Genomic DNA, 112,946 nt, shown 5'->3' on the forward strand with positions numbered 1-112,946 from the left:
ACATCAAATGCCCACACTTATCGACTGTTAATTGTTAAAGAACTGTATTCGGTTACTGCTTTCGCGCTATCGACAAAGCGTTGTGTTTGTCAGCTGCGAAGAAGGAAGAGTATGAAGCATTTCAGCACAATCGTCAACACCTTCTTTTCTACTACCCAGCCCCTGAAGGCTGTCCCTTTTGTGCCGCAAACTAGTGCGTCTCATTGGGGAGGCGAACTATAGCAAAGCGCCCCGGGAGTAGCAAGGCTTTTCCGGGGTATTTGCGGCCAACTGCTACAATTTCGCCCCCTCAGCGCACATTCGCGTCCATCCATAGAAGATTCACCATGAAACAACAAGCTCAAGGATCAGGCCTGACCCTGAAACGAGCTGGCTTTACCACTGGCTTCGGCGTGCTCGCCGCCACCCTCGGTTCCGCAGTCGGTCTCGGCAATATCTGGAAGTTCCCCTACTTGACGGGTGCCAATGGCGGCGCCGGCTTCCTGCTCATCTATTTACTCGCCACCTTATTAGTAGGGTTGCCCGTGATGATCGCGGAAATCACCCTGGGACGCCGCGCCAAGGTCAACCCGATCTCGACCATGGAACAGCTGGCGCCGAAGGGCAAGCCCTGGTGGCTGGTCGGCGTCATCGGCATGGTGGCCGCCTTCCTGATCGTGGCGTTTTACTCGGAAGTGGTGGGCTGGGTGTTTGCCTATATCGCCAAAGCCATCGACGGTTCCATCCTCAGCAGCGACAAACTGGTGACGGAAGCAGCCTTCGCCTCCCTGATCAGCAATCCTTTGCAATCGCTGTTGTGGCAATGGGGCGTGCTGCTGTTTATCGGCGGCATCTTGATGCTGGGCGTGACCAAGGGCATCGAGGCGATTGCCAAGAAACTGATGCCGCTGCTGTTCCTGCTGCTGCTCCTGCTGTGCGCGGTCAGCCTGTCGCTCGATAAAGCGGGTGAAGGCCTGGCGTTTCTGTTCCGTCCTGACTTTTCCAAGCTGACGGCGTCCGTCGTGCTGACAGCCATGGGCCTGGCCTTCTTTAAATTGTCCGTCGGCATGGGCACGATGATGACGTACGGCAGCTATTTCCGCGATGACCAGAATATCCCCGTCACGACCTTGCGCGTGATGGCGGCCGACCTCGGCGTATCGATGCTGGCCGGCATCGCCATCTTCCCCGCCGTGTTCACGTTTGGCTTCGCCCCCAGCGCGGGACCGTCGCTGGTGTTCATCACGATTCCTGCCGTGTTTTCGCAAATTCCCATGGGACAAGTCCTGATGGTGGTGTTCTTCATCCTGGCCGCCGTCGCCGCCACGGGCGCGATGTTGTCGCTGATGGAAGTGCCCGTGGTGATTTTCCATGAACGTTTCGGCTGGACGCGCACCAAGGCCACCATCGTGACCATGCTGCTGCTGGCCGTGCTCGGCTCCGTATGCGCCCTCAGTAACAGCACCCTGGCGGACTTCAAGTTATTCAATTTGAATATGTTTGATCTGTTCGACTTCGTCTCGTCGAATATCTTCCTGCCCGTGGGCGGCATCGCGATTGCCTTGTTTACAGGCTGGGCCTGGGGCAAGCAGCATTTCATCGATGCGATCAGCAATCACGGCCAGTTGCAGAACAGAACACTGGCGCATGTGCTGCTGTTCCTGCTGCGCTTTGTCTCGCCCGTATTGATCCTGATTGTGATGCTGAAGGGATTAAAGGTCTTTTAATCAGAGTACCCGGGTGTAGGTCTGGCGCACCAGCACCCGGTCGCCGCAATCGAAATGCCACCATTCGCTGTTGATGCCAAAGAAGCCCGCCTGGAACATGGCGTCGCGCAACAATCGGCGATGTGCCACCTGCTCCTGCGTAATTTCCCCCTTTTCCAGTAAAACCAGCTCCAGCGCCGGGTGCGAGCGCTCACTCAGGTCGTCAAAGCCTGTGCCCATATCCAATTCCTCTCCGTCGGGCCCGACGATGGTGATGTCGAGCGCCATGCCGAACGAGTGGATCGAACCGCGCGACGGCTCCGCGATATAACCGAGCAACTCCGTACCCTGCAACGCGTCCCACAGTTGCTGCTGCACCCGTTGCGGGCGCAAGGCGTCGAGCACCAATAAATGATGATCGGGGCGCCGCGCGGCCAGCCACGCCACGGCCCGTTCCAGCGCGGCGGCCGCATCGCGGTGCAGCCAGGCGCAATCGATGGGGCTGTACAAGTCGCGGCCGACGAAATTATCGGGCGTGGCATAGCGCAAGTCGACGGCAATGCCGGCGATGCTGCTCAGGTGGCGAAATTGCGGATCGCTGCCGACCGCTTCTAATTGCAAACTTACAACAGACATCAGACTCCTCTTTCCAGGCAGTTGCGCGCCGCCACGCCAATGCTGTCGGCCAGGCGCCGCGCGCCATGCGACAGCGGCGAGTGGCTCGCCGTCAATAAATACAGTTGGATGGGAATAGCCGGCGCCCAGGGGCGGCGCTGCAGGCGTTCGGGCGAGCCGGAGGCGGCCGTAAACGGGTCGACCACGGCCATGCCGGCGCCCGCTTCCACCAGGGAACGGGCAATTTGATAGGTTTGCACCACGGTGGAGAACACGGGGTGAATGTCCTGCGCTTCGCAGGCGGCCACCACCAGTTCGCCCAGCGGATCGTTGTCGGCATGGCCGATCAGCTCGCCATTCAAGCCATGCGCCGTCAACGGCGTGCCGCAATCGGCCGCATGCCAGGTGCCGGCCGGCGCAATCACCGTCATGACGCCCTGCGCGATGGGTTCGGCCACGATGCCCGGATGACGCGGGTCTTGCAGGGACACGGCCAAGTCCGCTTCACCCAGGCGCAGGGTATTGACGATCTCGCCAGTGTGGTGGGTAGCCAGCTGACAACGCGTGTGGGGAAAGTCGCGCCGCCACTCCGTCATGGCGAATGGCAAGACGCTGATGGCGATCGTCGGCGTGGACACGAGGCGGATGGTTTCCACCGCGTGGCCCTTCAGACTGGCCGCCAGGCGGCGGATGCCCAATAAATCGCGGTTGAGTTTTTCCGTCTCGACAAACAGGCGGTGCGCTTCCGGTTTCGGGTACAGCTTGCCCCGCACGCGCTCGAACAGCGGCATGCCCAGTTGCAATTCGCAGTGTTGCAAGACCTTGGTCACGGCCGGCTGCGAGATATGCAGCACCTGGGCGGCGCCGCTGATGGTGCCAACTTGCATGATGGCATGAAACACTTCGATATGACGCAACCGCATGAGCTATTCCTTTACCTTGCCGTGGCCGCCAGGGCCGTCAATGTTCAGCATATAAGAAAAAGTCATGGGCTGGAACGGTCATGCTACTTTGTTGCAACAGCCGGGGCCGGCGTCGTCAGCACTTCCAGCAGGGCCGCCGTTTCGCCATCGGGCGTGCCATCGAACAATTTGTTGCGGTATTTCATCTGGAAAGCGATCAGCACATTGCGCGTCGCTTCGTCGAACACGCCCGTATTCGGCGTCGCATAACCGTGCTGGGCCAGCTTCTTCTGGAACCAGACGGCATCCGGCACTTGCTGCTCAAAAATCAGGCGCTGCGTAGCGACACGGTTGGCGTCCGGCCAGACGATCAAGCCCGCATCGGCCAGCTGGCGCCAAGGGAACAGGGGGCCCGGATCCTGCTTGCGCTGGGGGGCGATCTCGTTGTGGCCGAGGATATTTTCCGGCGCGATGTTGTAGCGGGCCTGGATGTCTTTCAACAGGGGAATCAGTTCATCGATCTGTGCCTGGGGAAACGGATACCAGAGGCGGCCTTCCGGCGTATCTTTGTAACCTGGGTTGACGATCTCGATGCCGATCGAGCTGACATTCAACTGTGTATAAGTCTTCCAGTTACTCACACCCGCGTGATTGGCCTGGCGCGACTCGTCGACCAGCACGTAAAACTTCGGCTTGTCCGTGTCCGTCAGCAAATAATGGCTGCTGACCACTTGTTCCGTCAGGATCTTGATCGAGCGGGGCAGGTCGCTGACCGTGTAATGGATGACGATGAATTTTACGCGCGGGCTCTGGCTGCGCGCCGTCAAACTGTGGTCGAGGTGCGGCGCGGGCGTGGTACAGGCGGAGAGCAAGGCCACCAGCAGGGCGAGGGCGATTTTTTTCATGAAAGATCCGTGTTCGGGTTAATAAAATGTTCAGTGCTGACCTGTGTCTTGACGGCTATCCTGGCCGCTGCTTCATGTGGACGGGCAACTTTCTGTTCCAGCGTCAACGATACAGGCAAAGCGGCGCGCATGGCAGCCGCGATGGCCGGGTGCAACTGCGCCGCGCGGCCCGCCAGCACGACGGGGCGCGTACCATGGCGCGCCGTCAGGGCCAGCGCCAGGCGCGCCAATTCCTGTCCCGCGCGCTGCAAGATGTCCAGCGCCAGCGGGTCGGCATCCGCGCTGGCGGCCACGGCCAGCGCCAGGCGGCCGATGGCGCCCCTGTCCTGGCCATACATGAAGGCGCGCGACAGCGACCAGTCGCTGCCGCCCAGTTGCGCAAATACGGCCTCGGCCATGGGCGAGCCTTGCCAGCTGCCCGGCGCCTCGTCTTCGCGGCGCCAGATGTGGCGCAAGGCTTCGCGCGCGATCCAGTAGCCGCCGCCGCCATCGTCAAGCAGCACGCCGCGCCCGCCTGCGCGGTGAAAGTCGCCGTCCGCATCGATCCAGGCGGCAATCGAGCCCGTGCCAGCGTAGACCAGATAACCTTCGCCGGGTTCAAAACTGTCGCGATAGGCGATATCGATATCGTTGCCCAAGCGCACGTCGCCGGCATCCAGCGCCAGCAATTGCGCCAGCATGGGCGCCAGCGTTACATCGTCACCGCCAAAACCCGTCAAGCCCGCCACCACGGCGCGGGGCTGGCCGACAGCCAGCACGGCCTGGCACAGCCGGGTAAACGTGGCGTGCACGGCTGCGCGGCCCGCATCGCTGCTCATTTGCAAGGCAGACAAGCCTTCCACGACGCCGTCGGCCACGATGGCGCCGTCCCCGTTGGCCAGGGCCCAGCGCGTCTGCGTGCCGCCCGCGTCGATGCCCAGCCCGAGCACGGCAGTATCAGTATGGGTTACAGGGGAGAAAATCATGGCATGAGTGTAAAGCCAAGCGGAGCTTGCAGGCATGAAAGCTTGCGCATGTTTCATGCCTGCAGGTTATGGACTACGGATAAACGCTCAGCAACTATTTGGCGGGGGCCGCAAACGGTTCGCGCACGCTGACGCGGGGGCTTTCATTGCCGAGGCGGTCGACGGCGCTGACCACCACCGCGTTGACTTTGCCGGTGGCGTCGTCAACCAGGGTCAGTTCGCCCTGCACGCCCGTGACCACGGTAAAGCGCCAGTCTTCGCCATAGCGGGCCCAGACGGCGTACTGCGCCACGGGTTTGCCGCCGCCCGCCGCCAATTTGACGTTCAGGCTGGTGGAATCGCGGCGCAAGGCCAGCACGGGCGTAGCGGGCGCTTCCTTGCCCAGCCATGGCGTGGCGGGAATCAGGGCAGGGCTTTGATACACGCTCGCCTTGAGCTGGTCGCTGACACCCTTGCGGTTTTGCATCAGGGGCACCATGCTGAAATGCACTTGTCCATTCGCGCCGGGGCGCGTGCGCGTCACTTCGATCTGCTTGATGATCTCTTGCGGCGTGAAGGACTTGGCGGAATTGTCGATGCGACTCGTATACAAACCCGGCCACACGTGGCGGCCATACGGGTTTTGCGCCAGCCAGTAGTCGAGCAGCACACCAAACGCTTGCGGCGCCTGCGCCACGGGCCAGTACAGCTGCGGCGACAGGTAATCGAGCCAGCCCTTGGCCAGCCACAGTTCCGCATCCGCATACAATTTGTCGTACTGGCTGAAGCCGACGATGCCGGCAGGGCGGCGGTCCGGACGGCCGATGCCGAACGGGCTGATGCCGAAGCGCACCCAGCTCTTTTCGCGGTGAATGCCTGTATATAACGCTTCGATCAACTGGTTGACGTTCTGGCGGCGCCAGGACGGACGATCCAGCTGACCGCCAGCCAGCAGATATTGCTGCCAGGAAGGCTCATCGGGAAACGGCAGTTCGCGCTTGGCGCCGCCATTGCCCGCATCCAGCGCGGCCGTTTCCGCACCGGCACCGGCGCCAGGCGCGTCGATCGGGTACGGATAAAAGTAATCGTCGATGTGCACGCCGTCAATATCGTAGCGGCGCACCACGTCGAGCACCACGTCCGTCGTATGCTTGGAAGCGGCGGCGTCGCCCGGGTCCATCCACAGGTAGCGGCCGTATTGTTTGACGGACGCCGGGTTGGTGGACGCGAAACTGTCGCGCGCCAGCGGCGACTTGGCCGTCGCATGGCGGGCACGGTAGGGATTGAACCAGGCGTGCAATTCCAGTCCCCGCGCATGCGCCTGGGCCACCCAGAAGGCCAGCGGGTCATACAAAGGCAACGGCGGCTGGCCTTGCTTGCCGGTCAGGTATTCCGACCAGGGCTCCAGTTGCGACGGGTATATCGTGTCGGCGCTGGGCCGCACTTGCAGCACAATCGCATTCAAATTCAAGGACTTGGCGCGGTCGAGGATGGCCAGCGCTTCCGCTTGCTGCTTGGCGACCGGCAAATTGCTGCGGCTGGGCCAGTCGATATTCGCCACGGTTGACACCCAGGCGGCGCGGAACTCGCGCGGCGCCGGCGGCGGCACTTCACCCGTGATGTGCTGCACGGGCGGCACGGCCGGCAAACCCGCTTCACCCGGCGTCACTGCGGAAGGCAGCTTGGTGCTGGTACAGCTGCTGAGCAATGTGGCGGTGGCCAGCGCGGCCAATACGCCGGCGCTGGCGCCCAGGCGTTTTTTAAAAGTAGACAACAAAACAATTCCTTGCAGTGGTGGAGCGCAGGTCTATCGGTGGGGCATTTTACTGTGCGCCCGCCATCCTTGCGGGCGCACCGTTCAAAAGAATCAGGCCTCGGCCTTCTTGCCGAATTCGGGATCGATCTTGACCAGCGCGGCCATGATGAAGGCGGGAATGGTGGCGATGCACACCCAGATGAAGAAATGCTGGTAACCGAGCATTTGCTGTATCCAGCCGCTGGCCATGCCCGGCAACATCATGCCCAGGGCCATGAACCCCGTGCAAATGGCGTAATGGGCCGTTTTATGCGCGCCATCGGAGACCATGATCATGTACAACATGTAGGACGCGAAACCGAAGCCATAGCCAAATTGCTCCAACGCAATACCGCCAGCGATCACATAAATGCTGCTGGGCAAGGCCGTGGCCAGGTAAACGAAGACCAGATCGGGCAAGTGGACGGACAGCACCATGATCCACAGGCAACGTTTCAAGCCGAAGCGGGAAATGATGAATCCGCCCAGCAAGCCGCCCAGGGTCAGGGCGATGACGCCGATGGTGCCGTAGACGAGGCCCACCTGTTCCGTGCTGAGGCCCAGGCCGCCCTTCGCGACCGGATCGAGCAGGAAGGGCGCGGCCAGTTTCAACAGTTGCGCTTCGCCCAGGCGGAACAGCAGCAGAAAGCCCAGGATGACGAAAATATCCTTCTTCTTGAAGAAGGAGGCAAAGGTGGCGACGAACTCTTGCAGAGGGGAAATACCGGCGCCCTGGATGCTGGGCCGGTCATCCTTGGGCTTGGGCAAAATAAAATAGTGATACAGGAAGAGGGCGATGAACAGGCCCGCCAGGATGGCGAACACGACGGACCAGGCCAGTTGCACATTGCCCGTCGTATGCGTCAGGTAGCCGGCCAGATACACGAGGCCCCCCTGGCCGGCGATCATTGCCAGGCGGTAAAACGTGCTGCGCACACCCACGAAGGCCGCCTGCTGGTGCTCTTCCAGCCCCAGCATATAAAAGCCGTCGGCGGCGATGTCATGCGTGGCGGAACTGAAAGCCATCAGCCAGAAGATGGCCAGGCTGATCTGGAAAAAATGGGGCAGGGACGTCGTCAAGGCCACCAGCGCCAGCGCGGCGCCGATCACCAGCTGCAAGCCGACGATCCAGAAGCGCTTGGTGCGGTACATATCGATGAAGGGCGACCACAGGGGCTTGATAACCCAGGGCAAGTACAACCAGCTCGTATACAGCGCGATATCCGTATTGGAAAAGCCGTAGTTCTTGTACATGATCACGGACAGTGTCATGACAACAACATAGGGGATGCCCTGGCCGAAATACAGGGAAGGGATCCACAGCCACGGCTTATTTGACGGCTTATTCGCGCGCGCCGGGGCGGTTTGTTTCACAAGCTCCATACATCCTTCTTGGTCTCCCAGGCAGAAGAATGCCGCGCCATCGGATCACGCCGCCAGTGCCGCCCGCACACTGCCGTCCGCGCCGGCCAACAATGCCTGTGCCTGGTTTGTGTTGATTTTTTTGATCAAGGCAACAATCGCCACCTTGACGTGATAGTGGCATTGCTCCAGCACGGTTCTGGCCTGCACTTCGCTGGCGCCGGTGGCGTGCATGGTCAGACGCACGGCCCGCCAGATCAGCTTGGCGTTGGTCGGCTTCAAGTCTACCATCAAGTTTCCGTAAGTTTTGTGCAAACCGACCATCAGGGCGCTGGAAATCGTGTTCAAGGTGATTTTTTGCGCCGTGCCCGCCTTCAGGCGCGTGCTGCCGGAAATGACTTCCGTACCTGTGTCGAGCACGATGCCGCATTGCGCCTCGTGCGCCACGGGGGCGTCCACATTGTTGGCGATGCCGATGGTCAAGGCGCCCGCCTTGCGCGCGGCCAGCAGCGCGCCCAGCACATACGGCGTGGCGCCGGACGCGGCCAGCAGGATCACCACGTCATTGCTCTGCGGCTGCAGGGCCAGCAAGTCCGCCTCACCTTGCTGTAAATCATCTTCCGCCCCTTCGACGGCCGTGAACATGGCGCCCGCGCCACCGGCCAGGATGGCGACGGCCCGTTCGGGCGGCCAGGAAAACGTGGGATTGAGTTCAACGCTGTCGAGTACGCCCAGGCGGCCCGACGTGCCCGCGCCCACGTACAACAGGCGCCCGCCGGCCGCGATGCGGGGCAGGGCTGCCGTGATGGCGGCAGCGATGCCGGGCGACGCCAGCCGGACGGCTTCGACGGCCCAGAACTGGTCGTCGACCAGCGCCGCCACCAGTTGCTCCACCGGATACAGGTCCAGGTCCGGATGCCGCCGGCTCGGAGTTTCAGTTTTCAACATGATTTCAGAACATGGTTGACCGTGAAACCAGTTTAATACCAACGAGCGGGATCAACCATGAAAGGATGGCGGGCAGGCATAACGGGAGTTTATGGCCAGTGCAACCAGGCGTACTTCGCTACGGCGGCAAACCAGTTGCTGAATTTGTTCATTCAGTGGCCCAGAGGCAAGTTTCAGACCCGTTTATGTCTATACTTCAGTTCGACGCCAACATCCACGACACGCCCCATGATCGCTCGCCAATTGCTGTTCCTGTTTAGCGCCCTTGGCGCCATCAACGGCATTTTCCTGGCCGTCTATTTTTTCAGCCGCCGGCCACGCTGCCTCGCCGACTGCATGCTGGGGGCATTGCTGCTTGCCGTCGGGGTGCGCACCGCCAAGTCCGCTTTCCTCTACTTCAACCCTGCGATCGCCATCGAATTCCGCCAGCTGGGCCTGTCGGCCTGCCTGCTGATCGGTCCCTTGACCTATTTATATGTACGCGCCTTCATCGCCGGGCTGGCGCAACGGCCTGCCGGACAAGAATGGCGCTGGCATCTGGGCTTGTCCTTCCTGCTGATCGGCATTGGTGTTGCCTTTCCATATTCCGCGTATCGTGCTGTGTGGAACCAGTCGAGCCATGCCATTCATGTGTTTTGGCTATGCTACCTGCTGGCAACCGCCAGGCTGCTGTGGCAAAGCCGCCGCGCATGGTGGAACGAGGGACAGCGGATGGCGACCAGCAGCGTGCTCCTGCTGAGCGTCTTTGCAGGCAGTTGTCTCATGTTGGCGGCCTACGCGAGCACGCCGTTCACGTCCTATATTGTCGGCGCCTTGTCGTTCACCTTCTCGCTGCATGTGGCGGTGATGGTCTTTCTGCTGAGAAAGGAAATCCTGGCGCCTGCCGACCCGCAGCAAAAGTACCGGAATAGCCGCCTGACGCACGACGATACGCTTGCCGTGCTCGCCGCGCTGGAACAACAGATGAGCGGGCAGAAATCCTATCTGAATCCGAACCTGACCCTGGCCCAGCTCGCCAAGCGGGCGGGATGCACGCAGGCGCAGGTGTCGCAGGTATTGAATGACAAGCTGGGCAAGAGCTTCACTACCTACGTCAACGAATACCGTATCGCCGAAGCGAAACAGGTATTGAGCGACGAGCCGCAATGGAACATGGATAGCGTCGCCGAGCGCTGCGGGTTCAATTCCAGTTCCACCTTCTACTCGACCTTCAAGAAAGTGGCTGGCCAGACTCCCGCCAGCTTCCGGGCCCAATCCAGCCAGGCGGCCAGGGCCATTTCCGCATGAAACCTCTCCGGAATCGCCATTCCGGAGTCTGAAATCATGTTTGGCGACATCAATTCCCCTGCATTTCGATAAATTATCGACCACCAGCGATCTGAAATAGTCGTTGCTCCGATAAACGCAGTTCTACATGCAGGGTACATCCATGATTCAGTTTTTATTGCGAACGATACTCGCCTGTTGCTTCCTGAGCATCACCGCCGTCGGCTCTGCCGCAGACCAGGACGAAAATGCCATCCGGGAAACCGTGCGCTTGTATATGCATGGCACCAGCTTTAACGTGCAGAGCGAGATCAACCAGGCCTTTTATGCCAATGCCCGCCTTTACCTGGACGGCAAAAACGATGCGGAATGGGAATTGAGCGGTCCGGAATACGCCAAACTCTTTTCCCAAGAGAAAATAGGGCAATTCAATGGGCGCCACGGGCGGCTGATCAAGGTGGATGTGAGCGGCAAGGTGGCCACCGCCAAGGCCGAGATCCACATTCCCCAGCAAGGGGTGCGCTATGTGGATGTCTTTCTGTTGAAAAAGATCGCCGGCAACTGGAAGATCATCAGCAAGTCGGCAGATCGCGAGCCAGCAGCCCCGCGCCAGGCACGCAAGGTGCTGCTGGTCGTGTCGAATGTGCATCAATATCCCGGCACAAAGGTTAACGCAGGCAATAATTTTCCGGAGATCGCGTATACCTATGATGTCTTTCGCAAAGCAGGGTACGCCGTCGACTTCGTCAGTCCCGAGGGGGGCGCCATTCCCCTGGAAATGATCGTCACGTCGGACGCGCTGCTCAAGAAGCATCTGTACGACAGTGATTTCATGTGGGCGCTGGCCCATACCAAGCCCGTCGCCGAGGTCAGGGCAGACGAGTATGCGGGCATGGCTTTCGTCGGCGGCGGCGCGGCCATCGTCGGCATCCCGGACAACAAGCCGCTGCAGGACATCGCCTTGCGTATCTACGAACAACAGGGCGGGGTGATTGCGGCCATCTGCCATGGCACCGAGGGCATCAAGAATCTGAAGCTGCGTGACGGTACTTTCCTGATCCAGGGCAAGGTGCTCACCTCGTTCCCCGATGCGTTTCTGAACAAGGAATCGCCGGTCTACAAGGCCTATCCCTTTTCGGCAGAAGCGAGCATCAAGGGCCATGGCGGCATATTCAGGCACGGCGCCAACGGCAAGAGCCACGTCGAGGTCGACGGCAGGCTGGTGACGGGCATGAGCTGGGAAGCGTCCGTCGGCGTGGCGGAATCCATGATCCGCCTGATCGAGCAGTAGATTTACGGAGCGCGGCGCATTTCCGCCACAAAATCGTAATGATCGCTGCGGCAATACGAATGCGTGAGTTCCACCGCTTCGCCCGACTCCAGGTAGGCGATGCGCGTGATGAACAGCACGGCCTGGCCATCGGGGATGCCCAGCTGCTTGGCCAGCACGTCCGTCGCATTCATGGCGCGGATGTGCTGCAAGGCGCGCACGGGAGCTTTCTTGATGCTGCTCAAGTATTCATACAGCGAGTCGCCCATGGTATCCGGGTCCGGCACCACGCTGAACGGCAGCACGCTCACTTCATACGCCATCACGACGTCGTCGGCCAGGCGCAAGCGCTCCAGGCGCGCCACTTTCGTGTTCTGCGCCAGGCCCAGGCTCAGCTGCTCATCGCTGCTGGCGATGACGACTTCGCGCTTGAGCCAGCGCGAACCGGGGCGGTAGCCGCGCTGCTGCAGCTGCTCGGAAAAGCTCGACAGGTTCGACAGCGGCTGTTCGATGCGCGGGGCAATATAGTTGCCCGAGCCGCGGCGGCGCACGACGAGACCTTGCTCGACGAGCTGGTCGATGGCCTTGCGGGCAGTCACGCGCGATACGTCAAGCAGTTCGGACAGGGTACGTTCGGATGGCAGGGCCTGGTCTACCTGGTAGCGGCCGTTGCGTACGTCATCGCTCAGCTTGCGGGCGATCTGCATATATAAAGGCGAATTGTCATTTAAATCGACCTTGAGTTCTACGCTGGTCTGGCTCATACAGTTCTCCTTGTCCTCCTAGTGTAATAGCGATGGCGCCTGCGCGTAGCCCGTCCACCCATGAATAAATGGAAAATGACCATAAATAACGGTTATACACTTAAAAAAACAATGTTTTACCGTACGTATAGCTTTGTATTATAGATAAATAAGCAATTTTCATTAGCCATGTAAACCATCGCGCCCTATGCTGGTGACGCCTCCACCACATCGGACAACAGGGAAACATGCACAATAAAATGACGGGTTTACTGGGCTTGCTGCTGCTGGGCACGACCTGGAGCGCGCTGGCCGCCCCGCCCGGCAGCGGCAGCGACTTGGTCTCTCAAAACGCAGAGCAGCGCGCGCTCGATGCCACGCTGGCCGCCATCGTCGACGATGCGGCACACCCGCTGGCCAGCCTGTCCGTGCTGGCCATCCGCCATGGCAAGGTGTCTTATCAGCAACAATTTGGCTACCGGCACATAGCCACCACGCCGGCGGACAGCTTGCCCGTGACGCCGGCCACCCTGTTCCGCATCGCTTCCGTCTCGAAGATGATGACCACGCTGGGCCTGATGCGGCTGGTCGAGCAGGGCAAGCTGAGCCTGGACCAGGACGTGGGCATTTATCTGGGCTTTTCCCTGCGCAACCCGCATTTTCCCCAGCAACCGTTGACCCTGCGCAGCTTGCTCAGCCACACTTCCTCGCTGCGCGACGCGGGCGGCTACGCCTGGGGACCGGAACGCAGCCTGCGCGACGTGTTTACGGCCGGCGGCGACAGCATGTGGGATCGCGCCGCAGCGCCGGGCCGCTACTTTACGTATGCCAACCTGAACTGGGGCGTGATCGGCACGGTGATGGAAAAAGTCACGGGCGAGCGCTTCGACTTGCTGATGCGGCGCCTGCTGCTCGATCCCCTCGATGTGCGCGGCGGCTACAACCCGGCCGCCTTTTCCCCGGAAGAGGTCGCCAATACGGCCACCCTGTACCGCAAGCGCACGCTGGAGACGGAAGTGTGGCAGCCGCACGGGCCATGGATCGCCCAGGCCGACGATTTTTACCAGCGTCCACCGGCCGGCATGGCCAGCTATGTGATCGGCAGCAACGCCACCGTCTTCAGTCCCACGGGCGGCTTGCGCATTTCCGCCGCGGGACTGGGCAAGGTCATGCAGATGCTGCTCGACGGGGGCCGCTACCAGGATCAGCAGCTATTGCAGCCGGCCAGCATCGCACTGATGTTTGGCCGGCAATGGCAATTGGCGCCAGACGCCAGCAATGGCGACAGCGAGCGGGGCCTGTACCGCGCCTGGGGGCTGGGCAACCAGCAATTCGACGCGGTGGCTGGGCAGGGCAATGGCCTGGTCGAGGGCGCCGGCTTCACGGCCGTGGGCCATTTGGGCGACGCGTATGGCTTGGTGTCCGCCTTCGTGCTCGATTTCAAGAACCGGAACGGCATGGTGATGCTGGTGGGCGGCACGGGCAGCGATCCCGAACGCTATCCTGGCACGTATTCCGCCATGGGGCGCAACGAGGAATTGATACTCACCACGCTATACCGTGGTGCGATTGACAACAATCCATCCTTGCATTGAAATGGTGCATTCCTGAAAGTTATGGCTGCACCATGATGTTTCATTGGCTGCGCTGACGGCCAGCCTCTAAGCTCTTCCCGAATGCTCCCGCACCATGGGAGCGCAACGCAGCGAGGCAACATGCAGCAACAAGTCATCATCATCGGCGGCGGCATCGTCGGTCTGACATCGGCCTGGTGGCTGGCCGAGGCCGGCTACAAGGTCACCTTACTGGAACGCAATGAGCAGGTGGCCATCGCCGCCAGCTACCGCAATGGCGGCCAACTCAGCTATCGCTATGTAGCCCCGCTGGCCGATGCGGGCGTGCCCTTCAAAGCCCTGCAATGGCTGCTGCAGAAAGACGGTCCGCTGCGCTTCCGTCCCGAAGCGGACTGGCGCCAATGGCGCTGGATGGCCAGTTTCTTGCGCAATTGCAACAGCGCCAGCAATGCCCGCACGACGGCCAAGCTGCTGCAACTGGGCGAATGGAGCCGCGCCGGCATGGCGCAACTGGAGTTGACGGTGCCGCCGGAAGCGTATGCCTGGCGCGATGCGGGTAAACTCATCGTCTACCGCACGCCCGCCGTCTTTCAACGGGCCGTGGCGCGGCCCGAGTCGGAAGAGGCGCGCGTCGTCCTGTCTCCGTCTGAAGCCGTACAGCGCGAACCGGCGCTGGCCGCCCTGCAGGGTGCCCTGGCGGGCGGTATCTTTACCGAAGGAGAAGCCGTGGCCGATTGCCACGCCTTTTGCCTGGCCCTGGAAGCGCGGCTGCTGCAGCACCCGAATTTTTCACTGCTGCTGAAGGGCGAGGCGCGCCGCCTCGTCACGCACAAGGGCAAGGTCACGGGCGTCGACACCAGCCTGGGCTTGCTGCAAGCAGATCACTATGTGCTGGCGGCCGGCATCCAGAGCCGCGACCTGGCCGCCACGGCGGGCGTCTACCTGCCCCTGTACCCGCTGAAGGGCTACAGCCTGACGGCGCCCATCCGCGCGCAGGACCAGGCGCCCGAGATCAGCATCACGGATTTCGAACGCAAGGTGCTGTATGCGCGCATAGGCGGCGACCTGCGCGTGGCCGCCATGGTAGACATGGTGGGCGCCGACAACAGCATCGACTGGAACCGCATCGCCGGCCTGACGCGGCTGGCGCGCGAAGCCATGCCGCACGGCGCCGACTACGACCAGGCCACGGCCTGGGCCGGTTTGCGGCCCGCCACGCCAAACAGCGCGCCGCTGGTCGGCGCCAGCAAAGTCGGCAATCTGTGGCTCAACGTGGGCCACGGCCCGCTGGGCTTTACCTTTGCCGCCGGCACGGCGCGCATCCTGGCCGACCTGATGCAGAACAAGGCGCCGCCGTTCGCGCTGGACTTCCTCAGCCCGAAAAAATAGCTGCCCAAGGCGGCGCGCACGCGCCGCTGCCGTTATGGCGGATAATTACGGAACTTTTCAGTTCTCCTGTCTGCCAGCGCATGCCCACACCCTCGACCTCTGCCGCCTGCCCCTGTGGCGGCGCCTCCTACGCCAGTTGCTGCGGCCCGTATATCGCGGGCGACGCCGTGCCGCCCACGGCCGAAGCCCTGATGCGCTCGCGCTACACGGCCTTCACCTTGCGCGACGAGCCCTATCTGCGCGCCACTTGGCACGCCAGCACCTGTCCCGCCGACGCTTTATTCGCCGAAGAAGAAAAAGTCCACTGGCTGGGACTTGAGGTAAAATCTGCTTTACGTTTACGTCAACGTAAAGCAGAATCAGCAGATCAAGCCGAAGAGATACAGCGCGACAGCGTGGAATTCGTGGCCCGCTACAAGGTCAACGGCCGCGCGCACCGCCTGCATGAAGTGAGCCGCTTCGTGCGCGAGGCGGACAAGCGCGGTGGTGGCGCCCTGCGCTGGTTTTATCTCGACGGCAGTTTTCCCGAATAGCGCGACCCGAGAGACCGGGCGATAATAAAAAGGAACCGCAATGCCGCACATCGAAAGCAAACTCAATCCGCGCAGTGAAGATTTCAAGGCCAATGCCGCGGCAATGCAAGCCATCGTCGACGATTTGCGCGACAAGGTCGAGAAAATCGCGGCCGGCGGCGGCGAGGCGGCGGCCGCCAAGCACCTGGCGCGCGGCAAGCTGCTGCCGCGCGACCGCGTGCAGATGCTGCTCGATCCCGGCACGCCCTTCCTCGAGTTTTCCCAGATGGCGGCCTACGCCATGTACCAGGACGCCAAGGGCGTCGATGCGGCGCCCGCCGCCGGCATCATCACGGGCATCGGCAGGGTCTCGGGCCAGGAATGCGTCATCGTCTGCAACGACGCCACCGTCAAGGGCGGCACGTATTACCCGATGACGGTGAAAAAGCATTTGCGCGCCCAGGAAATCGCCGACCAGAACAACCTGCCCTGCATTTATTTGGTCGATTCGGGCGGCGCCAACCTGCCGAACCAGGACGACGTCTTCCCCGACCGCGACCATTTCGGCCGCATCTTCTACAACCAGGCGAACCTGTCGGCCAAGGGCATTCCGCAAATCGCCGTCGTCATGGGCTCTTGCACGGCGGGCGGCGCCTATGTGCCGGCCATGAGCGACGAATCGATCATCGTCAAGGAACAGGGCACGATTTTCCTCGGCGGCCCGCCGCTGGTGAAAGCGGCGACGGGAGAAGTGGTGACGGCCGAAGACCTGGGCGGCGGCGACGTGCACACGCGTTTGTCCGGCGTGGTCGACCACCTGGCGCAGAACGACCTGCACGCGCTGTCGCTGGCGCGCACCATCGTCTCAAACCTGAACCGTAAAAAACCGCAGCAGATGGCCTTGCGCGACTCCGTCGAACCGAAATACCCGACGCAAGAACTGTATGGCGTGATCCCCGTCGATACGCGCAAACCGTTCGACGTACGCGAGGTGATCGCGCGCATCGTCGACGGCAGCGATTTCGACGAATTCAAGGCCCGCTACGGCACCACCCTGATCTGCGGCTTCGCGCATATCTATGGCGTCAAAGTCGGCATCATCGCCAATAACGGCATCTTGTTCTCCGAATCGGCCCTGAAAGGCACGCATTTCATCGAATTGTGCTGCCAGCGCAAGATCCCGCTCGTCTTCCTGCAAAATATCACGGGCTTCATGGTGGGCCGCAAATACGAAAACGAGGGCATTGCCCGCAATGGCGCCAAGATGGTGACGGCCGTCGCGACGGCTAGCGTGCCAAAGTTCACGGTGATCATCGGCGGCAGCTTCGGCGCCGGCAATTACGGCATGTGCGGCCGCGCGTTTTCGCCGCGGTTCATGTGGATGTGGCCGAATGCCCGCATTTCCGTCATGGGCGGCGACCAGGCGGCCTCCGTGCTGGCGACCGTCAAGCGTGACGGCATCGAAGGCAAGGGCGGCGCATGGAGCGCGGACGAGGAAGCGGCCTTCAAGCAGCCGATCAAGGATCAATACGAACACCAGGGCCACCCGTACTACGCCACCGCGCGCCTGTGGGACGATGGCGTGATCGACCCGGCCGACACCCGCATGGTGCTGGGCCTGGGCCTGTCGGCCGCGCTCAACGCGGAAATCCCGGACACGAAGTTCGGCGTATTCCGCATGTAAGCGGCATTCAGGGAGAAGAGAATGGAATTTGAAACCTTAAAGCTGGTCATCGAGGGCAATGTCGCCACCGTGACCCTGAACCGCCCCGACGTGCGTAACGCCTTCAACGAGACGACGATCGCCGAACTGGCGCGCGCCTTCGAAGGCCTGGGGCGCAGCGACATGGTGCGTGCCATCGTGCTGGCGGCGAATGGCGCAGCCTTTTGCGCCGGCGCGGACCTGAACTGGATGAAGAAGATGGCAGGCTACACGCATGCCGAAAACCAGGCCGACGCGCTGCAGCTGGCGCAGATGCTGCGCACGATTTACCTGTGTCCCAAGCCCGTGGTGGCGAAGATCCAGGGCGACTGCTATGCGGGCGGCATGGGCCTCGTCGCCGCATGCGATATCATTCTGGTTGCGGAAGACGTGCATTTCTGCCTGAGCGAAGTGCGGCTGGGACTGATTCCCGCCACTATTTCACCGTATGTCATCAAGGCCATGGGCGAAAACGCGGCACGCCGCTATTTCCTGACCGCCGAGCGATTCTCCGCTCAGGAAGCGCTGCGCATCGGCTTTGCCCACGAGGTAGTCGAGGCAGACGCGCTGGACGCGAAAACCGCCGAGGTGCTCAAAGCGCTGACGGGCAACAGCCCGCACGCCGTGGCGCAAGCGAAAACGCTGGTGCGCGAGATCGTCGGCCAACCCGTCGACGAGGCGCTGCTGGCGGACACCGCCGAGCGCATCGCGCAGATCCGCGCCTCGGAGCAGGGACGCGAAGGCGTGCAATCGTTCCTCGACAAGCGCAAGCCGAGTTGGCTCATGGGCTAGTTAATAGTCCACAGCTCATGGACTAAGAATATCATTGGAGCAGTTTTGAAAGCAGAAAAACAATCGGGCTGGGTCGAACGCAGTCTGCGCAGCGTGTGGCATCCGTGCACACAGATGCAGCACCACGAGACGGTCCCATTGATCCCCGTCAGCCACGGCCGCGGCGCCTGGCTGTATGATCACGAAGGACGACGCTACCTGGACGCCATCAGCTCCTGGTGGGTGAACCTGTTCGGCCACGCGAATCCGCGCATCAATGCGGAGCTGAAGGACCAGCTGGACCGGCTGGAACACGCGATGCTGGCCGGCTTTACGCATGAACCGGTGATCGAGCTGTCGGAAAAGCTCTCCGCCTTGACAGGCGGCGTGCTTGGCCACAGCTTTTACGCGTCCGACGGGGCGTCGGCCGTGGAAATCGCCCTGAAAATGAGTTTTCACGCCTGGCGCAACAGCGGCAAGGGTGAAAAACAGGAATTCGTCTGCCTGAAAGGCAGCTACCACGGCGAAACCATCGGCGCGCTGGCCGTCACAGACGTCGCCCTGTTCAAGGATGCCTACGGCCCCTTGCTGCGCGCAACGCAAACGGTGATGTCGCCCGACTTCCGCCAGGCGGCCGAAGGCGAGTCCGCCCAAGACGTGGCGCGCCGCGCGGCTGCCGACGTCGAGCATTTGTTCCAGCAAAAGGCCGACAAGATCGCCGCCATCATCATCGAGCCGCTGGTGCAATGCGCCACGGGCATGGCCATGCACGACCCGCTGTACCTGGCGCTGGTGCGCGCCCTGTGCGACCGTTATCAAGTCCATCTGATCCTCGATGAAATCGCCGTCGGCTGCGGGCGCACGGGCACCTTCTTTGCGTGCGAACAGGCCGGCATCTGGCCCGATTTCGTTTGTCTCTCAAAGGGCATCAGCGGCGGCTATCTGCCTTTATCGCTGGTGATGACGCGCGAAGACATCTACCAGGCCTTCTACAGCACCGACGTGCGCCGCGGCTTCCTGCATTCGCACTCGTACACGGGCAATCCGCTGGCCTGCCGCGCCGCGCTGGCGACGCTGTCCATCTTCGAGGAAGACGATGTGCTGGCCACCAACCGCGTGCGCGCCGAGAAGATCACGCAAGCGCTGGCGCCGCTGGCGCAGCATAACAAGGTAAAAAACTTCCGCCAGCAGGGCATGATCTGGGCGTTTGACGCCGTCGACGCGGCGCCCGATTTTTCGCGCCGCTTCTTCAGCACGGCGCTGGAACATGAACTGCTGATGCGCCCCATCGGTTCCACCGTCTACCTGATGCCGCCGTATATCCTCGACGACGCAGAGATCGCGGGCCTGGGCCAGCAGACCCTGGCCGTCTTCAATCATGTGATCGGGGCCTGAGATGGAACTGATCGCCCGATTACAACAGCAGCTGCAAGGGCTGGAAGAGCGCAGCCTGATCCGCCGCCGCCGCACCGTCGACACGCCGTGCGCGCCGCGCCTGACGGTCGATGGCCGCGCCATGCTGGCCTTTTGCAGCAATGACTACCTGGGCCTGGCGTCGCATCCGCGCATCGTCGCGGCGCTGAAAGAGGGCGCCGACCTGTATGGCGCGGGCAGCGGCGCGTCGCACCTGATCAGCGGCCATGGCCGCGCCCACGCGCAGCTGGAAGAGCGCCTGGCGACGTTCGTGGGCGCCAACCTGGAAAACGCCCGCGCCCTGTATTTCTGCACCGGCTACATGGCCAATCTGGCCGTGCTGACGGCCCTGTCGGCGGGCGACGCGGACGCGGAGATTTTCTCGGAAGCGCTGAACCACGCCTCGCTGATCGACGGCACGCGCCTGGCGCGCGTGAAAACGCGCGTGTATCCGCACGCCGACCTCGATGCCCTGGCGGCCCTGCTGGCGGCCAGCACGGCAAAAACCAAGATCGTCGTCACCGACAGCGTCTTCAGCATGGATGGCGACCTGGCGCCGCTGCCCGCGCTGCTGGCCCTGTGCGAACAATACGGCGCCTGGCTGGTGGTCGACGACGCGCACGGCTTCGGCGCGCTGGGAGCCAACGGCCGCGGCGCGCTCGAACACTTCGACCTGCATTCGCCCTACCTCGTCTACGTGGGCACCCTGGGCAAGTCGGCCGGCGTGGGCGGCGCCTTTGTGTGCGCACACGAAGCCGTGATCGACACCCTGATACAAAAGGCGCGCCCCTACATCTTCACCACGGCGGCCGCGCCCGCGCTGGCGCACGCGCTCTTGGCCAGCCTGGACATCATCGCCGGCGAGGAAGGCCGACAGCGCCGCGCCCACCTGGCGGCGCTGGTGGCGCAATGGAACGACGGCCTGCAGCTGCAACGCTGGCAAGCCTTACCCTCGGTGACCGCCATCCAGCCCGTCATCATCGGCGAGAACGCGGACATGCTGGACATCGCCGCCACCCTGTATGAACAGGGCCTGTGGGTCGGCGCGATCCGCCCGCCCACCGTGCCGGCGGGGTCGGCGCGCCTGCGCGTGACCCTGTCGGCCGGCCATACGGCGCAGGAAGTGGCGCAATTGATCAACGCAGTCAACACCCTGGAAAGGACTCGCCATGAGCCTTGATGATCCTATCGTGGCGGAAGTGCTGGCGGACCTGGCGCCGGCCGTGCAGCCGGCTCCGGCCATTGCCGGCCTGCCCTCGCGCTTTGCCTGTTTCGTCACCGGCACCGACACGGAAATCGGCAAGACATTGACGTCGTCGGCCCTGCTGCACGCACTGGTCGCGCGCGGCGTGCGCGCCTGCGGCATGAAGCCCGTCGCCGCCGGCGCCGAAATACGCGACGGCGAACTGCATAATGAAGACGCCGACAGCCTGATCGCCGCCGGCAACGTTACCATGCTGCGCAGCCTGACGACGCCCTACATGCTGAAGGAACCGGCCGCGCCGCACATCGCCGCCGCGCTCGAAGGCGTGAGCATCGAATCGGTGCCCATCCTGGCCGCCTACCTGGAAATCGCCGCCGCCTCGGACGCCGTGGTGGTCGAAGGCGTGGGCGGTTTCCGCGTGCCGCTGTCGCCCGGCTTTGATTCGGCCGACCTGGCGCAGCAGCTCGACCTGCCCGTGATCCTCGTGGTCGGCATGCGCCTGGGCTGCATCAGCCAGGCCTTGCTGACGGTGGAAGCCGTCGAAGCGCGCGGCTTGACGGTCGTCGGCTGGGTCGCCAACACGCTGGAAGTGGAAATGCGCTTCCTCGACGAAAATATCGATGCGCTGATCGAGCGCATCCCGGCGCCGCTGCTGGGCAGGGTGCCGCGCCTGGCGCAGCCGAGCGCGCAAGCGGCGGCGTCCTATCTCGATTTCACCGGCTTGCCCAACTGGCCGGCGCAGCATCCCAACACTTAATGTAGCTAAAAAATAGAAGCGAAGGAATCACCATGTCTTTAGTCCAAGAAGCAGCAAAAACCGTCGAACTGCACCGCCCTGCGGCGCGCATCACCGTGCCGGAAGCGGCCACCTGGCCCGTCGCCGACGTGCTGGCCCTGTTCGACCTGCCATTCAATGACCTGATGTTCAAGGCCCAGCAAACCCACCGCGTCAACTTCCCCGACGGCGACGTGGAACTGGCGACCCTGTTGTCGATCAAGACGGGCGGCTGCGAGGAAGACTGCGGCTACTGCCCGCAGGCGGCCCGCTACGACACGGGCGTGGAAGCGAAAAAAATCCTCGACATCGACACGGTGCTCGACGCGGCGCGCCAGGCAAAAGCCAACGGCGCCACGCGCTTCTGCATGGGCGCCGCCTGGCGCAGCCCGAAAGAGCGCGACATGGAAAAAGTCGAAGAGATGGTGACCAAGGTCAAGGCGCTGGGCCTGGAAACATGCGCTACTTTGGGTATGCTGGAAGAAGGACAAGCGGACCGCCTGAAGAACGCGGGCCTCGACTTCTACAACCACAACCTCGATACGGCGCCCGAGTTCTACGACAACGTCATCTCGACGCGCGAATACCAGGACCGCCTGGACACCCTGGGCCGCGTGCGCGAAGCAGGCTTGAAAGTATGCTGCGGCGGCATCGTCGGCATGGGTGAAACGCGCTTGCAGCGCGCGGGCCTGATCGCCCAGCTGGCCAATCTGAATCCGTATCCGGAATCGGTGCCCGTCAACCACCTGGTGCAGGTGGAAGGCACGCCACTGTATGGCATGGAAGCGCTCGATCCGTTCGAATTCGTGCGCACCATCGCCGTGGCCCGCATCACCATGCCGAAGGCGCGCGTGCGCTTGTCGGCGGGCCGCCGCCAGATGGGCGAAGCCGTGCAAGCCATGTGCTTCCTGGCCGGTGCCAATTCCATCTTCTACGGCGACAAGCTGCTCACCACAGACAACCCGGAAGCGGAAGACGACCGCGTCCTGTTGAACAAGCTGGGCCTGCAAACGCGCGGCGCCATGCTGGACTCGGTACAGAAAGAGAAGTGCGGCTGCTGATGCAGCCATCGGAATGCGCCCCATCAGGGCGCATTCCTTCATCGCGACACCTCAGATAAAAAACTTCCAGCCACGAGCTGCAAAGAGAGAGACCATGTTCACTAAAATCCTGATCGCCAACCGCGGCGAAATCGCTTGCCGTGTCGCCGCTACCGCGCGCCGCATGGGCATCCAGACCGTCGCCGTGTATTCGGAAGCGGACGCCAACGCCAAGCACGTCGCCGTGTGCGACGAAGCCGTCCTGATCGGCCCCGCGCCGGCCAAGGAAAGCTATCTGTGCGGCGACAAGATCATCGCCGTGGCGCTGGCCACTGGTGCGCAGGCGATCCACCCCGGCTACGGCTTCCTGTCCGAAAACGCGGATTTCGCCGACGCCTGCCACGCAGCGGGCCTCGTCTTCATCGGCCCGCCGGCGTCCGCCATGCGCGCCATGGGTTCCAAATCGGCCGCCAAGTCGCTGATGGAAAAGGCGAATGTACCGCTGGTGCCCGGCTACCATGGCGAAGAACAGGATGCGGACTTTTTGCACACGCAAGCCGACAAGATCGGCTACCCCGTCCTGCTGAAGGCTTCGGCCGGCGGCGGCGGCAAGGGCATGCGCGTCATCGACAACAGCGCCGACTTCAAGGCCGCGCTGGCCTCGTGCAAGCGCGAAGCGATCAGCTCCTTCGGCGACGACAAGGTGCTGGCCGAAAAATACCTGTCGCGCCCGCGGCATATCGAAATCCAGGTGTTCGCCGATACGCTCGGTAACTGCATCTACCTGTTCGAGCGCGATTGCTCGGTGCAGCGCCGCCATCAAAAGGTGCTGGAAGAAGCGCCGGCGCCGGGCATGCCGGCCGAGCGCCGCGCCGCCATGGGCGAAGCGGCCGTCGCCGCCGCCAAGGCCGTCGGCTACGTGGGCGCGGGCACGGTGGAATTCATCGCCAACCAGGATGGCTCGTTCTACTTCATGGAGATGAACACGCGCCTGCAGGTCGAGCATCCGGTGACGGAAATGATCACCGGCACCGACCTGGTGGAATGGCAGTTGCGCGTCGCCTTTGGCGAGCCGCTGCCGAAAAAACAGAGCGAACTGGCCATCCACGGCCACGCCATCGAGGCGCGCATCTACGCGGAAAATCCGGAGAAGGGCTTCCTGCCGTCGATCGGCACCCTGCGCCACATGCAGTCGCCATCGGCCGTCACGTTCGAACTGGGTGGCACGGTCGTGCCGGCGTCCGTGCGCATCGATTCGGGCGTGCGCGAAGGCGACGCCATTTCACCATTCTACGACCCGATGATCGCCAAGCTGATCGTCTGGGGCGCGGACCGCCGCGAAGCGCTGGCGCGCATGGCGCAAGCGCTGTCGGAATACCAGATCGTCGGCCTCGCCAGCAATATCGCCTTCCTGAAACGCCTGGTCGAAGGCCGGGCATTTTCTAGCGCGGACCTGGACACGGGTTTGATCGAGCGCAATCAGGAGTCGCTGTTCCCCGCCCTGCAGGCGGCGCCCGACACGGCCCTGGCGCTGGCGTCCGTGGCCCTGCTGCTGGAAGAAAAAGCGGCCGCCGAAGCGCAATCGGCCAACCGCGCCGACCCGTGGGGCAATGCCCTGGGCTGGCGCTTGAACAGCACCCTGGGACGCAGCCTGGCGTTTGCCGACGAATTCGCGCTGGCCGGCGACAGCAAGGCCTATGCCGCGCGCATCGCCTACCAGACGGATGGCTGGCTGTTCAACGGCCAGCCCCTGACATTGACGGCGCGCAAAGGCAACGAGCTGCACATCAAGCTGGGCGAGCGTGCCGTGCATGGCACCGTGCTGCGCGACGGCGAGCAATTCCACGTGTTCACCAGCGGCTTGCACCACACCCTGCACTACAGCGACCCGATGGCGCATGCGGGCGAAACGGAAGCGGAAGGCGGCCGCCTGACGGCGCCGATGCCGGGCAAGGTCGTCGCCGTGCTGGTCAACCAAGGCCAGGACGTCAAGAAGGGCGAGCCGCTGGTCATCATGGAAGCGATGAAGATGGAGCACACGATCGCCGCGCCGCACGACGGCCTGGTGGAAGAGGTGCTGTACGCGGTCGGCGACCAGGTGGCCGATGGCGCGCCGCTGCTGGCCTTCAAGGCCGCCGCCTGAGGAGCGCTCTTGGAAACCTCGATGCGCATCCTGTTACAGCGCGCGGACGGCAAGGAAGCGGCGTGGATCAGCGACTTCCGTGACTTGCTGCCCGAAGCCGAGATTGTCTTCTGGCGCGAGGGCGAGTCGTTCGCGCCCTGCGACTATGCCGTCGTGTGGCAGCCGCCCGCCGCCATGCTGCCCGTATTGAGCGAAGTCAAAGCCATCTTCAACACGGGCGCGGGCGTCGACGCGCTGCTGAAATTCGGCGACGCGCTGCCGGCCCACGTGCCGCTGGTGCGCCTCGATGACGCGGGCATGGGCGTGCAGATGGCCGAATATGTGAGCCACGCCGTGCTGCGCCACTTCCGCCGTTTCGACGACTACGAGGCGCAGGGCCGCGCCGGCATCTGGCAGCCGCTGCCCGCGTTCGACAAGGGGGATTTTCCCGTCGGCGTGCTGGGCATGGGCGTGCTGGGCACCCGCGTGCTGCAAGCGCTGGCGCAGTTCGAATTTCCCCTGCGCGGCTGGAGCCGCAGCCAGAAACACGTCGATGGCGTGCAATGCTACGCGGGCGAAGAGGGACTCGAAGTCTTTTTACGCGGTACGCGCGTACTGGTCTGCATGCTGCCGCTCACGCCGGACACGCACAACCTGCTCGACCGCGCGCGCCTGTCGATGCTGCTGCCGGGCGCCTACATCATCAACGTGGCGCGCGGCGCGCATCTCGCCGAACCGGATTTGCTGACCCTGATCCGCTCCGGGCACATCGCCGGAGCGACGCTGGACGTGTTCCGCAACGAACCGCTGCCGCAGCAGCACCCGTTCTGGCAAGAACCACGCATCACCATCACGCCGCATATTTCGGCCGCCACCCTGCGCCGCGAAAGCGTGGCGCAAATCGCCGCCAAGATACGCCGCCTGCACGCCGGCGACTCTGTCGCCGGCATCGTCAACCGTTTGCAAGGATATTGAGATGAACCCTACTACCAGTCTGCCCAAGCAGGTCAAGATCGTCGAAGTGGGTCCGCGCGACGGCCTGCAAAACGAGAAGGACACCATCAGCGCCGCCGTCAAGATCGAACTGGTCGACCGCCTGACGTTGGCCGGCTTCGCCAATATCGAGGCGGCGTCCTTCGTGTCGCCGAAATGGGTGCCGCAGATGGCCACCAGCGCGGAAGTCATGGAGAGCATCGCGCGCCGCCCCGGCACCATTTATTCGGCGCTGACGCCGAACATGCAGGGTTTCGATGCCGCGCTGGCGGCGCAGGCCGATGAAGTGGTGATCTTCGGCTCCGCCTCCGAGGCGTTCTCGCAAAAGAACATCAACTGCTCCATCGCCGAATCGATCGCCCGCTTCGAAGGCGTGGCGAAAGCGGCCAAGGAACACGGCCTGCGCCTGCGCGGCAGCATCAGCTGCGCCTTCGGCTGCCCCTACCAGGGCGACGTGCCGCTCGACGCCGTGGCCGACGTGGTGAAACGCATGCGCGACCTGGGCTGCGACGAAATCGACATCGCCGACACCATCGGCGTGGCCACGCCGCGCAAGACGCAGGCGGTAATGGAGCGCGCGATCCAGGCTTTCCACGTGGGAGGCCTGTCCGGCCACTTCCACGACACCTACGGCCAGGCGCTGGCGAATATCTACGCCAGCCTGGAAACGGGCATCGCCATCTATCACTCGTCCGTCTCCGGCCTGGGCGGCTGCCCGTACGCCAAGGGCGCCACCGGCAACGTGGCCACCGAAGACGTGCTGTACCTGATGCAGGGGCTGGGCATTGCCACCGGCATCGACCTGGACCTGGTCGTCGATGCGGGGCAGTTCATCTCGCAGCAGCTGGGGCGCAAAGGTTCCAGCCGGGCCGGCAACGCCATCGCGGCGAAACGCCTGGGGTAAATGCAAAGGGGCTGCGGCCCCTTTTTGCTGCCGGCCTCGCGCCGCAGGCGCGACAGACGAAAAAAAACCCAAGAGCCGAAACTCTTGGGTTTTTTTCTACAAATTTGGTCGGAGTACAAGGATTCGAACCTTGGACCCCCTGGTCCCAAACCAGGTGCGCTACCGGGCTGCGCCACACTCCGAAGACCAAGATAATACAGGCCGTATCGATTTCGGTCAAGGGTCAGGTGAAACTCTGTGTAAATTATTTACGCGCGGCACTGGAACCCATGTATTTTTCAAAACGATTGAAGTATGCGACACTGGCTTGGCAAGTTTTCCCGATCAGACATGAAGGTGACGACGGCAATGGAGTTCAGGATAGAAAGAAGCGACGGCGGCCGGCCCATGCCGAATCGCCGCGGCATCGTGCTGGGCATCGCCGTGTCCCTGCTGCTGCATGGCGCCTTGATCACTCTATGGCGCCATGTGCAGCCGGCCGCGCGGATGGACACGGCCCCGCGCGTAGAATCGATCGCCGTGTGGATACGTCCGCTGGCCGCCAAGCCTCCCCCGCCGCCCGTCGAAGTGGTCAAGCCGAAACGCGAACCCAAGCCCATCAGCAAGCCAAAGGTCGCCACGGTCCGGGAAACGCCGGTGGCCACCGTGACGCCAGCGGCCAGCCCGCAAGCCATCACAGTCGTGCCGGCCACGCCGGCGGCCAGTGCCGATACCTTCAGGCAAGAAACCCCGGAAACACCGAAATTCGACATGGACGCGGCCAGGCGGACGGCGCGCAAGATGGCGGGCGAACGCGATCCGTCCAAGGTGGGCACGGCCGTGGGGCAAATCCCCGACAAGCCGCTGCAAACGGAAACCCAGCTGGCGCGCGACATCGCACAAGGCAAGCGCGGCGATTGCCGCACGGCCTATTCCGGCGCGGGCTTGCTGGCGCCCGTGCTGATGCTGCTCGACAAGAAGGATAGCGGCTGCAAGTGGTGATGATGTGATTGACTCCACCCTTATTGGGTACTATCATACCCAATATGGGTATTTATGCAGACACATTGTTTTCCAAGACACAGCAACGCGTGCTGGCCTTGCTCTTTGGCCAGGCGCAACGCTCTTTCTATGCGAATGAAATCATCGCCTTCGCAGCCATGGGGTCGGGCGCCGTGCAGCGCGAGCTGGCCAAGCTGGAGAAGTCGGCCCTGGTCACGGTGAAAAAAGTGGGCAACCAAAAGCATTATCAGGCGAATCACGCGGCACCCATCTTCGACGAACTGCGCAGCATCGTACTGAAAACCTTTGGCGTCGCCGACGTGCTGCGCGTGGCGCTACAGCCATACTGGCAGGAAATCGACCTGGCCTTCGTGTACGGTTCGATGGCCAAGGGAACGGAACACGCACACAGCGATATCGACCTGATGGTGATCGGCAGCATGGCATCGAACGCCCAGCTACTGGCGGCGCTGCAACCGGCAGAGCAACAATTGGGACGCAGCATCAATCCCACCTTGTACACGCCGGCAGAATGGCGGCAAAGAATAGACGACGGCAAGTCGTTCGTGGTGCGGGTCCTCGACCAGCCCAGGATTTTTGTCAAAGGAGCCAATGATGACTTCATCAAGCTCACCGGCGCTGGCGAACCTGGCACGCATCGACCAGCTCAAGGCTGAGCCACCGGACGCACGCGAACGGGCCGGCTTGCTGCGCTCGGCTACCGTGCGCCTGCGCGATGCCAGGCAGTCGATACTGTCGCTGGAAAGCCGCTTCGACCTGGCATATAACGCGGCGCATGCAGCTGCCTTGTCTGCGCTGCGTCAACATGGTTATCGCAGCGACAATCGCTATCTCGTCTTTCAAAGCCTGGAACACACGCTGGGTTTCACGCCACAGCAATGGCTGCTGTTAAGCCAGGCGCACAAGAAGCGCAACCTGGCGGAATACGAGGGCGAGCTGGATGTCACGCAGGGCTTTGTCGACGAGTTGATCGAGCATGTGCAACAACTACTCGCGGCGGCACAGGCGCTCGATGTCCAGCCACCGTCCTGATCGCCTTATTCCTGCCCCTTCAACTGCAGCGCCCGCTCATACAGGGCGTTTTTCTTGCGGCCCGTGATCTGCGCCGTCAAATTCGCCGCCTGCTTGACGCTGCATTCGGCCAATAAGATATTCAGGATGCGTTCCGCTTCCACGTCTTCCGCGTCCTGCGCTTCCGTGGCGCCTTCCAGCAGGACGACGAACTCTCCCTTTTCCCGGTGCGCGTCGGCGCGTATCCACGCCTCCGCCTCGGACAGGGGGCAGCGGTGGATTTCCTCGAACAGTTTCGTCAGTTCGCGCGCGAACACCACCTGGCGCGTCGGCTCGAACGCCGCCGCCAGGGCCGTGGCGCAATCGAGGATGCGGTGCGGCGCTTCATAGAACACCATGGTGGCCGTCACGCCGCGCAGGCTGTGCAACATGTTTTCACGCTGCTTGGCCTTGGCTGGCAAGAAGCCGACAAAGTAAAACTGGTCATTCAGCAAGCCGCTGGCGGAAATGGCCGTGATCGCCGCCGATGGGCCGGGCAGGGGCAGCACGCGCAAGCCGGCCGCGCGCACGGCGTCGACGATGCGCGCGCCCGGGTCGGACACGGCGGGCGTGCCGGCGTCGGAGACGAGGGCGATGCGCTCGCCGGCGTGCAGGCGGGCAATCAAAGTTTGCGCCACTTCGCGTTCATTATGTTGATGCGCCGCAATCAACGGCTTGTTCAAGCCAAAGCGCGTCAGCAGGTGCGCCGTATTGCGCGTATCTTCACAGGCGACGGCATCGGCAAGGCTCAGCAAATGCAGCGCGCGCAGGCTGATATCGGTCACATTGCCGATCGGCGTGGCCACTATATACAATGTTGCGATAGGATAGACCTGGTGCGCCGCCTCTGTCATGATGGGCAGGCTGGCGATGGAACTGATTTCTTGTACGGTCATTTTGGAGGTTAAATGCTTGCTAATAGTGTGAAGTTACTGCTTGTTTGTGCCGCGACCGGCATGCTGAGCGCTTGCAGCACGCCTTGCGACGCGCCCGGGCAATTGTGCGCGCCTATTGAATCTAACACAAGGGCGCTGCCGCCACCGAAGCCGCTGCCACCGCCCCTGCCGCCGAAGCCGCCCGCACCCGAACCCGTCACTTTCGCCGTGGCCGTGCCCGATATTACCGCGTACGACGGCAACGGCGCGCCGCTGGCGCCCATCAAGAACAAACCGGCCACCGGCACGCCGCTCGACATGCCGGCCGCCACGGCGCCGGCGCCGTCCGACGGCAATGTCCACCACATCGGCCTGCTGCTGCCGCTGCGCTCGGCTTCCCTGGGACCGGCAGCCGAATTGCTGCGCGCCGGCTTCATGGCCGCGTACGAGCGCGACCGCAGCGGCTTTGAAGTGACGGTGATCGATACGGGCGATGGCAGCAGCGACGTTCTGAACAAGTTTGCGCAAGCGCAAGAAGAACAGGACATCGTCGTGGGGCCTTTGTCGCGCTCGGCCGTCACGGCCGTGGCGAACAGCGACCTGGTGCGCAAACCGACGATCGCCCTGAACCACCCGGACAACCGCGGCGACGCGCGCCTGCCTGCCAAGCTGCTGGTGATGGGCTTGTCGATCGAGGCGGAAGCGCGCCAGGTCGCCGCCTGGGCCGCCAGCGAACAGCCGGGCGCCAGCGCGCTGGTCCTGTCGGCCGGTTCGCCCTCGCAGCGCCGCATCAGCGCCGCCTTCAAGCAGGAATGGCTGCGCCAGGGCGGCAAGATCGAGACCATGGACTTGACGGCCACGAATGGCTACCTGAGCGATGCCGAGCTGGTGCAGCTGCGCGCGCGCCTGGCCGCCACGCCGCCAGGCCTGCTGTTTGCCGCGCTCGACGCCGACCAGGCGCGCCAGTTGCGCGTGGCCATCGGCAGCGATCTGCCCCTGTATGGCACCTCGTCCTTGAATCCCGGCGCCGGACGCGGCGCCAGCGGCCCGGAACTCGACGGCGCGCGCCTGCTGGACTTGCCGTGGCAGGTCCAGCGCGACCATCCGCAAGTGATGGTGTATCCACAGCCCGAGCAGCCTGCCGAACGCCGGCTGACGGCCGACATGGAACGCCTGTACGCGCTGGGCATCGATGCCTTCCGCGTAGCGCGCGAAGTGGCGCTGCGGCCGAACGCGCCATTTACCCTCGATGGCGTGACGGGCCGCCTGGCCGTGCGCTTCGACGGTGATCAAAGCGTGTTCGAACGCACGGAACAGGCCGCCACCTACCAGCAGGGCGTGCTGGGTACCTGGCCGCCAGCCGCGCCGGCCACGCCACCGGTACAGTAAGGACATGCGCCATGCCGCCCTTCGCTTTCTGGAACAAACGGGAACGGGGACGGCAAGGAGAAGACGATGCGCTCGCGTATCTGTTGCTGCAAGGCTTGGTGCTGCTGCAACGCAACTATCTGTGCAAGGGCGGGGAACTCGACCTGATCATGCGCGACGGCGCCGCCATCGTTTTCGTCGAAGTGCGGCTGCGCAGCAGTACAGCCTACGGCGGCGCCCTGGCCAGCATCACGCCGGCCAAGCAGCGGCGCATGGTGCTGGCCGCGCAAACCTGGCTGCTGACACAAAAGACGCTGCCGCCTTGCCGCTTCGACGCGCTGGCCATCGATGGCGGGCGCATCAGCTGGCTGAAGAACATCCTCGATATGTAAGCATTTTTAACAGTGCTTGTCCGCCATGCCGCGCGCCTGCACTATAATCGGCAGACTATGAATAATCAACGCATCCTCTCGCACTTCCACGAAAGTGCCGAACTCAAGATCCAGGCCGCCACCGTACTGGCGCAACCGATTGCGCAGGCGATCGACCTGATGTTTTATGCATTGTCCAACGGCAACAAGATCCTCGCCTGCGGCAACGGCGGTTCCGCCGCCGACTGCCAGCATTTCGCGGCCGAGCTGGTCGGACGCTTCGAACGCGAGCGCTTTCCGCTGCCGGCCCTGGCGCTGACGACGGATACGTCCATCCTGACGGCCGTGGCGAACGATTACAGCTACCGCGATATCTTCTCGAAGCAGGTGCAGGCGTTCGGCCAGGCCGGCGACATCCTGCTGGCCATCTCCACGTCGGGCAATTCGGCCAACGTGATGGCGGCCGTGGAAGCGGCGCTCGAGCGCGAAATGCGCGTCGTGGCGCTGACGGGCAAGGACGGCGGCGCCATCGGCAAGATGCTGACGGACGCCGACGTGCATATCTGCGTGCCGGCCGAGCGCACGGCGCGCATCCAGGAAGTCCATCTGACCACCATACATTGCATCTGCGACGGCATCGATGTCGCCCTATTCGGAGGAGACGTGAATGACTAAATTCGGTACTGGCCCAGGCTGGAAACGCGTACAACGCCCGCTGGCCACCGCACTGCTGTGCGGCGCCATGCTTACCTCGCTCACCGGCTGCATCGAATTGATGGTCGGCGGCGCGGTGATGGGCGGCGTGGCCGCAGCGGACCGCCGCACCCTGGGCGCGCAGACCGAAGACAAGTCGATCGCCCTGAAAGGCGAGTCGCGCATCCCCTCCATCGTGGGCGACGTGGGCCACGTGAACGTCACCAGCTTCAACCGCCGCGTCCTGCTGACGGGCGAAGTGCGCGACGAGGCGATGAAAAATGCCGTCGAGCGCGAAGTGCGCAATATCGAGGGCGTGGAATCGGTGGCGAATGAATTGATCATCGCCGGCCCGGCCAGCTATACCTCGCGCTCGAACGACGCGCTGATCACCACCAAGGTCAAGGCCAGCCTGGTCGACATGAAAACCATCTCGGCTGCCTCGTTCAAGGTCGTCACCGAGAACGCCACCGTCTTCCTGATGGGCAGAGTCACCCAGCGCGAAGGCACGGTCGCGGCCGACGTGGCGCGCGGCGTGGGCGGCGTGCAGAAAGTGGTCAAGCTGTTCGACTACATTTCGGAAGCGGAACTGAAGCAATTGCAGCCGGACCCGCCGCAGCAACGCACGACGAGCACCGTCAGCGACACGGTACAGCAGTAAGCGCCTCCGCCATCCGACCTAGGGCGCGCTAACGATGCGGCGGCTATAATAGTCGCATCGTGGCCGCATCGCCCCGCTTTTCAAGTGAAAACCATGTCAACTTCGCCATCCGCAAGCAAGTCCTGGATCAAGCCAGCCCTGATCGCCGTCTTCGTGGCGGGCGTGGCAGCAGCCGGCTATCTGTCGCTGAATGACAAGCAAAGCGCGCCGGACGTGACCTTCCACGGCATCCATGGCGAGAAAATCACGTCAAACAGCCTGCGCGGCAAGGTGGTGATGGTCAATTTCTGGGCCACCTCGTGTACGACTTGCGTGGCGGAAATGCCGGAAATGGTCGACACCTACAACAAGTACAAGGGGCAGGGACTGGAATTCGTGGCCGTGGCCATGAAATACGATCCGGCCAACTACGTGCTGAACTTCGCCGAAACGCGCCAGCTGCCGTTCAAGGTAGCGCTCGACGTGACGGGCGAGGCGGCCAAGGCCTACGGCGACGTGGCCCTCACGCCCACCACCTTCGTCCTGGACAAACAGGGCAAGATCCTCAAGCGCTACGTGGGCAAGCCGGAATTCGCTGAACTGCACAAGCTGCTCGAATCCGCCATCGCCGGCTAAACGTCTCACATAAGCTACTGCGCGTCGCGATTTGCAGCCTGCGATGCTCACTGTGCTCAAGCACAGTTCCGCTTCTCTGCCGCAACTCACTTCCGCTCGCTACGCTTCTGTGAGGCGTTGAAGACGAGGGGAGCACCACACAAAACCCTGTTGCCAGGTGTTGCCAATCTGTTATAACCTTCCCTTGCGTGATCCCACTCACCTTGTGAAGGCCAGCCGTGTCCCCAGCCGCCCAATCGCTCGACCCGCAGCAACTGAAAACCTGGCTGCTCGCCGCCGGCAACAAGGACGCCACCGCGTTCCGCCAGCTATATAACTCCACCTCATCGAAACTGTTTGGCTTCGCGCTGCGTATATTGCATAAGCAAGAGCTCGCTGAAGAAGCCTTGCAAGAGGGGTTCGTCGCCATCTGGAACAACGCCGCCGCTTACCAGAGCCATCTGGCGGCGCCGATGACCTGGATGGCCACCATCGTGCGCAACAAGGCGTTCGATGTGCTGCGGCGCAGCGACGATACCGTGGAAATCGATGCCGAACAGTTTGATAGCGAAGTCATGAATGCACTCCGAGACCCCCAGGCCACGCCGATCGAGTCACTGCAGCTGAGCGGTGACGCCAAGGCGCTGGCGTTTTGCATGTCCGCCCTGGAAGGGCTGCACCGGCAGGTGGTCGCCCTGGCGTTCTATCACGACCTGTCGCATAGCGAAGTGGCGCAGCAGATGTCGCTGCCGATCGGCACCGTGAAGACCTGGATACGGCGCAGCCTGGAACGGCTGCGCACGTGCCTGGCGAAACGGGAGGCATCATGAATATCCGCGGCAATGACGTGCTGCGCCAGAAGCTGGCGTCCGAATACGTGCTGGGCACCCTGAAAGGGGGCGCGCGGCGGCGTTTCGAAGGCTGGCTGCACAACGACGCCGACTTGCGCAATATCACGGCCGAATGGCGCCAGCGCCTGGAACCGATGGCCGAATTCGCCACGCCCGTGGCGCCGCCCAAGCGCGTCTGGCAACAGATCGAGCAGCGCCTGCACCTGCGTCCGCAGGGCGGCAAGTCCTGGCTGCGCGATTCGCTGGCGTTCTGGCGTGGCCTGGGCATGGCGTCGAGCGCCATCGCCGCGCTGCTGGTGATCGTCGTGGCCACGCGCGTGATGGATGCGCCGCAGATCAGCTATGTAGCCAGCCTGACGGACGAGAAAGCGCAAACGGCCCTGCTGCTGACGGCCGACAGCCGCCATGGGGCGCTCGAGGTGCGCATGGTCGGCAACGCGCCCGTGCCGAGTGATAAGGATCTGGAACTGTGGGCCGTGCCGAAGAGCGGCAACCCACGTTCGCTCGGCTTGCTGGCAGACAAGGGCAACGTGAAACTGGCCCTGTCGCAGCGCGCCCTCGGCAGCGACGTGGCCTTGCTGGCCGTCACCCTGGAGCCGAAAGGCGGTTCGCCGGATCCGAACGGACCGACGGGACCAATCTTGTACAAGGGTAACTGGGTGAAAATCTAAGCTTATTTAGGATACAGAATCATCTGCGTGCAGCGGAACAGGGCAATCGTCTTGCCCGTTTCCTTGCTTTTCACCACGGCATCCCACACTTGCGTGTTGCGGCCCTTGTGCTCGACTTTCGCCGTGCAGGTGAGCGTGCCTTCGCGGGCCGTGCCCAGGTGGTTCGATTTCAACTCGATGGTCGTAAAATTGCTCGCGCCTTCGGGCAGGTTGACGATGCAGCCATAGCCGGAAGCCGTGTCGGCCAGGGTCACCACGCTGCCCGCGTGCAGATAGCCGTTCGGCGCCAGCAAGTGCGGCAGCACGGGCAATTCCGCCGTCAGCTGGCCATCGCCCACTGCCGTGATGACGATGCCCAGATGGCCGGGCAGGCGGCCGGTGCCGCGTTCATTCAACATTGCTACGGTGATGTCGGGATTGCTCATGCTGGTCCTTGTGCGGGTGAATCCGGACAGCGGATCTGCCGGAAAATACTATGATGATAGCAACTTTCCCCGCATCGGTTTGGCAACCGCCTATTTCCGGCCACGCCGCCGTTTCCACCACACCAAACTGCCCGTCAGCAAGAACAGCAGCGGCATCAAACCGAAGACGGTAATGAAGGCGCGCCCGGCCACGCCGAACGCCTGGCCCGAATGCAGGGGGAATTGCCAGCCGAGGAAAACATCGCCGGCCGGCGCCCGCAAGGGATCGCGTATGCGCAGGGGCAAGCCGCTGCGCGCGTCCAGGGTGATGCGCGTGGCGCCGTCGCCGTGGGCGATTTCGCCGGGCTGGCGCACGCGCACGTCATACGGCTGGTCCTTTTTCGCCGGCAGCACGATGCGCGACACGCGCGCCTGCGGATACAGCAGCTGCGCGGCGGCCATGGCCTGGCCCGCATCGAGCACGGCGCCGTCCTGCGCCACATTCTTCAATTTTGCCGTATCCGGCACCGTCGACACCATATCCACCAGCGGCACGATCAATTGCGGCAAATTGAAATAGATGCCGGAAAAGGCGAGCACAGCCAGCACGGGCGCGGCAAAGAAACCGGCCGCCTTGTGAAACGTATAATGAAAACGGGGCCAGGAACCGCCATGCGACACCGTCAGCGCGCGCTTGATCGCCGTCCACTGCAGGCGCGGCCACCACAGATAGATGCCGGTGAGCGCCATCAGCAGCAGCATCACGCCGGAAATCCCCGTGACCGTCTTGCCCGCGTCGCCCGACAGCAGATAGCGGTGCAAATGAAACATGCCCGACATCAACAGCGGGCGCGTGAGGCCGAAACGGCCCCAGTCGCGCTCGCCTTTCACTTGCAGGGTGTAGGGGTCGACCATCACCTGGCGCACGATGGCCTGGCTGAATGGCGACGGCTTGCCGGCCTGGCGGTACGAGGCCACGTACACGTCGCGCGCATCGGCGGGCGGATTGAGCTGGCTCGGCTTGCCGTAGGCGGGGTCGGCCGCGAGTGCGTCCACCACCGCTTGCAGCGTGCGCGGCGTCACCTGGAACACCTGGCCGGGCGCGGGCGTGCTCGCCTGCAACAAATTAGGATTCAGATACGCATCGAGTTCCGGCATCCAGGCGATGGCGGACCCCGTCAAGCCCAGCAGGACGAACAGGGCGCCGAACCACAGGCCCGCATACAGGTGCAGCTTGGCTAACAGCCATGGGATCGGGCGCTTGGACATGAAGGGGGGACTCTGGGAATTTTGGGCTGCGAAACGATAGCATGAAAGCCCTGCAGTGAAAATCACGTGCGGCAAGAAAGGGAAGAACCATACAACACGCTCATCAGAACGCGCGAATTGGAGGAAACCGAGCGTTTCGGCACCATCAGCGAGCGCATCGGCATCGCGGAGGAATGTTGCAAGGCATACACTTTCCCCTATACTTCATCGAAAGGAAAACCATGACCACTGCCCGCCACTTCGCCGCCACCTTGGGCCTCGCTCTGCACCTGGGCGCCCACGCGGCCGATTTCACGGTATCGAGCACCGACATCGCCCCTGGCCAGACCCTGGCACCTGCGCAAGTGTTCCAGGGCTTCGGCTGCACGGGCGGCAACCTGGCGCCGCAGCTGTCGTGGCACGGCGCGCCGGCCGGCACCAAAAGCTACGCCGTCACCCTGTACGACCCGGACGCGCCCACGGGCAGCGGCTGGTGGCACTGGAGCGTATTCAATCTGCCCGTCAGCACCACTTCCTTGCCGGGCGGCGCCACGGCCGGCACCCTGCCAGCGGGCGCCATCCAAGGACGCAACGATTTCGGCGACAGCGCCTACGGCGGCGCCTGCCCACCGCCCGGCGACAAGGCGCACCGCTATCAGATCACGGTCTGGGCCTTGGGCGTGGACAAGCTGCCCCTGGATCAACAGGCCAGCGGCGCCATGCTCGGCTACATGCTCAACGCCAACGCGCTGGGCAAGGCACAGCTGACGGGACTGTATGGCAGATGAGATTGGCACGGTGGCCCTGAGCGAACTGCGCATCGCCCACGGCACCATCGAGGCGCGCCGCGCGCAAACCCTGCGCCGCGTACCCGTCTTCCAGAGCGCCCTGTGCCGCGTGCGGCAGGGAGTAAAACTGCTGGAATGGGGCGCTCGCCAGGCGCGCGCCGGGACGCACGACGTGGTGCTGATGCCGGCGGGCCAGGAATTGGGCGTGGCCAACCTGCCCGGCGCGCAAGGCTACCGGGCCGAAGTACTGAGTTTTTCGCCAGCCCTGATCGCCCGTTTCCGCGCGCGCCATGGCAGCCTCGTCGATGGCCAACTGCGCCAGGCGGCCACGGCCAGCTTGTGCGTGCCGCTCGATGACCACGCGGCGCTGGCCTGGGACCAGCTGATGGCCAGCCTGGCTGCCGGTAGCCCGCCCGCGCTGCTGGCGCACCAGGCCGAAGGCTTGCTGCTGGCCCTGGCCCTGGGCGGCCACTGCGGCCCCTTGCTGCTGGACCGCCGCGACCCGCTGGCCGCGCGCGTGCAGCAAGTGCTGCTGCTGGACCCGGCCGCCGACTGGAGCGTGGCCAAGGTCGCCAGCCAGCTGCACCTGGGCGCGTCCACGCTGCGCCGCCAGCTGGCCCTGGAACAACGTCACTTCCGCGCCATCCTGGAAGACGTGCGCCTGGGCCTGGCCTTGCAAGAATTGCAATCTGGCATCTTACCCATTGGCGACATCGCCGCCGCCTGCGGCTACGCCTCGCCCTCGCGCTTCGCGGCCCGTTTTCGCCAGCATTACGGCCTGTCGCCGCGCGACTTGCGCGCCACCCTGTAAGCTGCTCCGGCGCAAATGACGCAACAAGCGCTGACAGCGGGGCGATTTTCTTGCTACTATGCGCCCATGTCTTCCCGCCAGCCCACCCGCAAGCCTTACGGCGAGCCTGCCCATCACGGTGCCGCCGCCCTCGCGCGCACGCCGTGGCGGCTGTGCGTGGCGCTGTTCAGTGCGCTGGCCCTCGTGTTCCTGCTGTCGACGGCCGCGTCGCACCTGCACAAGACGACCCTCGACGCGGAAGAGTGCGCGCTGTGCGCCACCGTCATCGACAAGGTGGCCGATATCGCCGTGCCGCCGGCCGTCACCGAGCCGCCCGCCCAGTTATTGCCGTACCGCTTGCTGGCCATCGCGCCCGCCACCCTGGCGCCCGCCGCCGCCCTCATCTTGCCGCCCGTGCGCGGCCCGCCTGCCGCCTCGTTGTAGTTCCCACGCTGTTTTTATCCTTTTTTCAGGCTGCACCGCCGCGCCCTCATGCGCGCCGGGCCGCCTGGCGTAGACTATTTTCGAGGTTCACCATGCAACACACACCACGCCTGAGCGCGCTGTCGCTCGCCCTTGCCAGCCTGTTCAGCTTTTCCGCCCATGCCGCCGAGCCCGCGGATGCCAGCCCGGCAGCGTCCGGCGCCGATGCTGCCCCGCAAGAGATGCAAAAAGTGGAAGTCACGTCCGCCCATTTGAAAAGCGCGCGCATCGAGCTGTCGCCGAAAGTCGGCACCACCATCTACAGCATCGACAGCCACATGGTCGACATGCTGGGCCAGGGCGACAACACGCCGTTCAATGAAGTGCTGCTGCGCCTGCCGGGCGTATCGCAGGATTCGAAGGGTTCCGGCGCCCTGCACGTGCGCGACGACCATGCCAACGTGCAATACCGCATCAATGGCGTGCAATTGCCGGAAAGCATCAGCGGCTTTGGCCAGTCGATCGACACGCGCCTGATCGACAAGACGGATTTCATGACGGGCGCCTTGCCGGCCCAGTTCGGCCTGCGCACGGCCGGCATCGTCGACATCGAAACGAAGGAGGGCGGCATGACGCCGGGCGGGCGCATCGGCATCATGGTCGGCAGCCACGACCATGTGGAGCCGAGTGCCGAATTTTTCGGCAGCGTGGGCAAGTTCAATTACTACCTGTCCGGCAGCTACCTGGGCAATTCGCTGGGCGTGGAAAACCCGCAGGACACGCGCAGCGCCCTGCACGACAAGACGCGCCAGAACAAATCGTTCGGCAGCCTGTCGTATTTCCTTGATGACAACACGCGCCTGGGCGCCATGTTCGGCACGTATAACGGCCGCTTCCAGATCCCGAACAATCCGGACCAGGCGCCAGGCTTCTCGCTGGCCGGTCACAGCGATGCGCAGGCGGGCACGTCCACCTTGCCGTCGTCGCAGCTGAATGAAAACCAGCGCGAAGTGAACCGCTTCCTCGTGCTGTCGCTGCAAAAGAGCCTGGGCGACGTCAATTACCAGGTCTCCGCCTTCCACCAGTATTCGGAGCTGCACTTCACGCCGGATGCCATCGGCGACCTGATCTACAACGGCGTGGCGTCGGATTCGCGCCGCGCGAACAGCGCCTCGGGCGCCCAGTTCGATATCAGCTACAAGTTGCACCAGGACCACACCGTGCGCGCCGGCCTGGCCTACACGCGCCAGAAGACGACGAGCGACAACACGGTGGCCGTCTTCCCGGCGCTGGACGGTGCGCAAAGCGCCACCACGCCGGTTTCCATCGTCGACAACAGCGGCAAGACGGGCACCCTGGCCAGTTTCTACCTGCAGGATGAATGGCATATCAGCAAACCCTTGACCCTGAACTATGGCGCCCGTTTCGACAAGGTCTCGGCCTACACGAACGAGCAGCAATGGAGCCCGCGCGTGAACCTGGCGTACCAGCTGGCGCCGGGCACGGCCCTGCACGCGGGCTATTCGCGCTACTTCACGCCGCCGCCGCAGGAACTGGCGGCGCAAGGCAGCATCGACCTGTATGCGAACACGACGAATGCGCCGGAAATCGGCCAGTCGGACAACGTCAAGGCCGAGCGCACGCATTATTACGACGTCGGCATCAGCCACCAGGTGAGTCCGAAGCTGACCGTGACGGCCGATGTGTACTATAAAAAGATCAGCAACCTGCTCGACGAAGGCCAGTTCGGCCAGGCATTGATCTTGACGCCGTTCAACTATGCGGATGGCTACGCCAAGGGCCTGGAATTGTCGGCCATCTACAGCGAGAAAAACTGGGGCCTGTTCCTCAACGCCAGCACGCAAAAGGCGCAGGGCCGCAACATCAATTCGGGCCAAGCCCTGTTTGGCGCCGATGAGTTGAACTACATCAGCCGCCACTATGTCTATCTCGATCATGACCAGAAATACACGCTGTCCGGTGGCGGCCATTATCACTTCGGCGATTCGCAAGTGAGCGCTGACTTCCTCTACGGCAGCGGCCTGCGCATGACGCCGGATGGCGGCGCGCCGAATTCAGGCCATTTGCCGAGTTACTTCACCGTCAACACGGCGCTCACGCACACGTGGAAAAATACGCCGGTCGGCAAGGTGGAAGGACGTTTGGCCCTGATCAACCTGTTCGACAAGTCCTACCTGCTGCGCGACGGTTCCGGCGTGGGCGTGGGAGCGCCGCAGTACGGCGCCCGCCGCAGCATCTATGCGGGTTTATCGACGAGTTTTTAAGAGTTACGCGCGAAGACAGCGGCAGGGAGCAACGCCTGCCGCTGTCGGTTGCCGTACCGTGTCATGCCTTATCCCCAGGCGATGGCCGCCTGGCCGTGCGCTTGCAAATACGCATTCGCCAGGCTGAACGGCTTGCTGCCAAAGAAACCTTTATTCGCCGACAAGGGAGATGGATGGGGCGCCGTCAGCACCAGGTGCTTGCCGGGGTCGATCAGGGGCCGCTTGGCTTGCGCATAGCCACCCCACAGGATGAAGACGAGATTGCTGCGCTCGGCGGACAGGTGACGGATGGCGCTGTCCGTCAGCTTTTCCCAGCCCTTGCCCGCATGCGTACCGGCCGCCCCCGCGCGCACCGTCAACACGCTGTTGAGCAGAAACACGCCTTGCCGCGCCCAGTCGGACAGATCCGTGCGCGTGCGCCCGATCCCCACATCGGTGGACAGCTCCTTGAAGATGTTCTGCAAGCTCGGTTGCGCGGGATGGCCGTCCGGCACGGAAAAGCACAAGCCCATGGCCGCGCCGGGCGTGTGGTACGGGTCTTGCCCCAGGATCACGACTTTCACCTGCTCGAACGGCGTCAGGTCGAAGGCCCGGAAGATGGTTTTGCCGGGCGGACAGCACGGCCCCGCCGCATATTCCGCCTTCACGAAGGCGGCCAGGCGTTCCCAGTAAGGTTCGGCGAAATCAGCCTCCAGCCGCGCCTTCCACGATGCGTCGATGCGTACGTCCATGCGCCACCTCATAGCTCATTTGCCAACAATACCTTTTCAGCATGCCAGTATAGGACGCTCGGCCGATGAGGCGCATACGATACGCACAGGCAAAAAAAACCGCCCGGCTCTGCAGCGGGCGGCTTTGATACAGCGCAAGGTGCTTAGAAATTCAGCGCCGATTCCACGCCGGCGCTGTGCGCCTGTTCATCCGCATGGTACGAGCTGCGCACCATGGCGCCCACGGCGGCGTGGGTGAAGCCCATTTTATACGCTTCTTCCTCGAACATTTTGAACACGTCCGGGTGCACGTAGCGGCGCACGGGCAAGTGGCTGTTCGATGGCGCCAGGTATTGGCCGATGGTCAGCATGTCGATGTCGTGCTCGCGCATGTCGCGCATGACTTGCAGGATTTCCTCGTCCGTCTCGCCCAGGCCCACCATGATGCCGGACTTGGTCTTCACGTCCGGGTACATGGCCTTGAAGTCTTTCAGCAGCTTCAGCGAGTGCATGTAGTCGGAACCGGGACGGGCTTCCTTGTACAGGCGCGGCGCCGTTTCCAGGTTGTGGTTCATGACGTCAGGCAAGCCATCCTTGAACAGGTTCAGGGCTTTTTCCAGGCGGCCGCGGAAGTCGGGCACCAGCACTTCGATGCGGGTGTTCGGCGACAGGGCGCGCGTTTGCTGGATGCACTCGACGAAATGGCCGGCGCCGCCGTCGCGCAAGTCATCGCGGTCGACGGAGGTGATGACGACGTAGTTCAGGCGCAGCTTGGCGATGGTTTTCGACAAGTTGGCCGGCTCTTCCTTGTCCAGCGGATCCGGGCGGCCATGGCCGACGTCGCAGAACGGGCAGCGGCGCGTGCACTTGTCGCCCATGATCATGAAGGTGGCCGTGCCCTTGCCAAAGCATTCGCCGATGTTCGGGCAGCTGGCTTCCTCGCACACCGTCACGAGTTTGTTTTCGCGCAAGATGTCCTTGATTTCATAGAAGCGGGTCGATGCCGAAGCGGCCTTGACGCGGATCCAGTCCGGCTTTTTCAGGCGCTCGACTTGCTCGATCGGAATGATCTTGATCGGGATGCGCGAAGTCTTGCTGGCGCCTTTTTGCTTTTCGCTCGGGTTGTAGGCGGCGGGAGCGGCGGGGGCGGTGCTGGAAATGGTCTCAGAAGTCATGGCTGCAAGCCCTTGAGGGGCATGTTGGTTTGTTTGCTCAGGCATCCGCTGCCTGAGGCGCGCCTGCGGCGCTGTTTACTTCGCTTACATCGAGTAATACGGTCAATTCGTGGGCCAGGGCTCGCTGCACGTCGGCCAGCGGCGCCAACACGCCCATGCTGCGCATGTCCACCGTCTTCAGGCCGGAATAGCCGCAAGGGTTAATCCAGGAAAACGGTGCCAGGTCCATCGCCACGTTGAGCGACACGCCATGGTAGGTGCAGCCGTTGCCGCGCACTTTCAAGCCCAGCGCGGCGATCTTCGCACCCTTATCTGGTCCGCCGGCAATATAGATGCCAGGCGCGCCATCGATGCGCTCGCCAGCGAGATTATACGCCGCCAGCACGTTGATGATGGCTTGCTCGATTTTATGCACGAACTGGCGCGCATACAGCTTGCCGCCCGGCTTGTTGCGGCGCAAGTCCATCAGCAGGTAAATCACCACCTGGCCAGGGCCGTGGAACGTCACTTCGCCGCCACGGTCCGTCTGCACCACGGGCACATTCTCCGCGCCGGCCAGCAGGTGGCCGCGGTCGGCCGCCAGGCCCAGGGTGAATACGGGCGGATGCTCGACGATCCACAGTTCGTCGCGCGTGTCCGTCGTGCGCGCGTCGGTAAAGGCGCGCATGGCGGCAAAGGTCGGCTCGTAATCGACGCGGCCCAGCTCGCGGATCAGCGCCGTTTCGGTTCGGGTGGTGGTCATGACGGATTCTGTAATCAGCTGCCGGCGCCCTGCGGACGCTGCGGCGAAGCCGTGATTATAAGCCAGGCCGCCGTTTCATTCCGGGGCAGACTCTGGCAACAGCAGCAATCTGCCCAATTTTTGTGCAGCATGGCGTATCTGGGGTCCATTCAAGGCCGTGTAGCCGAGCAGCACGGCTGGCGCCAATTGTGCGCTGTGACAAAAATCACCGAGCGGCTGCAGCGCCAGCCCTTCGTGCGCGGCGCGCGCGCAAAACGCCCGCTCGTCGCTGCCCGGCGGCAACCACAGCACGCAATGAAAACCCGCTTGCTGGCCGGAAATAGCGTAGCGCCCGGGGGCAATCTGCTCGAGGCAGGCCAACAGCAGGTCGCGCCGCTCCTTGTAGGCCAGCCGCGCCTGGCGCAAATGGCGCACGAAAGCGCCATCCTCCATCCAGGCGGACAGCGCCAGCTGCTCCGTCACGCCCACGGACCTGCCCGTCAACTGCAGGGTGCGCAGCAACTGCGGCCGCAAGGCGGGCGGCAGCACCATGAAGCCCACGCGCAGGCCGGCAAACAGGGTCTTGTTAAAACTACCACAGTAAATCACGCGCTGGTACTGGTCCAGCGCCTTCAAGGCTGCCAGCGGCGCGCTCTGGTAATTGAATTCGCTGTCGTAATCGTCTTCCAGCACCCACGCGCCGTGGTCGTTCGCCCATTCCAGCAAGGCCAGGCGGCGCGTGACGGACATGGTCACGCCCAGCGGCGACTGGTGCGCCGGCGTCACGTAGGCGAGGCGGGCATCCGCGTGCGCGGCCAGGGCGGCGCCATCGATGCCCTCGGCGTCGACGGCTATGTCCACCGGCACGGCGCCCGCGAGGGCGAACAGGGCGCGCGCGGCCGGATAGCCCGGTTCTTCCAGGCACACCTTGTCGCCCTCGCGCACGATGCTGCGCGCCAGCAAGTCGATCGCGTGGCGGATGCCGGTCGTGACAAGGATGTCTTGCGGGTCGCAGCGCACGCCGCGGTACTTGGCGAGGAAATCGGCGATCTGCTGGCGCAGTTCGGGCAAGCCGGCGGGATCGGCGCTGCACAGCTGCTCCGGCGTGGCGGCGGCCAGCGCCCGCGTGGCGCACTTGGACCAGGCGGCCATGGGAAACAGGCTGGCGTCGGCGCGCCGCGCCACGAAGGGCAAGCCGTCGCGCACGCCCGTATCCGAGGCAGGCGCGGGCGCCACGGCCAGCGGGGCGGGAACGGCGTCGCCCAGGCCTGCCATCAGGAAGCGCTCCGGCACGACGGCGCACACGCGCGTGCCGGAACCGGGCACGCGCGTCACGTATGCTTCCGCGTGCAGGCGGTCGAACACGGTTTCGATGGTGCCGCGTGACAACTCCCACCGTTCCGCCAGGGTGCGGCTGGATGGCAAACGGCTGCCCGCCGGCAGCATCTTCGTCAGGATGGCCGAGCGCAGCGCTTCATACGCGCCATCCTGCTTGTTGACGCCCGCCTTGTCGAGCCAGCTGGTGGGGCGAGGCAAGTCCAGGGCGTGCGGTGATTTTCCTCGCGGCATAATAATCGTCCAAGTGGTCCAATGAATTTTCTGATGACTGGCACTTCGCATTACACCACAAACATTCTACTCTCACCGTTCCGGTGCGCCAGCGGGGCGCACGCTTGCCTGGATCGTGTAAAACAATGCAGAAACAAATCGCTTTATGGGCCTGGGGCGGCATCGTGCTGCTGCTGGTCTGCCTGTCGCGCATCAGCATCGACATCTATCTGCCTTCGCTGCCGGCCATGGCCGATGCCCTGCATGCCAGCGATGCGCAGCTGCAACTGACCCTGAGCCTGTTCATGGCCGGCTCGGCCGCCTCGATGCTCGCGTGCGGGCCGCTGGCCGACCGCTACGGACGCCGCCCCGTGCTGCTGGCCGGCACGGGCATTTTTGTACTCGCCAGCATCGTCTGCACCGTGACTTCCGACGTGCACGTGCTGATCGCCGCGCGCGTGCTGCAGGCGTTCGGCGGCTGCAGCGGCACCATCATCGGCCGGGTGATGGTGCGCGACCGCTTCGATCCCGCCACGCAGGCGCGCATGCTGGGCAAAATATCGATGGTGATGGGTTTGTCGCCGATCCTGGCGCCGCTGGCCGGCAGCGTGCTCGATGCGGCGTTCGGCTGGCGCGCCGTGTTTGGCGTGCTGTGCCTGCTGGGAGCGCTGTCGCTGGGGCTGATCGCCGCCTGGGTGCCGGAAACCAGGCCGGCCAGCGTCGTGCCACAGGGCAATACCCTGGCGCTGTACCGCCGCCTGCTGGGCGACGCGTATTTCCTGCGCTATGCGCTGGCCATCGCTTGTGTATATTGCACGTATTTCCCGTTCATCGCGGAATCGTCCGTGCTGTTGCAAAGGGGCATGCATCTGTCGCCGCACGCGTATGCGCTGGTGTTCGCGCTGACGGTCAGCGGCTATATCGGGGGATCGAGCCTGTTTCGCGCGCTGGGACCGCGCCTGGGCGCCGATACCATGCTGGGCGTGGCGGTGCTGATCAATGTGGCGGGTGCGGCCAGCTTGTTGCTGGCCGGTACGTTGGCGCCGCGGCACGTGGCGTCGCTGGTGGCGCCCATGCTGCTGGTGATGGTGTCGGTGGGCATGGCCATCCCCGCCTGCCAGCTGGCCGTGCTGCAGCCGTACGGCGACCAGGCGGGCAGCGCCTCGGGCCTGTTCTTCTTCGTGCAAATGCTCATCACGGCCGCCTGCGGCGCCGTCATCGCCGCCATCACGGACGGCAGCGCACAACCGCTGCTGTGGGTGACGGCGGCGGCCAGCGCGGCCTTTGCCGCCGTCTGGCTGCTCACGAAGAGCCGGGCCAGCGTGGCGGCAGCCAGCCTTACATGACGATCTTGACCATCGGGTGGCCCGACAGCGCCATGTACAGGGCGTCGAGCTGCTCGCGGCTGATGGCGCGCACGGTGACGGTCAGGCCCGTGTAATTGCCCTTGCCCGATGGGCGCTCTTCCATGCGGCCTGCGTGGAAGGTCGGATCGTGGCTGATCACCAGTTCCAGCATGGTCGGCGCGAAGTCGACATGCGTCGGACCCATGATCTTGATGGGAAAGTCGCTCGGGTATTCGATCAGCGATTCGCTGGGAGGAATCGTCACTTCGGTGGGTGGGGTGGTTTGCATGGGAAATCCAATCAGTGCCGGTCAGAACAGACGGCGCGGCGCATGGCGCGCGGCGGCTGCAGAAAGGCGTATTGTAGCCAACTTTGGCGGCGCCTGCGCCCGCCGCCATGGCGCCAGGGGCGCGGAAAAAAAAAGCCAGCTTTGTAAGCTGGCGAAAACTATTTCGTTTGGACAAAATAGCCGGAAAATCGGTGCTGTCAGCCGCGCAGGCATTGCGCTGTGCTGCAATGACTCCACTGTAGACAAAACACCGCGGCTTGACCGCTGAAATGTGACGAACTGTCGGTTTGGCGGCTTGAACGTCGATAATCCATGACCGGACGGACAGGCAGCCAGCGCCAGCGGCCAGTTCAGCGCTCCGCTTCCTGCATCCGGCCATTACGGCCGGGGCCGCCGCGCTCATTGCCCCGGTCATTGTTCCGCTCACGTGGCGGCCCGCTGCGTTCGCCCCCGCGCGCCTCCTGTGCCGGACGCGCCACAGGCGCCGGCATCGGCGGCGGCGCGGGCCGCGGCTGGGCCACGGGCGGTGGCGCAGGCATGGCAGGCGGCGGCGCCGTCTGCAGCACTTCGCGGCGGCCGCCACGCTCCCAGCGGTTGCCGTCCGGGCGCTGCACCTCGGCAGGACGCTCGATGGCAGGACGCGGCTGCGGCCGCTCGGCGCGGGGCCGCTGTTCGCCACGCCAGCCGGGGTGCGCCACCGGGTCTTGCACGGGCGGCAAGGAAGGCGCTGCCGGCATCACGGGCTGGGCCGGTATCGGCGGCTGCGGCGGCTGTGCCGGCACGGGCGGCCGGTTCGGCTGCATGGGACGCGGCGCCAGGTGCGTCTGGCCATCGTCCGTCTGCAAGCGGCCAGGGCGGTTGCCCCAGTCGCGCCGGAAACCATCTTGCTGGCGCGGCGCATCGGCGGGACGCTGCCAGTTGCCCGCCGGCGCAGGCGGCGTGCTCAAGGGCATGCTTTGCAGCACGGGCGCCGGCATGATGGTGCGGTTGCGGCGTGGCACGTCCACCGTGCGCGCGCCGCCAAAACGCTCGCCCGGCAGCATCGTCATGCCTTCACGGCGTTCGCGCTCGCCCATCACGGAACGGCGCCCGTCGGCGACGCGGTTGAGGCGGCGTTCATACTCGGCACTGCTGCGGTAGCCAGGCACGTAGCGCTCGTGCGGCGACAGGGGAAACCAGCCCACGCCCGGCTGCTGGCCGTGGCCGGTCCCGTGATTGCCGCCGACCCAGCCCACCAGGGCCGGCGCCCAGGGCACGCGGCCGCGCTCGCGGCCCGGGGCCCAGCCCCAGCGCTGGCCCAGCAGCACCCAGCGGCCGTAATGCGAGGGCGCATAGCCCCACGGCGCATTGTCGACCCAGGTCCAGCCCCACGGCGCGATCCACGTCCAGCGCCCGTCGCTGTACGGCGCCCAGCCGGCCGGTACCGTGCTGGGCAGCCACAAGGGGCCGTATTCTGCGTTGTCCTGCCAGGCGCCATAGCGGTCCAGCTCTTCATAACCGGTCGTATCGTCCGTGACATAGCGCAAGGCCGGCGCGGCGGCGGGCAAGGCTTCGGGCCAGTTGTCGAAGGCGATTCTCTGCAAGGCGCCCGTGCGCAATTCTTCGTCCGTCAATTCGGCGCGCTTGCCTGCACGCAAGGTGACGCTGCCCGTCGCGCCATCCACGTCGGCCGCGCCTTCGAGCACGCTGACGATGCTGGTGCCGGGCTGGCGCCCCGCCTCGATGCGCACCCAGCCCGGCTGGGTCAGGATCACGCGGGCCTGGGCCGTGGTCAGCTCGAAGCCGCGCAGCGCGTCGGGATTGCGCACGCGCACGCTGACCGTGCCATATCCGAGGTGCAATTTGAAACTGTCGTCATCGAGCTCGCTCACTTCCAGCTCGGAATCACCATCGAGGCGCACGGCGGCCGCACCCACGCGCAATTCCGCCAGCGCGCCGCGCAGGGTAGTCAAGCGGTTATCCGTCGTGACGGGCCAGTTCAGCAGGGCATTTTGCGCCTCGCCCTCGCCGGCGCGCACCAGCACCTGCCCTTCGACGGTGGAAATGCGCCCCACGCGGGCGGGCGGGTCTTGCGCCAGGGCCAGGGAGCACGCCGACGACAGCAGCACGGCGCACACGGTGTTCAAGAAGGGGGAAGACAGGGTCGGACGCATGGCAGCGCTCCAGGCAGGACGGACTGAGATGAAAGGTAGACAACACCCCGATTACAGTCCTATCGGGCGGGCATCGCAAGCGGGCTTACAAATGTTTGCATCTTGATCTGGCTCAGGACGCCGTCTGGCCGCCGCGCTTGACGAAGAACAGGGCCGCGCCGACGGCCATCAGCAAGCCGCCAAAGAAGCGGTTCTGCTTTTTCACGGCGCGCGCGTCGCGGAAGAAGCGCTGCATCGAGGACGCTAAAAAAGCATAGCTGTGCATGACGATCTGGTCGATCGTGCACATGGTGACGGCCAGGATCAGCAATTGCGGCAGCAGCGGAGACGTGGGGCTGATGAATTGCGGCAACACCGCCACCATGAAGATGATGCCCTTCGGATTCGTCACGTTGGTCAGGAAACCCGTCAGCACGCGCCGGCGCATGGACGGCACCACGGCGTCCGCATGCAGGTCGCCCGTCACGGCCACCTTGGCGCGCCATTGCGACAGGCCCAGGTAGATCAGGTACAAGGCGCCCACCGTCTTGACGATATTGAAGGCCACTTCGGAAGCGAGCAGCAAGGAACCGACGCCGGCGCCCGCGATGCCCAGCACCACCAGCAGGCCCAGCTGCAGGCCGAGAATCGTGGCGCTGGCCTTTTTCACCCCGTAGGACAGGCCGTGCGACATCGACAGCACGGCGCCCGAGCCGGGCGAGACGGCGATGATGGAGGCGGCGATGACAAAGGTGATCCAGGTGGCAAAGGGCATGCGGTTTCCAAAAATGGTGATGAGAGGCAATTTTAACCCGGCCCGTGCGGCCTTGCCGGCCCCGCCTGAGGTAAGATCGCGGTCACGCCTTCGCCACATCGTTCCTTGCCGTACAACCAAGAATAACATCATGAAAAACAACACTTTCCTCGCTCCACAATTTCCTGCCACCACCGTGGGAGCGCGCTGAGATGGCCGGCTCCAGCCTGCTGGCCCTGCTCGACGACATCGCCAGCATCCTCGACGACGTTTCCCTGATGACCAAGGTGGCCGCCAAGAAGACGGCCGGCGTGCTCGGTGACGACCTGGCCCTGAACGCGCAGCAAGTGGCCGGCGTGCGCGCCGAGCGCGAACTGCCCGTCGTGTGGGCCGTCGCTGTCGGTTCGCTGAAGAACAAGGCCATCCTCGTGCCCGCCGCGCTGGCCATCAGCGCGTTTGCCCCATGGGCCATCACGCCGCTGCTGATGGTGGGCGGCGCCTACCTATGCTTCGAGGGCTTCGAAAAGATCGCGCACAAATACCTGCACCCGGACGACAGCCACAAGGCCGAGCTGGCGCAGGCGCTGCGCGACCCGCAGGTCGATCTGGTGGCGCTGGAAAAGGACAAGATCAAGGGCGCCATCCGCACCGATTTCATTTTGTCGGCGGAAATCATCGTCATCGCGCTGGGCACGGTGGCCACGGCCACCTTCGCCGAGCAGGTGGCCGTCGTCGTCGGCATCGCCCTCATCATGACGGTGGGCGTGTACGGCCTGGTGGCCGGCATCGTCAAGCTCGACGACGCGGGCTTCTACCTGGCGGCGCGCAAGGGCGCGGGCGCGCTGATGGACGGCGTGCGCGGCTTTGGCCGCATGCTCGTCTCGGCGGCGCCGAAACTGATGAAGTTTCTCTCCGTGGTGGGCACCCTGGCCATGTTCATGGTGGGCGGCGGCATTTTGACGCACGGCTGGCCGTGGGCCAGCGGCATGCTGCACCACGTCGAGGAAGCCGTCGGCGGCGTGGCCGGCATCGGCCCCGTGCTGGCCGCCGTCACGCCCAGCCTGATCAACGCGGTGGCCGGCCTCATCGCCGGCGGCCTGGTGCTGGCCGGCGTCACGGCCGTGTCGGCTTTGTTGCGCATGATCAAGCCAAGCAAATAAGCTTTCTGGTCTGATGGAGCGGCAGGCGCATCCGTGCCTGCCGCCCCGGCCATGCCGGCGGCGCCCGCTGCCCATGGAGACCCTATGCATGCTTCCCCCGCCCCACGCCCCAGCAGCGCCTTTATCGGCGCCTCCTGGGCGGCATTGCTGATCGGCATCGTCACCTATCTGTCCGGCTTGTGGAACGCCACGATGGCGCTCAACGAGAAGGGCTATTACTTCACCATCCTCATGTATGGCCTGTTCGCCGCCATCTCGCTGCAGAAATCCGTGCGCGACCGCAGCGAAGGCATCGCCGTGACGGGCATCTATTTCGGCCTGTGCTGGATTTCCGTCCTGCTGGCCTTGCTGTTATTGACCGTGGGCCTGTGGAACGCCACCCTGCAAAACAGCGAAAAAGGGTTTTATGCCATGGCGTTCCTGCTCAGCCTGTTTGCTGCCGTGGCCGTGCAAAAGAATGTGCGCGACGTGGCGCGCGCCTCGGCCAGCACACCCGCCGAGCTGCCGGGAACTTAAACACCAGCGGCGCGTCTATTCCTGTATCCATGTCGGGAGAGGATGATGGGCGACCAGCAGAAACGTTTGCAGATGGCGCTGGAGGCGGCGCACATGGCGATCTGGGATTCGCGCATCGTCGCTGGCCAGGTCATCGACGGCACGGTCAGCTGGTCGGCCAAGGGCGCCACCTTGCTGGGCCTGGAAGAACGCGCGCTGACGCAGCCATTCCGCAGCTTTCTCGACTGCGTGCACGCCGGCGACCGCGACAAGGTGGTCAACGTGCTGCAGGACGGCGTGCGCCGGCGCGGCGGCTACGCCTTGCAATACCGCGTCGTCTGGCCCGACGGCAGCGAACACTGGCTGGCGGCCAAGGCGCACATCTTCCTGGATGCCGGCGGCCGGCCCGACCGTACCCTGGGCATCATCTGGGATATCACCGAGCACATGGCGCGCGAACTCATGATCGCCGAGCGCAAGGAACTGGCCGAAGTGACGCTCAGCTCCATCGGCGACGGCGTCATCACCACCGATCCGCAGGGCAAGACGCGTTACCTGAACCGGGTGGCCGAGCAGTTGACGGGCTGGAGCAACGAGCTGGCGCAGGGCCTGGACATCGGCCTGACCATGCCGCTGGCCGATGAACGCACGGGCGACGCACGCGAGCACGTGGCCATGCGCTGCCTGCAACAGCGCCAGGCCATCGGCATTTCGCCCCGCTCGCAACTGGTCACGCGCGACGGGCGGCGCATCGCCGTCGAGGAATCGGCCGCGCCCATCTGGTCGCGCGACGGCCACATCCTCGGCGCCGTGGTCGTGTTCCGCGACGTCAGCCACGAGCGCAAGCTGAGCCAGGAACTGTCGTGGCAAGCCACGCACGATACCCTGACGGGCCTGATCAACCGGCGCGAATTCGAGCACCTGGTGGCCGGTGCCCTGCGCACGGCCAAGCAGGATGGCCACGCGCATGCGCTGCTGTACCTGGACCTGGACCAGTTCAAGGTCATCAACGACACCTGCGGCCACGGCGCCGGCGACGTGCTGCTGCAGCTGCTGGCCAAGATGCTGCAGGGGCGGATGCGCGACAGCGACATCCTGGCGCGCCTGGGCGGCGACGAGCTGGGCGTGCTGCTGCCGCACTGTCCGCTCGAACATGCGCGCCTGATCGGCGAACAGCTGCGCCAGTCCGTGCGCGATTTCCGTTTCGCCTGGGACGAACGCAGCTTCGAGCTGGGCGTGAGCATCGGCATCGTGGAAATCAGCCAGGACAGCAAGTCCATGAGCGAGCTGCTGAGCGCGGCCGACCAGGCTTGCTACCTGGCCAAGGAGCAGGGCCGCAACCGTATCCATATCTATCAGGAGTCCGATGTCATGCTGGCGCAGCGGCATGGCGAAATGCTGTGGATCTCCCGCCTGAACGAAGCGTTCGCCCACGACTATTTCCGCCTGTACGCCATGCCCATCGTGCACCTGCACGACAGCCCGGAACACCACGACGAAGTGCTGATCCGCATCCGCAACAGCAAGGGCGACCTGATCTTGCCGGGCGCTTTCATCCCGGCCGCCGAACGCTACGACATGATGCTGTCCATCGACCGCTGGGTCATCCGCGCCGTCTGCGCGCATATCCAGAGCGTGCGCGACAGCCTGCCGCCGTTGGCCGCGCTGGCGGAAAGCCGGCGCCGCGCACCGGCCCTGTATTCCGTCAACCTGTCGGGCATGTCGCTGGCCGATGCCGGCTTGCACGACTACATCACCGAGCAATTCGTGGCATTCGCGATTGCGCCCGAGCAAATCTGCTTTGAAATCACGGAAACGGCCGTCATCGCCAACCTGCCCAAGGCGCAAGTGTTCATGCGCCAGCTCAAGGCCCTGGGCTGCCGCTTCTCGCTCGATGACTTCGGCAGCGGCTTTTCCTCGTTCGGCTACCTGAAAGCCCTGCCCGTCGACTATTTGAAGATCGACGGCGTCTTCGTGCGCGACATCGCCACCAATGCCATCAACCGCGCCATGGTCAAGGCCATCAATGAAGTGGGCCACGTGATGGGCCTGGAAACGGTGGCCGAATACGTGGAAGACGCAGCCACCCTGGCCGTCATCCGCGAACTGGGCATCGACTATGCGCAAGGCTACGCCGTGGGCAGCCTGCGCCCCCTGACGGCGGGTATCGATTAGCCGCTGCCGACAACCAGTGCCTTTAAAACAATGCCGCATTGCTATCGCTAAATGCGTGCAAGCACGACCAATCTTGAGGATTTTGATCTACATCAATAAATTTGCGCAGGCGACTCCTTACACTGATCTCCATTCTTGCAATCGTGCAAGTCTTACTCACCAATTGCCTATTTAACTGATCAGGAAGCCGCGACCATGCGACAAAATTTGCCAGTGACTAACCGTGAAGTCCTCGTCTTGGACGATCAGGCCATCGTGTCGAAAACGGATATGAACGGCAATATCGTGTATGTGAACCCCTACTTCAGTCAGGTCAGCGGCTTCAGCGAGGCCGAGCTGCTCGGTTCGCCCCAGAACATCGTGCGCCACCCGGACATGCCGGCCGAAGCGTTCGCCGACCTGTGGACCTCGATCCAGGCCGGCACGCCGTGGACGGGCCTGGTCAAGAACCGCTGCAAGAATGGCGATTTCTACTGGGTGCGCGCGAACGTCACCCCCATCCGCGAAGCGGGCAAGACCATCGGTTACATGTCCGTGCGCGTCAAGGCGGACAAGGACCAGGTCAAGGCCGCCGAAGAAGCCTACGCGGCCATCCGCAACAAGGAAGGCGGCAACATCGTCATCAAGAACGGGCAGATCGTGCGCCCGGGCCTGGCGCACCTGCTGCACAGCCTGACGCACATGTCGCTCAACCTGCGCATCTGGGCCGCCACCTCCATCGTCAACTGCCTGCAATTGCTGGTGTGCGTCATCAGCCTGTTCGCCAGCGGCGGCCAGATCACCAATTACGCCATCTTCGGCGCCACCCTGTTCGGTTTCCTGATCAACGTTTTCCTCTGGTACACCTTGCGCATGTCCGTGCTCAAGCCGCTGGGCAAGGCCCTGAACGGCGCGCGGGCCATTGCCGCCGGCGACCTGTCGGGCAGTTTTGAAACGGAGAGCACGGATGAAGTGGGACAACTGCTGCGCGCGCTGCAACAGATGAACAGCAACCTGATCGCCACCATCCGCGACGTGCGCATCAACGTGGAAACCATGGCCGTGGCCACCAAGCAAATCGCCGTCGGCAATATGGACTTGTCGGGCCGCACGGAATCGCAGGCGGCCAGCCTGGAAGAGACGGCCTCGAGCATCGAGGAATTCTCGTCGACGGTGAAACAGAACGCGGACAACTCGGTGCAGGCGAACGAGCTGGCCGTGGCCGCCTCGAAAGTGGCCGTGCAGGGCGGCGAGATCGTTTCCGAAGTGATCACCACCATGGACGAGATCAACACCTCGTCGAAGAAAATCGTCGACATCATCGGCTTGATCGAAGGCATCGCCTTCCAGACCAACATCCTGGCCTTGAACGCGGCCGTGGAAGCGGCCCGCGCCGGCGAGCAGGGCAGGGGCTTCGCCGTGGTGGCGGGCGAAGTGCGCAACCTGGCGCAGCGCTCGTCCGTGGCAGCCAAGGATATCAAGCAACTCATTGAAATTTCCGTCGGCAAGGTGGGCGCCGGCATGCTGCAGGTGAACCGCGCCGGCGCCACCATGGAACAGGTGGTCAGCTCCGTCAAGCAGGTGACGGCCATCATGCAGGAAATTTCCATCGCCTCGCGCGAACAGAGCATCGGCGTCGACCAGGTCAACCAGGCCATCGCCCACATGGACCAGGTGACGCAGCAGAACGCGGCCCTGGTGGAAGAAGCCGCCGCGGCCGCCACGCGCCTGGCGGAAGAAGCGGCCAGCCTGTCGCAAGCCGTGAGCCTGTTCAATTTCGGCAAGATGCCGCCACCGCGCCGCGTCGCCATGCCTGGCGGCAAGTCTGGCGCCGCAAACGCCGGCAAACCCGCCATGAAACGCCTGGCCGCCTAAACCTTTCAAGACTTTACACACATCATGCCTACACTACTCAGCAGTGCTTCCGCCGACCTGGACGCCGTCGTCGAATTCGACCCGGTCATCATCGGCAAGATGAGCCAGTCCGGCCCGCGCTACACGTCTTACCCGACCGCCGACCGTTTCAATGCGGAATTTGGCTACGGCAACTTCCTCGAAGCGCTGGCCGCCCTGCGCATGCGCGGCGGCCGCCGTCCCCTGTCGCTGTACGTGCACGTGCCGTTCTGCGACACCCTGTGCTACTACTGCGCCTGCAACAAGATCATCACGAAAGACCGCAGCAAGGCGGCCACCTACCTCAGCTATTTAAAGCAGGAAATCGCCATGCAGGGCAAGCTGTTTGCCGGCATGAACCAGATCGAGCAATTACACTTCGGCGGCGGTACGCCCACTTACCTGAGCGAAAAGCAGATGGATGAGCTGATGGCGCATTTGCGCCAGCATTTCGAGTTTGCTTCCGATGAAGACGGCGAATATTCGATCGAAATCGACCCGCGCACCGTGTCGCGCGAACGCGTGTTTTCGCTGCGCGCGCAAGGTTTTAACCGCATCAGCCTGGGCGTGCAGGATTTCGACGCCGACGTGCAAAAAGCCGTCAACCGCATCCAGCCGGAAGCGGAAACGGTGGCCATCATGCAGGCGGCGCGCGACGCCGGTTTCCGCTCGATCAGCATCGACCTGATCTACGGCTTGCCGAAGCAAAACCTGGACACCATGACGGAAACCCTGCGCAAGGTGATCAACGCCAGCCCCGACCGCATCGCCCTGTACCACTACGCGCACATGCCGCACCTGTTCAAGCCGCAGCGCCGCATCCTCGACGCGGACATGCCCGACAGCGCCACCAAGCTGGCCATGCTGGGCCTGTGCATCGCGCGCCTGACGGCCGCCGGCTATGTGTACATCGGCATGGACCATTTCGCCAAGCCAACGGACGACCTGGCCGTGGCGCAGCGCCAGGGCCGCTTGCACCGCAACTTCCAGGGCTATTCGACCCGCGCGGAGGCGGACCTGATCGCCTGCGGCGTGTCGGCCATCAGTTCCGTCGGCGCCGTGTACAGCCAGAATGAAAAGACGCTCGACGCGTACTATGAAAAGCTCGACGAAGGCGTGCTGCCGATCGCGCGCGGCATCAAGCTCGATACGGACGATTTGTTGCGCCGTATCATCATCCAGATGCTGATGTGCAATTTCGAATTGTCGATCGCCACCATCGAGCAAGCGCACCCCGTCAAATTCCGCAGCTATTTCGCCGCCGAGCTGGACAAGCTGCGCGAACTGGCGCGCGACGGCTTGCTCGTCATCGAGGAAGATTGGCTGACGGTGACGCCGAAAGGGCGCTTGTTGATCCGCAATATCTGCATGGTCTTCGACCGCTACCTGACCCTGGCGCGCGCCAACACGGCGCCGGACGCGGTGCAGCCGCTGCGCTACTCGAAAACGGTGTAGCGCCGCGCAATGAACGCCCTGAGCCTCGTGCCCATGTTCCTGGTCGGCCTGGCCGGCAGCGTGCACTGCATCGGCATGTGCGGCGGCATCGTCGGCGCGCTGTCGATCAGCGGCGGCACTGCGCCCGCCCGCCCCGTCATTGCCATCGCCGTGGCGCGCCCCGCATTGCAGACCAGCGTGCAATCGAACGTGCTGCGCGTGCTGGCCTACAACGGCGGGCGCATAGTCAGCTACATGCTGGCCGGTGCCCTGGCCGGCAGCCTGGCGGGCGCCGGCATGCTGCACCTGGCGTCCCTGCAAGTGGCCGGCTACTGGCTGGCCAACCTGATGCTCGTCGCCCTGGGCCTGTACCTGATGGATGCCTGGCGCGGCCTGGCGCACCTGGAAGCGGCCGGCAACGTGATCTGGCGCCGCGTGCGCCCCCTGTTGAAGCCGCTGATGCCGATGGATACGCCGTTCAAGGCGCTGGCCGTGGGCGGCCTGTGGGGCTGGGTGCCGTGCGGCATGGTCTACAGCGCCCTGCTGACGGCCATGATGCAAGGCTCGGCCCTGAACGGCGCGGCCGCCATGGCCGCCTTCGGCCTGGGCACCCTGCCCACCCTGCTGGGCATGGGCTTGCTGGGCACGCGCTTGCGCGCGCAGATGCAGCGCCGTCCCGTGCGCATCGCCAGCGGCTTGCTGGTGCTGGGCTTTGGCGTGCTGGGCCTGCTGCGCGCCGCCAATGGCGTGTCGCTGGGCTGGCTCGACGCCCTGTGCGTCACGGGCCATCCATGAAAAGACGCATGAAATCAAACCCATGAATGCTGTGTTAAAACCGTCCGCCTGCTTCCATTGCGGCTTGCCCGTCCCCGTTGGCTCCAGCTGGCTCGTCACCATCGACGACGTGCCGCGCGCCATGTGCTGCCCCGGCTGCGAAGCGGTGGCGCAAACCATCGTCGACATCGGCCAGAGCGCGTATTACCGCGACCGCGACGAATATGCCGTCAACGCGTTTGATGCCACCCTGGTGCCGCCCGAGCTGCGCCTGTACAGCAATGACGACGCGCAATTCGCGCGCGACGCCAGCAGTTGCGAAGCGACCCTGTCCGTCGAAGGCATCCGCTGCGCCGCCTGCGTCTGGCTGATCGAGCGTCAATTGACGCGTTTGCCCGGCGTGCAGGCGGCCAGCCTGAACGTCGCCACGGAGCGCCTGTACGTGCGCTGGAGCCGCGCCGAATGCGAACCGGGCGACATCCTGCAAGCCGTGCGCCAGGTCGGCTACACGGCCTATCCCTACGATGCCGTGCGCCATGGCGAGCGCCTGCAAAAGGCCAGCAAGACCCTGGGCCGCCAGCTGTTCGTCGCCGGCCTGTCGATGATGCAGGTGATGATGTACGTGGCGCCCGCCTACCTGGCCGAGGATGGCACGCTGGATGACAATATGGCCAGCCTGATGCGCTGGGCCAGTTTGCTGCTGACCCTGCCCGCCATCTGCTATTCGGCCATGCCCTTCTTCCAGGGCGCCTGGGCCAGTTTGCGCGCGCGCACCCTGGGCATGGACGTGCCCGTGGCGCTGGGCATCCTGGCGGCCTTCTTCGGCAGCGTGGTGGCGACCTTCACGGGCCGCGGCGAGGTGTATTACGACTCGGCCACGATGTTCATCTTCCTGCTGCTGTGCAGCCGCTATTTCGAGCTGCAGGCGCGCCGCAAGGCCGCCTCGGCGCTGGAGCGCCTGCAGCACGCCTTGCCCGCGTCCGCGTCGCTGATGGCAGGCTTCCCGGACGACCGCGCCACCACCCTGGTGCCGGCCGGCAGCCTGGCCGTCGGCGACGTGATTCTGGTCAAACCGGGCGAGGCGATCGCCGCCGACAGCGTCATCATCGAAGGCACGAGCGCGCTCGATTTATCGCTGCTGACGGGCGAGAGCGCGGCGCAACGGAGAAAAACGGGAGAACGGGTGCCGGGCGGGGCGATCAACGCCAGCGCGGCGCTCATCTTGCGCGTGCTCAAACCGGCGCGCGAAAGCACCCTGTCCGACCTGTTGAAACTGATCGAGCGGGCCGGCAGCGGCAAGCCGCAGATCGCCCAATGGGCCGACAAGGTCGCCGCCTGGTTCGTGCTGGGCCTGCTGCTGTTTGCCATCGCCGTGTTCGCCTTCTGGAGCTGGCATGACCCATCGCAAGCGTGGCCCGTGGCCATCGCCGTGCTGGTCGTGTCCTGCCCCTGCGCGCTGTCTCTCGCCACGCCGACGGCGCTGGCGGCCGCCACCGACAGCCTGCTGCGGCGCGGCGTGCTGATCGTCCAGCCGCATGTGCTGGAAACCTTGCACCGCGCCACCCACATCGTCTTCGACAAGACGGGCACCCTGACCCTGGGCCGGCCGGTGCTGCGGCAAACCGAGGGACTCGGCAGCATGGGCGAAGACGCTTGCCTGCAGGTGGCCGCCGCGCTGGAAGCGGGCAGCGCCCATCCGCTGGCGCAGGCCATCCTGGCGGCGGCAGAAGAGTTGCCAAAACAGCCGCTGCGCGCGCATGCGGAACAATTGCAAGAGGTACAAGGCCAGGGTCTGGAGGGCATCGTCGACGGCGTGCGCTACCGCCTGGGCAATGCGGCCTTTGTCGCCGCCCTCGCCGGGCCGCCGCTGGGCGACACGGCCGTCGGCATGCAGGGCATGACGCCGCTGTACCTGGGCACGCAGGGGCGCTGGCTGACGCGTTTCCTGCTCAGCGACGCGTTGCGCCCGGAAGCGGCTGACGTCGTCGCGTATTTCCACCGGCGCGGCAAGCAAGTCGTGCTGCTCAGCGGCGACCAGGAAGCGCTGACGCAAAGCGTGGCGACGGAACTGGGCATCAACACGGCGTGCGGCGAATGCCTGCCCGATGAAAAGCTCGATTTCGTCCAGCAATTGCAGGCCACGGGCGCCGTGGTGGCGATGGTCGGCGACGGCATCAACGACGCCGCCGTGCTGAGCGGCGCCGACGTGTCCTTCGCCATGGGTTCCGGCGCCGCGCTGGCGCAGGCGCATGCGGACACGGTGCTGCTGTCGAGCCAGTTGGTTTCCGTGCTCGACACGGCGAAAACGGCGGCGCGCAGCATGCGCATCATCCGCGAAAACCTGGGCTGGGCAACCCTGTACAATCTGACGGCCATCCCGGCCGCCGCGCTGGGTTTCCTCAACCCCTGGCTGTCCGGTGTCGGCATGGCTGCCAGCTCGGCCGTCGTCATCGCCAACGCCCTGCGCCTGCGGAAAGTCTAATGGAAGCTCTCTACCTCCTCATCCCCTTAAGCGTCGTGGTCGTCTTCATCGCCCTGTGGGTGTATTTCACGGCCTCGGACAGCGGCCAGTTCGACGACCTCGTCGGACCTGGCCTGCGCGTGCTGCAGGACGACGATACGCCGGCGGAAGCGGCCACCCCGCCGGCTCCTCAGCGCGAATAGCCTTGCGAGCCCGGCCGCGCATCGAAGCGCCGGCCCCACCATGGCAAGAACACGGTATTGCCGCCGCGCGCGCGGAACCACGGCTGTTCGTGGTCGACGGGCCGCACGACGGCCGGCGGCGCCACCACCAGCGCGGTCAATGTCTGCGCGTCGCTGGTGCCCGCCACCAGGACGGGCCGGCCTACGTGGTTCGCGTGGGCGATGGCCAGCGCCACGTTCGTCAGCGCCGTGCCGGCGCCCGTTTCACCCAGGAGCGCCGGCATGTTGAAGGTTTGACGATTGAAATCGAAGTCGGGCAATTGCTGCGTCAGGCTTTGCGCCAGCGGGCCAATCCGCTCTGACGAAACAGGATAGGTGCTGCCCGCATCGTGGATGACGTAGCCGATGGCGTCATCGGTCAATTGCGCATTGCGCGCGGCGGCGTCGATGGCGCCGCTCCACGCCTGCACGGCGCGCGGCGAAGCGTCCTTGCCGGCGGTGAAATCGGCGGCGCTGCGCGTGGCGGGAAAGCCCAGCCACGCCAACGGCGCGCGGTCCGTCTTATAGCTCGGGCCGGCCAGCACCAGCAAGACCATGTTTTCATTGATCTGCTCATCCTTGGGCGGATAGCTGGGCGCGTCCCAGTTCATCACCCACACCGTCTTGTCGGGGTTCGCCTGCAGATACGCCAGCCCCGCCGCCAGGGAAGCAAACCCCGCATTGGCGCCGCCCATGGTGACGCGCACGTCGGGCGGCGTGGCCGTGGTCCAGGAATCGGGGAAGGAGGGGTTGCCGATGCTGAAGGCATCGGTAATCGTTTCAACGATATATTTTCCCGCCTCGTCTGGATCAAGCCGCCCGGCCGGCAAGGCATATTCCACATGAATACCAGCCAGTTCACGGCGCGTGGATTTGTCGGTCAGCGAGTGCGCGTTGTAAAAATACTCCTGATTAGAAAAGTAAATATCATGAAACAACATAATCATTTTGTATGCATATTTTTCGTGAAAGCCTACGAATGATTCTTTTCCATTATTACCATAAGCAATCATGCCGATCGATTGCACCTTGCCAAAACGCACAGGGTTCTCTTTCACTTTGCTATCGTCCTTGTTCGGCTTGGCCAGCCCCAGCGTCCACAGCAATTGCCATTCCGTCGGGTAATCGCGCCGCTGCAGGGGATTGAGCCACTGCACGCCCACGACTTGCGCCATGTACGGCTGCGCGGGCACAGCAGGGACGACGGCGGCAGCCGGTGCCGCGACGGGCGCCTTGGTGGCGCAGGCGGAGGTCAGAAAAAGGACGGCAAGCGCCAGCACTGCCGGCATCAACAATAGTCGTTTCATCAGCAATCCTTCTTCAAGAGGTACATCGATTGGCCAGGTCTGCAATATCGACCAGAGTGCAATACCAGACGCCAGACCAAATACGACCATGCTCCAGCCCAGCCTGCGCGGTAAGGTAGCAATCAAGTTGCGCATCAGGAGGTCTCCGGGCGCTTGTACATGCGTTCATCCACAATTTCGGCTGGCATGCGCCCTGTGCTGCCATCACATCGAACCCATTCCAGCAAAGACAGTTTCATAAACTTTCCAGTAGAAAAATATTCAAGAAATATCTTGCTAAATCCGTCCTTATCCATATCCGCCGATAAGCGCCAATCAGCAGCAATCCTGAGCTCTCGCATCGCCTCCTCGCTGATATGGCACACCCCAATCGCCACGTCATACGCCAGCGCCATTTCCGCGTGCCGGGGATTGCTCAGGATGGTGGAGTGGTCGGTCGCATGCGTATCGCAGGTGGCTACCAGCTGTGCGGCGATTTCCTGCTTGCGCCAATGCAAATACTCCGGCGTGGCGGTCGACAGGTCGTCTTCCATCATCGCCTTGCCGTCATTGCCGTCGAGCTTTTCGCGGCGGGCCTTCATGCGCAGGCGGGCATGGTCTTCATAGCGCAAACCCGCCTCGGTATCGCGGTTGCCCTGCGGCGTGCCGCCCACGCTGTCATCGACATACGGGTCGCCTTCCTGGCGCGCCTTGCCGGCATGGCGGTGCGTGCCGGGCGGATCGATATCCTGGTCGAATTGTGGGCTGGGTACGCCAAAGCGCATGGCCTGCGGTGTAAAACTTTCCGGCAAGGCAGGCGCCGTCACGGGGATGCGCCAGTCGTCGGGCGGCACGGCATTGATGGGGGTCTTCAGCATCATCATGAGGGCCGACGTGGCCGCGGCCGTGCGCACGGTCGTCGCCTTGCCTGCCGCGCTGGTGCTGGCGCGCACGCCTTTATTCGGATCGTATCTGGAGATCGGCGAAGGGGGATGCCAGAATTCGGCGCTGCCCCGCGCGGGCTGGCGATAGTGGTTGCTCCAATAGTCATAATCGCCGTGCCGGCCAACGGGGAAGCCCTGCGCAAACACCCGCTGGCTGAAAACGCCGTCGCCGCGCGTGGCCTTGATCTCCTCGGCGCTCAGACCTAGCCAGCCGATGCCCTGGATGGGCGTGGCGGAAATTACCTGATCGTGCGGGTTGCAATACAGGGTGACGCGGCCGCGCGTGGTGGGCTGCGGGCCGCAGGCATAGGCGGCCCGGTCCTTCTCCAGGGTGAAATCATGGCGCACATTGGCGGCCATCTGCGCCAGCGCGGCGGACAATGGCGGCTCCTTGGCCTGGCCGCGCACGATGTCGAAGAACGCTGCCAGGGTCTGGCGGCGCGCCTTGCCGCTCTGCCGGCCGACATTGCCATCGACATCCCTGACCTGCCCCTGCAGCCAGCCTTCCGTATCGTTTCTGCGCAACAGGCTGTAGGGCGGATTGCACAAAACATAAGTATCGGCCACGCAGCGCCCGCTTTTTCCCGCCGCATCCTGCACCTTGGCCATCTTATTGCCCAGAAACGCGGCCGCCATTCCCACCATATTGCCCTGGCTGTGGCAGACCAGCGTGATGGGCGCGTCGGCCTGCTGCCGGCGGATGGCCGCCACCAGGTGCGCCAGGCGCAGCGCGGCCAGCACGAAGTAGGGGCGCGGCGGGCAGGCATACACGATGCGGTCGTTGACGGGATTCAAGTGCTCGATATGTACCCACAGGAAGAGGGCGTCCGACAAGCCCTCGCCCCACAGGTCCGGCAGCGAGGAGCAGCCATTGGCGAACGGGCCGCCGCCCCAGTAAGCGTGTTCGTTCAGGAAGACGGAATCGCCATATTTCTGCAATTCGGTGTCGCTGGCCTTGTAGCCCCATCGGAACTGGATCACGGGAGAGAAATGCGCTTGCGGCGCGACGAAGGTGCTGGCCGTGTAGTCGGGATCGACATAGCCGTCATCGCTCAGTTCGCTACGGTAGCGCACCGGCGTCAGTTGCCCGCCCTGCGCCGTGGCATGCGCCATGTGCTCGTCGCAGCGCTGCATGCGCGTGTTCAGGCCCTTGCACAGGCCGTCTTCAGCCGCGCCGTACCACTCGCCATCGGAATTGACGCCATGCACGAAGACGACGATGCCCGGCGACGGCGCCTGCAGCAGGCAGGCGAGCTTGCTGTGATCGAACAGGGTCGTGCCCTCGGCCTTGCCCACGACCAGGTCCACCTGGGCATCAAACGGATCGCGGCATTTCGGCTCTTCCATGGTGGGCTTTGGACGTGTCTGGACAAGCCACTCTAAGCCATTGCCTCCACGCACGTTTTACGCCATGTCAAGCCAGCTGTTGCAGGGATCTTGCATGGCTTTTTTGATCGAAATATCACTTTATTTCGATGCCACTTCGCTACGCTTATTTCATCCGGGGAATTTTGATCCACATCAAAGTTTTTTCCCGGTCAAACACTTACTCTCTGGCCACCATCATAAATAGTAATTCCAGGGAGAGTCTTTGTGGATCAATCGCTGAACTATAACTACAAGATCGTGAAGCAATTCGCGGTCGCTACTGTGGTATGGGGCATCATCGGCATGCTGGTTGGCGTTATCATCGCCGCTCAGCTGGCCTGGCCTGCCCTGAACCTCGACATACCATGGCTGACATACGGACGCTTGCGTCCGCTGCACACGAATGCGGTGATTTTCGCCTTCGGCATCTGCGGCCTGTTCGCTACTTCGTACTACGTTGTCCAACGCACCTGCCAGGTGCGCCTGTTTTCCGACAAACTGGCCGCCTTCACGTTCTGGGGCTGGCAAGCGGTGATCCTGTGCGCCGTCGTCACCCTGCCCTTGGGCATGACACGCGGCAAGGAATACGCGGAACTGGAATGGCCTATCGCCATCCTCATCGCCGTCGTCTGGATCGCCTACGCCATCGTTTTCTTCGGCACCTTGATCAAGCGCAAGGTCAAGCACATCTACGTGGCCAACTGGTTCTTCGGCGCCTACATCCTGGCCGTGACGATTCTGCACGTGGTCAATGGCGCCGTCATGCCAGCCTCGTTCACCAAGTCGTATTCCGCGTATGCGGGCGTGCAGGACGCCATGATCCAGTGGTGGTACGGCCATAACGCGGTGGGTTTCATCCTGACCGCCGGCTACCTGGGCATGGTCTACTACTTCATCCCGAAACAGGCCGAGCGCCCCGTGTACTCGTACCGTCTGTCGATCGTCCACTTCTGGGCGCTGATCTTCACCTACATGTGGGCGGGTCCGCATCACCTGCACTACACGGCATTGCCTGACTGGACGCAATCGATCGGCATGGTCTTCTCGCTGGTCCTCCTGGCACCAAGCTGGGGCGGCATGATCAACGGCATCATGACCCTGTCGGGCGCCTGGCACAAGCTGCGCACCGACCCGATCCTGAAATTCATGATCGTTTCGCTGTCGTTCTACGGCATCGCCACCTTCGAAGGTCCGATGATGTCGATCAAGACCATCAACTCGCTGTCGCACTACACCGACTGGACCGTTGCCCACGTGCATGCGGGCGCCCTGGGCTGGGTGGGCTTCATCACCATGGGTTCGATCTACTACCTGCTGCCGCGCCTGGCGGGCCGCACGCAGATGCACAGCACGCGCCTGGTCGACGTGCACTTCTGGGTGGCCACCATCGGCATCGTGCTGTACATCGCCGCAATGTGGATCGCCGGCGTGATGCAGGGCCTGATGTGGCGCGCGGTCAATCCGGACGGCACCCTGACCTACACCTTTGTCGAGAGCGTGAAAGCGACGTATCCGTACTACGTGGTGCGCGTGGCCGGTGGCCTGCTGTACCTGTCGGGTATGTGCATCATGGGCTACAACACCTGGATGACGCTGCGCGGCAGCAAACTCCCCGTCGCCCGCATTCCGGAACTGAACGCGGCGCACGCCTGATAGGAGCGAAAGCAAATGAAATTTTCACATGCATGGATTGAAAGAAACCCCTGGCTGCTGATCGCCCTGGTCACGGTGGTGATCAGCATCGGCGGCGCCGTCGAGATCGTTCCCCTGTTCTTCCAGAAGAGCACGACGGAACCCGTCGCCGGCCTGAAACCGTACTCGCCGCTGCGCCTGGCGGGCCGCGACATCTACGTGCGCGAAGGCTGCTACAACTGCCACTCGCAGATGGTGCGTCCGCTGCGCGCGGAAACGGAACGCTATGGCCACTATTCGGTTGCCGGCGAATTCGTCTACGACCGTCCGTTCCAGTGGGGTTCCAAGCGCACGGGGCCCGACCTGGCCCGCGTGGGCGCGCGCTACAGCGACGAATGGCACCGCACGCACTTGAACAACCCGCGCGACGTGGTGCCCGAGTCGAACATGCCGTCCTACCCCTGGCTGGCGAAGACCAAGCTGGTGCCTGACGACATCATGCCGAAGATGCGCGCCCTGAAACGCCTGGGCCAGCCGTACAGCGACGAAGAGATCGCCGCCGGCCCCGCGCAGCTGCAGGACAAGACGGAAGAAGACGCCCTGGTCGCCTATCTGCAAGGCCTCGGTACATTAATCAAAACAAGGAATTAGCATGGCAATCGAAAACCTGTTTGACAGCGCCAGCAGCGTCATGACGGTGGTTTCCTTTACGACGTTCGTGGGCATCCTGTGGTGGACGTTCAGCCGCAGCAACAGCGACTTCGACGCGGCGGCACGCCTGCCGTTCGCCGACGACGCGCTCGACTATCCGGCCGAGGCCGAGACGACCCTGGCGAAGGAGCATAACCATGGCTGACTTTACCAACGGCTTCTGGAATATCTACGTCATCGTGCTGTCCCTGCTGGGCATCATCGGCTGCGGCGTGCTGCTGTACTCGCAGTCGAAAGTGAAAGTGCCGGCCGGCGCCCCCGCCGACGGCACCACGGGCCACGTCTGGGACGAGGACTTGAAGGAACTCAATACGCCGATGCCGCGCTGGTGGATGTGGTTGTTCTACATCACCATCGTCTTCTCCCTGGCGTACCTGTTCCTGTATCCGGGCCTGGGCAACTATGCCGGCAGCCTGGGCTGGAAATCGACGGGCCAGTACGAGGAAGAGCTGAAGAAGGCGGAAGCCGACTACGGTCCCTTGTTCAACAAGTACCTGAGCCAGGACTTGAAGACGGTGGCCGCCGATCCGCAGGCGCAAGCCATCGGCCAGCGCCTGTTCCTGACCTACTGCGCGCAATGCCACGGTTCGGATGCGCGCGGCAACAAGGGCTTCCCCAACCTGACCGACAAGGACTGGCTGTATGGCGGCGAACCCGACATCATCAAGACCACCATCATGCACGGCCGCAATGGGCAAATGCCACCGATGGGCGCCGCCCTGGGCTCCGAAAAGGATGTCGAGAACGTGGCCCATTATGTGCTGAGCCTGTCCGGCTCGACCTCGGATCCCGTCAAGTCCGTGCTGGGCAAGGCCAAGTTCGGCGCCTGCATGGCCTGTCATGGCGCCGATGCCAAGGGTAACCAGATGCTGGGCGCGCCAAACCTGACGGACAAGACCTGGCTGTACGGCGGCAGCGCCGACACCATCATGGAAACCGTACGCAAGGGACGCAGCAACACCATGCCGGCCTTCAGCGATTTCCTCGGCGAATCCAAGGTACACGTGCTGTCGGCGTATGTCTGGAGCCTGTCGAATCCGCAGGCACCCGCAAAGTAAAAATGGAACCTCAAGTCATCAAGATGTATGCGGCCCGCGAGCAAATCTACCCTCGCGAGGCCAAAGGACGCTACGCTACCTGGCGATGGGTATGCGTATGGCTTACCCAGCTGGCGTTCTACGGCTTGCCGTGGTTGACCTGGAATGGCAGGCAAGCCCTGCTGTTCGATTTGACCACGCGCAAGTTCTACATTTTCGGCGTCGTGCTGTGGCCCCAGGATTTCATCTATCTGGCGGCCCTGCTGATCATCTGTGCGTATTTGTTGTTCCTCGTCACGGCCATTGCCGGGCGGGTGTGGTGCGGGTTCTCTTGCCCGCAAACGGTATACACGGAAATTTTCCTGTGGGTCGAACGCCGCATCGAGGGCACGCGCAGCGCGCGCATGGCCCTCGACAAGCAGGGCCCCTCCGTGCGCAAGGCGTTCAAGAAGACGGCCAAGCACCTGGTATGGGGCGCCATCGCCCTGTGGACGGGCTTTACCTTTGTCGGCTACTTCACGCCGATCAAGGAACTGGCGCAGTCGGTGACCACGCTGAACTTCGGTCCCTGGGAATGGTTCTGGGTCTTGTTCTACAGTCTGGCAACCTACGGCAACGCGGGCTGGCTGCGCGAGCAGGTGTGCAAATACATGTGCCCCTACGCGCGCTTCCAGAGCGCCATGTTCGACCAGGACACCCTGATCATCACCTACGATGCCAAGCGCGGTGAACCACGTGGCGCCATGAGCAAGAAGGCCGGCAACAACGACAAGCTGGGCGATTGCATCGACTGTACCCTGTGCGTGCAGGTGTGTCCGACCGGCATCGATATCCGTAACGGCCTGCAGTATGAATGCATCGGTTGCGCCGCTTGCGTCGATGCCTGCAACAGCGTGATGGACAAAGTCGACCGGCCACGGGGACTGGTACGCTACAGTACCGACCATGCGATGGAAAACAACTTCAATTCGAAGCAGATACGCCAGCGCGCCATGCGCCCGCGCGTCTTGATCTACACTTCCATCCTGGCCCTGATCATCATCGCCGTGTGTACTTCGCTGGCCCTGCGCACGCCTCTGAAAATGGACGTGATCCGCGACCGCGGTTCCATGGGACGCGAAGTGGAAGACGGCATGATCGAAAACGTCTACCGCCTGCAGATCATGAACACGTCGGAGCAAAGCCAGCATTTCAAAATCAGCGCTTCCGGCTTGCCGGGCCTGACCTTGCTGACGCGCGAAGAAGTGACCTTGCAGCCGACGGAAACGCTGGGTTGGCCGATCCGCCTGCGCGTGCCGCACGGCGTGGGAGAGAAGGGCTCGAACAAGATTGCGATCGAATTGCAATCGCTGGACGACCCATCGCTGCATGTGCGTGAAAGCGCGGTATTCATCGTGCCGCGTTAACAAGGAAAGGCGGACGGGGACCGGGTGCCCTCGCCGCCGCCACGAAGTTGCAGGAAGGCCGGTCCCCATGCGGGGACTGGCTGATTAAACAGGAGAAATATCATGTCCGACAGTCTGAAACTGCAAGCACCCGTTGCACCGTGGTACAAGCATCGCTGGCCATGGCTGCTGATGATCGGCCCCGGCCTGTCCGTGGTCGTCGGCAGCTTCATGGGCTATATCGCGTTTACGCAGCCCGATGCGCTGGTGGTGGGCGATTATTACAAGCAGGGCAAGGCGATCAACCAGGATTTGAAGCGCGACACGATCGCCAGCGACCTGGCGATGGATACGCGCCTGTCGTATGACGTCGCTGCAGCGCGCCTGACCGGTTCCGTGCACAGCTTCGGCAAGGCCTATCAAGCGCCTTTGCAGCTGCACCTGGCGCATGCGACCCTGCCGGAAAAGGATATCAAGGTGCTGGTGCAGCCCGACGCAGCCGGCAATTTTTCCGTAGCGCTGCCGATGCTCGAGCGCAGCCGCTGGCAAGTGCTGGTGGAAAACGACAAACGCGAGTGGCGCCTGTCCGGCATCTGGACCTGGCCCCTGCAGCGCAGCATCGCGCTGCATGCGGATGAAGAGCTATAACGTACAGCGCCGGGAAAACCGTAGCGAGCGGCAGTGATTTGTGGTTGAGAAGCGCAGCTGTGCTATAGCACAGCGAGCATCGCAAGCCGCAAAGCGCGACGCGCAGCAGGTTTTGACGGTGCTGTTACTTGCAGACGTCCGTGCCGGCCGTAATGGCTTTCAGCTTGGCCGGCTGCAGGATTTCAATTTCCCGGTTCGAGACGCGCAGCCAGCCTTCCTTCTTGAACTTCGACAGCAGGCGGCTGACGCTCTCGATGGTCAGGCCCAGGTAGTTGCCGATTTCCTCGCGCGACATGCGCAGCTGGAAATTGCTGCCCGAATAGCCGCGCGCTTCATAGCGCGACGCCAGGTTGACGATGAAGGCGGCAAAGCGCTGCGTCGCCTGCATGTTACCCAAAAGCAACATGACGCTTTGCTCGCGCGTGATTTCCTGGCTCATCATGCGGTGGAAATGGCGCAGCAGGGTCGGCATGTTGCCCAGCAATTGTTCCAGGCTGGAAAACGGGATTTCACACACTTCGCTGTCTTCCAGCGCCACCGCATTACAGTGGTGGCGGTCGGCGCTGATGGCGTCCATGCCCAGCAGTTCACCCGCCATCTGGAAGCCCGTCACCTGCTCTTCGCCGCCCGGATTGATCTGGTACGTCTTGAAATGCCCCAGGCGGATCGCATACAGGTTCTGGAACGAGTCGCCGATACGGAACAGCGAGGCGCCGCGCACGATCTTGCGGCGGCGGCCGATGATCTGATCCAGCCTGTCCATGTCGCCCACATCGAGGCCCATCGGCAGGCACAATTGATGCATGCTGCAGGTCGAGCATCGCGCACGCAACGCCTCCACGTTCACGGTGGGCAAGGTTGGAGTGAGTAGCGCTTCAGTCATGTCGGTACCTTTTAGAAAATGCAACAACAAGTTTACTGCATACAGCCGCATACAGGGTTGCCGTATGCCAATTTCACCGTAAATTCGGCGAATAAACGACGTCCAGCCTTTAATTATATGGCAACATCGTCAAAAGCCCGTACGGGGCGGGCAATTTGCGCGGCGGCGCTTGCCAAGCTGGGGCATTGATAGGAAAATTCCTGACAGCATTATCTGCCGCCTGTGCCGCCCGGTACTGAAAAGGAAATCATGAAGCCTCTCGGCATTAAAGCAAAAGTCGCGCTGGCCACCAGCCTGACCTCGATCGCCATGATCGCGCTGGTCACCATGATCCAGGTGCAGCACATGCGCGACGACTTCACCCGAGTACTGCTGAGCCAGCAATCGTCCCTGATCAGCCGCACCGCCGCCGAACTCGACGACAAGCTGGGCATGCTGCTGCAGATCGTCACCCTGACGGCCAGGCAGCAGCCGCCGGAATTGATCGCCCGGCCCGCCCAATTGCGCGAATACTATTCGCGCCGCTCGATGCTGGTGCTGTTCGATGACGTGCTGGTGCTCGACGCGCATGGCGCCGTCGTGGCCGACATGCCGGAAGTAGCGGGGCGCGCCGGCATCAACGTCGCCGAGCGCGAGTATTTCCAGACCGTCCTGCGCACGCGCCAGCCCATGATCACCGAACCGATGCTGGGCAAGTCGAGCGGCATGCCCATCGTGCAGATGGTGGCGCCCGTGCTGGCCGCCGATGGCCAGGTGGCCGGCGTCGTGATCGGCGTGCTGCGCCTGTACAAGGACAACCTGCTGGGCCGCCTGCGCTCGGAAAAGATCGGCAAGAGCGGCTATTACTTCATCCTCACGCGCGGCGCCGTGCCGCGCTACGTGCTGCATCCCGATACCAGCCGGCTGCTGCAACCGCGCCAGCCGAACGCCAACCTGACGACCACCCGGCTGCTGAAGGAAGATGGCGAAGGCAGCATGGTCAGCACCAACAGCCGCGGCATCACGGCCGTCAACAGCTTCAAGCGCCTGAAATCCGTGAACTGGCTGCTGGCCGCCTCGCTCCCCGTCGAAGATGCCTTCGAACCGTTCGATGGCGTGCTGTACCGGCTGGTGCTGTGGAGCATCCTCGCCTCGCTGCTGGCCGCCTTCGTGCTGGGCTGGGTCACCGTGCGCCTGCTGTCGCCGCTGGTGCGCCTGCGCGACACCCTGCAAGCCCTGCGCACCAGCGGCAGCCGCTTCACGCCCGTGCCGGTGCAGCAGCGCGACGAAATCGGCGAACTGACGGAAGCGTTCAACGGCCTGATGAGCGAACGCGACCGTCTGCAGCAGGAACTCGAATCGCGCGCGGCGGAGCTGGAACAGGAACGCGACCGGGCCGAGGCGGCCAACCGCGCGAAGAGCGATTTCGTGGCCAACATGAGCCATGAAATCCGCACGCCCCTCAATGCCGTGCTGGGCATGGTGTATTTGCTGGGCAATACCAGACTCGACACGGAACAGCGCAAGTATCTGACCATGGTGCGCGTGGCGGGCCAGTCGCTGCTGGGCATCCTCAACGACGTGCTCGACTATTCGAAGATCGAGGCACGGCGCATGGAATTGTCGCCCGTCGAATTCGACCTCGACGAAGTCATGAATACCCTGGCCACGACGATGACGATGAATGCGGGCGAAAAGGAGCTGGAACTGGCCATCGCCGTCGAGCCCGACGTGCCGCGGCGCCTCGTGGGCGACGCCCAGCGCCTGCAGCAAATCCTCGTCAACCTGGCCGGCAACGCCATCAAGTTCACGGAGAGCGGCGAAGTGGTGGTGGCCGTCAGCCTGGCCGAGAGCGAGAGCGGCCGCGCCTGGCTGCGCTTCGAGGTGCGCGACACGGGCATCGGCATGACGGAACTGCAGCAACAGCAGCTGTTTGCCGCGTTTTCCCAGGGCGACCAGAGCATCACGCGGCGCTTCGGCGGCACGGGCCTGGGCCTGGCCATCAGCAAGCAGCTGATCCACATGATGGGCGGCGACATCGCCGTCGCCAGCAGCGAAGGCAAGGGCAGCCGCTTCTGGTTCAGCGTGCCCTTCGAAATGCTGGCGCAACCGGCCGAAACGCGGCGCACGCCGGCGCTGGGCCAGCTGCGCCTGCTGGTGGCCGACGACAACCGCACCACGCGCGAACTGATCGTCAAGCTGATCGAGGCGTGGGGCTGGCTGGCCGACGAAGTGGACTCCGGCTTTGCCGCCATCGAGCTGTACCGCGAACGCCTGGCGCAGCAGCAACCGTATGACGTGGTGCTGGCCGACTGGCACATGCCCGTCATGGATGGCCTGGCCACGGCCAAGGCCATCCGCCAGGCGGCCAGCGGCCAGCGCCAGCCCATCGTGGTGATGGTCAACGCGTTCGCCCGCAACCACCTGGAAGAAATCTCCAGCGCGGCCGAGGCCGACGTCGTGCTGATGAAGCCGATCACGGGATCGAGCCTGTTCGACGCCCTGCACCAGGCGCTGATCGCGAAGGACGACGGCGGCGAGCAGCGCATGCTGCACCAGCCGCTGGGCACGGAACTGGCCGGCGTGCATTTCCTGCTGGTGGAAGACAATCATTTGAACCAGGCCGTGGCGCGCGGCATCCTCGAACACATGGGCGCCACCCTGGACGTGGTGGGCGACGGCTTGCAAGCCGTGGAACGGCTGCGCACGGAAGCGCTGCGCTACGACATCGTGCTGATGGACATGCAGATGCCCGTCATGGACGGTTTCAGCGCCACCCACATCATCCGCACGGAACTGCGCTTGCACCTGCCCGTGATCGCCATGACGGCCGGCGTGCTGGCGTCCGAGCGCGAGCGCTGCATGACGGCCGGCATCAGCGATTTCATCGCCAAGCCCGTGGTGGTGGAAGAGATGATGGAAGTCATCCTGCGCCACCTGCCCAAGCGCCCGCAAGTTCAGACGGCCGAGCCGGCACGCGTCGCCGATGAGGAAGTGTTTTCCATGGCGCCGCTGATGCGCGTGATGGGACGCGATGCGAAGGGGCGCGGCGTGCTGCGGCGCATGGTGGAAGACGCGCTGAACAAGGGCATGACGCCCGTGCGCGACGCCGAAACGGCGTTGCAGGCGGGCCGCCACAGCGACGTGGCACGCATCCTGCACAGCGTGCGCGGCTCCGTCGGCACCCTAGGCACGAAACGCCTGATCCGCGCCGCGTTCGCCACCGAGGAAGCCATCGATGCGGGCCGCCTGGACGAGGCCCCGGCGCTGCTGGCGCACACGGCGCAGGAACTGGAACAGGCGCTGGCGGCGGCGGCCGATTGGTTGTCGCGCCTGCAGGATTAAATCAGGCGGGCACGCCCAGAATCACGCTGGACGCTTTAAAAATCGCCGTCACGTTACTGCCGAGTTCGATGCCCAGGTCGGTGCTGCTCTGGTTGGTGATGATGGCGGCAATCGTGCCGCCGCGCGGCAAGTCCAGCACCACTTCCGTATTGACGGCGCCCGTCTGCACGCGCGTCACGACCCCGGCCAGCTGGTTGCGCGCGGAAAAACGCGCGCCCTGGCTGTCCGTCACGAGGATGATGGATGACGCCTTGATCAGCGCAAACGCTTCCGCGCCCGGCACCAGGCCCAGGCTCGCGCTGCTGCCCTGCGTGACGATGGCCACGATGTGCTGGCCACCGGGCAATTCCAGGGTGACTTCATCGTTGACGGCGCCCTGTTTCAGTTCGGTCACCTTGCCCAGGAATTGATTGCGTGCCGTGGTTTTCATGGCCATTCTCCGTATGAGTAAAAGATCGTCGGCGATGCCTTCCGCCTGGCTGCCCAGCTGGCGCAGGTAGCGGGCATGCTCGCGCTCGATGATACGGAAATTGTCGACCAGCTGGCGCCCCCGTGGCGTCAGCCGCGTGCCGCCGCCGCCCTTGCCGCCCGTCAAGCGCTCGACCAGCGGTTCGCCGGCCAGGTTGTTCATCGCGTCGATGGCGTCCCAGGCCGCCTTGTAGCTCATCTTCACAAGCTTGGCCGCCTGCGTGATGGAGCCGCACTCGGCGATGGCGCCCAGCAATTCCACCCGGCCGGCGCCGCCCAGGTTTTCTCCGCCCACCGTCATCCATACCGAGCCTTGCAGGCCGATTTCCGCTGCCGCTGATTTATCCAATGCGTTCACCCAATGTCTCTTCCATGCTGTCAATTTGTCCGTCACGCAAGTAAAGCACATGTTCACCCAGAATGCGCGCATCTTCCGGATCATGCGTGATCAAGATCATGGGCACGTCCAGGCGCTGCTGCCACTGGCTCAACTCCAGGCGCATTTTGACACGCAGGGCCGGATCGAGGGCGGCAAACGGCTCGTCGAGCAGCAGCGCGGCCGGCTCGGCCACGAGCGCCCTCGCCAGCGCCACCCTTTGGCGCTGGCCACCGGACAACTCGTCGGGAAACTGGTGCGCCAGTTCCTGCAGGTGGAAGGCGTCGAGCCAATGCTCGACCTTCTGCAATTTTTCGCGCGCGCGAGGATTGAACCAGCCGCGGCGCAGGCCAAAGCCCACGTTCTGGCGCACCGTCAGGTGAGGGAACAGCGCGTAATCCTGGAACAGATAGGCGACATTGCGCTGCTGCGGCGGCAAATTGATGCCGGCGGCGGAATCGAACAGGGTGCGCCCGTTCAGGCGGATATGGCCCGCCTCAGGCGTGAAGAGGCCGGCAATGGCTTTCAGGGTCATGCTCTTGCCGGCGCCGGACGGGCCATACATGGCGATGCGCTGGCTGCTGGAGGTGCATTGCACCTGCAGGTCGAAGCGGCGTTTGCCGGAGCGCAATGTGGCGCGGAGGTCGAGGTCGAGTTGCATAGGCGTCATCATCTGCGTCATTTGTGCGCGATGCGTCCGGGCGCCAGGCGGCCCGCCGACAGCAGCACCACGATGCAGACCAGGGAGATAATCAGCACCAGCGTATTGGCCACCTCGTCCTGGCCCGCCTGCACGGCTTCAAACACGGCCACCGACAAGGTCTGCGTCTTGCCGGGGATGCTGCCGGCCACCATCAGGGTGGCGCCGAACTCGCCCAGCGCGCGCACAAAGCCCAGCAGCACGCCGGCGAGGATGCCGCGCCAGGCCAGCGGCAAGGTCACGCGGAAAAAGATCGCCATTTCCGAGATGCCCAGCACGCGGGCCGCCTGCTCCAGCTGGCCGTCGACCGCTTCGAAGGCGGCGCGCGCGGGCTTGAAAACGAGGGGAAAGGCGACCACCGTGGAAGCGATCACGGCGCCTTGCCACGTAAAGATGAGGTTGATGCCGAAGTTGTCCTGCAGCCAGATGCCCATCGTGCCGCGCCGGCCCAGCAGCACCAGCAGGTAATAGCCGAGCACGGTGGGCGGCATCACCATCGGCAGGGTCATGAGGGCGTCGAGCAGCTCGCGCCCGGGAAAACGCGTGCGCGCCAGCACATAGCCCGTACCGATGCCGAGCAGCAAATTGAGCGCCGTGGCCCACGCCGCTACCTTGAGCGACAGGGCCAGCGCGGTCCAGGCGATATCCATGCGCGTTCGTTTACCTTATGGCTTCTTGAAACCGTACTTGGCGAGGATGGCTTGCGCCGGCGCCGTCTGCAGGTAGCTGACGAAGCGCTTCGCTTCAGCCTGGTTGGCGCTGTCCTTGATGGTGGCGATCGGGTACAGCACGGGCGCGTCCAATGGCACGTCCAGCACCACGTTCACCTTGTCTTTCATGATGGCCGCGTCGGTGGCGTAGACAAAGCCCGCATCGACTTCGCCGCGCGCCACATAGTCGAGCGACTGGCGCACGTTCTGCGTGCCGATGGCCTTGGGCTGCACGGCGTCCCACAGCTTCGCCTTCTTCAGCGCGCCTTCGGAGTAACGGCCGACGGGCACGCTGGCCGGATTGGCGATGGCCACGCGGGTCACGCTCTTGTGCGTCAGGTCGCTCAAGTTCTTGATGCCCAGCTTGCTATCGTGCGGCACGATCAGCACCAGGCTGTTGCCGACGAAATCCATGCGGTCGGCCGGCAGGACGAAGCCCTGCTTTTGCGCCGCATCCATGGTTTCCTGGTCGGCCGAGGCAAACACGTCCACGGGCGCGCCCTTGACGATCTGTTGCAGCAGCACGCCCGAGGCGGCGAAGTTCAGGGAAACCTTGCTGCCAGGATACTGCGCCTCGTAGCTCTGCGCCGCATCCTTGAACGCATTCGTCAGGCTGGCCGCGGCCGACACCACCACTTCGCCGGCAAGGGCGGAGGTGGCGGCGGTGGCCAGCAGGGCGGTGCCAAGCAGGCGGGCGAGGGAGGTGAGGCGCATGATCGTATCCTTGTAAAGTGAACGGTGAACAAGGAGCGTAATATACACTTATATATAGCGTTCTGCCATTGCATGGGTCAAGGCAATGCCAATGACATTGACAGACGGGAATGGGCGGACTATTTTTAACAAGAGACAACTATCCACTACTTTCCAGGGTTAAACGATGGGATACGCAGCGCTACTGCTTGGCCCCCTGATGCTCCTGGCGGTCATTCTTCTGGCATTGCTCATCGAGAGGCGGCATCCCCTGCAGCAACAGCCTTCGGGGGCGTCACGCTTCAATCTTGCGTATATGCTCATCTATGCCGCCAGCGGCGCCATGCTGGCCCCGCTCACGGCCATCGTCACGGTACAGCTTGTCAATGCGGCCGGCGGCGGGCTCATCAATCTAGCCTCTTCAGGCTGGATGCTGGCGCCGGCCTTCCTCGCGTATGCCCTGACCATGGATTTTCTGGAATACGTCTTTCATCGCGTGCAACACCGCGTACCCGCCATGTGGGCCATGCATTCCTTCCATCACAGCGATACGGCCATGAATGCCAGCACAACGACGCGGCACTATTGGGCCGAAGCGGGCATCAAGGCACTCAGTATCTATCTGCTGGCGGGGATCTTATTCAAGACCAATATGGTGATTCTGGGAATGTACGGGATACTGAGCTTGTATCATGTTTTCCCGCACATGAATGTCCGGGTCGGCTTTGGCCGTTACTGGATGCTGTGCAATTCACCGCAGTACCATCGCGTTCATCACTCGGTGCAAGCCGAGCATTTCAACTGCAATTTCGCGGGGCTGTTCCCCGTCTTCGACTGGCTGTTCGGCACCCACCATATTCCCCGCGCGGGAGAATATCCCCCGACGGGGCTGGACACGGGCAAGGCGCCGGGCACCTTGCTTGACGCGCTGACGTGGCCGGTGCGCAGCAAGGCCCCGTCCATCCCCTAGACGCGCACCGCCGCCGCCTCGTCGCGCCGCGCATACTTTTGCGCGATCACGGCGCAAATCATCAGCTGAATCTGGTGGAACAACATCAGCGGCAAGATCACCATGCCCAGCGAACGCGTGGAGAACAGCACCTTGGCCATGGGCACGCCGCTGGCCAGGCTCTTCTTCGAGGCGCAAAAGACGATGGCGATTTCATCTTCCTTGTTGAAACCCAGGCGGCGGCTGACAAAGGTCGAAATACCCAGCACCAGCGCCAGCAGCAGCAAGCTGATCAAGCCCAGGGCCACCAGCGTTTCCACCGAAATCGTATGCCACAGGCCTTCGCTGACGGCTTCGCTGAAGGCCGTATAGACCACCAGCAAGATCGAACCCTGGTCGACGTACTTCAGGGTGGCCTTGTGGCGGTCGACCCAGCGGCCGATCCAGCGGCGCAGGAACTGGCCGGCCAGGAAGGGCAGCAGCAGTTGCAGGACGATGGACAGCACGGCGTCCACCGACGACTTGCTTTCCGCACCCTTGGCCACCAGCAAGCCCACCAGGAGGGGAGCGAGGAAAATACCGATGAAGTTCGAGGCCGAAGCGCTGCAGATGGCGGCCGGCACGTTGCCGCGCGCCATGGCGGTCATGGCAATGGAGGACTGCACGGTGGACGGCAAGGCGCACAGGAACAAGATGCCCATGTACAGGTCGGGCGTGAGGAAGGTCAGCGCCAGCGGGCGCAGTGCCAGGCCCAGCAGAGGAAACAGGACAAAGGTGCTGGCCAGCACCAGCAAGTGCAGGCGCCAGTGCATGGCGCCGGCCACCACGGCTTCGCGCGACAGCTTGGCGCCGTGCAGGAAGAACAGGGCGCCGATGGCGACGGTGGTGATGTTGCCGAAGACCACGGCCGTCTGGCCCGTGCAGGGCAGAAACGTAGCCAGCGCCACGGTGACGAGCAGGGCGATGGTGAAGTTATCGGGTTTCAGATTGCGCAACAGGGCAGCGGGAGAAAAAGAAGACATGCGGTAGCCTGGTAACGGCGCAGCCTTGCAACAGAATGCTGTGCCGGGGATGACAAACAGCGCCGGGAGCGGCGCCAGTGCTGGCTATTCTACTTGTATTTCCCTGCTCCTTGCCTGGCAGCATCGGCATGGCTGGCCGGGTCAAACCGTGCGGACAAAAAAAATGCCCTGTCCGCAGACAGGGCAACCCGGAGTAAAGTACAGCGCGAGGGCTTAGCCGGCGGCTTTGACTTTCAGCTCGTTCTTGATTTCTTTCACGCCGCTCACGGAAGCGACGATCTGCACGACGCGGTCACCCGCTTCGGCGCTCGGCACGTCGCCCGACAGGACGACCACACCTTGCTGGGTTGCCACCTTGACGGGCAGGGCAGCGGCTTGCGCATCGGCGCTCAGGGCGGCCTTGGCCGAGGAAGTGATGGTTTCATCAGGGACGGCAGCGGCGGCGTTGGCGGCCACGACAGTGTCAGCAGGAGCTTGTGCTTTTGGTGCGGAGTCAGCGGCATGCGAAGCGGTGATCGAGGCGCCCGACAGTACGATAGCGGCGACCAGGGTATTGAACAGTTTCGATGTTTGCATGGTAGTTCCTCTCAATGAAGTTAAAAGCTTCTTACTTGGATAAAGCAACACTTTGAAGCGTCACATCTACCCATACAGCAAGCACCGTGCCAGCTTTTAATTTCCATTCAAAATCAACGACTTAGCTTTAGACTCGATTTTTCCTGCCCGTTTCGCGGCGTTTCGGGCCGAAAATCCGGGTTTTTTGTCGTCTGCCAGCGACAGCCTGTGGCAACAATATCAATGTTTTACAATAAGTCGTTGATTATTAATACTTTATTTTTGTCGCTATTCAGCGACAGGGTCGCCTTCGCCCCGGAACAGGGCCGGCGTCAGCTCGTATTTCTGCAATAAACGGTAGAACTCCGTGCGGTTGCGGTCGGCCAGGCGGGCCGCGTCGGCCACGTTGCCGTCCGTCAGACGCAACAGCTGGATCAGGTAGTCGCGCTCGAAGCGCTGCTTCGCTTCGTTATAGCTGAGCGCTTCCAGCGATGGCACGCGCAGCGCGCGCTGCACCAGGCTCAAGGGCACCAGCGGCGCCGTGGCCAGCGCGCACACTTGCTCGACGACATTGACCAGCTGGCGCACATTGCCGGGCCATGGCGCCGCCACCAGGGCCGTCAAGGCGTCGGGTGCGAAGCCGTTCAGGGGTTTCTCATACTTGGCCGCCAGCTTCTGCAGGAAATGGTTCGCCAGCAAGGCGATGTCTTCGCGGCGCTCGGCCAGCGGCGGCAGGGTCAAGGTCACGACGTTGAGGCGGTAATACAGGTCTTCGCGGAATTGCCCCTCGGTCATCGCCACGTCCAGGTCGCGGTGCGTGGCAGACAACAAGCGCACGTCCACCGGACGCGTCTGGTCGGCGCCCACGGGGCGCACGGCCCGCTCCTGCAGCACGCGCAGCAATTTCACCTGCAGCGGCAGCGGCATGTCACCGATCTCGTCCAGGAACAGGGTGCCGCCATCGGCCGCCTGGAACAAGCCTTCGCGGTTGCCCACGGCGCCCGTAAACGAGCCTTTGACGTGACCGAACAGTTCCGATTCCAGCAGCTGCTCGGGAATGGCGCCGCAGTTGACGGCGATGAATGGCGCCTTGGCGCGGCGGCTGGCGTTGTGCAGCGCGCGCGCCAGCAATTCCTTGCCAGTGCCGCTGGGGCCGCGGATCAGGATGCTGGCGTCGGAACCCGCCACCAGCTTGGCTTCGGCCAGCAGCTCGGCCATCTGCGCGCTGCGGCTGATCAGCTCGGCACGCCAACTCTCGTCGCCGGACGCGGGCGCCGGCATGACGGTGGACAAGTTGATGGCATACGCCACTTTTTCCATCAGCAGCTTGCCGTCGAACGGTTTCGTCAGGTAGGCAAACGCGCCGCGCGCCGTCGCGTCGACGGCGTCGGGAATGGTGCCGTGGGCTGTGAGCAAAATGACGGGCAGGGCCGCATGCTGGCGGCGGATTTCATCGAACAGGGCCAGGCCGTCGCGGCCCGGCAATTGCACGTCGGTAATAACCAAGGCGGGCAATTCCACGGCCAGGCGCGCCAGCGCCGCTTCCGCGCTGCCCACGGCCGTCACGCGATAGTTGCCCGCCTTCAAGCGGATGGTCAGCAGGCGCAACAGGTCGGGATCGTCGTCGACCAGCAAGATGTGGGCGTGCTCGCTCATTTCGGCGCTCCCGCGGCGGGGCGCACGGACAGGCTGCGCTCGATGTTTTTCAGCGCTTCGAGCTTTTCATTGAGCTGGTCGATGCGGCGCTGGGCGTCGCGCAGCTGCGTGTTGAGCTTGTCGATGCTCTCTTCCTGACGGCGCAGTTCCGCATACTGGCTGCCCAGCAATTGCGCCAGCGGCGCCAGCAATTGCGCGTCCTTGCCCGTGGCCGTGGCCAGCGGTTCCAGCAGGGCTTGCGCGCGGGCCAGGTCGCCGGGGCCGCGCAAGGCCGCCTGCAGCATGGCGCGGCGCAGCGTGTTGTGCGGCGCGTGATCGGCCTTCGCCAGGTCCAGCTGCGCCTTCACCAGTTCCGACGGCGTCATCAGGCGCAAGGCGCTTTGATACGCCAGCAGTTCCGTCAGCTGGGGATCGGCTACCACCACCACGCGCGGCGGCGTCTGCACCAGCACGGGCGTCTGGGTGGGGGGCTTGGCGGCGCAAGCGCCCAACAGCAGCGCGCAGGCGGCCATGCCGGCCAGGGGAATTCTCGTCATCATAAGGGCAGTTCTATCCGAAAATGCGCGCCGGCGGGGCGCGGTAAAAGAGTGACGCTGCCATCGTGGGCGGCGATATATTCGCGCACGATGGACAGGCCGATGCCATTGCCGTTGCGCGCGCCGGCCGCCTGGCGCACGCCCTGGTAAAACGGCTCGAAGATGCGCGCGGCGTCCTCGGGCGCCACGCCGGCGCCCTCGTCGGTGCAATCGATGCGCACGCGGCCGCCTTCGCCAGACAGGGTGAAACGCACGGTGCCGCCTTCCGGGCTGAAGCGCACGGCATTCGACAGCAGGTTCGCCAGGGCCGTGGCCAGCTTGTCGCGGTCGGCCTGCACGATCAGCGACGCGCCCTGCACCTCGACCGTCAAACGGCGCGCCAGCCATTGCAGGCGCTGCCCGGCCACCACATCTTGCAGCAAGACCAGCAAGTCCACCTTGCTGCGCGCCAAATGCTGGGCATCAAAAGCGGCGGTATTGTAGCGCAGCAAGTCTTCGATCTGGGTTTGCAGGGACGCCGTGTTTTGCTGCAGGATGCCGGCGATTTCCCGCTGGCCGTCGCTGAGCTTGCCCGCCACCTCGTCTTCCAGCAAGGCCACGCCTTCGCGCAGGGCCGCCAGCGGGGTTTTCAGCTCATGCGAGATGTGGCGCAGAAAACGTTCCTTGTCGGCATCGAGATCGGCCAGGCGCTGGCGCAGCCAGTCGAGCTGCTGGCCCAGGCGGCGCGTGTCGGCCGGGCCGCCGACGACAATGGGCTGGTCGTAGCGCTTGTCGCCCAGGCGCTCGATGGCCGTCTCGATGCGGCGCAGCGGGCGCGACAACAAAAAGCCGAAGCAGGTGGCCAGCACGGCCGCCAGCAGCACGGCGCCGCCCACCAGCACGCCCAGCAGGCGGCGCTGGCGTTCCAGCTCGGCCAGCAGGGCATCGTTGCGGCTGCCGATTTCCGTCTTGCTTTCGCGCGCCAGGCTGTCATTGATCTGCGTCATGCGGGCAAACGCGCGGTACACGACGGCGTGGCCATCGCGCTTGCGGCGCTTACCCGCTTGCAAGACTTCCCACGCCGCTTGCGCCTGCACCGTCCATTCGTCGGCCAACTGCGGGGCGAACTCGGGCGTGGCCCGGTTCAGCACTTGCAGCGCCGCCGTCGCTTCGTCGCGGGCCGCCGCGTAGCGCTCGCGGAAGACGGGATCGTCGAGCACGAGGAATTGGCGCGCGCTGCGCTCCATGGCCAGCGTGCGCTCGGACAGGCGCTGCGACTGTTCCGTCAAGGCAATCGCCTGCGCCGCCGTCTCGCGCCCCAGCCGCGCCAGGTGTTCCAGGGTCAGCAGGGCTTGCACGGAGGTGGCCGTCAAAATGCCCGTCGTCAAAATGAAGGCGGCAAATAGCAGTTGGCGAAAGGAAAGTCGGGACAAGGTGGGCGCCTTCGGTTCAGTCTGGAGTGCAAAAGGCGCATGGTACGCTAAGCGTTCATCGCGGGGCGCCACCTGTCAAAAAATAGCCTATCTGACAATGTTGCTGCTTTTGCGATCGGCAAGCAAGCCACGGCGGCGGCGCGCAGATACTCCTAGTACAATAGAGAAAAGCTTCATACAGGCATCAAAGTGGCCCCGGCCCTGGCATTACGCCACTTTGCCCCCACATGTGATGCAGCCCCACCGACACTCCGAATCACCTACCGCAGAGATCCCATACCGCATGAGCACATTTGAAAAAGTCAGCAGCAACTTCATTCCAGTCTTGCAGGCAACCATCGAGCAATATGTCGAGCCAGCAACGGGCATGCGCCATATCCACATGCATACCGAGCAGGCTGAGATGGTGTTCCTGGTGGCCTTTCCCACTGTGCCGGAAGTGAGCGACGGGCGCGCCCACATCCTCGAGCACCTGGCCTTGTGCGGCTCGGCCCGCTACCCGGTGCGCGACCCCTTCTTTTCGATGCTGCGCCGCTCGACGGCCACCTTCATGAATGCGATGACCTACCCGGACCGCACCGTGTACCCGTTCGCCAGCACCGACCGCAAGGATTTCTTCAACCTGCTCGACGTCTACCTGGACGCCGCTTTCTTCCCGAACCTCGATTACCTGAATTTCCGCCAGGAAGGCTGGCGCCACGCGTTCGAAGGCGACAAGCTGGTGTACCAGGGCATCGTCTTCAATGAAATGAAGGGCGCCTTCAACAGCCCCATGCGCGCGCTCGACAGCGGCATCGCCAGCGCCTTGCTCAAGGGCACGACGTATGAAGTGGAATCGGGCGGCGATCCGCTGGTGATCCCCGAACTGACGCATGAGATGCTGAAAGAATTCCACGCCAGCCACTATCACCCTTCGCAAGCCGTGATCATGACCGCCGGCAATATCGAAGCGTCGGCCGTGCAAGAGCAGGTGGCCGAACGCGTGCTGTCCAAGCTCAGCGGCTTCAGCCCGCGCCGCCTGCCGCAACTGGCGCCCGCCTGGACGGCGCCGCAGGAAAACGTCGTGAAAATTCCATCGCAGGAAGCGCGCGACGATGAATTTGGCCTGCAATTCGCCTGGCTGATGGGCGAGTCGAGCGACCCCATCGCCTACTACCACGCGCATTTGCTGTCGCACGGCTTGCTGGGCGAATCGTCGGCGCCCGTCATGCGCGCCATGGAATCGGCCGGCTATGGCCGCCCGTCGGACATGAATGGCCGCGACGCGGGCATCCGCCAGATGGTGTTCCACATCGGCATGGAAGGCTTGACGCAGGAACAGATCGCCGATGCGCACCAGCGCATCTGGACGGCCCTGGAAGAGACGGCGCAAGAGGGCATCCCCGCCGCCGTGCTGCACGCGGCCTTGCGCGATATCAAATACAGCCAGCGCGAAATCAGCAGCGGCCGCATGCCTTACGGCCTGGGCCGCCTGCTGCACGCCTTGCCGCTGGCCATGTATGACGGCAACGTCATGGATGCCTTCGACAATGCGGACATCCTGGAAACCCTGGAACAGCAAATCGAAGACCCGGAATTCTTCAAGCAGCTGGTGCGCGAGCTGATCGCCAATCCAACCCGTCTGACCACCCACGTGGTGCCCGACAGCGCCTACTTCACGGACCGCGCCGCCCTGGAAGACGCTAGGCTGGCGGCCTTGCAGGCGAAGCTGACGGATGCCGAGCGCGAGCACATCATCGCCGAGTCCGCCGCGCTGGAAGCGCATCAGCAGCTGCCGTCGAATTCCGAAGTCTTGCCGCGCATCCGCCCCGGCGACGTCAGCGCGCTGCCGCGCCCGGCACTGCCGATTCCCCCGGCCGTCGACGGCGCCGTGGCGTTCAGCATTGCCTCGAACGGCATCAGCTATGCCAACGTGCTGTACGACGTGTCGGGCTTGCCGGAAGCGTCGTGGCCATGGCTGCGCCTGTACACGGACCTGGCGCCGGAACTGGGCGTGGGCGACATGTCGTTCGACGACGCCAGCGCCTGGCGCCAGAGCATGGTGCCATCGTTCCACATCGGCCTGGAAGCCATTCCCCGCCCGCAACAAGCGATGCGCGTGGAATTGTCGTTCTCGGCCAGCGGCTTGCGCGAAGAACACGCGGCCATCGCCGCCGTGCTGTCGGCCTGGATCGCCAAGCCCCGCTTCGATGAAGAAGAGCGCCTGGCTTTCCTGATCGAAAGCCTGGTGCAAGACAAATTGAGCAGCCTGTCCGAATCGGGCAACCGCTACGCCATGCTGGCCGCGGCGGCACCGCTGTCGCCCACGCGCCGCTTCGACGACATCGTCGGCGGCCCGGCAGCCTTGCCGTTCTACCGCCGTTTGCAGCAGCTGAGCAAGACTTCCGAAGGCTTGCAGGAAATCGCGCGCGAGCTCGACACCCTGCACGCGCACATCATCGCCCAGCAGCCGACCGTGCTGTGCGCCGGCCTGGAGCAGGATGGCATCACCCTGGCCCGCTTGCTGGAATTGCCGGCAGCCAGCACGGATGCGGCCGCAGCGACAGCAACGCCAGCGCCGGCAGCTTTGCCGCTGGCCAACACGGCCCTGCATGCAACGAGCCAGATCAACCATTGCTTCGTGTCCTGGGCCGTGCCTGGCGTACACAATCCGGACGCGTCCGCCCTGGCCGTGGCCGCCGAACTGATGACCAACCAGGTGCTGCATACGGCCCTGCGCGAAAAAGGCGGCGCGTATGGCGGCAGCGCCAGCTATGCGGCCGGCGCCGGCACGTTTACCTTGAGTTCCTACCGCGATCCGCGCCTGGCCGGCACGTACGCCGACTTCGGCACGACCCTGGATCAAATCCTCGATGGCGATTTCTCGCAGGAACAAGTGGAAGAAGCCATCATCTGCGTCATCAAGGGCCTCGACAAGCCCCATTCGCCGTACGCGGAAGCGCTGACGGCGTGGAACATGCAGCAGCGCGGCACGACGGAAGCCGTGCGCCAGCAATTCCGCACGGGCGTATTGACTTGCACCCTGAGCCAGATCAAGGAAGTCACGCGCACCTGGCTGAAAAACGGCCAGCAGAGCCGCGCCGCGTTTGCGGGCAACACGACGCAAGACCTGGCCGGGCTGGACGTGGTCGATTTATTGGCGCTGGCCAGCTAAGGCGTGGACTTAACAAGTGTTTTGACTTGGCTGTTGCAACGCCTGACAAAACCGTAGCGAGCGGCAGTGATTTGTGGCCGAGAAGCGCAACCGTACTCTAGTACGGTGAGCATCGCCGGCCGCAAAGCGCGACGCGCAGTAGGTTTGGTCAGGCGTTTCCAGGTACGGCGTTCGGCTCCATGAACATCAACTCCCATTGATGTCCATCCAGGTCCTGGAAACTGTGGCCATACATGAAGCCGAAATCCATCGGCTCCTTGTAGATGCTGCCGCCCGCCTGGACGGCCTTCGCCACCAGCGCATCGACTTCGCCGCGGCTCTCCGCCGACAGGCACACGAGCACTTCCGTCGCCACCTTGGTATCGCACAGCTGCTTGGGCGTAAATTGCTGGAATTTATCGTGCGTCAACAGCATCACGAAAATGTCGTCGGCGACGATCATGCACGTTGCCGTTTCATCCGTGAAATGGGCATTGAAACTGAAGCCCAGCGCCGTGAAAAACGCCACGGAGCGTTCCAGCGACTGGACGGGCAGATTGACAAATATTTTGCGGGCCATCATGTCTCCTTCAAGTGAGATGAAAAATGCTGCCCGCCGATTCTACACCGGCTTTTTACGGGCCAGCGCGTCCCACGGTCTTCGGCACGTAGCCGAAATAGCGGCTGAACGCAGCGCTGAAATTGGACGGATGGCGATAGCCGGTTTGCCAGCCCGCCTGCGCCACCTGGCAACCATTTTCCAGCAGTAACTTTGCCCGCTGCATGCGCAACGCCAGCAGGGTGCGCTGCGGACTGTCGTTGTAGCGGTAGCGCCATCCCTGCTTGAGCTTGAACAAGCTCAGGCCCGCTTGCGCGCACAGGTAATCGAGCGTCAGGTCTTGCGCCATCTGTTCCTGCATCAGCGCATGGACACGCTCCAGCTTGATCATCTCGGCCTCGGACCAGCGCGGGATGGAAGCGGGCACGGGCGCCGGCCGCAGCGCCCGCAACTGTTCCGCCAGGACACTGAGCACGCCGATATGCACGGCCAGCGGATCCGTCGCGCGCAGCAGCGCCCGCGCCTGCAAAGCGGACGCCGCCGTGGTGGCCGCATGCGCCAGCTGGCGCGCGCCGCCGTGGGGCAGCAGTGACGCCAGGCCTTGCGGCCAGTAGCGCGCCAGCGCGTCTTCATCGACCAGCACGCGCAATTGCGCCGCCCGCTGATTCGCCTCGAAACGGCGCTCGCCGCTGACGTGCCGAAACGCCGTCACCGTCGTATGGCCGGCCCGGAAACGCAATTGTTCGCCATCGCGCGTCGTGTAGCCGGACACGCCTTCCAGGCCGATGGTGATCACCATGCCGCCCGCATCGTCATGCTTCGATTGCTCGACGAGCGCAAGGCGCGGACGGTAATCGGAATGCACGAGCAGCAAACCCTGGTCGACCTGGCGCTGGTCAGCGCGGCACTCGCCCATCCCGGGGTCCAGCTGGCGCCGCGTCCAGCCTGCCGCTTCCCTGTCCTGTTCCCTCATCGCTCCCCCTGTTTTCCCGCGCGCCGTCGCGCATACGAAATGCGCCGTGCCGCATACAAATGCAAATGATAATTATTCTCATTGTTGCATAAAATAGGTGCTCTTGCCCACCTCACCGAAAGGAAGCACCATGCCATTCACCACACAACACGCCTTGCAACCGTATTGGGATCTGGCCGTCGCGCCCGTCCAGGCCGATGGACTGGCCGCCGCCCTGGAATTGGGCATTTTCGAATTGCTGGCCACGCCGCACACGCCGACGCAACTGGCCGACGCCCTGTCGCTGCACGCACCGCACACGGCGCTGCTGCTGGAATTACTGTGGAGCATGCAGGTGCTGGAACGCGATGCGGCCGATGCTGATGCGCAGCACTACCGCTGCACGGCCGCCACCTTGCAGTATTTCTGCCGCGACTCCGAGGCCTTTTGCGGCGACGCCTGGCTGTACCGGCTGCATGCGCTGCGCCATTTCGCCACCCAGCTGAGTACGCTGGTGCGCGAGGGCGGCAAGGCCGCGCCCTACAGCACGGCAAGTGGCATCAACTGGGCCATTGCCGCGCAGCAGCAAATTGGCCAGGAACAACGCGCCGTCACCATGCGCGCAGCCCTGTCCGTGATGCAGCGCATCGCCCCGTTTGCAGACGGCCACACGCCGCTGCGCCTGCTCGACCTGGGCGGCGGACCGGGCTGGGTTGCCATTGCGCTGGCGCAAGCCCATGCGGGCTTGCACGGCGGCGTCTTCGACTGGCCGGAAACGGTGGCCGTGGCAGCCGCGAACATCGCCCATGCGCAACTGTCTGACCGCCTGGAGACTGTGGGCGGCGACCTGGCCAGCGACGATATCGGCAGCGGCTACGACCTCATCTGGTGCTCGTCCGTGCTGCATTTCGTGCCCGACATGGCGGCAGCCTTGCGCAAGATCCATGCGGCGTTGACACCCGGTGGCGTCTTCGTTTGCGTGCAGGCGGAAATCGCCCCGGCAGCCGGCGACGCGGCGCGCGTGCTGCCGTATTACTTGCCGATGCGCATGCTGGGCCGCACGGTAACCCAGCAGGGAGAATTGGCGCAGCTGCTGCGCGACACGGGCTGGCGGCAAGTGGAGCAATACAGCGCCAGCGACTTCCCCATGGCGCCCGTGCAGGTGCTGATTGCGCGCAAGGATGGAGCGTGAATCCGTCCCCGCGCAGCGCGCTGCCGCAAGCGCCATTTGATGCATCGCATGGCAAGCGCTGCGCCCATGTGGTTGAATACTGGCTGCGCAGCGATAGCGCTGAACGCTGAACCATGACAAACCCCGCATCACGCATCTGAGATAGCACCAAAATGTCCATCGCCCTATGAGCCTGACACTATCTGATCGTTCTGGAACGATCCTCGGAGAAATTGTCGTCCTGTCCGAGAATGCGCTTGTTCTCGGGACTTTTCTTCCCACGGCTGCCTTTGCCGCATACGCGACCTTGTTCAAGAATCTGGAACAAGCCGCCAACGATCAGCTTTTCGTCGAGGCAGACCGGTTGGAACAGGAAATTCAGTCATGCGATTTTTGCGTACTCGATACGCACAGCGGCATGCAGCGCAACATAGCTGATTTGCAGATCATGCAAGATGGAATCTGTTTCCATTGGCGAGCAAGCTGAGAGCGGCCACGGTAAACCTGCGCCGGCGGCCCGCGCCGGGACCGATGCATGCCGATGTCCCACGGCGCCCGTTCCCGCTCGCCAGTATCAAGCGGGGCTGTCCCGCAACGCGTCGATGATCAGGCCAGCCAGCCGCTCGACGGGCGGCCTGGGCACGCTGGAGGCGCGCAGCAGTTCCAGCGACAACGGGGGCAGGGCGGGCAAGCCCGCCGCCACGTGATCGAGCGCGCAGACGGAAGAGGGCAAGCCCAGGCTGGTGCGCACCGTCACGCCCAGCCCGGCGGCGGCCGCCGCCCACAGTCCCGCCAGGCTGGGACTGGTAAACGCCGTGCGCCAGGCGATGCCGGCATGGTCCAGCGCCTGCGTGGCGCAGCGCTGGAACAGGCAGTCGCGGTCGAAGGTAATGAGCGGCAAGGGCTCGCCCGATTCAGGCTGCCAGGCCAGGCTGGATGAGGCGATCCAGCGCATGGCCGGCTCGGCAATATGCTGGCGCTGCGGCAGCGGATACTCGGCCACGTCGGCGATGCAGGCGCCGCCCCACAGCAGGGCCAGGTCCAGCTGGCCCATGGCCAGCCCTTGCATCAAGGCCGTGTTGCGCGCCACGTGCGCCTCGATGTGCACTTTCGGATGCGCGCGGGCAAAGCGTCCCAGCACGTCGGGCAGCAAGGCTTCGCCGAAATCCTCCTGCAAACCGAGCCGTATCCAGCCTTCCAGTTCCGCGCCGCGCAAGGCGACGGCCGCCTCGTCGTTCAGTTCCAGCAAGCGGCGTGCATAGCCGAGCAAGACTTCGCCGGCCGGCGTCAGCGCCAGGCCCCGTCCATCCTTGCGGAACAGGGGCATGCCCGCCTGCTCCTCGAGTTTTTTCAGCTGCGCGCTGACGGCCGAGGTGGAGCGGCCCACCTTGTCGGCCGCGCGGGCAAAGCTGCCCAGTTCGATGCCAGCCACATAGCTGCGCAAGAAGGCGATGTCAAAATTCAGCAAGCTCATGGCGCAAATGCAATCGTCCTGTTTTATGGGATGGTGACTAGTAAATTATCTGATATTCAGAACGATCGTACTGCGCAACACTGTCAGGGTCAACCACTTTCCCCTCCCTGCCATGACCACCAGCTGCCCAGCCGTTCCTGTTCCTGTCCCCGCCACCGCGCCCGCGCTGGGCGAGGCCCACCGCTGGAAAGTGCTGGCCGTCGGCGTGGCGGCCAATGCCAGCTTTTCCGCCGCCGCCAACGGCATGCCCACGACGGCCATCTGGCTGCGCAGCGGCTATCACCTGAGCAATACGCAACTGGGGGTGGCGCTGGGCGCCATGGGCCTGGGCGTGGCCCTGACAGAATTGCCATGGGGCATGGCCACCGACCGCTGGGGCGACCGCCCCGTGCTGCTGACGGGCTTGCTGGGCACCATGCTGGCCCTATTGACCTTGCTGCTGTGGATCACGCCCGCTGACGGCGCCGTGCCGCCGTTATGGGCGCTGGCGGCCGGGCTGGCGCTGGTCGGCGTGCTGGGCGGCAGCGTGAATGGTGCCAGCGGGCGCGCCGTGATGCGCTGGTTCGGCGCGGGCGAACGGGGTTTCGCCATGAGCATCCGCCAGACGGCCGTGCCGCTCGGCGGCGGCCTCGGCGCCCTCGTCCTGCCCAGCCTGGCGTCACGTTACGGCTTCATGCCCGTGTTTGGCGCCCTGGCCCTCGTATGCGGCCTGTCGGCGTTTTTTACGTGGCGATGGATGCATGAGCCTGACTTCTCTGCCGAGGTCGCCACGGGGCCGCAAAACGCGTCCACGGGCCTGTTTGGGGTCAAGCCGCCTCCGCCGCTGCAAGGTCCACTCAAAAACCGCAAAGTCTGGCGCATGGTGGCCGCCATCGGCTTGCTGTGCGTACCCCAGTTTGGCGTGCTCAGCTATGCCACCGTGTTTCTGCACGACCATGGCCACCTGGGACTGGCTGCCATCACGGCCGTGATGGTGGCCCTGCAGGCGGGCGCCATGGTGATGCGCATCTGGAGCGGACGCCACACGGACCGCCACGCGAACCGGCCTGCCTATCTGCGCGGCTCGGCCCTGGTGGCGCTGGCGTCGTTCATTGTGCTGGGATGCATCGCCTGGCTGCAGGCGCCGGGCTGGCTGCTGATGGCCGCCGTGGTGGCCGCCGGCATCGCCGTGTCCGCCTGGCATGGCGTGGCCTACACGGAGCTGGCGACGGAAGCGGGCGGCGCCAACGCAGGCACGGCCCTGGGCATGGCGAACACGGCCGTGTATGCGGGCCTGTTCCTCACGCCGATCGCCATCCCGCACTTGCTGGCGGCCAGCAGCTGGCCCGTCGTGTGGTGGCTGGCAGGGCTGGTGGCGCTGGCCACGCGGCCCCTGTTTCCGAAAGCTTAATTTAACTCGGGCAGCGGCGAAATGCGGTAGACGCAGCGCATGGCATTGGCCAGCAAATGCTGCTCGCGCACGATGCTCGCGCCCGGTCCCACCACCTCCTGGAACAGCTGCAGTTCGGAGCGGCAAAAACCCTGGCAGGTGCGCGCGGCGGCGCAGATGGGGCAGTGGTCTTCGATCAGCAGCCAGTCCTTGCCATCCGCTTCCACGCGCGCCATATAACCCTCTTCATCGCGCACGGCCGCCAACTGCTGCAAGCGCGTGGGCAAGTCCGGCGCCGAGCACGCCAGCGCATACGCGCTGCGGCTTTCCTCTTCGCGCTGGGTGATCAGTTTATCCAGGCCCGCTTCGCCGAACAGCTGGCGCACGGAACCGATCAGCTTGATCGTCAGCTGCGCATGCGTGTCGGGAAAGCGCGCATTGCCCGCCTCCGTCAAGACCCAGTTCTGGCGCGGCCGCCCGGCGCCCGCCTGCGCTTCCTGGCGCCCCTCGATGAGGCCCGCCGCCACCAGCTTTTGCACTTGCTGACGCGCCGCCTCGCCCGTCATGTCCAGGGTCTTGGCCAGGGTCGCCGTGGAGACGGGTCCCTTGGTCTTGATGAAATACAGGATGCGCTCCGTCGTTTGCGGCGCCTCTTGATTATCCAAACGTTTACTTGTGTAATTCATTTCGCTCAACTATCATGGGGCCAGTTAACCAACTAATTGCTTGCATAATAGGCCGGTAGCTCCCCGCTGTCGAGGAGTTTCCACGTCCGCATGCCGGCAAGGTACTCTTTTGACAGGATTTTCCCATGCAACTGTCTCACTCGATCTGGCTGTTTCACGCCATCCTCGCCACCGGCCTGGCCCTCTGGCTCACCCTGGCCGCCCTCAACAACCTGCACGCCTTCCACGGCGCCGTCTGGGCCATCGGCAACACCATGCGCATGGACCCGCTGCGCCAGGACCCGACCATCCAGACGCCGCTGCTGCGCCGCGCGCTCACGTCCCTGGTCTTGCACCGCCTGAGCCTGTTGACGGTGCTGGCGCTGCAACTGCTGGCCGCCATCGCCGCCTGGACGGGCGTGGCGCTATTGCTCGGCGCTTCCCTGACGCAAGCGTTGCCCTGGCTGAACCTGGCCCTGTGCGCCATGGCCGCCTTCCTGCTGCTGATGCACCTGGGCGGCCTGTGGTTCGGTTACTGGATCGCCCAGGAAAGCTTGCAGACGACGCACCTGGTGCTGCTGCTGTGGACCCTGGGTTTGTTCTTCCTCTTCAACGCGCAGCGGACCTGACCAGCCTCCGCTGCGCCTCTTCTTCTTTCTCCCTTTCAATGCAGTAAAGGACTTCATCATGAATACGAAACTCGTCGGCGCTTCCGCGCTGGCCATCGCCCTGGCCGTCGCGGGCGCCGCGCTGTACCCGCGCGCCAACTCGCATGCGGCCGATGCCGCCGCCTACCCCGCCACCAAGGTGGCGCTGGTTCCCGTCGTGCTGGGCACGCAGGAGCGCTTTTTTGCCGGCGTGGGCGAACTGGAAGCGGCGCGCCAGGTGCAGGTGGCGGCCGAAACGGGCGGGCGCGTCACGCAGATCCGTTTCGAGTCGGGCCAGAGCGTGGCGGCCGGCGCCGTGCTGGTACAGCTCAATGACGCCCAGGAACAGGCAATGCTGCTGCGCCAGCGCGCACAGCTGAAAAACGCGGAAAGCAGCCATGCCCGCACGGTGCAGATGGTCAGGGAAAAGGCCGCCACGCAGGAGCAGCTCGATGCGGCGCTGGCCGCGCGCGACGCGGCCCTGGGCGACGTGCGCCAGACGGAAGCGCTGATCGCGCAAAAGACCATCCGCGCGCCATTCACCGGGCAGCTGGGAATCCGCAAGGTGCACGCGGGCCAGTACCTGAACGCAGCCGACACGGTGGCCAGCCTGATCGACACGAAGGCCTTGCTGGTGAACTTCGCCCTCGATGAACAGAGCAGCGCGAATCTGGCGCCGGGACAGGCCGTGCAAGTGCTGGTGGACGCCTATCCGAATGAAATCTTCACGGCGAAGATCAACGCCATCGACCCGCTGGTCGCCCGCTCGCGCATGGTGCAGGTGCAGGCGGCATTGAGCAATCCCCGCGGTGCGCTGAAAGCGGGCATGTATGCGAACGTGCGCGTGGCCCGCGAGGCTGGCCAGCAGCTGACGGTGCCGGAAACGGCCGTGACCTACAGCGCGTATGGCGATACGGTGTTTGTGGCGCAGCAGGAAGGAAAACAGCCGCTCACCGTCAAGCGCGTGGGCGTCAAACTGGGCGAGCGGGCCGGGGGCCGCGTGGCCATTCTCGACGGCTTGCGCGAAGGGCAGCGCGTGGTCGCTTCGGGCCAGCTGAAACTGGCCGACGGCATGGCCGTGCAGGCCGTCGCCAATACCCTGGACGAGGCGAAACGCGCCGCGCCCAAGGCCGGTTCTTGAGGAAGGGCCAGCACCATGAAATTTACCGATTTATTCGTGCGCCGCCCCGTGCTGGCGCTGGTGATCAGCACATTGATCCTGATGCTGGGCGTGATCGCCATCCTGCAGCTGCCGATCCGCCAATACCCGATGCTCGAATCGTCCACCATCACCGTCACGACCAACTATCCGGGCGCCTCGGCGGAATTGATGCAGGGTTTCGTGACGCAACCCATCGCGCAAGCCGTATCGTCGGTGGAAGGCATCGATTACCTGACGTCGTCGTCGGTGCAGGGCAGCAGCACCGTCACCGTGCGCATGGAATTGAACCGCGATTCCACGCAAGCGTTGACGGAAGTCATGGCCAAGGTCAACCAGGTGCGCTATAAATTGCCGGAAGGCGCTTTCGACCCCGTCATCGAGCGCGCGGCCGGCGATTCCTCGGCCGTCGCCTATGTCGGCTTTGCCAGCGAGAGCGTGTCCGCACCTGCGCTGACGGATTACCTGGCGCGCGTGGTGCAGCCGATGTTCGCCACCATCGACGGCGTGGCGAAAGTCGACGTGTATGGCGGCCAGCAGCTGGCCATGCGTTTGTGGATCGACCCGGCGAAACTGGCCGCGCGCGGCTTGACGGCGGCCGACGTGGCCGACGCCGTGCGGCGCAATAACTACCAGGCGGCGCCCGGCAAAGTGAAGGGACAATTCGTCGTCGCGAACATCAGCGTCAACACGGACCTGACCAGCGTGGAGCAATTTCGCGACATGGTCATTCGCAAGGGCGGCGATGAAAAGGATAGCGCCGCCCTCGTGCGCCTGAAGGACGTGGGCACGGTGGAACTGGGCGCGGCCGCCACGGAAACGAGCGGCATCATGGACGGCGTGCCGGCCGTGTATCTGGGCCTGTCGCCCACGCCCGGCGGCAACCCGCTGGTGATCGTCGACGGCATCAAGAAGCTGCTGCCGGAAATCCAGAAAACCCTGCCGCCGGGCGTAAAAGTCGAGCTGGCGTTCGAGACGGCGCGCTTCATCCAGTCGTCCATCGACGAGGTGGCGCACACCCTGCTCGAAGCGCTGCTCATCGTCGTCATCGTCATCTACCTGTGCATGGGTTCCCTGCGCTCCGTGCTGATTCCCGTCGTGACGATCCCGCTGTCGATGCTGGGCGCGGCGGCGCTGATGCTGGCCTTCGGCTTCAGCATCAATTTACTGACCCTGCTGGCGATGGTGCTGGCCGTGGGCCTGGTGGTCGACGACGCCATCGTGGTGGTGGAAAACGTGCACCGGCATATCGAGGAAGGCAAGACGCCCGTGGCGGCCGCCCTGGTGGGCGCGCGCGAAGTGGCCGGCCCCGTCATCGCCATGACCATCACCCTGGCGGCCGTGTATGCACCGATCGGCATGATGGGAGGATTGACTGGCGCGCTGTTCAAGGAATTCGCGCTGACGTTGGCCGGTGCCGTGGTGGTGTCGGGCGTGGTGGCGCTGACCTTGTCGCCCGTGATGAGCTCCCTGCTGCTGCAGCCGAAACAAGCGGAAGGGCGCATGGCGCGCGCCGCCGAGCATTTCTTCGAAGGCCTCACCAGCCGCTACGCGCGCCTGCTGGACCGCTCGCTGCACCACCGCTGGTGGAGCGCCGGTTTCGCCGCGCTGGTGATGGTCAGTCTGCCGTTTTTGTACCTGCTGCCGCAGCGCGAACTGGCGCCGGCGGAAGACCAGGCCAGCGTCTTGACGGCGATCAAGGCGCCGCAGCATGCCAACCTCGATTACGTGGAACGCTTTTCGTACAAGCTCGATGATATCTACAAAAATATCCCCGAAACGGACTCGCGCTGGATCATCAATGGCGGCGAAGGCCCGGCATCGAGCATCGGCGGCATCAACCTGACGCCATGGGCCGAACGCTCGCGCAACGCGGCCGTCATCCAGGCCGAATTGCAGCACGCCGTGGGCGACGTGGAAGGCACCAGCATCTTCGCCTTCCAGCTGGCGCCCTTGCCCGGATCGAGCGGCGGCTTGCCCGTGCAGATGGTGCTGCGCAGCGCGCAGGATTACGCCACCCTGTTCCGCACGATGGAAGACGTCAAGCAGCGCGCGCGCGACAGCGGCCTGTTTGCCGTCGTCGACAGCGACCTCGATTACAACAACCCCGTCGTCAAGGTGCAAGTGGACCGCTCCAAGGCGAACAGCCTGGGCATCCGCATGCAGGACATCGGCGAATCGCTGGCCGTGCTGGTGGGCGAAAATTACCTGAACCGCTTCGGCATGGATGGCCGCGCCTACGACGTCATCGCGCAAAGCCCGCGCGAACAACGCTTGACGGCGCAAGCCCTGACGCAGCAGTACGTGCGCGCCGACGACGGCAGCCTGCTGCCGCTGTCTGCCGTCGTCTCGGTGACGGAACAGATCGAGCCGAACATGCTGACGCAGTTCAACCAGCAAAATGCGGCCACCTTCCAGGGCGTGCCGGCGCCGGGCGTGACCCTGGGCGACGCCGTCGCCTTCCTCGACGGCGTGGCGAAAACCCTGCCGCCCGGCTTCAGCTACGACTGGCAATCCGATGCGCGCCAATTCGCCACGGAAGGCAATGCGCTGCTGCTGGCCTTCCTGGCGGCCGTCGTCGTGATTTACCTGGTGCTGGCGGCGCAGTATGAAAGCCTGACGGACCCTTTGATCATCCTGATCACGGTGCCGCTGTCGATTTGCGGCGCGCTGATCCCGCTGGCGCTGGGCTACGCCACCGTCAACATCTACACGCAGATCGGCCTCGTGACCCTGATCGGCTTGATCAGCAAGCACGGGATCTTGATGGTGGAATTTGCCAACGAATTGCAGGTGCATGAACGGCTGGACCGCCTCAGCGCCATCCGCAAGGCGGCGCAAATCCGCTTGCGCCCGATTCTGATGACGACGGCGGCCATGGTGGTGGGCCTGGTGCCGCTGCTGTTCGCGTCCGGCGCCGGCGCCAACAGCCGTTTCGGCCTGGGCGTGGTGATCGTTTCGGGCATGTTGATCGGTACCTTCTTTACCCTGTTCGTGCTGCCCACCGTGTACACCTTTCTGGCCCGCCGCCACACGGCCGACCATGCCACGCCGCGCGCGCGCGATCTGTCGCACGCGCTGAAGGAATCCCCATGAAAAATTACCGCTATCTCGTCTCCCTTTTCCCCCTGCTGGCCGGCTGCGCCGTCAGCCCCGCCTACGTCACGCCGGGCACGCCCGCCATCGCCCTGGCCAGTCCGCAGCAGGCGCAGTTTGCGCCAGGTCAAACGGCTGCCAGCGAAGCCGCCTGGTGGACGTTTTTCGACGATGCGCGCCTGTCGCGGCTGATCGCCAGCGCGTTGACGCACAACCTCGATATCGCGCAGGCGCAAGCGAATCTGCTGGCCGCGCGCGCCACCTTCGACGAGCGCCGCCTCGACGAACTGCCTGCCGTCACGGGCCAGGCGGGGTGGCAGCGCAGCGTGCAGCAAGATGCGCCAGACAGCCGCGCCGTCAGCACCAGCACGCGCGTTGGGTTCGATGCGCAGTGGGAAATCGACCTGTTCGGCCGCCTCGCGCATATCAGCCGCTCGGCGCAGGCGCGCGCCGACGCGGCGCAGGCCGATTTGCGGCAAGTGCAGCTGACGATCGCCGCCGAAGTGGCGCGCAATTATTACGAGGCGCTGGGCTACCAGCAAAACCTGGCGCTGACGCAGGCGCAAGTGCAAAGCTGGCGCGACACCATCGCCCTGATCGACGCGCGCATCCGCGCCGGCAGCGGCTTGCCGGAAGAGCGCCACAACGCGCTGGCCAACCTGGCGCGCAGCGAGGCGGCCTTGCCGCCGTTGCAGGCCGGCTTGCGCCAGGCGCAGTACCGGCTCGATGTGCTGAGCGGCCAGGCGCCGGGCGCCATCGCGCTGGCGACAGCACCGCGGCAACAGGCGCCGCTGGCCGGCCAGTTGCCGCTGGGCGACGTGAACCGCCTGATCAGGCAGCGTCCCGACGTGGTGCGCGCCGAGCGCCTGCTGGCCGCTTCCAGCGAAGACGTGGGGGCGGCAACGGCCGACCTGTATCCGCGCCTGAGCCTGGGCGGCTTTTTGGGCTTCTTTGCGCTGCGCGGCAGCGGCGTGTTCGACGGCGGCGCGCGCGCCTTCGAACTGGCGCCCTCCGTCAGCCATCCTGCCTTCCGCCTGGGCAGCGTCAAGGCGCGCTTGCGCGGTACGCAGGCCGAAGCGCAAGGCGCGCTGGCGCGCTATGCGCAAACGATGCTGTTGGCGCAGGAAGAGGTGGAAAACGCCGTTACGCAGCTGGCGGAAAACCAGACGCGATTGGCCTCGCTGCTGGAATCGGCGCGCCACGGCAACGCGGCCCTCGGCATCGCCAGCACGCGCTATGCGGGCGGTGCCGGCAGCTACCAGGCCGTGCTGGAAAACCAGCGCGCCTTGTACGATATCCGGCGCGAAGCGCTGCTGGCGGAAACGGCGTCCTACATCGATGCGATCGCCCTGTACAAGGCGCTGGGATGGGGGCACACTATGTGATCTTTTTAGCTCGGAAAGGCACGCGATGTTCACGCAAGGCAGCTGGCTCAATCCACCGGAAAACTGGTCCGCCGACGACGCGCAATTGCGCGTGACGACGGACGCAAATACGGATTTCTGGCGCAAGACTCACTATGGTTTTATCCGCGACAGCGGCCATTTTTTCGGCACGCAAATCGACGGCGATTTCACGGCGCAGCTGCACGTGGCGGCGCAGTACGCCGCGCTGTACGACCAGGCCGGCATGATGGTGCGCATCGACGAGCAAAACTGGATCAAGTGCGGCGTCGAATTTTCCGACGGCCAGCTCTTATTGAGCACGGTATTGACGCAGGACAAATCCGACTGGGCCGTCAGCAGCGCTCCCGCCATGCCGGACGGTTTCTGGCTGCGCGTGACGGTGGCGCAAGGCGCGATCCGCGTCCAGTATTCGACCGATGGCCAGCGCTGGCCGCTGCTGCGCCTGGCGCCATTTCCCGAGGCCGGCAGCTACCGCGTCGGACCCATGTGCTGCACGCCGGAACGCGCTGGCCTGGAGGTGGTGTTTTCCCGGTTTTCCATCGGCCCGGCGCAGCAAAAAGACTTGCACGATTTGAGTTAGATCAAGCGGTCCACGTCTCGTGCAAATGGCGCCACAGCAGCGTTCCAGCCGGTGTCTTCTCATACACGACGGTCGACAGCCGCTCCGTATTGTCTCCCCCCGGCAGCGATTGATGCTCGCGGTAGGACACGGTGGCGCCGGCCGCGTTGTCCTGGATCAATGCCAGGTCGGAAATACGCATGATGAGGCCCGGACGGCTGCCGCCGGCGCCCTGGAACAACGCCGTCAAGCCGGCATGATCGAGCCGCTTGCCGCCCGGTGACACCATCGTGAAATCCAGCGAGAAACGCGCGAGCAATGCGGCGCAATGCTGCGGCGCCGTGACCTCGCCGGAGAGCCACTCGCGGATCAGCACATGCGTGGATAACACGTCGTCAAAACAGGGGTTCGTTGTCTTCATTTTTTTGCTGCTCCATGGTGATGTAAAAGGTCGAGAACGGCGCGGTTATCGATGCGCGCGCACAGCGCCAAAGGCAGCACGCACGCGCTGGCGGCCAGCGCAAAACACCAGTGAAAAACCTGCGCCGCGCGCAGGTGCTGGGCGGGGTCATCGAGCGACGTAATTCCCTGCGCCGCCAGCAAGCCGTTGAGCAGTACGCTGAGCAGCGCCACGCCCAGGCAAAAGCCCAGCTGGCGGTTGATATTCCACACGGCGCTGGCCTGGCTCAGCTGCCCGTCGGGCGTGCGCAAGAACGCCGTGCTTTGCGCCGTGCTGCTGCACAAGCCGCCGCCAAAGCCCATCACGGCATACGCGCCGGCCAGCCAGAACAACTGGCCCGCCGCATCCACGCGCAGCAGCATCAGCATGCCCGCCGCCTGCAGCAGTGCACCAGCGATGAACAAGGGTTGCGGCCCCACGCGGCGATAGCTTTTTCCCGTGAGCGAAATGGCCGCAAACGAGGCCAGCGCCCACGGCAGCATCAGCGCGCCCGCCGTCGACGCCGACATGCCCAGCACGCCCTGCAAATACAGCATGGCCAGCAGGCTCACGCCCATGAACACGCCCGGCACCAGCAGGTACATCAGCATGGCGATGCGCAGCAGCGGTTCTGCGGCCAGGCGCAGGTTCAGCAGCGGCGTCGATTTGCGCAGCGCGCCACGCACGTAGATCCCGGCGCAGACGGCGCCCAGCGCCAGCACGCCGGCGCCGGCAAGCAGCTCGCCCGGCGTGCCCAGCATGGTCAAGCCCAGCAACAGCAAAAGGATGGCCGTGCTGCCCGCCACAAGGCCGCCCGTGTCGAGGCGGGGCACTTGCGCGCGCGGCGGGTCCGGACGCAGCCAGCAGGCGGCCAGCAGCAGCGCCAGCGCGGCAAACGGCACGTTCAGATAAAAAATCGCCCGCCACGACAGGCTGTCGACGATCACGCCGCCCAAGGCGGGCGACAGGGCGGGTGCCAGCAAGCCCACCAGCATGATGACGGACGACAGGCCGGGACGCTCGGCGGGTTGGTACAGCTGGTAAGTCATGCTTTGCCCCAGCGGGATCAGCAAGCCGCCGCCCAGGCCCTGCACGCAGCGCCAGGCGATCAGCGCCTCGATCGAGGGCGCCAGGCCGGCGCCGATGCTGGCGCATAAAAATGTTAGCAACGATGCCATGAACACGGTTTTGCTGCCATAATAGGCAGCCAGCCAGGCGCTGGCGGGGATGACGATGGTCAGGCCAAGGATGTAGGCCGTGCTGATCCAGGCCAGCTGCGCCACCGAGGCGTGCAGGGCATGGCCGATGTCGGGATAGGCGACGCTGGTGATGAACATGTTGATCAGGTCGACGAAAAACCCCAGCAGATAGATGGCCGCGACCTTTTTGCGATAGTCCATGGTGCTCCGAATGGCAAACGGCCAGCTTAAGCGTCCAGCGCCATTTGCGTAACGGGCCAGCCCCGATTACACTGTCAAAGAAATTTTGACAAACTCCCGCAACCCGCATGTATCCTCATATTTATTTATGATCAGTCTTGACCGTTTGGGTATTTTCATCGCCATCGTCGACGCCGGTTCGCTGACGGCCGCCGCCGCCGTGCTGGGCCAGAGCAAGGCCGTCGTCAGTTTTAACTTGAAACAGCTGGAAGCGGAGCTGGGCGTGTCGCTGCTGACGCGCAGCACGCGCAGCCTGGCGCTGACCGACGTGGGACGGCGCTTTTACGAGGATTGCCAGCGCGTGCTGAGCGAAGCCCAGGGCGCCATCGAGACGGCGCGCCAGGGGCACCAGGGCTTGCGCGGCACCCTGCGCCTGACCACCACCGTCGAATACGGCAGCCGCACGGTGATCCCCGCGCTGATCGCCTTTGCCGCCGCCCATCCGCAGCTGCAAATCCAGCATTCCTCGTCGTCCTCGCATGAAGACCTGATCTCGGGCGGCTACGACCTGGCCATCCGCATGGGTTCCCTCAACGATTCGAGCTACCGCGCCGCGCTGATCGAGCCGTATGCGATCTGGCCCGTCGCCTCGCCCGCCTACCTGGCCAGCCTGCCCGGCCGGGACATCGCCACCTTGCCCGACCTGCAGCGCGCGCGCTGGCTGGCGCACAGCCGCCTCGCTACGCCCCTGCGCTGGGACGTGCACACGCCCGACGGCCCCGCCGTCTTCGTCGCGCAGGACGACGCCGCCATCCATTCCGACTCCGCCTCGGCCCTGCTGGGCTTTGCCCTGGGCGGCTGCGGCGTGGCCCTGCTGCCGCAATGGCAGGTGGAAGGGGACGTGCGCGCGGGACGTTTGCGCCGCCTGCTGCCCGACGTCGTCTTCCCGGAACAGGGCGTGTATGCCGTGTATCCGAACACCCAGCATATTGCGGAAAAAGTGCGCGCGTTTATCGACTTCTTGCGCGCGTTCGTGGGCATGCCCGCCTGAGGTTTCACGTGGCGCCACGGCGCCCATGTCACGTCGTCAATACTTGTTGAATACAACGATTTCCAAAGGGCAAACGAGCGCCCATTTCGCTTTTCACGGCCTACACTGGAAGGACGTTGTTCACCGATTGGAGACCATCATGGCACATACATTGGCAGCAGTTTTCGCCGTGCGCGACATGGCCGAGCGCGCCCGGCACGACCTGATCACGGCGGGCTTTCCCGGCGCCAACATCCGCCTGCACGATGCGGGCAGTGACGACTTTTCCGCCACGGAAAACATCCGCCGCGACGACAGCGACAGCCTGCTCGACAGCGTCAAGCATTTCTTCACGGACCTGTTCGGCAGCCACGCCGACCGCCACATCTATGCGGAAGCCGTGCGGCGCGGGCATGTCGTGCTGACACTGGAAGGGGCGAGCGACGCCGATATCCAGCGCGCCACCGACCTCGTCGAGCGCTATGCGCCGCTCGACATCGATGCGCACGCCGAGCACTGGCGCACCGGCGGCTGGCAGGGCGCGCCGCAAGACGACGGCGCGCGGCGCCAGGGCGCCAGCATGCAGCAGGGCGCGTCGGCCGGCAACCTGAACGAGACGGCGGCATCGCAGCAATTTGCGGGCGGCATGGCGCCGCCGTCATCCGGCGCGGGCGCCAACGCGCGCCGCTACCCCAGCGCCGACAACCTGCCGGGCACCAGCTACGACGACGAACAGTACTACCGCAACCACTGGAGCGCCACCTATGTCGCCACCGGCGCGCGCTTCGAGGACTACGATCCCGCCTACCGCTATGGCCATTCGATGGCGAACAGCGACAGCTACCGGGGCCGCCCGTGGGATGAGGTGGAAGCGGAGCTGCGTTCCACGTGGGAGCACACGTATCCGCAATCGGCGTGGGACAACTTCAAGGCGGCCATCAAACATGGCTGGGAGCGCATCACGTCCTGACGCGCGGCGAGGGGATGGCTCTGTCAGCGCCCCTCGTGCGTGAGCTTGAGGAAGTGGTTCAGGATGTGGAAGTGGTCTTCGAAGAACTGCTCTTCCATGGCCGGCAGGGCGCTCACCGGCACCCACTGCGCCAGCGCCGCATCGTCGGCCGCCGTCACGGCCGGCAGCTGGCGCGTCTTCAAGTCGAAGTAATGCGCATGCGTGATGGTGCGTCCCCGCTGGCTGCGGTCCGGATGGTCGAACACGGCCACGCCGACCAGCGCCTCGACCAGGGTGGGCGCCAGCACGCCCAGCTGGGTTTCTTCCGCCAGTTCGCGCAGGGCGCCCTGCAGCAAGCGTTCTCGCGGCTCCAGGAAGCCGCCGGGCAGCGCCCACAAGCCCTTGCCAGGATAGCCGCCGCGGCGCACCAGCAAGACGTGGCCGCCCGTCTGCACCAGCGCATCCACGGTGCAAAAGATGGGCGCATACGGCGCCGTGCGCCAGCGCGCCTTGTACGCTTCGATGGCGCGGTATTCCTGCACCAGCGGCGCGTACCACGGCAACAAGGTCCACGCTTTCAAGTACTGGCCGATGGCCGCCGGCAGCAGCTGCGCCACGGCGCTCAGCGACACGTCCACGTCTTCCGCCTCGAACAGCACGTTGCGGATCGCCGTCGCGCCGATGGGCGCACCGGGATCGATCTCCAGGTTGAGCAACTGCCAGTGCGGGAAGTGGTGCAGGTAGTAACTGGTGGCGTCCTTGAAACAGGCCACCAGAGTGACGCGCTGCACCGCAGGCACGGCGCCCGCCACGGCGCGCCGCACGGCATCGGCCCACAGGCCATCGTCGTAGTAATCGCGCACGGCCACGTAATGCACGCGCGCGCGCTGCGCCTCGGGCAGGGTGGCGGCGATCATGGCGGCCCGCTCCTGCCACGTAAACGGGTTCTTCGGGCTGCGCGCATGGAAGGCGGAACCAAGCACCACCACGACGCTGGCGGCGGTGGCCAGCGCCTTTTGCAGCAAGCCCGCATGGCCATTGTGAAAAGGCTGGAAGCGGCCGATCAGGATGGCCGCGTCGGCAGGATAGGATGAGCTCATGCGTCGTCTCCGGTGGGGTAGTGGGCGGCGATCGGCAATTGACGCCCGCTGCCAAAGGCGCGCGAACGCACGCGGATGATGGGCGCCGCCTGGCGCCGTTTGTATTCATTGCGGGCGACCATGCCGAGGATGCGCGTCACCAATGCGCGCCCCTCGTCCGTCTCGCGCAGCTGGTTGACCAGGGTCAAGGCTTGCGCGCTTTCTTGCGCCGGCAGGCGGCGTCCCTCGATATGCCATTTCAAGATTTCATCGAGCACGGGATAGGGCGGCAAACTGTCAGTGTCGCGCTGGCCCGGCGCCAGTTCCGCCGACGGGGGTTTGTCGAGCACGGCGACGGGGATCAGCTCGCGCCCGGCACTGGCGTTGAGGTGGCGCGACAGGGCGAACACCTCCGTTTTATACAGGTCGCCAATCAATCCCAGTCCCCCGTTCGTGTCGCCATACAGGGTGCAGTAGCCCACCGAGATTTCGCTCTTGTTGCCGGTGGTGAGCAGCAGGGCGCCAAAGGCGTTCGAGTATTCCATCAGGATGGTGCCGCGCACCCGCGCCTGCAGGTTTTCCAGCGGCAGTCCCTGCAGCTTGCCGTCGAAGGCTTGGGCATAGCCCGCTTCGTATTGCGCCACGATGTCGCGGATGGCATGCGTGTGCAGGACGATGCCCAGGTTGGCGCACAGGGCGACGGAATCGGTGACGGAGCCGGCGCTGGAAAACACGGACGGCATGGTGATGCCTACCACGTTGTCCGCGCCCAGGGCTTCCACGGCCAGGGCCAGGGTCAGCGCCGAATCGATGCCGCCCGAGCAGCCGACGACGACTTTCGTGAAGCGGCAGCGGCGCGCATAGTCGCGCAAACCGAGCACGATTTGACGGCGCGCAAATTCCACGGCCGGGATGCCGTCCGGGTCGGGCACGGGAAACGCCGCGCCGTCCGTGCGCGTAAAACGGCCGTCGGCAAAGCGCAGCAATGCATCATCCTCGACGAAGCGGGCCGCCTCGAATTGCACGCCGAGGGTGGGGGACATGGCGAACGAGGCGCCGTCGAACACGAGTTGATCCTGGCCACCCACCTGGTTGACGAAAAGCAAAGGCAAGTTCACGCGCGCGCAGGCGGCGCCGAACACGGCATGGCGCTGCGCGCGCTTGCCGATGTCGGACGGGCTGGCGTTGATGCTGACGACCAGGTCGGGCCGCGCCGCGTGCAGGGCGTCGAACGGGTTGACGGCGTAGGCGCGGCCATCGTCGTTCCAGCCATCCTCGCAAATCATGAAGCCCACCTTGCAGCCGGCGATATCGAGGGTGCAGGCGCCGGGCGGACCCGGCTCGAAATGGCGGCCCTCGTCGAAGATGCCGTAGGTCGGCAGCAGCTGCTTGTAGTATTCGGCCACGATGCGTCCGTCGCGCATCGCCAGCAGGGCGTTGTACAGGGGCTTGCCGACGCCGGGATTGGGCCGCGCCGTGCCGATGACGGTGACCAGCGCCGGCCAGCGCGTGGACGCTTCCAGCACCGTGTCGAGCGCCTGCTGCATGTCGCGCAGGAAGGCGGCGTCCTCGAACAGGTCGCCCGGATAGTACGCGCACAGCGACAACTCGGGACACACGAGCAAGTCGGCGCCATCGCTGCTGGCGCGGCCCATGCGCGCGATGATGGCGGCACAATTGGCGTCGAAGTCGCCCACGGTGGGATTCATCTGGGCGAGAGCGATGGTCAGCATGGCGATCCTTCATTGGTTACGCTTGAAACCACTATCCTGCCTGAAAAATTTTCTGAGCGTACTGATGCAATCGTGCAAGCCTGCCGATCAGGGTGCTACAAGGTCTTGAGCCAGGCCCGCAAGCGCGTGCGCGCATTCGCATACGGCGACGACGTATTGAACTGGATCATGCGTCCCATCGTGTAATGCGTGTACCAGGGCTGGCCATACAATTGCGCATCGTCATGGCTTTCAATCAGCGCCAGCAGCTGGTCTTTCGCCCGTGCCAGGCGCTGCAACAAGTCGTCCATATTCAAGTCAGCATAGTCGGCATAGAAGCGCTGCGCCAGTTTTCCCAGAGCGTTCCACGTGAAACCTTCGGCGGGAAAGGCGATGTCCTCGATGCGTTGACCATCGCGCAGCTGCGCGTGCCAGTGCAAGACCAGTTCATTCCAGCCGACCAGATAGGCGAGCAAGTCGCACACGCTCATGCGCGTGCCCGCCACTTGCCCTTCCAGCACGGGTTCCCGCGCCAGCGTGGGCGGCACGCGCGCCAGCTCCTGCATCAACTTCGCATACGTGCTGTCGATGGCGGCTATCAGTGCCTGCTTGCTGTCGGGGATCGCCATCAGGCCGCCTTCACCACCGGCAAGCCGGCCGCCTGCCAATCGTCGTAGCCGCTGCCGAGACGGCGCGCATGCAAGCCGTGCTGGCGCAGGGCCGCCACGGCTTGCACGGACAGCACGCAATACGGGCCGCGACAGTAGGCGGCGATTTCTGCATTCGCCGGTAATTCGCCCAGGCGGCGCTGCAAGTCATCAAAGGGAATATTGACCGCACCGGGCAAGTGGCCGGCCGCAAATTCCTGCGCCGGCCGCACGTCGAGCACGGTGATGCTGGCTTCGCGCATGCGTTCCAGCAACTCGTCGCCCGTGATCGCTTCCACGTGGTCGCCCCGGCCCAGCGCCTGCAATTCGCTGCGCTGGTGCTGCGCATACACGTCCAGCGCGGCCAGCAGTTGCACGATGGGGCCGCTGCCCAGCCGGTACAGCACGCGCTTGCCGTCGCGCCGCGCCAGCACGAAACCGGCGCGCCGCAACTGCTGCAAATGCTGGGAGGTATTCGCCACGGACAAGCCCGTCAACTCCACCAATTGCTCCACCGCATACTCGCCGTGCACGATCTGCTCAAGCAGGCGCAGGCGCGGCGCGCTGCCTAAAATATGGGCAAACCCGGCGGAACCGGTGAGAAGTTCGATATCGGCATTTTTCATTGACACGATGCTAGCACCCTTATAACATTCAAGCAATTAATTGAATGTTAGGAGCAGCAATGCAAATACTCTGGCTCGATGCGCTGGCGATCGGCGCGGGCGCGACGGCGGTGATGGATGTGTGGGCAGTGGCGTTAAAGCGCTTCTGGTGCATTCCCTCGCTGAACTTTGCGATGGTGGGGCGCTGGCTGGGCCATCTGCCGCGCGGCACCTTCACCCACGCCAACATCGCCCAGGCGGCGCCCGTGCGCGATGAAGCCATCCTGGGCTGGACGGCTCACTATGCGATCGGCGTGCTGTTTGCGGCCGTGCTGCTGGCGCTGGTGGGTGACAAGTGGGTGCAAGGGCCGACCTTCGCGCCGGCCCTGCTGGCGGGCCTCGTGAGCGTGGCCGCGCCGTTTTGCATCTTGCAGCCGGGCATGGGCGCCGGCCTGGCCGCCAGCAAGACGCCGCATCCGACGGCCGCCCGCCTGCGCAGCCTGATGGCCCACACGGCGTTCGGCATCGGCCTGTACCTGGCGGCGCTGCTGTGGTCGACGGTCCGCTAGGACGTCAGCGGCGGCACGGGCGCGGGCGCCGGCGCGGCTGCCACCGCCGACATGGCCGGTGCCTCGGGCTGGGCCGGCACCGTGCTCAGCACCATCGTGCTGGGCTTGGCGATCGCGATATGCGCCGCGTCCAGGCGCTTGAGCAGTTCAAACAGCAGCGCGCTGCGGATGCCCGAGGTCAAACGCGGCGACGAGGCATAGCCGGTGGCGTTGAACAGCAACAAGCCATTGTCGATGCCGTCGAGCTGTACGCTGGGCGCCGGCGTGTCGAGCACGTCGGGATTGTCGACAAAGGTGGACAGGATCAGCGCGCGCGCCGCTTGCGCATCCGTGCCCAGCGGCAACGGCAGCTTGACTTGCACCAGGCCCAGCGGATTGGCCAGGGTGACGTTACGCACCGTCTTGGTGATGAATTCCGAGTTCGGCACGATCACCGTCGAGCGGTCGCTCAGTTGAATTTCCGTGGCGCGCACGTTGATGCGGCGAATGTCGCCCTCCACACCGCCGAGTGACACCCAGTCGCCCACTTTCACCGGACGTTCGGCCAATAAAATCAGGCCGGAGACGAAGTTCTGCACCACCGCCTGCAAGCCAAAACCGATACCCACCGACAAGGCCGACGCCACCCACGCGATGCGTTCCAGGCCGATGCCGGCGGCCGACAGGGCCAGCGCCACGGCCAGCACGCCGCCGATGTAGCCAAACAGCGTGATGAACGACACTTGCATGCCGGAATCAAGGTTGGTGGTCGGCAAATAACTGTTTTGCAGCCAGCGCTTGAACAGGCCCAGCGCAACAAAACCGGCGAGCAACACCAGCAAGGCCTGGATCAGCGCGGCAGGGCGGATCGCCACCTCACCGATGGCCAGGCCATCCTGCAGCTTGCCGACCCGCTGGAACAGCTCGCCCGGCCCTTCGCCGAACGGCGCCAGCAGCAGCATCAGGGCCAGCAGCACGACGATGGCGCGGCCTATGCCCGACAGCAGCACGGCCGCCTGGTCGCGCGCCTTCGGCGTGGCCAGCACGGGGTTGGCCACATCCGGCGGGGGCGGGGTGGAAGCCAGCAGCATGCAGATATCGTCGACCAGCACCGTCAGCAGATAGGTGCTGCACAGCACCACGATGACCCAGGCGATTTGCTTGGCGACAAAGCTGCCGAACGCCACATAGCCGACCAGCAAGCTGATGACGCTGGACGCCAGCGCCAACCACAACAGCACCGTGACGCAGCGCAGCCACAGCGGCGTGACCAGGGTGGCGGGATCGGCCTCGCGCAACTGGCGCCAGCAGCGCTCGGCGCGCATCAAGCCGTAGGCGATGGTCGTGCTCATCACCAGGGCGACGATGCAGTTGACGGCCACGGCCGTCGACAGGCCCGCATTGATGACGATGGTGACCCGTTCCGTCGCCCACACGAGCACGACGATGAAGGAAAACATCGATGGAAAATTGCGCATGCGGTGCGCCAGCGCGTCGGGCAGGGGCAGCAAACGCCACGACACGCGCCGTGGCGACAGCAGCGCGTGGCCCAGTCCCGCCGTAAAACCGGCAAAACAGATGATGCCGATCAAGCTGCTGAGAAAAGTCGAGGTTTTGTCCGACAGGCCACCCTCCCAGCGCAAGCCCATGGCCAGCAATTCCGCCACCAGTCCCGGCGTGGCCAACGCCAGCACCAGCACGGCCAGCGCATGCAAGGAGCGGCGCAAGCGGCCATGCGGCACGCGCGTGGCCGTCACCACCAGCAGGTAACGCGAAGCCCAGACGCTGGCGCCGATCACGGCCACGATGGCGGCCAGCAAGCCGCCCCAGGCCGACCACGGCGTGGCGCTCGCCGCGTTCGCCAACTCCAGCTCCAGCGCCCGCAGGCGCTGCAAGTTCTGCGGTAATTCCGCATGCAGCTGTTTCCAGAAAGAACCAGCCAAAATCGACGCCGTGCGCTCGCCCAGGCGCGCCTGCAACTGCGCGCGGCGCACGGTCGACACTTGCTCCGAGGCCTGCGCCGCTTCCACGGCCAGCAGGCGCGCCAGTTTCACCTGCGCATCGAGCGCGCTGCTGGTGCGGTCCAGCTGGCTGCGCTGCGCCGCCACGTCGGGCGCATCTTTTACCCCCGCCGCCGGCTTGCCCAGCTCGGCCAGCCGCGCCTGCACGCTCGACAATGTCGGCGCGAGCGCGTCGGCCACCTTGTCCGCTTCGGTGCTGGCCGCCAGCGCATCGGCGCGCATCTGCGACAGGGTCGCGTCATCCAGATCGGCCTCGCCATCGAGCGCCTTCTGGATGCCGGTAATCTGCTTGCGCAAGCCGTCGAGGCGCTGGTCGGCCGTGGCGGCATCATCGACGGGCTGCGACCAGGCGGGCGGCGGGGCCAGCGAGCACGCCAGCAACAATGCCAGCAGGAAAGGGAAGAAACGGAGACGGAAAGAAGTCATGCGGACCTATGGCTGAAAATGAGAAAAACTGCCGGACTGGCGGCGGCGCCGGTCATGGCGTGCCGCCCGGCGGGTGCCTGCCAATATAGCTGAAAACACCGGCAAGCCACAGGATCAGCGGAACTGGCGTGTGCCTCCAGGCGCGACTAGGCATATTGCCCTATGGAAATATCATTCAAAAAGGTCTAGGATCGTCGTCCGCTTGGCGGCGCGGCACCCATCTGCACGCCGCCGACCTTTTCACCATTCCCTCCGTATTGAGACAGCCATGAAGTTTTTATCCAACCTGACCATCGGCACACGCCTCGCCACAGGCTTTGGCGCCATCGGCGCCATGCTGATCATCATCTCTTGCCTGGGCATCGCCATGCTGGGCAAGATCAACCAGGGCACCGGCCATATCGTGCATGACAGCATGCCGAAGATCGAGCTCGCCAACAGCGTGTCGGCCAACATCAACGACATCGCCATCGCGCTGCGCAACATGATGCTCAGCGCCGATCCGGCCGACCAGCGCAAGCAAACGGACGCCATCCTGGCCGCGCGCCAGGCGGCGGCCGGCAATCTCGGCAAGCTCGCCCGCATGCTCGATTCCGACCGCGAACGCGCCTTGCTGGCCAAGATGAACGACGCCAACACGCGCTATGCGCAGGGGCAGGAAGCCTTGCTTGAACTGATCCGTAGCGGCACGCCGGACGACAGCAGCGCCTACCTGTACGGCCAGCTGCGCCCCGTATTGCTCGTCTACAAACAATTGATTGCTGAACAGATCAGCTTGCAAAATACCCTGGCCAACACGGCAGGCGACAACGCGAATGCCACCTATGCCAACACGCGTACCTTGCTGATCGGCATGTCGCTGGCGGCGCTGGCCATCGCGGCGGCGTTGGCGTATGGCATCACGCGCTCGATCACCGGCCCCGTCACCACGGCGCTGCAGGTGGCCAACACGGTGGCCGCTGGCGATTTGCGCAGCCAGATCACCGTGCAATCGAGCGATGAAATGGGGCAACTGTTGCAGGCGCTCAAGCGCATGAACGACAACCTGGCGCAAACGGTGGGCACGGTGCGCGCCGGCACGGAAACGATCGCCTCGGCCTCGTCCGAAGTGGCAGCGGGCAGCCTGGACCTGTCTGCGCGCACGGAGCAGCAAGCCAGCTCGCTGGAAGAGACCGCCTCTTCCATGGAAGAACTGACCTCGACCGTCAAGCAGAATGCCGACAATGCGCGCCAGGCGCATGTGCTGGCCGATACGGCCTCCGGCGTGGCGCAGCGCGGCGGCGCCGTCATCGCGCAAGTGGTGGCGACCATGCGGCAAATCGATGCCTCGTCGAACAAGATCGCCGACATCATCGGCGTCATCGACGGCATCGCCTTCCAGACGAATATTCTGGCCTTGAACGCGGCCGTGGAAGCGGCGCGCGCGGGCGAACAGGGCCGCGGCTTTGCCGTCGTGGCCACGGAAGTGCGCAGCCTGGCGCACCGCTCGGCCGCCGCGGCCAAGGAAATCAAGACCCTGATCGACGACTCGACCCAAACCGTGGCAGCCGGCAGCGAGCTCGTGCACCAAGCGGGCGACACCATGAGCGACCTGGTCGACAGCGTGCGCCGCGTGACCGACATCATGGAAGAAATCACCTCGGCCAGCGCGGAACAGACGGCCGGCATCGAGCAAATCAACCAGGCCATCAGCGAGATGGACAACGTCACCCAGCAAAACGCGGCCCTGGTGGAAGAATCGGCGGCCGCCGCCGCTGCCATGCAGGAGCAGGCGGCTACCCTGGCGCAGGTGGTGAGCGCCTTCAAGCTGGAAGCCGGCGCACCGGCAAGCAAGCCGGCAATCGCCGCGACAACCGTACCGCGCCAGCAAGCCGTCGCCCTGCGCATGCCGGCCGCCAGCAAAGCTGCACCGGCAGCAACGGCATCATCCGACTGGGAAGAGTTCTAAGACAGCAACGCCACAGGTGCCTCTCGGCGCCTGTGGCGTCATGCAGCATGGGCTGCTTCCTGTTACGCGACCTGATCCATGTCAATCAACAATCCAGTTTGACACGGCGCGGCTAGGCCGAGAGTTCTCTGCGGATGATCTCCGCGCCGGCACTGAGCGCATTCAATTTGCCTCTGGCTACCCGGCGCGACAAGGGCGCCATGCCGCAGTTGGTGCTCGGGTAGAGTTTGTCGGCATCGACAAACCGCAGCGCCTTGCGCAGGGTGTCGGCCACGTCCTCCGGCGTTTCAATGGTGTTGGATGCCACGTCGATGGCGCCGACCATCACTTTTTTACCGCGGATGAGTTCAATCAGATCGATGGGCACACGCGAGTTGTGGCATTCCAGCGAGATGATGTCGATATTCGATTGCTGCAGCTTGGGGAACGATTCCTCATATTGACGCCATTCGGAGCCCAGCGTATTTTTCCAGTCCGTATTGGCCTTGATGCCGTAGCCATAGCAAATATGCACGGCCGTTTCGCATTTGAGCCCTTCGATCGCCCGCTCCAGGGTGGCAATACCCCAGTCATTGACTTCATCAAAGAAAACATTGAATGCCGGTTCGTCAAACTGGATGATGTCGACGCCGGCCGCCTCCAGTTCCCTGGCTTCCTGATTCAGGATCTTGGCAAATTCCCAGGCCAGTTTTTCGCGGCTCTTGTAGTGGCTGTCATACAGCGTATCGATCATCGTCATCGGACCTGGCAGCGCCCATTTGATCGGCTGCGTGGTTTGCTGGCGTAAAAACCTGGCGTCATCGACAAACACCGGTTTCGGGCGGCTCACGGCGCCAACGACGGTCGGCACGCTCGCATCGTAGCGGTCGCGGATTCTGACGGTCTCGCGTTTGTCAAAATCGACGCCGCTCAGATGCTCGATAAACGTGGTGACGAAATGCTGGCGCGTCTGCTCGCCATCACTGACGATATCGATGCCGGCCTGCTGTTGTTCCTGCAGCGACAAACGCAAGGCATCCTGTTTGCCTTCGATCAATTCCTCGTCCTGTAATTTCCAGGGCGACCACAGCTTTTCAGGCTGCGCCAGCCAGGAAGGTTTGGGCAAGCTGCCGGCAGTTGAAGTAGGCAATAATTTTTTCATGATGATTGATGTCGTGTATTTGATTAATCAGAGAGCGTAATTGGCAGCCCATTGTTCCAGAATATGCTTGTACGGCTTGATGAAATGCTCTTCCGTATATTTTCCCTGCTTGACGGCCAGCTGGCTGCGCTCTTCCCGGTCATAGACAATTTGCGTCAGCGAATAATCCTGATTCTTCAGGCTAGGCTGATAAACTTTTCCCGCCGCTGAATTGGCATTGTAGATTTCGGGCCGATAAATCTTTTGAAACGTTTCCATCGTGCTGATGGTGCCGATCAGCTCAAGATTGCTGTAGTCGCCCAGCAGGTCGCCGATAAAATAGAACGCCAGGGGTGCGGCACTGTTTGGCGGCATGAAATAGC

102 protein-coding genes and 1 tRNA gene (1 of these 103 running past the window's edge) are annotated in these 112,946 nt (G+C 64.1%); 59 read left to right on the forward strand and 44 right to left on the reverse strand.

The annotated features are described in order from the left end of the window. The first annotated feature begins 326 nt into the window (after window positions 1-326). Window positions 327-1,706 (forward strand): sodium-dependent transporter, encoded by a 1,380-nt coding sequence (locus tag O3299_RS19305; protein WP_305062988.1) that lies wholly within the window; start codon window positions 327-329, stop codon window positions 1,704-1,706. On the opposite strand, the gene O3299_RS19310 is transcribed toward O3299_RS19305, so the two are convergent. From O3299_RS19310 to O3299_RS19340, 7 genes are all read right to left on the reverse strand, one after another. Beyond that, entirely contained in the window at window positions 1,707-2,321 is a 615-nt protein-coding gene (locus tag O3299_RS19310; protein WP_305062989.1) for a M15 family metallopeptidase, read from the reverse strand. Then, window positions 2,321-3,223, reverse strand: coding sequence for a LysR family transcriptional regulator (locus O3299_RS19315; protein ID WP_305062990.1), 903 nt, complete (start codon window positions 3,221-3,223; stop codon window positions 2,321-2,323). Before O3299_RS19315 ends, O3299_RS19310 begins: the two co-directional genes overlap by 1 nt. An 83-nt stretch (window positions 3,224-3,306) precedes the next feature. Then, window positions 3,307-4,107 (reverse strand): N-acetylmuramoyl-L-alanine amidase, encoded by an 801-nt coding sequence (locus tag O3299_RS19320; RefSeq protein ID WP_305062991.1) that lies wholly within the window; start codon window positions 4,105-4,107, stop codon window positions 3,307-3,309. Then, complete coding sequence (locus O3299_RS19325; protein WP_305062992.1) at window positions 4,104-5,072, reverse strand: BadF/BadG/BcrA/BcrD ATPase family protein; 969 nt, start codon at window positions 5,070-5,072, stop codon at window positions 4,104-4,106. The genes O3299_RS19320 and O3299_RS19325 overlap by 4 nt, the downstream gene beginning before the upstream one ends. Before the next feature lie 94 nt (window positions 5,073-5,166). Next, the gene (locus O3299_RS19330) at window positions 5,167-6,828 is read right to left on the reverse strand and encodes a glycoside hydrolase family 10 protein (protein ID WP_305062993.1); all 1,662 of its coding nucleotides are present in this window, start codon (window positions 6,826-6,828) and stop codon (window positions 5,167-5,169) included. A gap of 90 nt (window positions 6,829-6,918) precedes the next feature. Further along, window positions 6,919-8,229: an MFS transporter gene (locus O3299_RS19335; protein ID WP_305053605.1), complete on the reverse strand. Its 1,311-nt coding sequence runs from the start codon at window positions 8,227-8,229 to the stop codon at window positions 6,919-6,921. Between the two features lie 45 nt (window positions 8,230-8,274). Next, window positions 8,275-9,156, reverse strand: coding sequence for an N-acetylmuramic acid 6-phosphate etherase (locus O3299_RS19340; RefSeq protein ID WP_099666046.1), 882 nt, complete (start codon window positions 9,154-9,156; stop codon window positions 8,275-8,277). Between the two features lie 57 nt (window positions 9,157-9,213). Here O3299_RS19340 and O3299_RS19345 point away from each other — a divergent pair, with 57 nt between their 5' ends. Both O3299_RS19345 and O3299_RS19350 read left to right on the forward strand, forming a co-directional pair. After that, entirely contained in the window at window positions 9,214-10,443 is a 1,230-nt protein-coding gene (locus O3299_RS19345; protein ID WP_305053606.1) for a helix-turn-helix transcriptional regulator, read from the forward strand. A 142-nt stretch (window positions 10,444-10,585) separates the two neighbouring features. Then, a complete protein-coding gene (locus O3299_RS19350) occupies window positions 10,586-11,713 on the forward strand; it encodes a nuclear transport factor 2 family protein (protein ID WP_305053607.1) in 1,128 nt (375 codons plus the stop codon). Window positions 11,714-11,715: 2 nt separating this feature from the next. Here the strand turns inward: O3299_RS19350 and O3299_RS19355 are convergent, their stop codons facing one another. Then, complete coding sequence (locus O3299_RS19355) at window positions 11,716-12,456, reverse strand: GntR family transcriptional regulator (protein WP_077398269.1); 741 nt, start codon at window positions 12,454-12,456, stop codon at window positions 11,716-11,718. Between the two features lie 227 nt (window positions 12,457-12,683). Here O3299_RS19355 and O3299_RS19360 point away from each other — a divergent pair, with 227 nt between their 5' ends. The 12 genes from O3299_RS19360 (at window position 12,684) to O3299_RS19415 (ending at window position 26,834) form a co-directional block, all read left to right on the forward strand. Continuing rightward, window positions 12,684-14,030 carry a serine hydrolase gene (locus O3299_RS19360; RefSeq protein WP_305062994.1) on the forward strand — a complete coding sequence of 449 codons (1,347 nt, stop codon included), beginning with the start codon at window positions 12,684-12,686 and terminating at the stop codon, window positions 14,028-14,030. A gap of 81 nt (window positions 14,031-14,111) precedes the next feature. After that, complete coding sequence (locus O3299_RS19365) at window positions 14,112-15,398, forward strand: D-amino acid dehydrogenase (RefSeq protein WP_305062995.1); 1,287 nt, start codon at window positions 14,112-14,114, stop codon at window positions 15,396-15,398. 80 nt (window positions 15,399-15,478) lie between these two features. After that, window positions 15,479-15,931, forward strand: a complete 453-nt coding sequence (locus O3299_RS19370) for a YchJ family protein (protein WP_289899755.1) — start codon at window positions 15,479-15,481, stop codon at window positions 15,929-15,931. A 40-nt stretch (window positions 15,932-15,971) separates the two neighbouring features. Then, window positions 15,972-17,594, forward strand: coding sequence for a carboxyl transferase domain-containing protein (locus tag O3299_RS19375; RefSeq protein WP_305062996.1), 1,623 nt, complete (start codon window positions 15,972-15,974; stop codon window positions 17,592-17,594). Between the two features lie 21 nt (window positions 17,595-17,615). Then, a complete protein-coding gene (locus O3299_RS19380; RefSeq protein ID WP_305062997.1) occupies window positions 17,616-18,404 on the forward strand; it encodes an enoyl-CoA hydratase/isomerase family protein in 789 nt (262 codons plus the stop codon). Between the two features lie 45 nt (window positions 18,405-18,449). Then, window positions 18,450-19,778, forward strand: a complete 1,329-nt coding sequence (bioA, locus tag O3299_RS19385) for an adenosylmethionine--8-amino-7-oxononanoate transaminase (RefSeq protein WP_305053611.1) — start codon at window positions 18,450-18,452, stop codon at window positions 19,776-19,778. Between the two features lies 1 nt (window position 19,779). Then, a complete protein-coding gene (gene bioF / locus O3299_RS19390) occupies window positions 19,780-20,976 on the forward strand; it encodes an 8-amino-7-oxononanoate synthase (RefSeq protein WP_305062998.1) in 1,197 nt (398 codons plus the stop codon). Then, complete coding sequence (gene bioD, locus O3299_RS19395; protein WP_305062999.1) at window positions 20,966-21,757, forward strand: dethiobiotin synthase; 792 nt, start codon at window positions 20,966-20,968, stop codon at window positions 21,755-21,757. Before bioF ends, bioD begins: the two co-directional genes overlap by 11 nt. Before the next feature lie 32 nt (window positions 21,758-21,789). Next, on the forward strand, window positions 21,790-22,836 hold the full coding sequence (gene bioB / locus O3299_RS19400; protein ID WP_099666034.1) for a biotin synthase BioB: 1,047 nt from the start codon (window positions 21,790-21,792) through the stop codon (window positions 22,834-22,836). A 94-nt stretch (window positions 22,837-22,930) separates the two neighbouring features. Beyond that, complete coding sequence (locus O3299_RS19405) at window positions 22,931-24,958, forward strand: acetyl/propionyl/methylcrotonyl-CoA carboxylase subunit alpha (protein ID WP_305063000.1); 2,028 nt, start codon at window positions 22,931-22,933, stop codon at window positions 24,956-24,958. 21 nt (window positions 24,959-24,979) lie between these two features. Next, on the forward strand, window positions 24,980-25,912 hold the full coding sequence (locus O3299_RS19410) for a glyoxylate/hydroxypyruvate reductase A (RefSeq protein ID WP_305063151.1): 933 nt from the start codon (window positions 24,980-24,982) through the stop codon (window positions 25,910-25,912). A gap of 1 nt (window position 25,913) precedes the next feature. Further along, on the forward strand, window positions 25,914-26,834 hold the full coding sequence (locus O3299_RS19415) for a hydroxymethylglutaryl-CoA lyase (RefSeq protein ID WP_305063001.1): 921 nt from the start codon (window positions 25,914-25,916) through the stop codon (window positions 26,832-26,834). 105 nt (window positions 26,835-26,939) lie between these two features. Here the strand turns inward: O3299_RS19415 and O3299_RS19420 are convergent. After that, window positions 26,940-27,016, reverse strand: a tRNA-Pro gene (locus tag O3299_RS19420). 205 nt (window positions 27,017-27,221) lie between these two features. Here O3299_RS19420 and O3299_RS19425 point away from each other — a divergent pair. From O3299_RS19425 to O3299_RS19435, 3 genes are all read left to right on the forward strand, one after another. Next, window positions 27,222-27,815, forward strand: coding sequence for a hypothetical protein (locus O3299_RS19425; RefSeq protein ID WP_305063002.1), 594 nt, complete (start codon window positions 27,222-27,224; stop codon window positions 27,813-27,815). A 65-nt stretch (window positions 27,816-27,880) separates the two neighbouring features. Further along, window positions 27,881-28,492, forward strand: a complete 612-nt coding sequence (locus tag O3299_RS19430; protein WP_257218798.1) for a nucleotidyltransferase domain-containing protein — start codon at window positions 27,881-27,883, stop codon at window positions 28,490-28,492. Next, window positions 28,431-28,868 carry a hypothetical protein gene (locus tag O3299_RS19435; protein WP_305053616.1) on the forward strand — a complete coding sequence of 146 codons (438 nt, stop codon included), beginning with the start codon at window positions 28,431-28,433 and terminating at the stop codon, window positions 28,866-28,868. The genes O3299_RS19430 and O3299_RS19435 overlap by 62 nt, the downstream gene beginning before the upstream one ends. Window positions 28,869-28,873: 5 nt before the next feature. On the opposite strand, the gene rsmI is transcribed toward O3299_RS19435, so the two are convergent. Continuing rightward, window positions 28,874-29,782, reverse strand: a complete 909-nt coding sequence (gene rsmI / locus O3299_RS19440; protein WP_289906072.1) for a 16S rRNA (cytidine(1402)-2'-O)-methyltransferase — start codon at window positions 29,780-29,782, stop codon at window positions 28,874-28,876. 213 nt (window positions 29,783-29,995) lie between these two features. Here rsmI and O3299_RS19445 point away from each other — a divergent pair, with 213 nt between their 5' ends. The 7 genes from O3299_RS19445 to O3299_RS19475 all read left to right on the forward strand — a co-directional run bounded on the left by O3299_RS19445 (window position 29,996) and on the right by O3299_RS19475 (window position 34,970). Then, window positions 29,996-31,150 carry a penicillin-binding protein activator gene (locus tag O3299_RS19445; RefSeq protein WP_305063003.1) on the forward strand — a complete coding sequence of 385 codons (1,155 nt, stop codon included), beginning with the start codon at window positions 29,996-29,998 and terminating at the stop codon, window positions 31,148-31,150. 11 nt (window positions 31,151-31,161) lie between these two features. Beyond that, a complete protein-coding gene (locus tag O3299_RS19450; RefSeq protein WP_099666026.1) occupies window positions 31,162-31,521 on the forward strand; it encodes a YraN family protein in 360 nt (119 codons plus the stop codon). 57 nt (window positions 31,522-31,578) lie between these two features. Then, window positions 31,579-32,175 carry a phosphoheptose isomerase gene (locus tag O3299_RS19455; RefSeq protein WP_071325998.1) on the forward strand — a complete coding sequence of 199 codons (597 nt, stop codon included), beginning with the start codon at window positions 31,579-31,581 and terminating at the stop codon, window positions 32,173-32,175. Beyond that, window positions 32,168-32,854 (forward strand): BON domain-containing protein, encoded by a 687-nt coding sequence (locus tag O3299_RS19460; protein WP_077398288.1) that lies wholly within the window; start codon window positions 32,168-32,170, stop codon window positions 32,852-32,854. The genes O3299_RS19455 and O3299_RS19460 overlap by 8 nt, the downstream gene beginning before the upstream one ends. Before the next feature lie 93 nt (window positions 32,855-32,947). After that, window positions 32,948-33,469 carry a peroxiredoxin gene (locus O3299_RS19465; protein ID WP_305053618.1) on the forward strand — a complete coding sequence of 174 codons (522 nt, stop codon included), beginning with the start codon at window positions 32,948-32,950 and terminating at the stop codon, window positions 33,467-33,469. A gap of 218 nt (window positions 33,470-33,687) precedes the next feature. Beyond that, complete coding sequence (locus O3299_RS19470; RefSeq protein WP_077398290.1) at window positions 33,688-34,278, forward strand: sigma-70 family RNA polymerase sigma factor; 591 nt, start codon at window positions 33,688-33,690, stop codon at window positions 34,276-34,278. Then, window positions 34,275-34,970, forward strand: a complete 696-nt coding sequence (locus tag O3299_RS19475) for an anti-sigma factor domain-containing protein (RefSeq protein ID WP_251349674.1) — start codon at window positions 34,275-34,277, stop codon at window positions 34,968-34,970. The genes O3299_RS19470 and O3299_RS19475 overlap by 4 nt, the downstream gene beginning before the upstream one ends. A 2-nt stretch (window positions 34,971-34,972) precedes the next feature. On the opposite strand, the gene O3299_RS19480 is transcribed toward O3299_RS19475, so the two are convergent. Together O3299_RS19480 and O3299_RS19485 are read right to left on the reverse strand one after the other, a co-directional pair. Beyond that, window positions 34,973-35,395 carry a PaaI family thioesterase gene (locus O3299_RS19480; RefSeq protein WP_076564607.1) on the reverse strand — a complete coding sequence of 141 codons (423 nt, stop codon included), beginning with the start codon at window positions 35,393-35,395 and terminating at the stop codon, window positions 34,973-34,975. 90 nt (window positions 35,396-35,485) lie between these two features. Next, the gene (locus O3299_RS19485) at window positions 35,486-36,643 is read right to left on the reverse strand and encodes a PepSY domain-containing protein (protein ID WP_305063004.1); all 1,158 of its coding nucleotides are present in this window, start codon (window positions 36,641-36,643) and stop codon (window positions 35,486-35,488) included. A gap of 221 nt (window positions 36,644-36,864) precedes the next feature. Here O3299_RS19485 and O3299_RS19490 point away from each other — a divergent pair, with 221 nt between their 5' ends. The 4 genes from O3299_RS19490 to O3299_RS19505 all read left to right on the forward strand — a co-directional run bounded on the left by O3299_RS19490 (window position 36,865) and on the right by O3299_RS19505 (window position 40,908). Continuing rightward, a complete protein-coding gene (locus O3299_RS19490; protein WP_305063005.1) occupies window positions 36,865-37,410 on the forward strand; it encodes a YbhB/YbcL family Raf kinase inhibitor-like protein in 546 nt (181 codons plus the stop codon). Further along, window positions 37,400-38,221 (forward strand): helix-turn-helix transcriptional regulator, encoded by an 822-nt coding sequence (locus tag O3299_RS19495; protein ID WP_305063006.1) that lies wholly within the window; start codon window positions 37,400-37,402, stop codon window positions 38,219-38,221. Before O3299_RS19490 ends, O3299_RS19495 begins: the two co-directional genes overlap by 11 nt. Window positions 38,222-38,287: 66 nt before the next feature. Continuing rightward, a complete protein-coding gene (locus O3299_RS19500) occupies window positions 38,288-38,644 on the forward strand; it encodes a hypothetical protein (RefSeq protein ID WP_305063007.1) in 357 nt (118 codons plus the stop codon). Between the two features lie 92 nt (window positions 38,645-38,736). Further along, a complete protein-coding gene (locus O3299_RS19505) occupies window positions 38,737-40,908 on the forward strand; it encodes a TonB-dependent receptor (protein ID WP_305063008.1) in 2,172 nt (723 codons plus the stop codon). A 68-nt stretch (window positions 40,909-40,976) separates the two neighbouring features. Here the strand turns inward: O3299_RS19505 and O3299_RS19510 are convergent, their stop codons facing one another. The 4 genes from O3299_RS19510 to O3299_RS19525 all read right to left on the reverse strand — a co-directional run bounded on the left by O3299_RS19510 (window position 40,977) and on the right by O3299_RS19525 (window position 45,083). Continuing rightward, window positions 40,977-41,639: a uracil-DNA glycosylase gene (locus tag O3299_RS19510; RefSeq protein WP_305063009.1), complete on the reverse strand. Its 663-nt coding sequence runs from the start codon at window positions 41,637-41,639 to the stop codon at window positions 40,977-40,979. A 143-nt stretch (window positions 41,640-41,782) separates the two neighbouring features. Then, window positions 41,783-42,793, reverse strand: coding sequence for a lipoyl synthase (gene lipA / locus O3299_RS19515; RefSeq protein WP_077398299.1), 1,011 nt, complete (start codon window positions 42,791-42,793; stop codon window positions 41,783-41,785). 37 nt (window positions 42,794-42,830) lie between these two features. After that, complete coding sequence (lipB, locus tag O3299_RS19520) at window positions 42,831-43,535, reverse strand: lipoyl(octanoyl) transferase LipB (RefSeq protein WP_305063010.1); 705 nt, start codon at window positions 43,533-43,535, stop codon at window positions 42,831-42,833. 75 nt (window positions 43,536-43,610) lie between these two features. Then, window positions 43,611-45,083, reverse strand: coding sequence for a PLP-dependent aminotransferase family protein (locus tag O3299_RS19525; protein ID WP_289899741.1), 1,473 nt, complete (start codon window positions 45,081-45,083; stop codon window positions 43,611-43,613). Between the two features lie 125 nt (window positions 45,084-45,208). On the opposite strand from O3299_RS19525, the gene O3299_RS19530 reads away from it, so the two are divergent. After that, complete coding sequence (locus tag O3299_RS19530) at window positions 45,209-46,408, forward strand: multidrug effflux MFS transporter (RefSeq protein WP_305063011.1); 1,200 nt, start codon at window positions 45,209-45,211, stop codon at window positions 46,406-46,408. On the opposite strand, the gene O3299_RS19535 is transcribed toward O3299_RS19530, so the two are convergent. From O3299_RS19535 to O3299_RS19545, 3 genes are all read right to left on the reverse strand, one after another. Continuing rightward, window positions 46,401-46,697 (reverse strand): DUF493 family protein, encoded by a 297-nt coding sequence (locus O3299_RS19535; RefSeq protein WP_070257888.1) that lies wholly within the window; start codon window positions 46,695-46,697, stop codon window positions 46,401-46,403. The two genes, O3299_RS19530 and O3299_RS19535, sit on opposite strands and share 8 nt — an antisense overlap. Before the next feature lie 350 nt (window positions 46,698-47,047). Further along, window positions 47,048-48,850 carry a DUF6600 domain-containing protein gene (locus O3299_RS19540; RefSeq protein WP_305063012.1) on the reverse strand — a complete coding sequence of 601 codons (1,803 nt, stop codon included), beginning with the start codon at window positions 48,848-48,850 and terminating at the stop codon, window positions 47,048-47,050. Between the two features lie 112 nt (window positions 48,851-48,962). Then, on the reverse strand, window positions 48,963-49,604 hold the full coding sequence (locus O3299_RS19545; RefSeq protein ID WP_099666012.1) for a LysE family transporter: 642 nt from the start codon (window positions 49,602-49,604) through the stop codon (window positions 48,963-48,965). Between the two features lie 191 nt (window positions 49,605-49,795). Between O3299_RS19545 and O3299_RS19550 the strand changes: the two genes are divergently transcribed. From O3299_RS19550 to ccoS, 8 genes are all read left to right on the forward strand, one after another. After that, complete coding sequence (locus O3299_RS19550; RefSeq protein ID WP_305053628.1) at window positions 49,796-50,743, forward strand: DUF808 domain-containing protein; 948 nt, start codon at window positions 49,796-49,798, stop codon at window positions 50,741-50,743. Between the two features lie 84 nt (window positions 50,744-50,827). Then, on the forward strand, window positions 50,828-51,259 hold the full coding sequence (gene yiaA / locus O3299_RS19555) for an inner membrane protein YiaA (RefSeq protein WP_289918812.1): 432 nt from the start codon (window positions 50,828-50,830) through the stop codon (window positions 51,257-51,259). Between the two features lie 45 nt (window positions 51,260-51,304). Beyond that, complete coding sequence (locus tag O3299_RS19560) at window positions 51,305-53,413, forward strand: EAL domain-containing protein (RefSeq protein WP_305063013.1); 2,109 nt, start codon at window positions 51,305-51,307, stop codon at window positions 53,411-53,413. A 195-nt stretch (window positions 53,414-53,608) separates the two neighbouring features. Continuing rightward, complete coding sequence (locus O3299_RS19565) at window positions 53,609-55,267, forward strand: PAS domain-containing methyl-accepting chemotaxis protein (RefSeq protein ID WP_289899735.1); 1,659 nt, start codon at window positions 53,609-53,611, stop codon at window positions 55,265-55,267. A 24-nt stretch (window positions 55,268-55,291) separates the two neighbouring features. After that, entirely contained in the window at window positions 55,292-56,740 is a 1,449-nt protein-coding gene (gene hemN / locus O3299_RS19570; protein ID WP_099666007.1) for an oxygen-independent coproporphyrinogen III oxidase, read from the forward strand. A 9-nt stretch (window positions 56,741-56,749) separates the two neighbouring features. Further along, on the forward strand, window positions 56,750-57,514 hold the full coding sequence (locus O3299_RS19575; protein ID WP_305063014.1) for a sulfite exporter TauE/SafE family protein: 765 nt from the start codon (window positions 56,750-56,752) through the stop codon (window positions 57,512-57,514). 22 nt (window positions 57,515-57,536) lie between these two features. Continuing rightward, window positions 57,537-59,975, forward strand: coding sequence for a heavy metal translocating P-type ATPase (locus O3299_RS19580; RefSeq protein ID WP_305053632.1), 2,439 nt, complete (start codon window positions 57,537-57,539; stop codon window positions 59,973-59,975). Further along, a complete protein-coding gene (gene ccoS / locus O3299_RS19585; RefSeq protein WP_099666004.1) occupies window positions 59,975-60,157 on the forward strand; it encodes a cbb3-type cytochrome oxidase assembly protein CcoS in 183 nt (60 codons plus the stop codon). The genes O3299_RS19580 and ccoS overlap by 1 nt, the downstream gene beginning before the upstream one ends. On the opposite strand, the gene O3299_RS19590 is transcribed toward ccoS, so the two are convergent. Next, window positions 60,145-61,617: a virulence factor gene (locus O3299_RS19590; RefSeq protein ID WP_305063015.1), complete on the reverse strand. Its 1,473-nt coding sequence runs from the start codon at window positions 61,615-61,617 to the stop codon at window positions 60,145-60,147. The genes ccoS and O3299_RS19590 overlap by 13 nt on opposite strands. After that, window positions 61,617-63,752 carry a DUF3274 domain-containing protein gene (locus O3299_RS19595; protein WP_305063016.1) on the reverse strand — a complete coding sequence of 712 codons (2,136 nt, stop codon included), beginning with the start codon at window positions 63,750-63,752 and terminating at the stop codon, window positions 61,617-61,619. The genes O3299_RS19590 and O3299_RS19595 overlap by 1 nt, the downstream gene beginning before the upstream one ends. 246 nt (window positions 63,753-63,998) lie before the next feature. Here O3299_RS19595 and ccoN point away from each other — a divergent pair, with 246 nt between their 5' ends. The 6 genes from ccoN to O3299_RS19625 all read left to right on the forward strand — a co-directional run bounded on the left by ccoN (window position 63,999) and on the right by O3299_RS19625 (window position 69,186). Next, entirely contained in the window at window positions 63,999-65,426 is a 1,428-nt protein-coding gene (ccoN, locus tag O3299_RS19600) for a cytochrome-c oxidase, cbb3-type subunit I (protein ID WP_034782722.1), read from the forward strand. Between the two features lie 15 nt (window positions 65,427-65,441). Continuing rightward, window positions 65,442-66,056: a cytochrome-c oxidase, cbb3-type subunit II gene (gene ccoO, locus O3299_RS19605; RefSeq protein WP_070278467.1), complete on the forward strand. Its 615-nt coding sequence runs from the start codon at window positions 65,442-65,444 to the stop codon at window positions 66,054-66,056. Window position 66,057: 1 nt separating this feature from the next. Next, window positions 66,058-66,261 (forward strand): cbb3-type cytochrome c oxidase subunit 3, encoded by a 204-nt coding sequence (locus tag O3299_RS19610; RefSeq protein WP_251349657.1) that lies wholly within the window; start codon window positions 66,058-66,060, stop codon window positions 66,259-66,261. Further along, a complete protein-coding gene (gene ccoP, locus O3299_RS19615) occupies window positions 66,254-67,174 on the forward strand; it encodes a cytochrome-c oxidase, cbb3-type subunit III (RefSeq protein ID WP_251349656.1) in 921 nt (306 codons plus the stop codon). Before O3299_RS19610 ends, ccoP begins: the two co-directional genes overlap by 8 nt. Before the next feature lie 2 nt (window positions 67,175-67,176). Next, complete coding sequence (gene ccoG, locus O3299_RS19620; protein ID WP_099666002.1) at window positions 67,177-68,559, forward strand: cytochrome c oxidase accessory protein CcoG; 1,383 nt, start codon at window positions 67,177-67,179, stop codon at window positions 68,557-68,559. A 102-nt stretch (window positions 68,560-68,661) separates the two neighbouring features. Further along, window positions 68,662-69,186 carry a FixH family protein gene (locus tag O3299_RS19625; RefSeq protein ID WP_099666001.1) on the forward strand — a complete coding sequence of 175 codons (525 nt, stop codon included), beginning with the start codon at window positions 68,662-68,664 and terminating at the stop codon, window positions 69,184-69,186. Window positions 69,187-69,310: 124 nt separating this feature from the next. On the opposite strand, the gene fnr is transcribed toward O3299_RS19625, so the two are convergent. Then, window positions 69,311-70,069, reverse strand: a complete 759-nt coding sequence (gene fnr, locus O3299_RS19630; protein ID WP_034782711.1) for a fumarate/nitrate reduction transcriptional regulator Fnr — start codon at window positions 70,067-70,069, stop codon at window positions 69,311-69,313. A 249-nt stretch (window positions 70,070-70,318) separates the two neighbouring features. On the opposite strand from fnr, the gene O3299_RS19635 reads away from it, so the two are divergent. Then, window positions 70,319-73,393 carry a response regulator gene (locus O3299_RS19635; RefSeq protein ID WP_305063017.1) on the forward strand — a complete coding sequence of 1,025 codons (3,075 nt, stop codon included), beginning with the start codon at window positions 70,319-70,321 and terminating at the stop codon, window positions 73,391-73,393. 1 nt (window position 73,394) lies between these two features. Here the strand turns inward: O3299_RS19635 and O3299_RS19640 are convergent, their stop codons facing one another. The 4 genes from O3299_RS19640 to modA are packed head-to-tail and all read right to left on the reverse strand — an operon-like array spanning window position 73,395 to window position 76,361. After that, window positions 73,395-74,162 carry a TOBE domain-containing protein gene (locus O3299_RS19640; RefSeq protein WP_099665999.1) on the reverse strand — a complete coding sequence of 256 codons (768 nt, stop codon included), beginning with the start codon at window positions 74,160-74,162 and terminating at the stop codon, window positions 73,395-73,397. A 40-nt stretch (window positions 74,163-74,202) separates the two neighbouring features. Then, entirely contained in the window at window positions 74,203-74,898 is a 696-nt protein-coding gene (locus O3299_RS19645; protein ID WP_099668301.1) for an ABC transporter ATP-binding protein, read from the reverse strand. Window positions 74,899-74,915: 17 nt separating this feature from the next. After that, a complete protein-coding gene (gene modB, locus O3299_RS19650) occupies window positions 74,916-75,587 on the reverse strand; it encodes a molybdate ABC transporter permease subunit (protein ID WP_099665998.1) in 672 nt (223 codons plus the stop codon). A gap of 15 nt (window positions 75,588-75,602) precedes the next feature. Next, entirely contained in the window at window positions 75,603-76,361 is a 759-nt protein-coding gene (gene modA / locus O3299_RS19655) for a molybdate ABC transporter substrate-binding protein (RefSeq protein ID WP_099665997.1), read from the reverse strand. A 166-nt stretch (window positions 76,362-76,527) separates the two neighbouring features. On the opposite strand from modA, the gene O3299_RS19660 reads away from it, so the two are divergent. Further along, window positions 76,528-77,310, forward strand: a complete 783-nt coding sequence (locus O3299_RS19660; RefSeq protein WP_289899731.1) for a sterol desaturase family protein — start codon at window positions 76,528-76,530, stop codon at window positions 77,308-77,310. Here the strand turns inward: O3299_RS19660 and O3299_RS19665 are convergent. The 5 genes from O3299_RS19665 to O3299_RS19685 form a co-directional block, all read right to left on the reverse strand. After that, window positions 77,307-78,311, reverse strand: coding sequence for a bile acid:sodium symporter family protein (locus tag O3299_RS19665; protein ID WP_099665995.1), 1,005 nt, complete (start codon window positions 78,309-78,311; stop codon window positions 77,307-77,309). The genes O3299_RS19660 and O3299_RS19665 overlap by 4 nt on opposite strands. Before the next feature lie 213 nt (window positions 78,312-78,524). Then, complete coding sequence (locus tag O3299_RS19670) at window positions 78,525-78,887, reverse strand: BON domain-containing protein (protein WP_034752546.1); 363 nt, start codon at window positions 78,885-78,887, stop codon at window positions 78,525-78,527. A gap of 267 nt (window positions 78,888-79,154) precedes the next feature. Continuing rightward, window positions 79,155-80,522: a sigma 54-interacting transcriptional regulator gene (locus O3299_RS19675; protein WP_305063018.1), complete on the reverse strand. Its 1,368-nt coding sequence runs from the start codon at window positions 80,520-80,522 to the stop codon at window positions 79,155-79,157. After that, window positions 80,519-81,061, reverse strand: a complete 543-nt coding sequence (locus tag O3299_RS19680) for a hypothetical protein (RefSeq protein ID WP_305063019.1) — start codon at window positions 81,059-81,061, stop codon at window positions 80,519-80,521. The genes O3299_RS19675 and O3299_RS19680 overlap by 4 nt, the downstream gene beginning before the upstream one ends. Next, on the reverse strand, window positions 81,058-82,470 hold the full coding sequence (locus tag O3299_RS19685; RefSeq protein ID WP_251349647.1) for an ATP-binding protein: 1,413 nt from the start codon (window positions 82,468-82,470) through the stop codon (window positions 81,058-81,060). The genes O3299_RS19680 and O3299_RS19685 overlap by 4 nt, the downstream gene beginning before the upstream one ends. A 283-nt stretch (window positions 82,471-82,753) precedes the next feature. Between O3299_RS19685 and O3299_RS19690 the strand changes: the two genes are divergently transcribed. After that, window positions 82,754-85,624: an insulinase family protein gene (locus tag O3299_RS19690; protein ID WP_305063020.1), complete on the forward strand. Its 2,871-nt coding sequence runs from the start codon at window positions 82,754-82,756 to the stop codon at window positions 85,622-85,624. Between the two features lie 148 nt (window positions 85,625-85,772). Here O3299_RS19690 and O3299_RS19695 read toward each other — a convergent pair whose 3' ends face one another. Further along, window positions 85,773-86,183, reverse strand: a complete 411-nt coding sequence (locus O3299_RS19695; RefSeq protein WP_305063021.1) for a VOC family protein — start codon at window positions 86,181-86,183, stop codon at window positions 85,773-85,775. Between the two features lie 55 nt (window positions 86,184-86,238). Then, window positions 86,239-87,135 carry an AraC family transcriptional regulator gene (locus O3299_RS19700; protein WP_305053639.1) on the reverse strand — a complete coding sequence of 299 codons (897 nt, stop codon included), beginning with the start codon at window positions 87,133-87,135 and terminating at the stop codon, window positions 86,239-86,241. A gap of 130 nt (window positions 87,136-87,265) precedes the next feature. On the opposite strand from O3299_RS19700, the gene O3299_RS19705 reads away from it, so the two are divergent. Together O3299_RS19705 and O3299_RS19710 are read left to right on the forward strand one after the other, a co-directional pair. Continuing rightward, window positions 87,266-88,306, forward strand: coding sequence for a class I SAM-dependent methyltransferase (locus O3299_RS19705; protein ID WP_305053640.1), 1,041 nt, complete (start codon window positions 87,266-87,268; stop codon window positions 88,304-88,306). Between the two features lie 166 nt (window positions 88,307-88,472). Then, on the forward strand, window positions 88,473-88,772 hold the full coding sequence (locus O3299_RS19710) for a hypothetical protein (RefSeq protein WP_305063022.1): 300 nt from the start codon (window positions 88,473-88,475) through the stop codon (window positions 88,770-88,772). Window positions 88,773-88,859: 87 nt separating this feature from the next. Here O3299_RS19710 and O3299_RS19715 read toward each other — a convergent pair whose 3' ends face one another. After that, window positions 88,860-89,759, reverse strand: coding sequence for a LysR substrate-binding domain-containing protein (locus O3299_RS19715; RefSeq protein WP_305063023.1), 900 nt, complete (start codon window positions 89,757-89,759; stop codon window positions 88,860-88,862). A gap of 112 nt (window positions 89,760-89,871) precedes the next feature. Between O3299_RS19715 and O3299_RS19720 the strand changes: the two genes are divergently transcribed. After that, window positions 89,872-91,149, forward strand: a complete 1,278-nt coding sequence (locus O3299_RS19720; protein ID WP_305063024.1) for an MFS transporter — start codon at window positions 89,872-89,874, stop codon at window positions 91,147-91,149. Here O3299_RS19720 and O3299_RS19725 read toward each other — a convergent pair. After that, entirely contained in the window at window positions 91,146-91,814 is a 669-nt protein-coding gene (locus O3299_RS19725; protein ID WP_305063025.1) for a metalloregulator ArsR/SmtB family transcription factor, read from the reverse strand. The genes O3299_RS19720 and O3299_RS19725 overlap by 4 nt on opposite strands. Window positions 91,815-91,939: 125 nt before the next feature. Between O3299_RS19725 and O3299_RS19730 the strand changes: the two genes are divergently transcribed. From O3299_RS19730 to O3299_RS19750, 5 genes are read left to right on the forward strand one after another with little or no spacing between them, the layout of a single operon-like run. Continuing rightward, on the forward strand, window positions 91,940-92,422 hold the full coding sequence (locus O3299_RS19730; RefSeq protein ID WP_289912600.1) for a DUF2165 family protein: 483 nt from the start codon (window positions 91,940-91,942) through the stop codon (window positions 92,420-92,422). A 58-nt stretch (window positions 92,423-92,480) separates the two neighbouring features. Then, on the forward strand, window positions 92,481-93,581 hold the full coding sequence (locus O3299_RS19735; RefSeq protein WP_305063026.1) for an efflux RND transporter periplasmic adaptor subunit: 1,101 nt from the start codon (window positions 92,481-92,483) through the stop codon (window positions 93,579-93,581). A gap of 15 nt (window positions 93,582-93,596) precedes the next feature. After that, window positions 93,597-96,695: a MexW/MexI family multidrug efflux RND transporter permease subunit gene (locus O3299_RS19740; RefSeq protein WP_305063027.1), complete on the forward strand. Its 3,099-nt coding sequence runs from the start codon at window positions 93,597-93,599 to the stop codon at window positions 96,693-96,695. Continuing rightward, window positions 96,692-98,080: an efflux transporter outer membrane subunit gene (locus O3299_RS19745; RefSeq protein WP_305063028.1), complete on the forward strand. Its 1,389-nt coding sequence runs from the start codon at window positions 96,692-96,694 to the stop codon at window positions 98,078-98,080. Before O3299_RS19740 ends, O3299_RS19745 begins: the two co-directional genes overlap by 4 nt. Before the next feature lie 25 nt (window positions 98,081-98,105). Continuing rightward, window positions 98,106-98,681, forward strand: a complete 576-nt coding sequence (locus tag O3299_RS19750) for a DUF1349 domain-containing protein (protein WP_305063029.1) — start codon at window positions 98,106-98,108, stop codon at window positions 98,679-98,681. Window position 98,682: 1 nt separating this feature from the next. On the opposite strand, the gene O3299_RS19755 is transcribed toward O3299_RS19750, so the two are convergent. Continuing rightward, a complete protein-coding gene (locus O3299_RS19755; RefSeq protein WP_305063030.1) occupies window positions 98,683-99,081 on the reverse strand; it encodes a DUF4440 domain-containing protein in 399 nt (132 codons plus the stop codon). Beyond that, complete coding sequence (locus O3299_RS19760; protein ID WP_305063031.1) at window positions 99,078-100,499, reverse strand: MFS transporter; 1,422 nt, start codon at window positions 100,497-100,499, stop codon at window positions 99,078-99,080. The genes O3299_RS19755 and O3299_RS19760 overlap by 4 nt, the downstream gene beginning before the upstream one ends. A 127-nt stretch (window positions 100,500-100,626) precedes the next feature. Here O3299_RS19760 and O3299_RS19765 point away from each other — a divergent pair, with 127 nt between their 5' ends. Continuing rightward, complete coding sequence (locus O3299_RS19765) at window positions 100,627-101,529, forward strand: LysR family transcriptional regulator (protein WP_305063032.1); 903 nt, start codon at window positions 100,627-100,629, stop codon at window positions 101,527-101,529. Window positions 101,530-101,668: 139 nt separating this feature from the next. Further along, on the forward strand, window positions 101,669-102,478 hold the full coding sequence (locus O3299_RS19770; protein WP_289918782.1) for a hypothetical protein: 810 nt from the start codon (window positions 101,669-101,671) through the stop codon (window positions 102,476-102,478). Window positions 102,479-102,501: 23 nt separating this feature from the next. On the opposite strand, the gene O3299_RS19775 is transcribed toward O3299_RS19770, so the two are convergent. From O3299_RS19775 to O3299_RS19790, 4 genes are all read right to left on the reverse strand, one after another. Beyond that, on the reverse strand, window positions 102,502-103,557 hold the full coding sequence (locus O3299_RS19775) for a bifunctional nicotinamide-nucleotide adenylyltransferase/Nudix hydroxylase (RefSeq protein WP_251349618.1): 1,056 nt from the start codon (window positions 103,555-103,557) through the stop codon (window positions 102,502-102,504). After that, window positions 103,554-105,269 (reverse strand): NAD+ synthase, encoded by a 1,716-nt coding sequence (locus tag O3299_RS19780; RefSeq protein WP_305063033.1) that lies wholly within the window; start codon window positions 105,267-105,269, stop codon window positions 103,554-103,556. The genes O3299_RS19775 and O3299_RS19780 overlap by 4 nt, the downstream gene beginning before the upstream one ends. Window positions 105,270-105,364: 95 nt before the next feature. Beyond that, window positions 105,365-105,877 carry a ClbS/DfsB family four-helix bundle protein gene (locus O3299_RS19785; protein ID WP_305063034.1) on the reverse strand — a complete coding sequence of 171 codons (513 nt, stop codon included), beginning with the start codon at window positions 105,875-105,877 and terminating at the stop codon, window positions 105,365-105,367. Continuing rightward, window positions 105,877-106,521, reverse strand: coding sequence for a metalloregulator ArsR/SmtB family transcription factor (locus tag O3299_RS19790; protein WP_251349615.1), 645 nt, complete (start codon window positions 106,519-106,521; stop codon window positions 105,877-105,879). The genes O3299_RS19785 and O3299_RS19790 overlap by 1 nt, the downstream gene beginning before the upstream one ends. Before the next feature lie 59 nt (window positions 106,522-106,580). Here O3299_RS19790 and O3299_RS19795 point away from each other — a divergent pair, with 59 nt between their 5' ends. Then, entirely contained in the window at window positions 106,581-107,069 is a 489-nt protein-coding gene (locus O3299_RS19795; RefSeq protein WP_305063035.1) for a DUF2938 domain-containing protein, read from the forward strand. Here the strand turns inward: O3299_RS19795 and O3299_RS19800 are convergent. After that, window positions 107,066-109,495 (reverse strand): DUF3772 domain-containing protein, encoded by a 2,430-nt coding sequence (locus O3299_RS19800; RefSeq protein WP_305063036.1) that lies wholly within the window; start codon window positions 109,493-109,495, stop codon window positions 107,066-107,068. The genes O3299_RS19795 and O3299_RS19800 overlap by 4 nt on opposite strands. Before the next feature lie 268 nt (window positions 109,496-109,763). Here O3299_RS19800 and O3299_RS19805 point away from each other — a divergent pair, with 268 nt between their 5' ends. Continuing rightward, on the forward strand, window positions 109,764-111,443 hold the full coding sequence (locus tag O3299_RS19805; RefSeq protein ID WP_305063037.1) for a methyl-accepting chemotaxis protein: 1,680 nt from the start codon (window positions 109,764-109,766) through the stop codon (window positions 111,441-111,443). 112 nt (window positions 111,444-111,555) lie between these two features. Here O3299_RS19805 and O3299_RS19810 read toward each other — a convergent pair whose 3' ends face one another. Beyond that, window positions 111,556-112,584: a methionine synthase gene (locus O3299_RS19810; protein WP_305063038.1), complete on the reverse strand. Its 1,029-nt coding sequence runs from the start codon at window positions 112,582-112,584 to the stop codon at window positions 111,556-111,558. A gap of 27 nt (window positions 112,585-112,611) precedes the next feature. After that, window positions 112,612-112,946, reverse strand: the final stretch of a protein-coding gene (locus O3299_RS19815) for a DUF1852 domain-containing protein (RefSeq protein WP_289906017.1). The gene runs 643 nt beyond the window's last position; 335 of the gene's 978 nt are visible here — the last part of the coding sequence; its start codon lies beyond the right edge, outside the window; the stop codon is at window positions 112,612-112,614.

The sequence above is a fragment of the Janthinobacterium sp. SUN176 genome (assembly GCF_030587335.1).
In the GTDB taxonomy this organism is placed as follows: Bacteria; Pseudomonadota; Gammaproteobacteria; order Burkholderiales; family Burkholderiaceae_D; genus Janthinobacterium; species Janthinobacterium kumbetense.

What these genes read in the sequence shown, in the direction of transcription:
- modA (WP_099665997.1), bottom strand. Translation starts at nt 76,361, where the DNA reads ATGCGCCTCACCTCCCTCGCCCGCCTGCTTGGCACCGCCCTGCTGGCC.
- O3299_RS19675 (WP_305063018.1), bottom strand. Translation starts at nt 80,522, where the DNA reads ATGAGCGAGCACGCCCACATCTTGCTGGTCGACGACGATCCCGACCTG.
- O3299_RS19360 (WP_305062994.1), top strand. Translation starts at nt 12,684, where the DNA reads ATGCACAATAAAATGACGGGTTTACTGGGCTTGCTGCTGCTGGGCACG.
- modB (WP_099665998.1), bottom strand. Translation starts at nt 75,587, where the DNA reads ATGGATATCGCCTGGACCGCGCTGGCCCTGTCGCTCAAGGTAGCGGCG.
- O3299_RS19305 (WP_305062988.1), top strand. Translation starts at nt 327, where the DNA reads ATGAAACAACAAGCTCAAGGATCAGGCCTGACCCTGAAACGAGCTGGC.
- bioF (WP_305062998.1), top strand. Translation starts at nt 19,780, where the DNA reads ATGGAACTGATCGCCCGATTACAACAGCAGCTGCAAGGGCTGGAAGAG.
- O3299_RS19460 (WP_077398288.1), top strand. Translation starts at nt 32,168, where the DNA reads ATGACTAAATTCGGTACTGGCCCAGGCTGGAAACGCGTACAACGCCCG.
- O3299_RS19490 (WP_305063005.1), top strand. Translation starts at nt 36,865, where the DNA reads ATGACCACTGCCCGCCACTTCGCCGCCACCTTGGGCCTCGCTCTGCAC.
- O3299_RS19705 (WP_305053640.1), top strand. Translation starts at nt 87,266, where the DNA reads ATGCCATTCACCACACAACACGCCTTGCAACCGTATTGGGATCTGGCC.
- O3299_RS19810 (WP_305063038.1), bottom strand. Translation starts at nt 112,584, where the DNA reads ATGAAAAAATTATTGCCTACTTCAACTGCCGGCAGCTTGCCCAAACCT.
- O3299_RS19740 (WP_305063027.1), top strand. Translation starts at nt 93,597, where the DNA reads ATGAAATTTACCGATTTATTCGTGCGCCGCCCCGTGCTGGCGCTGGTG.
- bioB (WP_099666034.1), top strand. Translation starts at nt 21,790, where the DNA reads ATGTCTTTAGTCCAAGAAGCAGCAAAAACCGTCGAACTGCACCGCCCT.
- O3299_RS19785 (WP_305063034.1), bottom strand. Translation starts at nt 105,877, where the DNA reads ATGGCGATCCCCGACAGCAAGCAGGCACTGATAGCCGCCATCGACAGC.
- O3299_RS19645 (WP_099668301.1), bottom strand. Translation starts at nt 74,898, where the DNA reads ATGCAACTCGACCTCGACCTCCGCGCCACATTGCGCTCCGGCAAACGC.
- O3299_RS19380 (WP_305062997.1), top strand. Translation starts at nt 17,616, where the DNA reads ATGGAATTTGAAACCTTAAAGCTGGTCATCGAGGGCAATGTCGCCACC.
- bioD (WP_305062999.1), top strand. Translation starts at nt 20,966, where the DNA reads ATGAGCCTTGATGATCCTATCGTGGCGGAAGTGCTGGCGGACCTGGCG.
- O3299_RS19450 (WP_099666026.1), top strand. Translation starts at nt 31,162, where the DNA reads ATGCCGCCCTTCGCTTTCTGGAACAAACGGGAACGGGGACGGCAAGGA.
- fnr (WP_034782711.1), bottom strand. Translation starts at nt 70,069, where the DNA reads ATGACTGAAGCGCTACTCACTCCAACCTTGCCCACCGTGAACGTGGAG.
- O3299_RS19640 (WP_099665999.1), bottom strand. Translation starts at nt 74,162, where the DNA reads ATGACGGTGGGCGGAGAAAACCTGGGCGGCGCCGGCCGGGTGGAATTG.
- O3299_RS19340 (WP_099666046.1), bottom strand. Translation starts at nt 9,156, where the DNA reads ATGTTGAAAACTGAAACTCCGAGCCGGCGGCATCCGGACCTGGACCTG.
- O3299_RS19365 (WP_305062995.1), top strand. Translation starts at nt 14,112, where the DNA reads ATGCTCCCGCACCATGGGAGCGCAACGCAGCGAGGCAACATGCAGCAA.
- O3299_RS19465 (WP_305053618.1), top strand. Translation starts at nt 32,948, where the DNA reads ATGTCAACTTCGCCATCCGCAAGCAAGTCCTGGATCAAGCCAGCCCTG.
- O3299_RS19320 (WP_305062991.1), bottom strand. Translation starts at nt 4,107, where the DNA reads ATGAAAAAAATCGCCCTCGCCCTGCTGGTGGCCTTGCTCTCCGCCTGT.
- O3299_RS19690 (WP_305063020.1), top strand. Translation starts at nt 82,754, where the DNA reads ATGAGCACATTTGAAAAAGTCAGCAGCAACTTCATTCCAGTCTTGCAG.
- ccoP (WP_251349656.1), top strand. Translation starts at nt 66,254, where the DNA reads ATGGCTGACTTTACCAACGGCTTCTGGAATATCTACGTCATCGTGCTG.
- O3299_RS19760 (WP_305063031.1), bottom strand. Translation starts at nt 100,499, where the DNA reads ATGGACTATCGCAAAAAGGTCGCGGCCATCTATCTGCTGGGGTTTTTC.
- O3299_RS19750 (WP_305063029.1), top strand. Translation starts at nt 98,106, where the DNA reads ATGTTCACGCAAGGCAGCTGGCTCAATCCACCGGAAAACTGGTCCGCC.
- O3299_RS19505 (WP_305063008.1), top strand. Translation starts at nt 38,737, where the DNA reads ATGCAACACACACCACGCCTGAGCGCGCTGTCGCTCGCCCTTGCCAGC.
- O3299_RS19635 (WP_305063017.1), top strand. Translation starts at nt 70,319, where the DNA reads ATGAAGCCTCTCGGCATTAAAGCAAAAGTCGCGCTGGCCACCAGCCTG.
- O3299_RS19495 (WP_305063006.1), top strand. Translation starts at nt 37,400, where the DNA reads ATGGCAGATGAGATTGGCACGGTGGCCCTGAGCGAACTGCGCATCGCC.
- ccoG (WP_099666002.1), top strand. Translation starts at nt 67,177, where the DNA reads ATGGAACCTCAAGTCATCAAGATGTATGCGGCCCGCGAGCAAATCTAC.
- O3299_RS19790 (WP_251349615.1), bottom strand. Translation starts at nt 106,521, where the DNA reads ATGAAAAATGCCGATATCGAACTTCTCACCGGTTCCGCCGGGTTTGCC.
- ccoO (WP_070278467.1), top strand. Translation starts at nt 65,442, where the DNA reads ATGAAATTTTCACATGCATGGATTGAAAGAAACCCCTGGCTGCTGATC.
- O3299_RS19500 (WP_305063007.1), top strand. Translation starts at nt 38,288, where the DNA reads ATGTCTTCCCGCCAGCCCACCCGCAAGCCTTACGGCGAGCCTGCCCAT.
- O3299_RS19745 (WP_305063028.1), top strand. Translation starts at nt 96,692, where the DNA reads ATGAAAAATTACCGCTATCTCGTCTCCCTTTTCCCCCTGCTGGCCGGC.
- O3299_RS19625 (WP_099666001.1), top strand. Translation starts at nt 68,662, where the DNA reads ATGTCCGACAGTCTGAAACTGCAAGCACCCGTTGCACCGTGGTACAAG.
- O3299_RS19595 (WP_305063016.1), bottom strand. Translation starts at nt 63,752, where the DNA reads ATGGAAGAGCCGAAATGCCGCGATCCGTTTGATGCCCAGGTGGACCTG.
- O3299_RS19550 (WP_305053628.1), top strand. Translation starts at nt 49,796, where the DNA reads ATGGCCGGCTCCAGCCTGCTGGCCCTGCTCGACGACATCGCCAGCATC.
- O3299_RS19590 (WP_305063015.1), bottom strand. Translation starts at nt 61,617, where the DNA reads ATGCGCAACTTGATTGCTACCTTACCGCGCAGGCTGGGCTGGAGCATG.
- O3299_RS19525 (WP_289899741.1), bottom strand. Translation starts at nt 45,083, where the DNA reads ATGCCGCGAGGAAAATCACCGCACGCCCTGGACTTGCCTCGCCCCACC.
- O3299_RS19480 (WP_076564607.1), bottom strand. Translation starts at nt 35,395, where the DNA reads ATGAGCAATCCCGACATCACCGTAGCAATGTTGAATGAACGCGGCACC.
- O3299_RS19370 (WP_289899755.1), top strand. Translation starts at nt 15,479, where the DNA reads ATGCCCACACCCTCGACCTCTGCCGCCTGCCCCTGTGGCGGCGCCTCC.
- O3299_RS19575 (WP_305063014.1), top strand. Translation starts at nt 56,750, where the DNA reads ATGAACGCCCTGAGCCTCGTGCCCATGTTCCTGGTCGGCCTGGCCGGC.
- O3299_RS19485 (WP_305063004.1), bottom strand. Translation starts at nt 36,643, where the DNA reads ATGTCCAAGCGCCCGATCCCATGGCTGTTAGCCAAGCTGCACCTGTAT.
- O3299_RS19410 (WP_305063151.1), top strand. Translation starts at nt 24,980, where the DNA reads ATGCGCATCCTGTTACAGCGCGCGGACGGCAAGGAAGCGGCGTGGATC.
- O3299_RS19715 (WP_305063023.1), bottom strand. Translation starts at nt 89,759, where the DNA reads ATGAGCTTGCTGAATTTTGACATCGCCTTCTTGCGCAGCTATGTGGCT.
- O3299_RS19725 (WP_305063025.1), bottom strand. Translation starts at nt 91,814, where the DNA reads ATGAATTACACAAGTAAACGTTTGGATAATCAAGAGGCGCCGCAAACG.
- O3299_RS19670 (WP_034752546.1), bottom strand. Translation starts at nt 78,887, where the DNA reads ATGCAAACATCGAAACTGTTCAATACCCTGGTCGCCGCTATCGTACTG.
- O3299_RS19730 (WP_289912600.1), top strand. Translation starts at nt 91,940, where the DNA reads ATGCAACTGTCTCACTCGATCTGGCTGTTTCACGCCATCCTCGCCACC.
- O3299_RS19565 (WP_289899735.1), top strand. Translation starts at nt 53,609, where the DNA reads ATGCGACAAAATTTGCCAGTGACTAACCGTGAAGTCCTCGTCTTGGAC.
- O3299_RS19415 (WP_305063001.1), top strand. Translation starts at nt 25,914, where the DNA reads ATGAACCCTACTACCAGTCTGCCCAAGCAGGTCAAGATCGTCGAAGTG.
- O3299_RS19805 (WP_305063037.1), top strand. Translation starts at nt 109,764, where the DNA reads ATGAAGTTTTTATCCAACCTGACCATCGGCACACGCCTCGCCACAGGC.
- ccoS (WP_099666004.1), top strand. Translation starts at nt 59,975, where the DNA reads ATGGAAGCTCTCTACCTCCTCATCCCCTTAAGCGTCGTGGTCGTCTTC.
- O3299_RS19800 (WP_305063036.1), bottom strand. Translation starts at nt 109,495, where the DNA reads ATGACTTCTTTCCGTCTCCGTTTCTTCCCTTTCCTGCTGGCATTGTTG.
- lipA (WP_077398299.1), bottom strand. Translation starts at nt 42,793, where the DNA reads ATGACTTCTGAGACCATTTCCAGCACCGCCCCCGCCGCTCCCGCCGCC.
- O3299_RS19335 (WP_305053605.1), bottom strand. Translation starts at nt 8,229, where the DNA reads ATGGAGCTTGTGAAACAAACCGCCCCGGCGCGCGCGAATAAGCCGTCA.
- lipB (WP_305063010.1), bottom strand. Translation starts at nt 43,535, where the DNA reads ATGACCACCACCCGAACCGAAACGGCGCTGATCCGCGAGCTGGGCCGC.
- hemN (WP_099666007.1), top strand. Translation starts at nt 55,292, where the DNA reads ATGCCTACACTACTCAGCAGTGCTTCCGCCGACCTGGACGCCGTCGTC.
- O3299_RS19795 (WP_305063035.1), top strand. Translation starts at nt 106,581, where the DNA reads ATGCAAATACTCTGGCTCGATGCGCTGGCGATCGGCGCGGGCGCGACG.
- O3299_RS19425 (WP_305063002.1), top strand. Translation starts at nt 27,222, where the DNA reads ATGCCGAATCGCCGCGGCATCGTGCTGGGCATCGCCGTGTCCCTGCTG.
- O3299_RS19780 (WP_305063033.1), bottom strand. Translation starts at nt 105,269, where the DNA reads ATGCTGACCATCGCTCTCGCCCAGATGAATCCCACCGTGGGCGACTTC.
- O3299_RS19535 (WP_070257888.1), bottom strand. Translation starts at nt 46,697, where the DNA reads ATGCAAACCACCCCACCCACCGAAGTGACGATTCCTCCCAGCGAATCG.
- O3299_RS19315 (WP_305062990.1), bottom strand. Translation starts at nt 3,223, where the DNA reads ATGCGGTTGCGTCATATCGAAGTGTTTCATGCCATCATGCAAGTTGGC.
- O3299_RS19560 (WP_305063013.1), top strand. Translation starts at nt 51,305, where the DNA reads ATGGGCGACCAGCAGAAACGTTTGCAGATGGCGCTGGAGGCGGCGCAC.
- O3299_RS19700 (WP_305053639.1), bottom strand. Translation starts at nt 87,135, where the DNA reads ATGAGGGAACAGGACAGGGAAGCGGCAGGCTGGACGCGGCGCCAGCTG.
- O3299_RS19455 (WP_071325998.1), top strand. Translation starts at nt 31,579, where the DNA reads ATGAATAATCAACGCATCCTCTCGCACTTCCACGAAAGTGCCGAACTC.
- O3299_RS19510 (WP_305063009.1), bottom strand. Translation starts at nt 41,639, where the DNA reads ATGGACGTACGCATCGACGCATCGTGGAAGGCGCGGCTGGAGGCTGAT.
- O3299_RS19350 (WP_305053607.1), top strand. Translation starts at nt 10,586, where the DNA reads ATGATTCAGTTTTTATTGCGAACGATACTCGCCTGTTGCTTCCTGAGC.
- O3299_RS19580 (WP_305053632.1), top strand. Translation starts at nt 57,537, where the DNA reads ATGAATGCTGTGTTAAAACCGTCCGCCTGCTTCCATTGCGGCTTGCCC.
- O3299_RS19610 (WP_251349657.1), top strand. Translation starts at nt 66,058, where the DNA reads ATGGCAATCGAAAACCTGTTTGACAGCGCCAGCAGCGTCATGACGGTG.
- O3299_RS19695 (WP_305063021.1), bottom strand. Translation starts at nt 86,183, where the DNA reads ATGGCCCGCAAAATATTTGTCAATCTGCCCGTCCAGTCGCTGGAACGC.
- O3299_RS19660 (WP_289899731.1), top strand. Translation starts at nt 76,528, where the DNA reads ATGGGATACGCAGCGCTACTGCTTGGCCCCCTGATGCTCCTGGCGGTC.
- O3299_RS19755 (WP_305063030.1), bottom strand. Translation starts at nt 99,081, where the DNA reads ATGAAGACAACGAACCCCTGTTTTGACGACGTGTTATCCACGCATGTG.
- O3299_RS19375 (WP_305062996.1), top strand. Translation starts at nt 15,972, where the DNA reads ATGCCGCACATCGAAAGCAAACTCAATCCGCGCAGTGAAGATTTCAAG.
- O3299_RS19325 (WP_305062992.1), bottom strand. Translation starts at nt 5,072, where the DNA reads ATGATTTTCTCCCCTGTAACCCATACTGATACTGCCGTGCTCGGGCTG.
- O3299_RS19770 (WP_289918782.1), top strand. Translation starts at nt 101,669, where the DNA reads ATGGCACATACATTGGCAGCAGTTTTCGCCGTGCGCGACATGGCCGAG.
- O3299_RS19765 (WP_305063032.1), top strand. Translation starts at nt 100,627, where the DNA reads ATGATCAGTCTTGACCGTTTGGGTATTTTCATCGCCATCGTCGACGCC.
- O3299_RS19710 (WP_305063022.1), top strand. Translation starts at nt 88,473, where the DNA reads ATGAGCCTGACACTATCTGATCGTTCTGGAACGATCCTCGGAGAAATT.
- rsmI (WP_289906072.1), bottom strand. Translation starts at nt 29,782, where the DNA reads ATGACCGTACAAGAAATCAGTTCCATCGCCAGCCTGCCCATCATGACA.
- O3299_RS19310 (WP_305062989.1), bottom strand. Translation starts at nt 2,321, where the DNA reads ATGTCTGTTGTAAGTTTGCAATTAGAAGCGGTCGGCAGCGATCCGCAA.
- O3299_RS19355 (WP_077398269.1), bottom strand. Translation starts at nt 12,456, where the DNA reads ATGAGCCAGACCAGCGTAGAACTCAAGGTCGATTTAAATGACAATTCG.
- O3299_RS19665 (WP_099665995.1), bottom strand. Translation starts at nt 78,311, where the DNA reads ATGTCTTCTTTTTCTCCCGCTGCCCTGTTGCGCAATCTGAAACCCGAT.
- yiaA (WP_289918812.1), top strand. Translation starts at nt 50,828, where the DNA reads ATGCATGCTTCCCCCGCCCCACGCCCCAGCAGCGCCTTTATCGGCGCC.
- O3299_RS19345 (WP_305053606.1), top strand. Translation starts at nt 9,214, where the DNA reads ATGAAAGGATGGCGGGCAGGCATAACGGGAGTTTATGGCCAGTGCAAC.
- O3299_RS19530 (WP_305063011.1), top strand. Translation starts at nt 45,209, where the DNA reads ATGCAGAAACAAATCGCTTTATGGGCCTGGGGCGGCATCGTGCTGCTG.
- O3299_RS19680 (WP_305063019.1), bottom strand. Translation starts at nt 81,061, where the DNA reads ATGATGACGAGAATTCCCCTGGCCGGCATGGCCGCCTGCGCGCTGCTG.
- O3299_RS19775 (WP_251349618.1), bottom strand. Translation starts at nt 103,557, where the DNA reads ATGAGCTCATCCTATCCTGCCGACGCGGCCATCCTGATCGGCCGCTTC.
- O3299_RS19405 (WP_305063000.1), top strand. Translation starts at nt 22,931, where the DNA reads ATGTTCACTAAAATCCTGATCGCCAACCGCGGCGAAATCGCTTGCCGT.
- O3299_RS19475 (WP_251349674.1), top strand. Translation starts at nt 34,275, where the DNA reads ATGAATATCCGCGGCAATGACGTGCTGCGCCAGAAGCTGGCGTCCGAA.
- O3299_RS19540 (WP_305063012.1), bottom strand. Translation starts at nt 48,850, where the DNA reads ATGCGTCCGACCCTGTCTTCCCCCTTCTTGAACACCGTGTGCGCCGTG.
- O3299_RS19545 (WP_099666012.1), bottom strand. Translation starts at nt 49,604, where the DNA reads ATGCCCTTTGCCACCTGGATCACCTTTGTCATCGCCGCCTCCATCATC.
- O3299_RS19720 (WP_305063024.1), top strand. Translation starts at nt 89,872, where the DNA reads ATGACCACCAGCTGCCCAGCCGTTCCTGTTCCTGTCCCCGCCACCGCG.
- O3299_RS19735 (WP_305063026.1), top strand. Translation starts at nt 92,481, where the DNA reads ATGAATACGAAACTCGTCGGCGCTTCCGCGCTGGCCATCGCCCTGGCC.
- O3299_RS19435 (WP_305053616.1), top strand. Translation starts at nt 28,431, where the DNA reads ATGACTTCATCAAGCTCACCGGCGCTGGCGAACCTGGCACGCATCGAC.